General features: G+C 68.9%; 110 protein-coding genes (2 of these 110 cut by a window edge). 54 read left to right on the forward strand and 56 right to left on the reverse strand.

Translation table 11 applies throughout. From position 1 onward, the window contains the following. On the forward strand, window positions 1-906 hold the 3' portion of the coding sequence (locus C9E82_RS02325) for an NnrS family protein (protein WP_119896519.1). The gene continues 309 nt to the left of window position 1, outside the view; only the last 906 of its 1,215 coding nucleotides appear in the window; its start codon lies beyond the left edge, outside the window; its stop codon occupies window positions 904-906. Here the strand turns inward: C9E82_RS02325 and C9E82_RS02330 are convergent. Genes C9E82_RS02330 through C9E82_RS02360 form a run of 7 tightly spaced genes read right to left on the reverse strand, consistent with a single transcriptional unit; the run spans window position 903 to window position 11,657 of the window. Beyond that, a complete protein-coding gene (locus C9E82_RS02330) occupies window positions 903-1,412 on the reverse strand; it encodes a DUF2478 domain-containing protein (RefSeq protein ID WP_119896520.1) in 510 nt (169 codons plus the stop codon). The two genes, C9E82_RS02325 and C9E82_RS02330, sit on opposite strands and share 4 nt — an antisense overlap. Then, window positions 1,409-2,206 carry a peptidylprolyl isomerase gene (locus C9E82_RS02335; protein WP_240643398.1) on the reverse strand — a complete coding sequence of 266 codons (798 nt, stop codon included), beginning with the start codon at window positions 2,204-2,206 and terminating at the stop codon, window positions 1,409-1,411. The genes C9E82_RS02330 and C9E82_RS02335 overlap by 4 nt, the downstream gene beginning before the upstream one ends. Before the next feature lie 11 nt (window positions 2,207-2,217). Then, window positions 2,218-2,904, reverse strand: coding sequence for a respiratory nitrate reductase subunit gamma (narI, locus tag C9E82_RS02340; protein ID WP_119896521.1), 687 nt, complete (start codon window positions 2,902-2,904; stop codon window positions 2,218-2,220). Between the two features lie 11 nt (window positions 2,905-2,915). Continuing rightward, complete coding sequence (gene narJ, locus C9E82_RS02345) at window positions 2,916-3,605, reverse strand: nitrate reductase molybdenum cofactor assembly chaperone (RefSeq protein WP_119896522.1); 690 nt, start codon at window positions 3,603-3,605, stop codon at window positions 2,916-2,918. Beyond that, complete coding sequence (narH, locus tag C9E82_RS02350; protein WP_119896523.1) at window positions 3,602-5,119, reverse strand: nitrate reductase subunit beta; 1,518 nt, start codon at window positions 5,117-5,119, stop codon at window positions 3,602-3,604. Before narH ends, narJ begins: the two co-directional genes overlap by 4 nt. After that, on the reverse strand, window positions 5,116-8,952 hold the full coding sequence (locus C9E82_RS02355; protein ID WP_119896524.1) for a nitrate reductase subunit alpha: 3,837 nt from the start codon (window positions 8,950-8,952) through the stop codon (window positions 5,116-5,118). Before C9E82_RS02355 ends, narH begins: the two co-directional genes overlap by 4 nt. 14 nt (window positions 8,953-8,966) lie before the next feature. After that, on the reverse strand, window positions 8,967-11,657 hold the full coding sequence (locus C9E82_RS02360) for a nitrate/nitrite transporter (protein ID WP_240643403.1): 2,691 nt from the start codon (window positions 11,655-11,657) through the stop codon (window positions 8,967-8,969). Window positions 11,658-11,964: 307 nt separating this feature from the next. Here C9E82_RS02360 and C9E82_RS02365 point away from each other — a divergent pair, with 307 nt between their 5' ends. After that, window positions 11,965-12,669 carry a helix-turn-helix domain-containing protein gene (locus C9E82_RS02365; RefSeq protein WP_119896526.1) on the forward strand — a complete coding sequence of 235 codons (705 nt, stop codon included), beginning with the start codon at window positions 11,965-11,967 and terminating at the stop codon, window positions 12,667-12,669. A gap of 124 nt (window positions 12,670-12,793) precedes the next feature. Beyond that, window positions 12,794-13,948 carry an HPP family protein gene (locus C9E82_RS02370; protein WP_240643399.1) on the forward strand — a complete coding sequence of 385 codons (1,155 nt, stop codon included), beginning with the start codon at window positions 12,794-12,796 and terminating at the stop codon, window positions 13,946-13,948. Window positions 13,949-13,969: 21 nt separating this feature from the next. Here the strand turns inward: C9E82_RS02370 and cobS are convergent, their stop codons facing one another. Further along, on the reverse strand, window positions 13,970-14,941 hold the full coding sequence (gene cobS, locus C9E82_RS02375) for a cobaltochelatase subunit CobS (protein WP_119896528.1): 972 nt from the start codon (window positions 14,939-14,941) through the stop codon (window positions 13,970-13,972). Window positions 14,942-15,163: 222 nt separating this feature from the next. Between cobS and C9E82_RS02380 the strand changes: the two genes are divergently transcribed. From C9E82_RS02380 to C9E82_RS02415, 8 genes are all read left to right on the forward strand, one after another. Then, window positions 15,164-15,586 carry a sigma factor gene (locus C9E82_RS02380; RefSeq protein WP_122449182.1) on the forward strand — a complete coding sequence of 141 codons (423 nt, stop codon included), beginning with the start codon at window positions 15,164-15,166 and terminating at the stop codon, window positions 15,584-15,586. Further along, on the forward strand, window positions 15,583-16,041 hold the full coding sequence (locus tag C9E82_RS02385; RefSeq protein WP_119896530.1) for a hypothetical protein: 459 nt from the start codon (window positions 15,583-15,585) through the stop codon (window positions 16,039-16,041). The genes C9E82_RS02380 and C9E82_RS02385 overlap by 4 nt, the downstream gene beginning before the upstream one ends. Before the next feature lie 24 nt (window positions 16,042-16,065). Continuing rightward, complete coding sequence (locus C9E82_RS02390; RefSeq protein WP_119896531.1) at window positions 16,066-17,061, forward strand: DUF808 domain-containing protein; 996 nt, start codon at window positions 16,066-16,068, stop codon at window positions 17,059-17,061. Window positions 17,062-17,136: 75 nt separating this feature from the next. Beyond that, window positions 17,137-17,763 carry a LysE family translocator gene (locus C9E82_RS02395; protein ID WP_119896532.1) on the forward strand — a complete coding sequence of 209 codons (627 nt, stop codon included), beginning with the start codon at window positions 17,137-17,139 and terminating at the stop codon, window positions 17,761-17,763. Between the two features lie 154 nt (window positions 17,764-17,917). Continuing rightward, the gene (gene ugpB, locus C9E82_RS02400) at window positions 17,918-19,237 is read left to right on the forward strand and encodes a sn-glycerol-3-phosphate ABC transporter substrate-binding protein UgpB (RefSeq protein ID WP_119896533.1); all 1,320 of its coding nucleotides are present in this window, start codon (window positions 17,918-17,920) and stop codon (window positions 19,235-19,237) included. Window positions 19,238-19,313: 76 nt separating this feature from the next. Further along, the gene (ugpA, locus tag C9E82_RS02405) at window positions 19,314-20,192 is read left to right on the forward strand and encodes a sn-glycerol-3-phosphate ABC transporter permease UgpA (protein WP_119896534.1); all 879 of its coding nucleotides are present in this window, start codon (window positions 19,314-19,316) and stop codon (window positions 20,190-20,192) included. Beyond that, on the forward strand, window positions 20,192-21,040 hold the full coding sequence (gene ugpE, locus C9E82_RS02410; RefSeq protein ID WP_119896535.1) for a sn-glycerol-3-phosphate ABC transporter permease UgpE: 849 nt from the start codon (window positions 20,192-20,194) through the stop codon (window positions 21,038-21,040). Before ugpA ends, ugpE begins: the two co-directional genes overlap by 1 nt. 4 nt (window positions 21,041-21,044) lie before the next feature. Then, a complete protein-coding gene (locus C9E82_RS02415; protein ID WP_119896536.1) occupies window positions 21,045-22,052 on the forward strand; it encodes a sn-glycerol-3-phosphate import ATP-binding protein UgpC in 1,008 nt (335 codons plus the stop codon). A 9-nt stretch (window positions 22,053-22,061) separates the two neighbouring features. On the opposite strand, the gene C9E82_RS02420 is transcribed toward C9E82_RS02415, so the two are convergent. The 3 genes from C9E82_RS02420 to pdxH form a co-directional block, all read right to left on the reverse strand. Continuing rightward, window positions 22,062-22,574, reverse strand: coding sequence for a DUF192 domain-containing protein (locus C9E82_RS02420; protein ID WP_119896537.1), 513 nt, complete (start codon window positions 22,572-22,574; stop codon window positions 22,062-22,064). Continuing rightward, a complete protein-coding gene (locus C9E82_RS02425) occupies window positions 22,561-23,166 on the reverse strand; it encodes a cold-shock protein (protein WP_119896538.1) in 606 nt (201 codons plus the stop codon). Before C9E82_RS02425 ends, C9E82_RS02420 begins: the two co-directional genes overlap by 14 nt. 170 nt (window positions 23,167-23,336) lie before the next feature. Beyond that, window positions 23,337-23,939, reverse strand: a complete 603-nt coding sequence (gene pdxH, locus C9E82_RS02430; protein ID WP_119896539.1) for a pyridoxamine 5'-phosphate oxidase — start codon at window positions 23,937-23,939, stop codon at window positions 23,337-23,339. Window positions 23,940-24,017: 78 nt separating this feature from the next. Between pdxH and fabI the strand changes: the two genes are divergently transcribed. From fabI to C9E82_RS02450, 4 genes are read left to right on the forward strand one after another with little or no spacing between them, the layout of a single operon-like run. Beyond that, window positions 24,018-24,845 (forward strand): enoyl-ACP reductase FabI, encoded by an 828-nt coding sequence (fabI, locus tag C9E82_RS02435; protein WP_183154029.1) that lies wholly within the window; start codon window positions 24,018-24,020, stop codon window positions 24,843-24,845. A 55-nt stretch (window positions 24,846-24,900) separates the two neighbouring features. Then, on the forward strand, window positions 24,901-25,464 hold the full coding sequence (locus C9E82_RS02440; protein WP_240643400.1) for a LysE family translocator: 564 nt from the start codon (window positions 24,901-24,903) through the stop codon (window positions 25,462-25,464). 14 nt (window positions 25,465-25,478) lie between these two features. After that, window positions 25,479-25,967 (forward strand): xanthine phosphoribosyltransferase, encoded by a 489-nt coding sequence (gpt, locus tag C9E82_RS02445; RefSeq protein WP_119896541.1) that lies wholly within the window; start codon window positions 25,479-25,481, stop codon window positions 25,965-25,967. A gap of 54 nt (window positions 25,968-26,021) precedes the next feature. Further along, window positions 26,022-26,888, forward strand: a complete 867-nt coding sequence (locus tag C9E82_RS02450; protein WP_147393028.1) for a PRC-barrel domain-containing protein — start codon at window positions 26,022-26,024, stop codon at window positions 26,886-26,888. 86 nt (window positions 26,889-26,974) lie between these two features. Here C9E82_RS02450 and trpE read toward each other — a convergent pair whose 3' ends face one another. The 4 genes from trpE to C9E82_RS02470 all read right to left on the reverse strand — a co-directional run bounded on the left by trpE (window position 26,975) and on the right by C9E82_RS02470 (window position 32,587). Continuing rightward, window positions 26,975-28,480: an anthranilate synthase component I gene (trpE, locus tag C9E82_RS02455; protein ID WP_119896543.1), complete on the reverse strand. Its 1,506-nt coding sequence runs from the start codon at window positions 28,478-28,480 to the stop codon at window positions 26,975-26,977. Next, window positions 28,480-30,396 (reverse strand): peptidylprolyl isomerase, encoded by a 1,917-nt coding sequence (locus tag C9E82_RS02460; protein WP_240643401.1) that lies wholly within the window; start codon window positions 30,394-30,396, stop codon window positions 28,480-28,482. Before C9E82_RS02460 ends, trpE begins: the two co-directional genes overlap by 1 nt. Before the next feature lie 66 nt (window positions 30,397-30,462). Further along, complete coding sequence (locus C9E82_RS02465) at window positions 30,463-31,638, reverse strand: aminotransferase (protein ID WP_119896544.1); 1,176 nt, start codon at window positions 31,636-31,638, stop codon at window positions 30,463-30,465. A gap of 1 nt (window position 31,639) precedes the next feature. Continuing rightward, complete coding sequence (locus tag C9E82_RS02470) at window positions 31,640-32,587, reverse strand: hypothetical protein (protein WP_122449183.1); 948 nt, start codon at window positions 32,585-32,587, stop codon at window positions 31,640-31,642. Window positions 32,588-32,692: 105 nt separating this feature from the next. Between C9E82_RS02470 and C9E82_RS02475 the strand changes: the two genes are divergently transcribed. The 7 genes from C9E82_RS02475 (at window position 32,693) to lexA (ending at window position 38,358) form a co-directional block, all read left to right on the forward strand. Beyond that, a complete protein-coding gene (locus C9E82_RS02475) occupies window positions 32,693-33,283 on the forward strand; it encodes an anthranilate synthase component II (RefSeq protein WP_119901230.1) in 591 nt (196 codons plus the stop codon). Then, a complete protein-coding gene (gene trpD, locus C9E82_RS02480) occupies window positions 33,280-34,305 on the forward strand; it encodes an anthranilate phosphoribosyltransferase (RefSeq protein WP_119901231.1) in 1,026 nt (341 codons plus the stop codon). The genes C9E82_RS02475 and trpD overlap by 4 nt, the downstream gene beginning before the upstream one ends. Continuing rightward, window positions 34,302-34,955 (forward strand): uracil-DNA glycosylase, encoded by a 654-nt coding sequence (locus tag C9E82_RS02485; protein ID WP_122449184.1) that lies wholly within the window; start codon window positions 34,302-34,304, stop codon window positions 34,953-34,955. Before trpD ends, C9E82_RS02485 begins: the two co-directional genes overlap by 4 nt. A gap of 128 nt (window positions 34,956-35,083) precedes the next feature. After that, window positions 35,084-35,884 (forward strand): indole-3-glycerol phosphate synthase TrpC, encoded by an 801-nt coding sequence (gene trpC / locus C9E82_RS02490; RefSeq protein WP_119900893.1) that lies wholly within the window; start codon window positions 35,084-35,086, stop codon window positions 35,882-35,884. Beyond that, entirely contained in the window at window positions 35,881-36,354 is a 474-nt protein-coding gene (gene moaC / locus C9E82_RS02495) for a cyclic pyranopterin monophosphate synthase MoaC (protein WP_119900894.1), read from the forward strand. Before trpC ends, moaC begins: the two co-directional genes overlap by 4 nt. After that, window positions 36,351-37,535 carry a molybdopterin molybdotransferase MoeA gene (locus C9E82_RS02500; RefSeq protein WP_119900895.1) on the forward strand — a complete coding sequence of 395 codons (1,185 nt, stop codon included), beginning with the start codon at window positions 36,351-36,353 and terminating at the stop codon, window positions 37,533-37,535. Before moaC ends, C9E82_RS02500 begins: the two co-directional genes overlap by 4 nt. 94 nt (window positions 37,536-37,629) lie before the next feature. Further along, complete coding sequence (lexA, locus tag C9E82_RS02505) at window positions 37,630-38,358, forward strand: transcriptional repressor LexA (protein ID WP_119900896.1); 729 nt, start codon at window positions 37,630-37,632, stop codon at window positions 38,356-38,358. A gap of 291 nt (window positions 38,359-38,649) precedes the next feature. Here the strand turns inward: lexA and hemC are convergent, their stop codons facing one another. After that, window positions 38,650-39,591: a hydroxymethylbilane synthase gene (gene hemC, locus C9E82_RS02510; protein ID WP_119900897.1), complete on the reverse strand. Its 942-nt coding sequence runs from the start codon at window positions 39,589-39,591 to the stop codon at window positions 38,650-38,652. 74 nt (window positions 39,592-39,665) lie between these two features. Between hemC and hemE the strand changes: the two genes are divergently transcribed. The 4 genes from hemE (at window position 39,666) to C9E82_RS02530 (ending at window position 43,149) form a co-directional block, all read left to right on the forward strand. Further along, window positions 39,666-40,694, forward strand: coding sequence for a uroporphyrinogen decarboxylase (hemE, locus tag C9E82_RS02515; protein ID WP_119900898.1), 1,029 nt, complete (start codon window positions 39,666-39,668; stop codon window positions 40,692-40,694). Continuing rightward, a complete protein-coding gene (locus tag C9E82_RS02520) occupies window positions 40,691-41,563 on the forward strand; it encodes an EamA family transporter (protein WP_119900899.1) in 873 nt (290 codons plus the stop codon). The genes hemE and C9E82_RS02520 overlap by 4 nt, the downstream gene beginning before the upstream one ends. A 123-nt stretch (window positions 41,564-41,686) precedes the next feature. Then, window positions 41,687-42,280, forward strand: a complete 594-nt coding sequence (locus tag C9E82_RS02525) for a DUF4956 domain-containing protein (RefSeq protein WP_205962240.1) — start codon at window positions 41,687-41,689, stop codon at window positions 42,278-42,280. 14 nt (window positions 42,281-42,294) lie between these two features. Beyond that, window positions 42,295-43,149: a polyphosphate polymerase domain-containing protein gene (locus C9E82_RS02530; protein WP_119900900.1), complete on the forward strand. Its 855-nt coding sequence runs from the start codon at window positions 42,295-42,297 to the stop codon at window positions 43,147-43,149. Here C9E82_RS02530 and C9E82_RS02535 read toward each other — a convergent pair. Further along, on the reverse strand, window positions 43,091-43,678 hold the full coding sequence (locus tag C9E82_RS02535; protein WP_122449190.1) for a LysE family translocator: 588 nt from the start codon (window positions 43,676-43,678) through the stop codon (window positions 43,091-43,093). The genes C9E82_RS02530 and C9E82_RS02535 overlap by 59 nt on opposite strands. Window positions 43,679-43,764: 86 nt before the next feature. Between C9E82_RS02535 and C9E82_RS02540 the strand changes: the two genes are divergently transcribed. Continuing rightward, window positions 43,765-44,217, forward strand: coding sequence for an Lrp/AsnC family transcriptional regulator (locus tag C9E82_RS02540; RefSeq protein WP_119901034.1), 453 nt, complete (start codon window positions 43,765-43,767; stop codon window positions 44,215-44,217). Here the strand turns inward: C9E82_RS02540 and hemF are convergent. Beyond that, window positions 44,214-45,068: an oxygen-dependent coproporphyrinogen oxidase gene (hemF, locus tag C9E82_RS02545; protein ID WP_170162184.1), complete on the reverse strand. Its 855-nt coding sequence runs from the start codon at window positions 45,066-45,068 to the stop codon at window positions 44,214-44,216. The genes C9E82_RS02540 and hemF overlap by 4 nt on opposite strands. A gap of 76 nt (window positions 45,069-45,144) precedes the next feature. On the opposite strand from hemF, the gene C9E82_RS02550 reads away from it, so the two are divergent. Further along, on the forward strand, window positions 45,145-45,558 hold the full coding sequence (locus C9E82_RS02550; protein WP_119901032.1) for a hypothetical protein: 414 nt from the start codon (window positions 45,145-45,147) through the stop codon (window positions 45,556-45,558). On the opposite strand, the gene C9E82_RS02555 is transcribed toward C9E82_RS02550, so the two are convergent. Genes C9E82_RS02555 through clpS form a run of 3 tightly spaced genes read right to left on the reverse strand, consistent with a single transcriptional unit; the run spans window position 45,555 to window position 47,716 of the window. Beyond that, window positions 45,555-46,388, reverse strand: coding sequence for an SDR family NAD(P)-dependent oxidoreductase (locus C9E82_RS02555; protein ID WP_119901031.1), 834 nt, complete (start codon window positions 46,386-46,388; stop codon window positions 45,555-45,557). The genes C9E82_RS02550 and C9E82_RS02555 overlap by 4 nt on opposite strands. Then, window positions 46,385-47,395: a methyltransferase gene (locus C9E82_RS02560; RefSeq protein WP_119901030.1), complete on the reverse strand. Its 1,011-nt coding sequence runs from the start codon at window positions 47,393-47,395 to the stop codon at window positions 46,385-46,387. The genes C9E82_RS02555 and C9E82_RS02560 overlap by 4 nt, the downstream gene beginning before the upstream one ends. 3 nt (window positions 47,396-47,398) lie before the next feature. Further along, a complete protein-coding gene (gene clpS / locus C9E82_RS02565; RefSeq protein ID WP_119901035.1) occupies window positions 47,399-47,716 on the reverse strand; it encodes an ATP-dependent Clp protease adapter ClpS in 318 nt (105 codons plus the stop codon). A gap of 349 nt (window positions 47,717-48,065) precedes the next feature. Here clpS and C9E82_RS02570 point away from each other — a divergent pair, with 349 nt between their 5' ends. The 3 genes from C9E82_RS02570 to C9E82_RS02580 all read left to right on the forward strand — a co-directional run bounded on the left by C9E82_RS02570 (window position 48,066) and on the right by C9E82_RS02580 (window position 50,949). Then, the gene (locus C9E82_RS02570) at window positions 48,066-49,703 is read left to right on the forward strand and encodes a D-alanyl-D-alanine carboxypeptidase family protein (RefSeq protein WP_122449185.1); all 1,638 of its coding nucleotides are present in this window, start codon (window positions 48,066-48,068) and stop codon (window positions 49,701-49,703) included. A gap of 131 nt (window positions 49,704-49,834) precedes the next feature. Next, window positions 49,835-50,386, forward strand: a complete 552-nt coding sequence (locus C9E82_RS02575; protein WP_119898106.1) for an RNA polymerase sigma factor — start codon at window positions 49,835-49,837, stop codon at window positions 50,384-50,386. Then, a complete protein-coding gene (locus tag C9E82_RS02580; RefSeq protein WP_119898105.1) occupies window positions 50,383-50,949 on the forward strand; it encodes a hypothetical protein in 567 nt (188 codons plus the stop codon). The genes C9E82_RS02575 and C9E82_RS02580 overlap by 4 nt, the downstream gene beginning before the upstream one ends. Before the next feature lie 12 nt (window positions 50,950-50,961). Here C9E82_RS02580 and C9E82_RS24755 read toward each other — a convergent pair whose 3' ends face one another. The 9 genes from C9E82_RS24755 to C9E82_RS02620 form a co-directional block, all read right to left on the reverse strand. Beyond that, a complete protein-coding gene (locus C9E82_RS24755; protein WP_205962164.1) occupies window positions 50,962-51,342 on the reverse strand; it encodes a hypothetical protein in 381 nt (126 codons plus the stop codon). A gap of 77 nt (window positions 51,343-51,419) precedes the next feature. Continuing rightward, on the reverse strand, window positions 51,420-51,596 hold the full coding sequence (locus C9E82_RS24345) for a hypothetical protein (RefSeq protein ID WP_170162065.1): 177 nt from the start codon (window positions 51,594-51,596) through the stop codon (window positions 51,420-51,422). Window positions 51,597-51,866: 270 nt separating this feature from the next. Further along, window positions 51,867-52,790, reverse strand: coding sequence for an NAD-dependent epimerase/dehydratase family protein (locus C9E82_RS02590; protein WP_119898104.1), 924 nt, complete (start codon window positions 52,788-52,790; stop codon window positions 51,867-51,869). Next, window positions 52,790-54,223: a mannose-1-phosphate guanylyltransferase/mannose-6-phosphate isomerase gene (locus C9E82_RS02595; RefSeq protein WP_119898103.1), complete on the reverse strand. Its 1,434-nt coding sequence runs from the start codon at window positions 54,221-54,223 to the stop codon at window positions 52,790-52,792. The genes C9E82_RS02590 and C9E82_RS02595 overlap by 1 nt, the downstream gene beginning before the upstream one ends. Then, window positions 54,220-55,290: a GDP-mannose 4,6-dehydratase gene (gmd, locus tag C9E82_RS02600; protein WP_119898102.1), complete on the reverse strand. Its 1,071-nt coding sequence runs from the start codon at window positions 55,288-55,290 to the stop codon at window positions 54,220-54,222. Before gmd ends, C9E82_RS02595 begins: the two co-directional genes overlap by 4 nt. Window positions 55,291-55,293: 3 nt before the next feature. After that, complete coding sequence (locus C9E82_RS02605) at window positions 55,294-56,466, reverse strand: DegT/DnrJ/EryC1/StrS family aminotransferase (RefSeq protein ID WP_240643526.1); 1,173 nt, start codon at window positions 56,464-56,466, stop codon at window positions 55,294-55,296. 189 nt (window positions 56,467-56,655) lie between these two features. Then, window positions 56,656-58,455, reverse strand: coding sequence for a translation elongation factor 4 (lepA, locus tag C9E82_RS02610; protein WP_119898100.1), 1,800 nt, complete (start codon window positions 58,453-58,455; stop codon window positions 56,656-56,658). 193 nt (window positions 58,456-58,648) lie between these two features. Next, window positions 58,649-59,524, reverse strand: coding sequence for a DMT family transporter (locus tag C9E82_RS02615; protein WP_119898099.1), 876 nt, complete (start codon window positions 59,522-59,524; stop codon window positions 58,649-58,651). Continuing rightward, window positions 59,521-60,216 carry an HAD family hydrolase gene (locus tag C9E82_RS02620; protein WP_119898098.1) on the reverse strand — a complete coding sequence of 232 codons (696 nt, stop codon included), beginning with the start codon at window positions 60,214-60,216 and terminating at the stop codon, window positions 59,521-59,523. Before C9E82_RS02620 ends, C9E82_RS02615 begins: the two co-directional genes overlap by 4 nt. A 289-nt stretch (window positions 60,217-60,505) precedes the next feature. Here C9E82_RS02620 and C9E82_RS02625 point away from each other — a divergent pair, with 289 nt between their 5' ends. The 3 genes from C9E82_RS02625 to C9E82_RS02635 are packed head-to-tail and all read left to right on the forward strand — an operon-like array spanning window position 60,506 to window position 62,352. Then, window positions 60,506-60,808 (forward strand): hypothetical protein, encoded by a 303-nt coding sequence (locus tag C9E82_RS02625; protein WP_119898097.1) that lies wholly within the window; start codon window positions 60,506-60,508, stop codon window positions 60,806-60,808. Between the two features lie 4 nt (window positions 60,809-60,812). Beyond that, complete coding sequence (locus tag C9E82_RS02630) at window positions 60,813-61,496, forward strand: NAD-dependent deacylase (RefSeq protein ID WP_240643525.1); 684 nt, start codon at window positions 60,813-60,815, stop codon at window positions 61,494-61,496. Then, window positions 61,483-62,352 carry an ABC transporter substrate-binding protein gene (locus tag C9E82_RS02635; RefSeq protein WP_240643524.1) on the forward strand — a complete coding sequence of 290 codons (870 nt, stop codon included), beginning with the start codon at window positions 61,483-61,485 and terminating at the stop codon, window positions 62,350-62,352. Before C9E82_RS02630 ends, C9E82_RS02635 begins: the two co-directional genes overlap by 14 nt. Here the strand turns inward: C9E82_RS02635 and parA are convergent. Continuing rightward, a complete protein-coding gene (parA, locus tag C9E82_RS02640; protein ID WP_119898095.1) occupies window positions 62,312-62,947 on the reverse strand; it encodes a ParA family partition ATPase in 636 nt (211 codons plus the stop codon). The genes C9E82_RS02635 and parA overlap by 41 nt on opposite strands. A gap of 79 nt (window positions 62,948-63,026) precedes the next feature. Continuing rightward, the gene (locus tag C9E82_RS02645) at window positions 63,027-63,350 is read right to left on the reverse strand and encodes an antibiotic biosynthesis monooxygenase family protein (RefSeq protein ID WP_119898094.1); all 324 of its coding nucleotides are present in this window, start codon (window positions 63,348-63,350) and stop codon (window positions 63,027-63,029) included. A 136-nt stretch (window positions 63,351-63,486) separates the two neighbouring features. Here C9E82_RS02645 and C9E82_RS02650 point away from each other — a divergent pair, with 136 nt between their 5' ends. Then, the gene (locus C9E82_RS02650; RefSeq protein ID WP_119898093.1) at window positions 63,487-64,536 is read left to right on the forward strand and encodes a dipeptidase; all 1,050 of its coding nucleotides are present in this window, start codon (window positions 63,487-63,489) and stop codon (window positions 64,534-64,536) included. A gap of 73 nt (window positions 64,537-64,609) precedes the next feature. Here C9E82_RS02650 and C9E82_RS02655 read toward each other — a convergent pair whose 3' ends face one another. Then, window positions 64,610-65,779, reverse strand: coding sequence for a helix-turn-helix domain-containing protein (locus tag C9E82_RS02655; RefSeq protein ID WP_119898108.1), 1,170 nt, complete (start codon window positions 65,777-65,779; stop codon window positions 64,610-64,612). A 208-nt stretch (window positions 65,780-65,987) separates the two neighbouring features. After that, complete coding sequence (hemA, locus tag C9E82_RS02660) at window positions 65,988-67,217, reverse strand: 5-aminolevulinate synthase (protein ID WP_119898092.1); 1,230 nt, start codon at window positions 67,215-67,217, stop codon at window positions 65,988-65,990. 164 nt (window positions 67,218-67,381) lie between these two features. Between hemA and C9E82_RS02665 the strand changes: the two genes are divergently transcribed. Then, window positions 67,382-68,767: a M20/M25/M40 family metallo-hydrolase gene (locus C9E82_RS02665; protein ID WP_119898091.1), complete on the forward strand. Its 1,386-nt coding sequence runs from the start codon at window positions 67,382-67,384 to the stop codon at window positions 68,765-68,767. Window positions 68,768-69,087: 320 nt separating this feature from the next. On the opposite strand, the gene C9E82_RS02670 is transcribed toward C9E82_RS02665, so the two are convergent. After that, on the reverse strand, window positions 69,088-69,714 hold the full coding sequence (locus tag C9E82_RS02670) for a lytic transglycosylase domain-containing protein (RefSeq protein WP_119898090.1): 627 nt from the start codon (window positions 69,712-69,714) through the stop codon (window positions 69,088-69,090). Window positions 69,715-69,873: 159 nt separating this feature from the next. Next, the gene (locus tag C9E82_RS02675; RefSeq protein ID WP_119898089.1) at window positions 69,874-70,398 is read right to left on the reverse strand and encodes a hypothetical protein; all 525 of its coding nucleotides are present in this window, start codon (window positions 70,396-70,398) and stop codon (window positions 69,874-69,876) included. A gap of 117 nt (window positions 70,399-70,515) precedes the next feature. Between C9E82_RS02675 and gatB the strand changes: the two genes are divergently transcribed. Continuing rightward, window positions 70,516-72,030 (forward strand): Asp-tRNA(Asn)/Glu-tRNA(Gln) amidotransferase subunit GatB, encoded by a 1,515-nt coding sequence (gene gatB, locus C9E82_RS02680; RefSeq protein WP_119898088.1) that lies wholly within the window; start codon window positions 70,516-70,518, stop codon window positions 72,028-72,030. A gap of 15 nt (window positions 72,031-72,045) precedes the next feature. Here gatB and C9E82_RS02685 read toward each other — a convergent pair whose 3' ends face one another. Further along, window positions 72,046-73,176, reverse strand: a complete 1,131-nt coding sequence (locus C9E82_RS02685) for a DUF6456 domain-containing protein (protein WP_119898087.1) — start codon at window positions 73,174-73,176, stop codon at window positions 72,046-72,048. Between the two features lie 218 nt (window positions 73,177-73,394). Between C9E82_RS02685 and C9E82_RS02690 the strand changes: the two genes are divergently transcribed. Then, window positions 73,395-73,760 carry a DUF6477 family protein gene (locus C9E82_RS02690; RefSeq protein ID WP_119898086.1) on the forward strand — a complete coding sequence of 122 codons (366 nt, stop codon included), beginning with the start codon at window positions 73,395-73,397 and terminating at the stop codon, window positions 73,758-73,760. On the opposite strand, the gene C9E82_RS02695 is transcribed toward C9E82_RS02690, so the two are convergent. Continuing rightward, entirely contained in the window at window positions 73,723-75,291 is a 1,569-nt protein-coding gene (locus C9E82_RS02695) for a helicase HerA-like domain-containing protein (RefSeq protein WP_119898085.1), read from the reverse strand. The two genes, C9E82_RS02690 and C9E82_RS02695, sit on opposite strands and share 38 nt — an antisense overlap. 535 nt (window positions 75,292-75,826) lie before the next feature. Here C9E82_RS02695 and C9E82_RS02700 point away from each other — a divergent pair. Next, a complete protein-coding gene (locus C9E82_RS02700; protein WP_119898084.1) occupies window positions 75,827-76,696 on the forward strand; it encodes an invasion associated locus B family protein in 870 nt (289 codons plus the stop codon). Between the two features lie 86 nt (window positions 76,697-76,782). Here the strand turns inward: C9E82_RS02700 and C9E82_RS02705 are convergent, their stop codons facing one another. The 4 genes from C9E82_RS02705 to C9E82_RS02720 form a co-directional block, all read right to left on the reverse strand. Continuing rightward, window positions 76,783-77,991, reverse strand: a complete 1,209-nt coding sequence (locus C9E82_RS02705) for a beta-ketoacyl-[acyl-carrier-protein] synthase family protein (protein ID WP_119898107.1) — start codon at window positions 77,989-77,991, stop codon at window positions 76,783-76,785. Between the two features lie 119 nt (window positions 77,992-78,110). Next, window positions 78,111-78,377 carry an acyl carrier protein gene (locus C9E82_RS02710; protein WP_119898083.1) on the reverse strand — a complete coding sequence of 89 codons (267 nt, stop codon included), beginning with the start codon at window positions 78,375-78,377 and terminating at the stop codon, window positions 78,111-78,113. Window positions 78,378-78,389: 12 nt separating this feature from the next. Continuing rightward, a complete protein-coding gene (gene lpxD, locus C9E82_RS02715) occupies window positions 78,390-79,490 on the reverse strand; it encodes a UDP-3-O-(3-hydroxymyristoyl)glucosamine N-acyltransferase (RefSeq protein ID WP_119898082.1) in 1,101 nt (366 codons plus the stop codon). Between the two features lie 25 nt (window positions 79,491-79,515). Then, entirely contained in the window at window positions 79,516-81,102 is a 1,587-nt protein-coding gene (locus C9E82_RS02720; protein WP_240643523.1) for a L,D-transpeptidase family protein, read from the reverse strand. A gap of 387 nt (window positions 81,103-81,489) precedes the next feature. Here C9E82_RS02720 and C9E82_RS02725 point away from each other — a divergent pair, with 387 nt between their 5' ends. Beyond that, window positions 81,490-82,050, forward strand: coding sequence for a YcbK family protein (locus C9E82_RS02725; RefSeq protein ID WP_119898080.1), 561 nt, complete (start codon window positions 81,490-81,492; stop codon window positions 82,048-82,050). Window positions 82,051-82,359: 309 nt separating this feature from the next. Continuing rightward, the gene (locus C9E82_RS02730) at window positions 82,360-82,947 is read left to right on the forward strand and encodes a TetR/AcrR family transcriptional regulator (protein WP_119898079.1); all 588 of its coding nucleotides are present in this window, start codon (window positions 82,360-82,362) and stop codon (window positions 82,945-82,947) included. 3 nt (window positions 82,948-82,950) lie between these two features. Here C9E82_RS02730 and C9E82_RS02735 read toward each other — a convergent pair whose 3' ends face one another. Continuing rightward, on the reverse strand, window positions 82,951-83,568 hold the full coding sequence (locus C9E82_RS02735) for a TetR family transcriptional regulator C-terminal domain-containing protein (RefSeq protein WP_119898078.1): 618 nt from the start codon (window positions 83,566-83,568) through the stop codon (window positions 82,951-82,953). Between the two features lie 301 nt (window positions 83,569-83,869). Between C9E82_RS02735 and C9E82_RS02740 the strand changes: the two genes are divergently transcribed. The 7 genes from C9E82_RS02740 (at window position 83,870) to C9E82_RS02770 (ending at window position 91,309) form a co-directional block, all read left to right on the forward strand. Beyond that, entirely contained in the window at window positions 83,870-85,135 is a 1,266-nt protein-coding gene (locus tag C9E82_RS02740) for a Zn-dependent hydrolase (protein WP_119898077.1), read from the forward strand. A 67-nt stretch (window positions 85,136-85,202) separates the two neighbouring features. Next, window positions 85,203-86,654, forward strand: coding sequence for a dihydropyrimidinase (gene hydA / locus C9E82_RS02745; RefSeq protein ID WP_119898076.1), 1,452 nt, complete (start codon window positions 85,203-85,205; stop codon window positions 86,652-86,654). A 1-nt stretch (window position 86,655) separates the two neighbouring features. After that, complete coding sequence (locus C9E82_RS02750) at window positions 86,656-87,435, forward strand: ABC transporter ATP-binding protein (protein WP_119898075.1); 780 nt, start codon at window positions 86,656-86,658, stop codon at window positions 87,433-87,435. Then, window positions 87,428-88,342, forward strand: a complete 915-nt coding sequence (locus C9E82_RS02755) for an ABC transporter permease (protein WP_119898074.1) — start codon at window positions 87,428-87,430, stop codon at window positions 88,340-88,342. Before C9E82_RS02750 ends, C9E82_RS02755 begins: the two co-directional genes overlap by 8 nt. After that, complete coding sequence (locus C9E82_RS02760) at window positions 88,339-89,181, forward strand: ABC transporter permease (RefSeq protein ID WP_119898073.1); 843 nt, start codon at window positions 88,339-88,341, stop codon at window positions 89,179-89,181. Before C9E82_RS02755 ends, C9E82_RS02760 begins: the two co-directional genes overlap by 4 nt. A gap of 26 nt (window positions 89,182-89,207) precedes the next feature. Then, a complete protein-coding gene (locus C9E82_RS02765; RefSeq protein ID WP_119898072.1) occupies window positions 89,208-90,191 on the forward strand; it encodes an ABC transporter substrate-binding protein in 984 nt (327 codons plus the stop codon). A gap of 179 nt (window positions 90,192-90,370) precedes the next feature. Further along, on the forward strand, window positions 90,371-91,309 hold the full coding sequence (locus C9E82_RS02770; protein ID WP_119898071.1) for a nucleoside hydrolase: 939 nt from the start codon (window positions 90,371-90,373) through the stop codon (window positions 91,307-91,309). A 16-nt stretch (window positions 91,310-91,325) separates the two neighbouring features. Here the strand turns inward: C9E82_RS02770 and C9E82_RS02775 are convergent, their stop codons facing one another. From C9E82_RS02775 to pyrH, 9 genes are all read right to left on the reverse strand, one after another. Then, on the reverse strand, window positions 91,326-92,066 hold the full coding sequence (locus tag C9E82_RS02775; protein ID WP_122449187.1) for an OmpH/Skp family outer membrane protein: 741 nt from the start codon (window positions 92,064-92,066) through the stop codon (window positions 91,326-91,328). After that, window positions 92,066-94,390 (reverse strand): outer membrane protein assembly factor BamA, encoded by a 2,325-nt coding sequence (bamA, locus tag C9E82_RS02780; RefSeq protein ID WP_119900657.1) that lies wholly within the window; start codon window positions 94,388-94,390, stop codon window positions 92,066-92,068. The genes C9E82_RS02775 and bamA overlap by 1 nt, the downstream gene beginning before the upstream one ends. A gap of 104 nt (window positions 94,391-94,494) precedes the next feature. Further along, window positions 94,495-95,826 carry an RIP metalloprotease RseP gene (gene rseP, locus C9E82_RS02785; RefSeq protein WP_119900658.1) on the reverse strand — a complete coding sequence of 444 codons (1,332 nt, stop codon included), beginning with the start codon at window positions 95,824-95,826 and terminating at the stop codon, window positions 94,495-94,497. Continuing rightward, window positions 95,823-96,980 (reverse strand): 1-deoxy-D-xylulose-5-phosphate reductoisomerase, encoded by a 1,158-nt coding sequence (gene dxr, locus C9E82_RS02790; RefSeq protein ID WP_119900659.1) that lies wholly within the window; start codon window positions 96,978-96,980, stop codon window positions 95,823-95,825. The genes rseP and dxr overlap by 4 nt, the downstream gene beginning before the upstream one ends. Window positions 96,981-96,985: 5 nt before the next feature. Next, window positions 96,986-97,831: a phosphatidate cytidylyltransferase gene (locus C9E82_RS02795; protein ID WP_119900660.1), complete on the reverse strand. Its 846-nt coding sequence runs from the start codon at window positions 97,829-97,831 to the stop codon at window positions 96,986-96,988. Then, window positions 97,828-98,562, reverse strand: a complete 735-nt coding sequence (uppS, locus tag C9E82_RS02800; protein WP_119900661.1) for a polyprenyl diphosphate synthase — start codon at window positions 98,560-98,562, stop codon at window positions 97,828-97,830. The genes C9E82_RS02795 and uppS overlap by 4 nt, the downstream gene beginning before the upstream one ends. 5 nt (window positions 98,563-98,567) lie before the next feature. After that, complete coding sequence (gene frr / locus C9E82_RS02805) at window positions 98,568-99,131, reverse strand: ribosome recycling factor (RefSeq protein WP_119900662.1); 564 nt, start codon at window positions 99,129-99,131, stop codon at window positions 98,568-98,570. 158 nt (window positions 99,132-99,289) lie between these two features. Then, window positions 99,290-100,084 carry an ion transporter gene (locus tag C9E82_RS02810; protein ID WP_119900663.1) on the reverse strand — a complete coding sequence of 265 codons (795 nt, stop codon included), beginning with the start codon at window positions 100,082-100,084 and terminating at the stop codon, window positions 99,290-99,292. A gap of 10 nt (window positions 100,085-100,094) precedes the next feature. Then, window positions 100,095-100,829 (reverse strand): UMP kinase, encoded by a 735-nt coding sequence (gene pyrH, locus C9E82_RS02815; RefSeq protein WP_119900664.1) that lies wholly within the window; start codon window positions 100,827-100,829, stop codon window positions 100,095-100,097. A gap of 87 nt (window positions 100,830-100,916) precedes the next feature. Between pyrH and miaA the strand changes: the two genes are divergently transcribed. Further along, a complete protein-coding gene (gene miaA, locus C9E82_RS02820) occupies window positions 100,917-101,798 on the forward strand; it encodes a tRNA (adenosine(37)-N6)-dimethylallyltransferase MiaA (protein ID WP_119900665.1) in 882 nt (293 codons plus the stop codon). A 405-nt stretch (window positions 101,799-102,203) separates the two neighbouring features. Beyond that, window positions 102,204-102,986 (forward strand): helix-turn-helix domain-containing protein, encoded by a 783-nt coding sequence (locus C9E82_RS02825; protein WP_170162166.1) that lies wholly within the window; start codon window positions 102,204-102,206, stop codon window positions 102,984-102,986. Between the two features lie 4 nt (window positions 102,987-102,990). On the opposite strand, the gene C9E82_RS02830 is transcribed toward C9E82_RS02825, so the two are convergent. The 3 genes from C9E82_RS02830 to C9E82_RS02840 are packed head-to-tail and all read right to left on the reverse strand — an operon-like array spanning window position 102,991 to window position 106,731. Then, window positions 102,991-103,749 carry an RlmE family RNA methyltransferase gene (locus tag C9E82_RS02830; RefSeq protein WP_119900667.1) on the reverse strand — a complete coding sequence of 253 codons (759 nt, stop codon included), beginning with the start codon at window positions 103,747-103,749 and terminating at the stop codon, window positions 102,991-102,993. Window positions 103,750-103,765: 16 nt separating this feature from the next. Next, on the reverse strand, window positions 103,766-104,887 hold the full coding sequence (locus C9E82_RS02835) for a Ppx/GppA phosphatase family protein (RefSeq protein WP_119900668.1): 1,122 nt from the start codon (window positions 104,885-104,887) through the stop codon (window positions 103,766-103,768). 56 nt (window positions 104,888-104,943) lie between these two features. Then, entirely contained in the window at window positions 104,944-106,731 is a 1,788-nt protein-coding gene (locus C9E82_RS02840) for a SulP family inorganic anion transporter (RefSeq protein WP_122449188.1), read from the reverse strand. 251 nt (window positions 106,732-106,982) lie between these two features. Here C9E82_RS02840 and C9E82_RS02845 point away from each other — a divergent pair, with 251 nt between their 5' ends. Then, window positions 106,983-108,434, forward strand: a complete 1,452-nt coding sequence (locus C9E82_RS02845; RefSeq protein WP_119900821.1) for a TrkH family potassium uptake protein — start codon at window positions 106,983-106,985, stop codon at window positions 108,432-108,434. Here the strand turns inward: C9E82_RS02845 and C9E82_RS02850 are convergent. Next, a complete protein-coding gene (locus tag C9E82_RS02850; protein WP_244935988.1) occupies window positions 108,431-109,918 on the reverse strand; it encodes a peptidoglycan-binding domain-containing protein in 1,488 nt (495 codons plus the stop codon). The two genes, C9E82_RS02845 and C9E82_RS02850, sit on opposite strands and share 4 nt — an antisense overlap. A gap of 132 nt (window positions 109,919-110,050) precedes the next feature. On the opposite strand from C9E82_RS02850, the gene C9E82_RS02855 reads away from it, so the two are divergent. The 3 genes in view from C9E82_RS02855 to glyS are tightly spaced (each overlapping or abutting the next) and all read left to right on the forward strand, a layout consistent with a single transcriptional unit that may run on beyond the window. After that, window positions 110,051-110,974 carry a glycine--tRNA ligase subunit alpha gene (locus C9E82_RS02855; protein ID WP_119900817.1) on the forward strand — a complete coding sequence of 308 codons (924 nt, stop codon included), beginning with the start codon at window positions 110,051-110,053 and terminating at the stop codon, window positions 110,972-110,974. After that, window positions 110,971-111,438 (forward strand): DUF6446 family protein, encoded by a 468-nt coding sequence (locus C9E82_RS02860; protein WP_240643692.1) that lies wholly within the window; start codon window positions 110,971-110,973, stop codon window positions 111,436-111,438. Before C9E82_RS02855 ends, C9E82_RS02860 begins: the two co-directional genes overlap by 4 nt. Beyond that, window positions 111,438-111,517, forward strand: partial view of a glycine--tRNA ligase subunit beta gene (glyS, locus tag C9E82_RS02865; RefSeq protein ID WP_119900816.1) — the start only. It continues 2,164 nt past the right edge of the window; 80 of the gene's 2,244 nt are visible here — the first part of the coding sequence; its start codon is at window positions 111,438-111,440; the stop codon falls past the right edge of the window. Before C9E82_RS02860 ends, glyS begins: the two co-directional genes overlap by 1 nt.

A 111,517-nucleotide genomic window follows, 5' to 3' on the forward strand; every position in this document is an offset into this window, starting at 1 on the left:
CGCGTCGCCATGGCCCTCTCGGGGCTGGCCGGCTGGCTGCCGGTGATGCTGGCGGACCTGGCGCTGGGGCTGGCGCTGCTGGGCTTCCTGGCGCGAGAGATCGTCAGCGGCCGGAACTGGCGCAACCTGCCGGTCCTGGCGCTGATCGGGGTCTTCGCCGCCGGCAACGCACTGTTCCACCTGGAGGCGGCCGGCGGGGGCGCCGCCTTCGAGGGCATGGGGATGCGGCTGGGTCTTGCCGCCGCGCTGGCACTGATCGCGCTGATCGGCGGGCGGATCATTCCCAGCTTCACCCGCAACTGGCTGGCGGCGCGCAAATCGCCGCATCTGCCGGTGCCCTTCAACCGCCGCGACGGCATGGTGCTGGGCCTGACCCTGGCCGCGCTGGCGGGTTTCGTCGCCGCGCCCCAGGCCGCGCCGATGCCCTGGCTGATGCTGGCCTGCGGCGCGGCGCATCTGTGGCGGCTGTCGCGCTGGCAGGGCCCGCGCACCCGGCCCGAGCCGCTTCTGTGGGTGATGCACCTGGCCTATGCGGCGCTGGCCCTTGGCTTCTGGGCCGAGGCCGCCGCCGGGCTGGGCCTGGTCGCGCCCGGCGCCGCGCGCCATGTCTGGCTGGCGGGCGCGATCGGGATGATGACGCTGGCGGTCATGAGCCGGGCGAGCCTTGGCCATAGCGGCCGCCCCCTGCATGCGGGCGGCGGGACGGTCGCGCTGTATCTGGCGCTGCTGGGCTCGGTCGCGGCGCGGCTTCTGGCCGGGCTGCTGCCGGGCCAGCCCTGGCTGCTGCACCTGTCGGGGCTGCTGTGGATCGCGGCTTTCGGCGGCTTCGCCTTGCTTTACCTGCCAGTGCTGGCGGGGCCGAAACGCGCCGCCAAGGCGGTCTCGGGGCGACCGGGCGCGGCCTAGCCCGCCACCCGGCAGGCGTCCAGGCACCAGTCCAGCACCAGCGCCTCGTCGCCGGGCAGAGGCGTGGCAAGCCCCTCGGCGAAGGCCTCGAAGGCCGGCAGGTTCAGCCCGTTGACCCCGGCCAGGACCGGGATGCCGCGCGACAGGGCCTCGGCGATCAGCGGGGCAAGCCCGCGCCCCTCGGCTTCCTGCTTGCCGAACTTGTTGACCAGCAGCAGGTCCGCCTGCGGCAGCGCCGCGGACACGCCCAGCACCGCGGCCTCCAGCACGCCCGCATCCAGGCGGCAGCCGCGCGCGCCATTGCCGCGATCCTCGCTGATGCGCAGGACCGGGCCGTTGGGCAGCACGCGCAGGTCCATGTCGCATCTGACGCGCCCCTCGCGCCGGATATTGACCTGCACGGTCCCGGCCAGCCGCAGCCCCGCCGCCTGCAGGCCCCGCGCGACGCCGGCCAGGAACAGGTCGTTCGCCCCCCGGCCGGGCAGGCTGACATAGCCAAGCGTCATCGCCCTGCCCCGTCCTCGAAGGAAACGCCAAGGATCTCGGCCCCGGCGATCAGCCCCTGGACGTAATCGCGGCTGGCCCTGGCCCAGGCGGCCTTCTCCTGCGCCTCGCGCAGGCGGGGCAGCACGGCGTCAAGCGGCAGGACCTCGCCCCGCGCGCGGGCGTCGAGGCGGATGACGTGGAGGCCATAGCGCGTCTCGACCAGCGACAGCGCCCCTTCCTGCATCGAGGCCAGCGCCGCCTCGAATTCCGGCACGGTATCGCCCGCGCTCAGCTGCCCCAGCACGCCACCCGAGGTCCGGGACGAACAGGCGCTGTGGCGCGCGGCCAGTTCGGCGAAGCGGCGCGGCTGGGCGGTGATCTCGGCCAGGACCGCCTCGGCATTGCTGCGCGCGCGGCTGCGCGCCTCGGCGTCGTCCGGCGCGGCGGCGAACAGGATATGCGCCGCCTCGTAGAGCGAGGGCGCGCGGAACCGATCGGGATGGGCCGCGTGGATCCGGGCCAGTGCGGCGTCGTCGACCGGATCGGGCCGGATCGCGCGTTCCAGCAGGGCGCGGATCATCGCCTCGTCCTCGGTTTCCCATTGGCCCGGCGCCAGTTCGGCCGGATCGGCGGCGATGCCCTGGGCGCGGGCCTCTTGCAGCAGAAGCTCTCGCACCGCCAGCGCGCGGGCGGCGGCGCGCCAGGCATGGCCGGGCTTGCCCTTCGGCGCGGGATGGTTCTGGGCCTCGGCCGCGATGCGGCCGGGGTCGATGGTTGCGCCATTGACGATGACGGGGGGCAGAAGCGGTTTCATCTGCATGGCCATCACTTCGCCGGATGCCGCTTGGTGCGCACGATCTGATAGCCCGGCCGCCACAGATAGCGCACCGGGGCCGAGATCATGTGGACCAGCCGGGTGAAGGGAAACAGCAAAAAGATCGTCAGGCCCAGGAAGATGTGCAGCTTGAACAGCCAATGCACGCCGGTGATGTGATCGGCCGCGCCGGCCTGGAAATAGGCGATCCCCTGCGCCCAGGACATCAGCAGCAGCATCTCGTGCCCGTCCAGGTGCTGCACCGAGACCAGGATGGTCATCAGCCCCAGCACCAGCTGCGCAAGCAGCAGGATCAGGATGCCGTTGTCGGCCAGCGACGAATGGGCGCGGACGCGCGGATCGGTCAGGCGCCGGTGCAGCAGCATCCCGCCGCCGACCAGCGCCATCACCCCGGCGATGCCGCCCGCCGCCATCGCCAGGACCTGCTTGGCGCCGTGGCTGATGCCCAGCGTGTCGAAGACCACGACCGGCGTCAGCAGCCCGACCAGGTGGCCGAAGAAGATCACCAGCACCCCGACATGGAACAGGACCGAGCCGATGACGAATTGCCGCCGCCGCAGAATCTGGCTGGATTTCGATTTCCAGCTGAACGGATCGGAATCATAGCGGATGATCGAGCCCAGGATCATCACGGTGATGGCGATATAGGGATAGATCCCGAACAGGAAGTTGTGCATCGAAGCCTCCTCTAGCTGGCGGTCGCGGGGGCGCGCGGGGCGTCCATGCGGGCAAGGATGTCGCGGCTGACCGGGCAGCCGGCATTGGGATCGGGGCCGAAGGTCACCTGCGCCTCGGCCCAGACCGCGTCCAGCGCGGCCAGGTCCTCGGGGTCGTCGTCGGGGATCTCGGCCAGCGCGGCGGGCAGGTCGGCGGGTTCGGTCGCGGCCAGCCCGGCCAGCGCGGTCAGCACGGCGGCATAACGGGTTTCACGGCGCAGCAGCCGTTCCGACAGCGCCACCAGGATATGCCCGGCATCGGCCAGCATCGCCTGCGCCTCGGCCAGGGGCCGGGTGGACAGGTATTCCAGCAGCACCGGCAGGTGGTCGGGCAGTTCCGTCCCGGCCAGGTCGAAGCCATGGGCGCGATAGGTCTCCAGCAGGTCGACCATCGCCCCGCCCCGGTCGCGGCTTTCGCCATGGACATGCTCGAACAGGTTCAGCGACAGCGTGCGCGAGCGGTCGAACAGCAGCACATAGCGTTCCTGCAGGTCATAGAGATCGCCGTCACGCAATTCGCGCAGCAGCTGGCCGATCTCTTCCATGCGCTTGGGTCCCAGCAATCCCTCGGCGTGCAGCACCGCGTCGATTTCGGGCAGCGCGGCGATCAGGTCGGCCTCGGGATAGGACAGCAATGCGGAAAGTGCCTTGAAGGTCTTCATGCGATGAACTCCTGCGGGCTGCGGAACTTCTTGCCGCCGAAAAGCGAGGGCGTGTCGCCCGAAGAACAGCCGTGCCCGTCGGTAAAGCCGCAGCCGCCCTTCAGGTCATAGGCATCCTCGACCACCTCGCGATGGGTGGTGGGGATGACGAAGCGATCCTCGTAATTGGCGATGGCCAGCAGGTGATACATCTCGTCGATCTGGTGCGGCGTCAGGCCGACGCGCTTGGCCACGCCCAGGTCGACCACCCCGTCGATGGTCTTCGCCCGCATGTAGGAGCGCATGGCCAGCATCCGCTCCAGCGCGGTGGCCACCGGCGCCTCGTCCCCGGCGGTCAGCATGTTGGCCAGATAGCGCAGCGGGATGCGCAGCGACCGCACGTCGGGCATGTCGTCCTGCGCGGCGATCCTGCCCGCTTCGGCCGCGTTCTGGATCGGCGACAGCGGCGGCACGTACCAGACCATCGGCAGGGTGCGGTATTCCGGGTGCAGCGGGAAGGCGATCTTCCATTCCATCGCCATCTTCCAGATCGGGCTGTTCTGCGCGCCCCTGATCCAGTCCTCGGGCACGCCCTCGGCGCGGGCGGCGGCGATCACCTCGGGGTCGCTGGGGTCCAGGAAGACGCCCAGCTGCGCGTCATAGAGATCCGTCTCCGCCTCCGACGAGGCGGCCTCGGCGATCCTGTCGGCGTCATAGAGCATCACCCCCAGATAGCGGATGCGGCCGACGCAGGTTTCCGAACAGACCGTCGGCTGGCCCGATTCCAGGCGCGGATAGCACAGGATGCATTTCTCCGACTTCCCGGTGGACCAGTTGTAATAGATCTTCTTGTAGGGGCAGCCCGAGACGCACATCCGCCAGCCCCGGCACTTGTCCTGGTCGATCAGCACCACGCCGTCCTCCTCGCGCTTGTAGATCGCGCCGGACGGGCAGGAGGCCACGCAGGTCGGGTTCAGGCAATGCTCGCACAGCCTGGGCAGATACATCATGAAGGTGTTCTCGTATTCGCCATAGATCTCCTTCTGGATGCCCTCGAAGTTGTAGTCCTTGCCGCGCTTCTCGAATTCGCCGCCCAGGATCTCCTCCCAGTTCGGGCCCCATTCGATCTTCTCCATGCGCTGGCCCGAGATCTTCGAACGCGGCCGGGCGGTCGGGAAGGCCCGCATCTCGGGCGCGGATTTCAGGTGGTCATAGTCGAAATCGAAGGGCTCGTAGAAATCGTCGATCTCGGGCAGGTCGGGATTGGCGAAGATATTGGCCAGGATCCGCCACTTGCCGCCCTGCTTGGGTTGCAGATGCCCCGAGCGGGTCCGCACCCAGCCGCCGTTCCAGCGCTTCTGGTTTTCCCAGTCCTTGGGATAGCCGATGCCGGGCTTGGTCTCGACATTGTTGAACCAGGCGTATTCGACCCCCTCGCGAGAGGTCCAGACGTTCTTGCAGGTCACCGAACAGGTATGGCAGCCGATACACTTGTCCAGGTTCAGCACCATGCCGATTTGCGCGCGCACTTTCATTCCGCTGCCTCCGTCGCTTGGGTTGCGGGTCCCGTTTCCAGGGGTTCGTCCAGCCAGTCGATCCTGTCCATCTTGCGGACGATGACGAATTCGTCGCGGTTCGCGCCGACCGTGCCGTAATAGTTGAAGCCATAGCTCTGCTGCGCATAGCCGCCGATCATGTGGGTGGGCTTGGGCACGATGCGCGTGACCGAGTTGTGGATGCCGCCGCGCTGGCCGGTGATCTGGCTGCCCGGCGTGTTCACGATCTTTTCCTGCGCGTGATACATGAACATGCTGCCTTCCTTCATCCGCTGGCTGACCACCGCGCGGGCGGCGATCACGCCGTTGCTGTTGAAGACCTCGACCCAGTCGTTATCGACCAGCCCGGCCGTGCGGGCGTCGGTTTCCGACAGCCAGACCACCGGCCCGCCGCGGTTCAGCGTCAGCATCAGAAGGTTGTCGGTATAGGTCGAATGGATGCCCCATTTCTGGTGCGGGGTCAGGAAGTTCAGCACCACATGCCTTTCGCCGCTGGCCAGCGATTTCGTGGCATCCGCGCCGATGGTCTTCAGGTCCACCGGCGGGCGCCAGGTCACGAAGCCCTCGCCAAAGGCCCGCATCCATTCGTGGTCCTGATAGAGCTGCTGGCGCCCCGTCAGGGTCCGCCAGGGGATCAGCTCATGCACGTTGGTCCAGCCGGCGTTATAGCAGACCTCCTCGCTTTCGATCCCCGACCAGGTGGGCGAGGAGATGATCTTCCTCGGCTGGGCGGCGATGTCGCGGAAGCGGATCTTCTCGTCCTCCTTCACTTCGGCCAGGTGCTTGTGATCGCGGCCCGTCGCCTTGGACAGCGACTGCCAGGCCTTCACGGCGACCTCTCCGTTCGTCTCGGGGGCCAGCATCAGCACCACCTCGGCCGCGTCGATGGCGGTCTCGATCCGCGCCATGCCGCGCGTCGGGCCGTCCTCGGTCACGCGGCCGTTCAGGGCCTGCAGGTGATGGACCTCCTCGGCCGTGTCCCAGCTGATCCCCTTGCCGCCATTGCCCAGCTTCTCCATCAGCGGGCCCAGCGCGGTAAAGCGCCGGTAGAGGTTCGGGTAATCGCGCGTCACCTCGATATAGGCGGGCGCGGTTTTGCCGGGGATCAGCTCGCATTCGCCGCGCTTCCAGTCGCGCACGGCGGGCTGGGCGATCTCGCCGGGGCTGTCATGCTGCAGGGGCAGCTGCACCACGTCCGTCTCGACCCCCAGGATCTCGGGCGCGATTTCCGAGAACTTGCGGGCGATGGACTTGAAGATCTCCCAGTCGGAGCGCGATTCATAGGCCGGGTCCACCGCCGCCTGCAGCGGGTGGATGAAGGGATGCATGTCCGAGGTGTTCATGTCGTCCTTTTCGTACCAGCTGGCGGTCGGCAGGACGATGTCGGCATAGACGGCGGTGGTCGACATGCGGAAGTCGATCGTCACGAGCAGGTCCAGCTTGCCTTCCGGCGCCTGGTCGTGCCAGGCGGCCTCGACCGGCTTCTGGCGGCCCTCCTGCCCCAGGTCCTTGCCCTGCACGCCGTGATCGGTGCCCAGCAGGTGCTTGAGGAAATATTCATGCCCCTTGCCCGAGGACCCCAGCAGGTTCGAGCGCCAGACGAACAGGTTCCGCGGCCAGTTTTCCGGCGCGTCGGGATCCTCACAGGACATCTGCAACCCGCCGGATTTCAGCTCGCGCGCGACGTAATCCTTGACGGCGATGCCCTCGGCCTTGGCCGCGCGGCCGACCTCCAGCGGGTTGGTCTTCAGCTGCGGGGCCGAGGGCAGCCAGCCCATCCGTTCGGCGCGGATGTTGTAGTCGATCAGGCTGAGCCGGTTCCAGTCGCCCTCGGGCGCGGTGGGCGACAGGATTTCCTGCGCGCTGACCGTCTCGTAGCGCCACTGGTCGGTATGGGCATACCAGGCGCTGGTCGAGTTCATGTGCCGCGGTGGCCGTGCCCAGTCCAGCGCGAAGGCCAGCGCCGTCCAGCCGGTCTGCGGGCGCAGCTTTTCCTGGCCGACGTAATGCGCCCAGCCGCCGCCCGACTGGCCGACGCAGCCGCACATCACCAGCATGTTGATGACCGCGCGGTAATTCATGTCCATGTGGAACCAGTGGTTCATCGCCGCGCCGATGATGATCATCGACCGCCCGTTGGTCTTTTCGGCATTGGCGGCGAATTCGCGCGCCACCTGGATGATCTTGTCGCGGCGCACGCCGGTGATGCGCTCGGCCCAGGCCGGGGTGAAGGGCACGTCGGCGTCATAGTCGCGGGCGACATTTTCGCCGCCCAGGCCCCGGTCCAGACTGTAATTGGCGCAGAGAAGGTCGAAGACCGTGGCCACCAGCGCCTCGCTGCCATCGGCCAGCACCACCCGGCGGGCGGGCACGTTGCGGGTCAAGACCTCGCCCCGGTCGTCCAGCGCGAAGCCGTTGGTGGCCGCGCCGCCGAAGAAGGGGAAATCCACCGCCGCGACCTGGTCGTGATCGCCCTCCAGGATCAGGCTCATCTTCAGGCGCACGTCGCGCGCGCCGGCCTTCTGCTCAAGGTTCCAGCGCCCGGTCTCCATGTCCTTGCCGCCCGAGGTGCCGGTCTCGGCCACCCCCGCCGCCTTGCTGGGCGCGACGCCGCCCTCGGCCGTCCAGCGATAGCCGATCGAGCCGTTCGGCGCGACCAGATCGCCGCTGGTCTCGTCGATCGCCACGGTCTTCCAGTCCGGGTTGCCGCGCTGGCCCAGGGCATCGGGCAGGTCGGAGGCGCGCAGCTGCCGCCCCGCCACCAGCCGGTCGCCCTGCCGGTCCAGCACCACCAGCATCGGCATGTCGGAATAGCGGCGGCAGTAATCCTCGAAATACTCGGCCTGCCGGTCCAGGTGGAATTCGCGCAGGATGACGTGGCCGAAGGCCATGCCAAGCGCCGCGTCGGTGCCCTGCTTGGCGTTCAGCCAGATGTCGCCGAATTTCGCGGCCTCGGAATAGTCGGGGCAGATCACCGCGGACTTGGTGCCCTTGTAGCGCACCTCGGTATAGAAATGCGCGTCGGGCGTGCGGGTCTGCGGCACGTTCGAGCCCCACAGCAGCAGATAGCCCGCATTGTACCAGTCGGCCGATTCCGGCACGTCGGTCTGTTCGCCCCAGGTCATCGGCGAGGCCGGCGGCAGGTCGCAATACCAATCGTAGAAGGACATGCAGGTCCCGCCCAGAAGCGACAGATAGCGCGTCCCCGCCGCATAGGAGATCATCGACATGGCCGGGATGGGCGAGAAGCCGAAGACCCGGTCGGGGCCATATGTCTTGGCGGTATAGGCATTGGCGGCGGCGGTGATCTCGGTCGCCTCGTCCCAGGTCGCGCGCACGAAGCCGCCCTTGCCGCGGATGCGGGTATAGCTGGCGCGGGCCTGCGGATCCTCCTGGATCGCGGTCCAGGCCTGGATCGGGGTCATGGTCTTGCGCTTCTCGCGCCACAGCTTCATCAGCCGGCCGCGGATCAGCGGCGTCTTCACCCGGTTCGCGGAATAGAGATACCAGCTGTAGGAGGCGCCGCGCGCGCAGCCGCGCGGCTCGTGGTTCGGCAGGTCCGGCCGGGTGCGCGGATAGTCGGTCTGCTGCGTCTCCCAGGTGACGATGCCCGACTTGACATAGATCTTCCAGGAGCAGGAGCCGGTGCAGTTCACCCCATGGGTGGAGCGGACGATCTTGTCGTGGCGCCAGCGCGAGCGATAGGTCTCTTCCCAGTCGCGGTTCTCGGTCGTGGTCTGGCCATGCCCTTCCGCGAACACGTCCTTGCGGGCGGGTTTCAGGAAGTTCAGGCGATCCAGCAGATGGCTCATGGCTGTCTCCTATGTCAGGCTGGATTGGCGGCGCCGTCGGGGGCGCGGCGATGTTCGATGTCGTGCAAAAGCCCGCCCGGCCGGGTGTAGAAGACCCAGGTCACGGCAAGGCAGACGACGTAGAAGGCAAGGAAGGCCCACAGCGCGCCAAGCGCCGATCCGGTCATGGCGATCGAGCTGCCATAGGCCTTGGGGATGAAGAAGCCGCCATAGGCGCCGATCGCGCTGGTGAAGGCGATGATCGCGGCGGATTCGCGGTCGGACTGGCGGCGGCGCTCCTCGGGCGACAGCTGCGGCTCCAGCCGGGCGACTTCCTTGCGCATGATCACGGGGATCATCTGGAAGGTCGAGGAATTGCCGACCCCGGTGAAGAAGAACAGCGCCATGAAGCCCGCGAAGAAGCCCGCGAAGGACAGCGCCTGCAGCGAGACGATCACCAGCGCGACCGACACGATCATGCCCGCGAAGACCCAGAAGGTGACGCGCCCGCCGCCGACCCGGTCGGCCAGCCAGCCCGAACCCGCCCGGCTGAGCGCGCCGACCAGCGGCCCCAGGAAGACGAATTGCAGCGCGTTCACCTCGGGGAAGGCCAGCCCGATCAGCAGCGGGAAGCCCGCCGAATAGCCGATGAAGCTGCCGAAGGTGCCGATATAGAGGACGCACATCACCCAGTTATGCTTGCGCGTGAAGATCACCGCCTGTTCGCGGAAACTGGCGCGGGCATCGGTGATGTCGTTCATGCCCAGCCAGGCGGCCACGGTCGCGGCGATGACGAAGGGCACCCAGACGAAGCCCGCGTTCTGCATCCACAGCTGCCCGCCATCGGACAGCTGCTGCGGCGCGCCGCCCATGGCGCCGAAGACGCCCATGGTGATGACGATGGGCACCAGGAACTGCAACAACGACACGCCCAGGTTGCCCAGCCCGGCATTCAGCCCCATCGCGTTGCCCTTTTCCGATTTCGGGAAGAAGAAGCTGATATTGGCCATGGACGAAGCGAAGTTGGCCCCGCCCAGCCCGCAGAGCAGCGCCAAGGCGATGAAGATCAGATAGGGCGTGGTCGGGTCCTGCACCGCATAGCCGATGCCCATGGCCGGGATCAGCAGCGAGGCGGTCGACAGCGTCGTCCACAGCCGCCCGCCGAAGATCGGCACCATGAAGCTGTAGAAGATCCTCAGCGTCGCCCCCGACAGCGCCGGCAGCGCCGCCAGCCAGAACAGCTGGTCCTGCGAGAAGGCGAAGCCGATCGAGGGCAGCCGGGCGACGACGACCGACCAGACCATCCAGACCGCGAAGGCCAGCGTCAGCGCCGGGATCGAGATCCACAGGTTGCGCCGCGCGACCTTGCGGCCCTTCTCGGCCCAGAAGACCGGGTCCTCGGGGCGCCAGTCCTCCAGCACGCGCGGCATCACGGTCCGCTCGGGGTCGTGGACCTCGGCCAGTTCGGGGAAGCTGGGCAGCCGGTCCAGCGCAGCGCCGTGGGCGCGCCGCTCCATCGCGCGGATCGACAGGTGCATCCAGGCCATCGACACGGCGACGACCAGCAAGAGCAGCGCGAAGCTGGAGGTCCAGATGCCGGTCAGGTCCAGAAGCGCGCCGAAGACGATGGGCAGGATGAAGCCGCCCAGCCCGCCGATCATGCCGACAAGCCCGCCGACCGCGCCGACATGGTTCGGATAATAGACCGGGATGTGCTTGAAGACCGCGGCCTTGCCCAGGCTCATGAAGAACCCCAGCGCGAACAGCGTCACCACGAAGGGCCACAGCCCCATCTCGGTCGAGAAGGTGATGATCCCGTCCTTGCCGCGGATCGCGTAATCGGTCGGCGGATAGGACAGCATGAACAGGAACAGCGCGCAGAAGCCGAAGGTCCAGTACATGACCGTGCGGGCGCCGAAACGGTCCGACAGCACGCCGCCATAGGCGCGGAAGACGCTGGCCGACAGGCTGAAGGCCGCCGCCGCCATCCCGGCGACGCGCAGATCGACCCCGTAGACCTCGGTCAGGTAATGCGGCAGCCACAGCGCCAGGGCGACGAAGCCGCCGAAGACGAAGAAATAATAGAGCGAGAAGCGCCAGACCTGCAGCTTCCTCAGCGGCGCGAATTGCTGGGCCAGCGTGGGCGCGGCGATCCCCTGCGCGCGGCGGGCCTCGAAATCGGGATCGTCGCGGGCGGCCAGCAGGAAGAACAGGCCCATCAGCGCGATGCCGACGGCCCAGATCTGCGCCACGGCCTGCCAGCCCCAGGCGACCAGCACGAAGGGCGCCAGGAACTTGGTCACCGCCGCGCCGACATTGCCCATCCCGAAGATGCCAAGCGCGGTGCCCTGCCGCTCGGTCGGGAACCATTTCGACACATAGGCGACGCCGATGATGAAGCTGCCCCCGGCCAGCCCGACGCCGAGCGCCGCCAGCAGGAAGCCGGCATAGGTGCTGGCCCAGGTCAGCGCCCAGGTCGCCAGCGCCGTGAACAGCATCTGCAGCGAGAAGACCAGCCGCCCGCCATAGCGTTCCGTCCAGACGCCCAGGATCAGCCGGCTCAGCGATCCGGTCAGGATCGGGGTGGCGATCAGCAATCCGTATTGGAACTCGGTCAGGCCGAGATCCTCCTTGATGGTGATCCCGATGATCGAGAAGATCGTCCAGACGGCAAAGCACAGCGTGAAGGCGGTGGTGCTGAGCCACAGCGCCTTCTGCTGCTGCATCGGGGACGGAGAATGTAGATCCGGCATGGCGGCTTGCTCCGATTGGTCTGTCGCGCGTTCCATTTGCCTCGAAGCAGCATGGTAAGGTGACAGGGCGATTTGATCTCGGTCAATCCGCGGATTCGGCGCCGGGAAAAGCGCGCTCTTTTGGATTTTGACAAATGACCGCCACGAAAGCGTCAAATCCTGGGGGCGCATTCGCCTGTCGGCCGGGCGACAAATCCGGCCAATGCAATTGACAAAAGTCAAAAATGCCGCGAGGGTGAATCACCGCTCCCGCCAGCCATCCCGCCGCCAAGGACAGCCCATGCGCGAAGAAGACCGGGCCGAAATCCGCAACCTGCCGCTGTTTCGCGACATGGCCAGCCCGGCCTTCGACGCGCTGATGCACGCGGCCTATGACCAGGTCTTTCCCGCCCAGCTGGAGCTGATCCGCCAGGGCGAAGGCGCGAATTTCCTGCATGTCGTGCTGGAGGGCGCGGTCGAGCTCTATGCCCGGTGGCGCGAGCACGAGACCACCATGGCGGTGGTCCAGCCGGTCGCCACCTTCATCCTGGCCGCCTGCATGCGCGACGCGCCCTATCTGATGTCGGCGCGCACGCTGCAGCGCTCGCGGATCGTGCTGATTCCGGCGGTGGACGTGCGCGCCGCCTTCGCCCGCGATCCGGGCTTCGCGATGGCGGCGGTCCAGGAACTGTCCGAGGGCTATCGCAGCCTGGTACGCCACGCCAAGAACCTGAAGCTGCGCAATGCCCGCGAAAGGCTGGGCGCCTATCTGCTGCAGAAATCCCAGGAGGCGGGCGAGGCGAAGGGCTTCGTGCTGCCGCAGGAAAAGCGGCTGCTGGCCTCTTACCTGGGGATGACGCCGGAAAGCCTGTCGCGGGCCTTCAAGGCGCTGAAGGCGCATGGCGTCCATATCGACGGGATGCGCGTCATCATCACCGATCCCGCCGCGCTCAGGGCGCTGGCCCAGCCCGACAGCCTGCTGGACGCGGTGCTGAACATCCCCTGACGCACGGGCCGACTCGGGCCCCGACGCGCGGGCCGTCATCTACAACCCAAGACGGGCTTTTCCCGGTTCTGCCTTCGCGATATGCAGCGACGGCTTGGGCATGTTCATTCTGGCGGCAAATGACGTGAAACTGCTTGCGAATTCGGCTTTTCGGGCGCTTGGCCCCGCCATCCCGCCCGGCTCGCCGCGCGAGGCGGTGCGGGCCGGCATCGGCGCGCTGATCGGGGTGGCGCTGGCCGGGCTGCTGCTGCTGACCTTCACCGAGGACCAGCGGCTGGGCCTGTGGCTGATCGCGCCCTTCGGCGCCACTTCGGTGCTGGTCTTCGCGGTTCCCAGCAGCCCGCTTGCCCAGCCATGGTCGGCCGTGGTCGGCAACACGCTGTCGGCGCTGTGCGCGGTGCTGGTCTGCATGTTGGTCGCCGATCCCTTCATCCGGGTTCCGCTGGCGGTCGGGCTGGCGATCGCGGCGATGATCCTTCTGCGGGCGCTGCACCCGCCCGGCGGCGCCGTCGCGATGACCGCCGCGCTCAGCCCCGACACGATCCGCGAGCTGGGCCTCGGCTTCGCGCTGTGCCCGGTCGCGCTGGGAACCGCGATCCTGGTCCTGGTCGCGGTCCTCTACAGCCGCCTGACCGGCCGCCACTATCCGTTCCGCCAGTTCGAGCAGAAGAACGTCCACGGCACTGACGACCACGAGCCGCTCGAGCGGATCGGGCTGAGCGAGGCGGAACTGACCGACATCCTGACCCAATACCGCCAGACGCTGAACCTGGGCGTCGAGGACCTGGTCCGGCTGATCTCGGCGGCCGAGCTGCGGGCGGCCGGGCACCGGGCCGGGCCGCTGACCGCGTCAGACATCATGTCGCGCGACCTGGTCACGGTCGGCCCCGAGACCGTGCTGAACGACGTGGCCCAGCTGTTCCAGCGCCACGGCTTCATCTCATTGCCCGTGGTCGAGAAGGACGACCGCTTCCTGGGCGTGATCTACCAGATCCACCTGATCCGCAAGGTCTCGGACGAGAGCCGCGGCATCGGCGGCAGGTTCCGGGCGGTGCTGGCGCGGCAGCTGCGCGACCGGCGGCTGCGCGCGGCGCAGATCATGTCGACCGACGTGCCCACGACCACGCCGGACGCGCCCATCGCCACGCTGCTGCCGAAACTGGCCGATGGCAGCTGCGACGCGGTTCCGGTGCTGGACGGCGGCCGGATCGTCGGCATCGTGACCCGCACCGACCTGATCGCCGCGCTGGCCCGCCAGAGCCTGCGGCAGCCGGCCTGAGCCGGCCAGCCGCGAGACCGGTCAGCCGGCCTTCGCGGCGGCGCTTTCCGGCAGTTCCTCGTCGAACAGGCGCTGATAGAACTCGGCCACGGTCTGGCGCTCCAGCTCGTCGCATTTGTTCAGGAAGGTCAGCCGGAAGGCATAGCCGACATTGTCGAAGATCCGCGCGTTCTGCGCCCAGCTGATGACGGTGCGCGGCGACATGACCGTGGACAGGTCGCCCTGCATGAAGGCGGTCCGCGTCAGGTCGGCCAGCGTCACCATCTGGCTGATCAGCTTGCGGCCCTTTTCCGTGTTGTAGGTCGGGTTCTTGGCCAGCACGATGTTCGTCTCGGCGTCATGCGACAGATAGTTCAGCGTGGCGACCAGCGACCAGCGGTCCATCTGGCCCTGGTTGATCTGCTGGGTACCGTGATAGAGCCCGGTCGTGTCGCCCAGGCCGACGGTGTTGGCGGTGGCGAACAGGCGGAACCAGGGGTTCGGCGTGATGACCTCGTTCTGGTCCAGCAGCGTCAGCTTGCCGTCGGCCTCCAGCACGCGCTGGATCACGAACATCACGTCGGCGCGGCCGGCGTCGTATTCGTCGAAGACGATGGCGGTCGGGTTGCGCAGCGCCCAGGGCAGGATGCCCTCGTGGAAGACCGTCACCTGCTTGCCGTCGACCAGCTTGATCGCGTCCTTGCCGATCAGGTCGATCCGGGAAACGTGGCTGTCCAGGTTCACCCGCACGCAGGGCCAGTTCAGCCGCGCCGCCACCTGCTCGATATGGGTCGATTTGCCGGTGCCGTGATAGCCCTGGATCATCACCCGGCGGTTATAGGCGAAGCCCGCCAGAATCGCCATGGTGGTGTCGGGGTCGAACTTGTAGGTCGTGTCGATCTCGGGCACGCGGTCGCTGCGCTCGGCGAAGCCCTTCACCTTCATGTCGCTGTCCAGACCGAACACCTCGCGCAGGTCGATCTCTTCGGTGGGTTTCGCGTTCTGCTCCAGCATGGTCGGGCCCTTTCATCGCAACGCCGCCTTGATCGCGCATTCGCAGGCCGCGCGCAAGCGGGGCGCGCAGCCTTCCGGCCCCGACCGCGCCCCGACCTCGCCCCGGCCTCGCGTTGACGCGCCGGGCAGCGCCCCATAAGGTCGGCCCGGCAAGAGGAACGGCAGACGAGGCACGAGGTGCAGCAAGCGCGACAGACCCAGATCGGAGGCCTGCTTTCGCGTGTGGCTTCGGGCGACCGGGCGGCCTTCGACATGCTCTACGAGGCGACATCGGCCCAGCTGCACGCGCTGGGGGTCTCGATCCTGAAGGACCGCCCCATCGCCGAGGATGCGCTGGAGCAGGTCTATCTGCGGATCTGGTCCGAGGCCGGCCGGCAACCCGAAAGCGGGCTTTCGCCGATGGCATGGCTGCTGACGCTGACCCGCGAGATGGCGCTGGAACGGATGCGGGCCGAGGGCCTGCCGGGCGGGCTGACCCGCCCCGACCCGGTCGAGGCGCTGTGGCTGGAAGGCGCCAGCCTGCAGGCGCTGGCCCGGCGCGAGGGGCGGACCGCCCCGGCGATGCGCGAATTGCTGCGCGCGCGGCTGGCCGCCCTGCGCGGCGGCAGGGCACCGCAGGAAGCGGCGCAAGGGGCGGCGAGATGAGCGACGAGACCACCCCGCCCCCTGCCCCGAAGGAACCGGACCCGAAGGAACCGGACCCCAAGGATGCTGTGCCGAAGGATGCTGTCCCGAGGGATCCGGCTCCGACCGATCCCGTCCCCGCCGATTACGACGAGATCCTGGCGGCCGAGCTGGCCCTGGGCCTGCTGGAGGGCGAGGAGGCCGCCGCCGCCGTCGCGCGGCTTTCCGCCGACCCGGTCTTCGCCGAGGATCTGCGCGCCTGGCAGGAACGGCTGGCCGGGACGGCGCTTGGGCTGACCCCGGTCATGGCCCCGGCCCGCGCCCGCCAGCGCATCCGCGAGAAACTGGGCCATGCCGCCGCGCCGCTGAGTGTCGATCCGCTGGAAAAGCCCTCGCGCTGGCCGCGGCTGCTGGTCGTTCTGGCCTTGCTGGCCGTCGGCGCCGCGATCTGGTGGGTCCTGGCGCAGCCCGGCTAGGCAGGAACAGCGAAAGAGGGCGGGATGAGCGGACTGATCGCGCTGCTGGACGATGTGGCAAGCATTGCGAAGGTGGCGGCGGCCTCGGTCGACGATGTCGCGGGACAGGCGGCCAAGGCGGGGGCCAAGGCGGCCGGCGCGGTCATCGACGACGCGGCGGTGACGCCGAAATATGTCCATGGCTTCGATGCCGGCCGCGAATTGCCGATCGTGTGGAAGATCGCGAAGGGGTCGATCTTCAACAAGCTGGTGATCCTGCTGCCGGTGGCGCTGCTGCTGTCGGCCTTCGCGCCCTGGGCGATCTCGCCGCTGCTGATGCTGGGCGGGGCCTATCTGTGCTTCGAGGGGGCCGAGAAGATCGCCCATGCCTTCGGCCATGGCGACCGGCACGACAGCGACAGGCACACCAACCCCGAAGGCGACGGCGCCGCGCTGGAAGAGGCGCGGGTGGCCGGCGCGATCAAGACCGATTTCATCCTCTCGGCCGAGATCATGACCATCGCGCTGTCCACCATCCCCGCTGACGACGCGCTGTGGATGAAGGCGATGATCCTTGCGGTGGTCGGGCTGGGCATCACCGCGGCGGTCTATGGCGCGGTGGCGCTGATCGTGAAGGCGGACGATGTCGGGCTGCACCTGGCGACCCGGCGCCGGGGCGCGACGGCGGCGCTGGGGCGCGGGATCGTCAAGCTGATGCCGGGGCTGATGCGGGTGCTGACGGTGGTCGGCACGGCGGCGATGCTGTGGGTCGGCGGGCAGATCATCGTCCACGGGCTGCACGAGCTGGGCTGGCACGTCCCGTATGACTGGATCCGCCAGCTGGCCCAGACCGCGGCGGCGGCCCTGCCGCAGGCGCCGGGCGTCGTCGCCTGGATGGTCACGGCCATCCTCGACGGCCTTCTGGGGCTGATGCTGGGGCTGGCGCTGATCCCGGTGGTGGAACGGGCCATCAACCCGCTGCTGGCCGCCACCGTGCTGCCGCTGATCGCGACCTTGCGCGGGACGCCAGGCAGGGACTGAGCCGCCGCCGCAAGACATTGCATCGGCGCGCGATCGGCGCAAGGATGGTGCCGTCAACCTGCCGGGAGCCGTGCCATGCCGATTGAGACGCTGATCCTGTTCATCCCCGCCTGTTTCGCGCTGAACATGGCCTTCGGACCCAACAACCTGCTGTCGCTGACCATCGGCGCGGGGCACGGGATGCGGGTGGCGATGCTGGGCTCTCTGGGGCGGCTGGTCGCCTTCGCGCTGATGATCGCGATATCGGCGCTTGGCATGGGGGCGCTGCTGATGGCGTCCGAGCTGGCCTTCACGCTGGTCAAGCTGGCGGGCGCGGCCTATCTGGTCTGGCTGGGCCTGCGCCTTCTGCGCTCGGGCGGGGCCATCGACGCCCGGGCGCTGCGCGCGCCGCAGGGCCGGCCGCGCGATTTCATGCGGCAGGAATTCCTGGTCGCGGCGGGCAATCCCAAGGCGATCCTGATCTTTACCGCCTTCTTCCCGCAATTCGTCGCCCCGCTGGCCTATTGGCAAAGCTTCCTGCTGCTGGGGGCGGTCTTCCTGCTGCTGGAAGTGATCGCCATCGCCGTCTATGCCTATTTCGGCACGCGGCTGACCGGGCTGATGCGCAATGCCCGCAGCCTGCACTGGATCAACCGCATCAGCGGCGGCACGATGATCGCCTTCGGCGCCGCGCTGGCCCTGTCGCGCCGCCCGGCGGGGTGATCGCCGGGGCGTTCGGCGGGCCCTCCGGTGACGTAACGCATCGCGTTGACCAAACAGTCAAAGACTGTCACATTCCGTTCACAATAATGTTGCGAGACCGTCACCGGGCACCGCTAGGCCGGGCGACGAAACGCAACTCCATTGGGAGGAAAACATGTCTCGACTTCTCACCGCCTCTGTCGCGGCTCTGATCGCGTCGCTGACCGCCGCGCAGGCGCAAACCGACATCCAGTGGTGGCACGCCATGGGCGGCGAGCTGGGCGCCAAGCTGGAAGAGATCACCCGCAACTTCAACGACAGCCAGGACGAATACCGCGTGGTGCCGTCCTACAAGGGCACCTATCCCGAGACGATGACCGCCGCCATCGCGGCCTTCCGCGCCCGCCAGCAGCCCGCCATCGTGCAGGTCTTCGAGGTCGGCACCGGCACCATGATGGCCGCCGAGGGCGCCGTCGTCCCGGTCCACCAACTGATGGCCGACCATGGCGAGAGCTTCGACCCGCAGGCCTATCTGCCCGCCGTCGTCGGCTATTACAGCGACACCGAGGGCAACATGCTGTCGCTGCCCTTCAACAGCTCGACCCCGATCCTGTATTACAACAAGGACGCGTTCGAGAAGGCCGGGCTGGACCCCGAGCAACCGCCCGAGACCTGGGCCCAGCTGGAGGAATTCGCCACCCGGATCCGGGAATCGGGTGCGGCCAGCTGCGGCTTCACCTCGCGCTGGATCAGCTGGATCCAGACCGAGAATTTCAGCGCCTGGCACAACCAGCCCATCGGCACGCTGGAAAACGGCCTTGGCGGACAGGATGCGCGGCTGACCCTGAACGGCCCGGCGCAGGTCAAGCATTGGGAAAACCTGAAGCGTTGGGCCGACGAGGGGCTGTTCAAATATGGCGGCCCGGTGGCGGGCGACGGCGCGGCGCCGCTGTTCTATTCGCAGGAATGTGCGATCTACATGGAAAGCTCGGGCGGGCGCGCCGGGATCATCGCCAACGCCACCGATTTCGAGGTCGGCTTCGGCATGCTGCCCTATTACGACGACATCGAGGGCGCGCCGCAGAACTCGATCATCGGGGGCGCGACGCTGTGGGTGCTGTCGGGCCGGCCGGACGCGGAATACGAGGGGGTCGCGCGCTTCTTCGAATATCTCTCCAGCCCCGAGGTCCAGGCCGAATGGCACCAGTTCACCGGCTATCTGCCGATCACCCAGGCGGCCTATGACCTTGGCAAGGAACAGGGCTATTACGAGCAGAACCCCGGCACCGAGGTCAGCATCCAGCAGATCACGCTGAACGAGCCGACCGAGAATTCCAAGGGCCTGCGCTTCGGCAACTATGTCCAGATCCGCGGCATCATCGACGAGGAGTTCGAGCAGCTTCTGTCGGGCGCCAAGGATGCGCAGGGCGCGCTGGACAGCCTGGTGCAGCGCGGCAATGCGCTGATCGAGGAATTCCAGGCCCAGAACCAGTAACCGCCGACGCAAGGGGCCGTGTCACCGCGACGCGGCCCCTTCCTTCGTCCGCCGCCCACCGCCAACCGGAGTGCCGATGAAGCGCACGATCTTCAGCAACCAGCTGCTGCCCTGGCTTCTTCTGGCGCCGCAGCTTGCCATCACCTTCATCTTCTTCCTGTGGCCCGCCGCGCAGGCGATCCGGCACAGCGTGCTGCGGCAGGACGCCTTCGGCATCAACACGAACTTCGTCGGGCTGGCCAATTTCCGGGCGCTGATGAACAGCGCCCAATACCTGAATTCGCTGCAGGTGACGGTGGTCTTCGCGATCTCGGTCACGCTTCTGTCGATGGGCTTCTCGCTGCTGCTGGCGGTGGCGGTGGACCGGATGATCCGCTCGACCAGCGTCTATACGACGCTGCTGGTCTGGCCCTATGCGGTGGCCCCCGCCGTCGCGGGGATCCTGTGGTGGTTCATCTTCAACCCGACCATCGGCGTCATGCCCTATGTGCTGGACGTGGTCGGCTACAACTGGAACCACATGACCTCGAAGACCGACGCGATGATCCTGGTGGTGATCGCCAGCGCCTGGAAGCAGATCAGCTACAACTTCCTGTTCTTCGTGGCCGGGCTGCAATCGATCCCCGCCAGCCTGCGCGAGGCCGCGGCCATCGACGGCGCGGGACCGGTGCGGCGCTTCTTCGACATCACCTTCCCGCTTCTGTCGCCGACGACCTTCTTCCTGATGGTGGTCAATATCGTCTACGCGATGTTCGACACTTTCGCGGTCATCGACGCCACCACCGAGGGCGGCCCGGCGCAGGCCACCAATATCCTGGTCTACAAGGTCTATTTCGACGGCTTCGTCGGCCAGAACATGGGGTCCTCGGCGGCGCAGTCGGTGATCCTGATGCTGATCGTGATCGCGCTGACCGCCATCCAGTTCCGCTATGTCGAGAAGAAGGTGGCCTATTGATGATCGAGAACCGCCCCTTCCTGAACCTGCTGGCGCATCTGACGCTGATGCTGGGCGTCGCCATCGTCGCGCTGCCGGTCTGGCTGGCCTTCGTCGCCTCGACCCACGGCCCGACCGACTTCATGTCCGGCACCGTGCCGATGTGGCCCGGCCCGCGCCTGGTCGAGAATTACAGCCGGCTGCTGGAGACCGGCGTCTCGACCAGCGGGACGCCCCCGGTCGGCACGATGATGGTGAACAGCCTGATCATGGCGCTGTCCATCGCCATCGGCAAGATCGTCATCTCGATCACCTCGGCCTTCGCCATCGTCTATTTCCGCTTTCCCTTCCGCAACCTGGCCTTCTGGTGCATCTTCATCACCATGATGCTGCCGGTCGAGGTCCGCATCGTGCCGACCTTCCAGGTGGTGGCGGATCTGGGGATGCTGAATTCCTATGCGGGCCTGTCGATCCCGCTGATCGCATCGGCCACCGCGACCTTCCTGTTCCGCCAGGTCTTTCTGACCATCCCGGACGAGCTGACCGAGGCCGCCCGCATCGACGGCGCCGGCCCGCTGAAATTCTTCCGCGACATCCTGCTGCCGCTGTCGCGCACCAATATCGCGGCGCTGTTCGTGATCCTGTTCATCTATGGCTGGAACCAGTATCTGTGGCCGCTGCTGATCACGACCAGCGCGGATTACTATACCATCGTCGCGGGCATCAAGCGGATGGCCGACGCGGTGGACGGCGTGCCGCAGTGGCACCTGGTCATGGCGACGGCGATGCTGGCCATGCTGCCCCCGGTGGCGGTGGTGATCGGGATGCAGCGGCTGTTCGTCAAGGGCCTGGTCGAGACGGAGAAATAGAAGAATGGCATCCATCACCCTCTCGAATGTCGGCAAGGTCTATGCCGGCGGCACCCGCGCCATCGGCGACGTGAACCTGGAAATCGCGGATGGCGAGTTCATCGTGCTGGTCGGGCCGTCGGGCTGCGGCAAGTCCACGCTGCTGCGGATGATCGCCGGGCTGGAAAGCATCACCGACGGCGAGGTGCGCATCGGCGACCGCGTGGTCAACCAGGTCGAGCCGGCGGACCGCGACATCGCCATGGTGTTCCAGAACTACGCGCTCTATCCGCACATGTCGGTGCGCCAGAACCTTGCCTATGGGCTGAAGAACCGCCGCACCCCCAAGGCCGAGATCGAGCGCCGCGTGGCCGAGGCCGCCGAGATCCTGCAGATCGGTCCCTATCTGGACCGCAAGCCCCGCGCCCTGTCGGGCGGGCAGCGCCAGCGGGTGGCGATGGGCCGGGCCATCGTGCGCGAACCGGCCGCCTTCCTGTTCGACGAGCCGCTGTCGAACCTGGACGCCAAGCTGCGCGTCGCCATGCGGCTGGAGATCAAGCAGCTGCAGCAGCGGCTGGGCACGACCTCGATCTACGTGACCCATGACCAGCTGGAGGCGATGACGCTGGCCGACCGGCTGGTGGTTCTCAGCGCCGGGCGGGTCGAGCAGATCGGCACGCCGCTCGAGGTCTATCGCCGCCCCGCCACCGCCTTCGTCGCCGGCTTCATCGGCAGCCCGGCCATGAACCTGATCCCGGCCCGCGCCGTCGGCCACCTGCCGGGCACCGCCCATGCCGGGCTGGTCGGCATCCGCCCCGAGGACCTGACCATCACCCCCGAGGGCAATATCGAGATGCAGGTCCAGGCGATCGAGGAACTGGGCGCGCAACGCCTGGTCCACGGGCTGACCGGCGGCGAGACGCTGACCGTGACCATGCCCTCGGACATGCCGGTCTCGGACATGCTGCGGCTGTCGGTGCGGCGCGAGGCGCTGCACCTGTTCGAGGCCGAAAGCGGCCGGCGCATCGGCTAGGCGGGCCGCCTAGCGGCAGGGCCAGGCGGCGCGCGCCGCATCCAGGCGCGGATGGGCCAGCGCCTGCCCCACGCGCAGCCCCAGCCGCGCGGCCTCGCCGCCGCCGATTTCCAGCACCATCAGCCGTTCGGGATCGGGGTCGCCCGGCGCGGCGCCGGGGATCGGGGTCTCGTCCAGCGGGCGGGCCTGGGGGTGGATATGGCGGATCACGCCGCGGTCATCGATGAAGACGATGTCCAGCGGAATGAAGGTGTTGCGCATCCAGAAGAACAACGGCGCGGGGCGCGGATAGACGAACAGCATCCCCTGCCCCCGCGGCAAGGACCGCCGGAACATCAGCCCCTGCGCCCGCGAGGCGGCATCGTCGGCGATCTCGACCCGGATCTTCAGCGGCGCCGAATCACCCTGCAGCAGCACCAGATCGTCGGCGCAGACCGGCGCGGTCGCGAAAGCCGCGCTGCCCGAAAGCAGCGCGGTGAAGGCAAGTGTCAGAAAGGCAGATCGAATCCTATTCGGCCACATGGGCCAGATCTTCGACCTGTTCGCCGACTTTGTCATCCTTCAGGCCTGCGGCGACGGCCTTATGGGAGGGGCAGTTGGCGCTGTCCCAGCTGCAGATCTGCGCCGCCATCAGGCCGCGCGGGCCCTCGATGACGCGGATGCAGACGGCCTCGCCGATGGCAAGGTCGCCGAAGCCGGAATGGCGCAACACCTCGATATGGATGAAGACGTCGTCCCCATGCCCGAAGATATTGGCAAAGCCGAAGCCCTTCGCCTTGTCGAACCATTTCACCCGTGCCGGGCGCAGCGGCAGGTCATCGATCTGCTCGATCACCTCCTTGCCCAGATCGGCGATCGGCGGCGTGCCGTCGCTGGCCGGAGGCTCGATGCTGACGATCTCGCTGGCCTGGAGGCCGCGCGACGTCGGCTGCACCCAGGCGCTGATGCGCGACTGGTCCGCCACCGAGCTGCGCCCGAAATTGCGCAGCACGTTCGCGTGAAGAAGAATGTCCGACTGACCGTCTCCGTTCACGATGAACCCGTAACCCTTGGCAGGGTCATACCATTTCACAAGCCCTGTTATCAGGAACGGCTTGTCTTCATCCTTTGTCATCACTTCACCGTCATGCGCGGGACGCGTTCTGAGGTCGGAGACCGGTATCGGTGCGATACACCGTTCAGTTGGGTTTACTTCGACCAAAGACCGCGCGGGCTGGTGGTGCCACCGCGCTTGTTTGTTGCCTTAAAGGGGGATGTTGAGCCGCCTTTTCGTCGCCGTCAACCTTAAGGTGAAAGTCTTTTGACCGACCAGCGATTGTTTGCCTGCAGTTCCCAGCAAAAACGATCATGCAGGCGGAAGGCGCCATCGGCCCAGAACTCGATCTGCACAGGCCGGATGCAAAATCCCCCCCAGAAGGGCGGCCGCAGCGGGTTGGTGCCGTGAATCAGCCCCTGCCGCGCGGCCTCGGCCATCAGCGTGGCGCGACTCTCCAGCGGCCGCGACTGCGCCGAGGCCCAGGCGCCCAGCCGGCTTTGCAGCGCCCGGCTGGCGAAATAGGCATCGGCCTTCGCGCCCTCCTCGCGCGTCACCGTGCCGCGCACCCGGATCTGGCGGCGCAGCGATTTCCAGTGCATCACGAAGGCCGCCTTGCCGGTCGCCGCGATCTGCCGGCCCTTGGCGCTTTCGTAATTGGTATAGAAGACGAAACGGTCCGCGCCGATCTCCTTCAGCAGGACCATGCGCACATCGGGCATCCCCGCCTCGTCCACCGTCGCCAGGGCGATGGCGTCGGGATCGTTCGGCTCGGTTTTCTCCGCCTCTGCCAGCCAATTGCGGGCGATGGCGAAGGGATCCTCTCCTGCAAAGATACCACTGCGATCTGCCATGTTTCCCCCTTGCGCTTGATGCCGCCAGACCTTTCGCCTAAGCACATCACAAAGGGTTGAAACCGCGAGGAGCGGCACATGTCAAGCGAGCAGATGTCCGGACTGATGGCTGGAAAACGCGGGCTCATCATGGGTCTTGCCAACGACAAATCCATTGCGTGGGGAATCGCGCGCGCACTGTCCGGCGCCGGGGCCGAGCTGGCCTTCTCCTATCAGGGCGAGGCGCTGAAGCGCCGGGTCGATCCGCTGGCCGCCCAGCTGGGGTCGACGCTGGTCCTGCCCTGCGACGTCGGCGACGAGGCATCGATCGAGGCGCTGTTCCAGTCGCTGCAGGCCGAATGGGGCGGCCTGGACTTCATCGTCCACGCCATCGGCTTCTCCGACAAGGAACAGCTGCGCGGCCGCTATGCGGAAACCACGCGCGACAATTTCCTGATGACCATGGACATCTCGGTCTATTCCTTCACCGCCGTCGCCCGCCGCGCGGCGGCGATGATGCAGGGGGGCGGCTCGATCCTGACGCTGACCTATTACGGCGCCGAACGGGTGATGCCGCATTACAACGTCATGGGCGTGGCCAAGGCGGCGCTGGAGGCCAGCGTGCGCTACCTGGCCGAGGATTTCGGCAAGGACGGCATCCGCGTCAACGCGATCAGCGCCGGGCCGATCAAGACGCTGGCCGCCAGCGGCATCGGCGATTTCCGCTATATCCTGAAATGGAACGAGCTGAACTCGCCCCTGCGCCGCAACGTCACCATCGAGGATGTCGGCAATTCCGCGCTGTATCTGCTGTCGCCGCTTGGCGCCGGCGTGACCGGCGAGACGCATCACGTCGATGCCGGCTATCACGTCGTCGGCATGAAGGCGGTGGACGCCCCCGACATCGAGACGGTGAAGAAGGACTGACCCGCTGCTGTCGGTCACGCTGGACCAGCTTGTCCTGTTCGTCGGCACGTTGGCCGTGGCGATCCTGTCGCCCGGCCCCGGCGTGATCGCCGTCAGCCAGAGCGCCTTCGCGCTGGGGCGCCGCCGCGCCCTGCCCTATGGCTGGGGGCTGGCGCTCGGCGCCTCGCTGTGGTGCCTGTTCGCGCTTCTGGGGCTGACGGTGCTGTTCCGCGTCCTGCCCTGGACCTTCACCGCCCTGCGCCTGGCCGGCGGGGCCTATCTGATCTGGATCGCCTGGCAGATGTGGCGGCACGCGGCCGATCCGCTGCCCGATCCGCTGGACGCGCGCATGGGGATGAGCTTTCCGGGCGGCATGGCGCTGAACCTGTCGAACCCGAAGCCGGCGCTGTTCTATTCGGCGGTGCTGCTGTCGATCTTCCCCTCGGTGCTGTCGGCGGGCGACAAGGCGGTGATTTACGCCACGGCACTTTCGGTCGAGCTGGCATTTTATACCGCGCTGGCGTCGCTGATGGCCTTGCCATGGTTGCGTCGTCGCTATTATGCGTCGAAATTCTGGATCGACCGGGGCGCGGCCGCGCTGATCGGCCTGCTGGGCCTGTCCCTGATCCTGCGGCTTTGAAGAAAGGAAGGACAATGATCGACCGCCTGCCCCACGAGAAGGGATTTCACGTCAGCTGGGACCAGCTTCACCGCGATGCGCGCGCCCTGGCATGGCGGCTGGACGGCACCGAATGGCGCGCCGTGGTGGCGGTGACGCGGGGCGGGCTGGTCCCGGCGATGATCGTCGCGCGCGAACTGGACATCCGCACCATCGACACGATCAGCATCAAGTCCTACCACAAGCAGGAACAGGGCGGGCTGAAGGTCCTGAAAAGCCCCGATCCGCAGCTGATGCGCGATGGCGAGGGCATCCTGGTCGTCGACGACCTGGTCGATTCCGGCCGCACGCTGGAACTGATCCGCGAGATGTTCCCCAAGGCCCATTTCGCCACCGTCTATGCCAAGCCCAAGGGCAAGCCGATGGTGCAGAGCTATGTCACCGAGGTCAGCCAGGACACCTGGATCTTCTTCCCCTGGGACATGGCGCTGCAATATGTCCAGCCCTATCGCGGCGAGGACTGAGCCCCGCCGCCAGGGTTTCGGACGGGCTTTCGGGCGGATGCAGATCACGGGGATGTGAACGCGCAGCGGCGATCGGCAGGAACCGCCGAAGGGGCCAGGCCATTGATCCTTCAACGAGACGGGCCATCGCGTCCGCTTCGCCTAATAAGGAGGATAGACATGCGCAAGCTTCTGTTGACCACCACGATTGCCCTTCCCTTTACCTTCGGCGCGGCGCTGGCCCAGGACACCGCCCCCGAGCCCACCGACGATCCCGCCGCCACGACCGAGCCGCTGGAAATGGAAACCGATCCGGCAACCGATCCCGCGGCCGACCCGGCTGCGGACCCTGCCGCTGATCCCGCCGCCGACCCGCTGGCCGACCCTGCGGCTGATCCGGCAGCGGACCCGGCCGCCGATCCGATGGCTGATCCGGCCACCGATCCGGCAGCGGACCCCGCGGCTGATCCGATGGCCGATCCCGCCGCGGACCCCCTTGCTGATCCGGCCGCCGAAGACGGCGCGGAAGACGCCGAGGCCGCCGCGCTGGAGGCCGCCGCCGGCGAGAAGGTCGCCCGCGAGCAGGCCGCCAACGAGTTGCGCCTGGAATGGATCACCGACGCGACGGTGACAGCGCCTGACGGCACCCGCATCGGCGGCATCACCGACCTGATCGTGGACGGCGAATCCGGCCAGATGATCGCCGCGACGATCGGCGTAGGCGGCTTCCTCGGCATCGGCGCCAAGCAGATCGCCGTTCCCTGGGAACAGCTGACCATCAACTACGACGCGCAGGAAATCACCAGCGACCTGACCAAGGAAGAGGCCGACGCGGCCCCGGAATATGTCTTCCGCGAGCGTGAGCCCGCGCCGGGCAGCGAAGCGCCCGCCGACGGCATGGGTGGCGCGGACCCGATGGCGGAACCGGCGCCGCTGGACTGATCCACTCAATCCACTCACCGGAACGCGAAAGCGGCCCCTCGGGGCCGCTTTCTCCTTGCGCGCTGGCCCGGCCGTTCGGCCTTTCTTCAACCGTTGCCGCGCACGAAGCGGGCCGCGCCTTCGGCGGCGCGCTGCAGCGCCCGGCTCTTGTTGACGGTTTCCTGGAACTCGGCCTCGGGGTCGCTGTCATAGACCACGCCGCCGCCGGCCTGGATATAGAGCGCGCCGTCCTTCACGACGCCGGTGCGCAGGGCGATGCACATGTCCATCTCGCCATTGGCGGCGAAATAGCCCACGCCGCCGGCATAGACGCCGCGCTTCTCGGGCTCCAGCTCGTCGATGATCTCCATCGCGCGGACCTTGGGCGCACCCGAGACGGTGCCCGCCGGCAGCCCGGCCAGCAGCGCCGACAGCGCGTCCTCGCCCTCGCGCAGCTCGCCCACCACGTTCGAGACGATATGCATGACGTGGCTGTAGCGCTCGATGGTGAATTGCTCGGTCGGGCGGACGGTGCCGGTCTTCGCCACCCGGCCGACATCGTTGCGGCCCAGATCCAGCAGCATCAGATGCTCGGCCAGCTCCTTCTGGTCGCCCAGCAGGTCGGCCTCCAGCGCGCGGTCCTCGGCCTCGTCCGCGCCGCGCGGGCGGGTGCCGGCGATGGGACGGACCGTCACCTCGCCGTCGCGCAGCCGGACCAGGATCTCGGGGCTGGCGCCGACGATCTGGAAGCCGCCCATGTTCAGGAAGAACATGAAGGGCGAGGGGTTGGTGCGGCGCAAGCTGCGATAGAGCGCGAAGGGCGGCAGCGGGAAATCCATCCGCCAGCGCTGCGAGGGCACGACCTGGAAGATGTCGCCCGCGCGGATGTATTCCTTGGCCTTCTCGACCGCCGCCAGGTAATCGGCCCTGGTGAAGTTCGAGACCGGCTCGCCGATCCGCGCATCCTGCCCCAGCGCGCGCGGCTCGGAGGGCTGGCGGTCCAGCGACCGCAGCGCGTCCATCACCCGCTCGGCGGCGCGGGCATAGGCGGCGCGGGCATTGTCGGTGCCGTCATGCCATGCCGGCGCGCACAGCGTCACCTCGCCCTTCACCCCGTCCAGCACGGCGACGACCGAGGGCCGCATCAGCATCGCGTCGGGCAGGTCCAGCGGGTCGGGATTGACATGCGGCAGATGTTCCACCAGCCGGATCATGTCATAGCCCAGATAGCCGAACAGCCCGGCCGCGACCGGCGGCACGCCGTCGGGCAGGCGGTCGATCCGGCTTTCGGCGATCAGCGCGCGCAGGCTGTCCAGCGCCGGGCGATCCTCGGGCGTGAACTCGTCGGAAAAGCGGGCCTGGCGGTTCAGCCGGGCCCGGCCGTCGCGGCAGTCCCAGATCAGGTCGGGCTTCATGCCGACGATCGAGTAGCGGCCGCGCACCTCGCCGCCGGTGACCGATTCCAGCATGAAGGACATCGGCGCGGCTTCGGCCAGTTTCAGCATCAGGCTGACCGGGGTGTCCAGGTCGGCGGCCAGCCGGATGGTGACCAGCTGGTTCAGGCCTTCGGCCCAGCCGGCCTCGAACGCGGCGAAATCGGGGGTCAGGTCCATCACTGAACCTGCGTGTTCACGGCATTGATGGCCGACTGGTTCATCTGCACCCCGGCACGCAGCTGGATGGCGCGGTTGTAATAGTCGAACAGGTCGGCCTGCAGGGTTTCGTCCAGCCGCCGGCCGACGGACTCGGCGACCTGCTGGCCGGTATCCTGCGACAGATCCGCGTCATGGACCGCATCCAGCCGCACCAGGAAGACCCGGTCCGAGGCATCGGCGACCTCGACCTCGCCCGGCGCCGGGATGGCGAAGGCGCGGGCCAGCACCTCGGGCGGCAGGTTCTCGATCCAGCCGTCGCGGGTCAGCCCGGTTTCCTGCCTCCATTCGTCTTCGGCGGCGGGATCGGCCGGCTCGCCGGTCACGCTCTGGGCGGCGATGGCGGCTTCGGCCGGGACTTCGGGCGGCAGCGCGACACTCGCCTGCAGCCGCTCTTCCTCGGCCATGGTCAGCAGCATGCGATGGGTCTCGGCCTGCCGCCAATCCGCCAGCACCTCCTCGCGGACCTCGGCGAAGGGCTTCAGCGTCGGCGGCACGATCTCGTCCAGGCGCAGGGCGAAGATCCCGCCATCGTCCAGCCGCTCGATATGCGGAAAGTCATTGGCGCCGACCGCCGCGGCGCGTTCGCGGAAGGTTTCATAGCCGGCGATGCTGCCCTCTTGCGGCTCCTGCTCGGCGGTCCATTCGATCTGGCCCAGTTCCAGCGGCGTCGTCTCGGCCACCGCCTCCAGCGTCTCGCCCGCCGCCAGCATCTCCTCGAACTCGTCCGAGCGGGTCTCGATCACGCGGGCGGCGCGGTCGATGGCGGCCTCCTGGCGCAGCGACTCGCGGGCCTGCTCGAAGGGGATATCCACCGGGTCGAGGATCGCGTTCATCTGATAGAGCGCCGGGCCAAGGTTGGTCTGGACCGGGCCGACCACGCCGGGCTGGTCCAGCGCGAAGACGGCATCGCCCGCGACCCCCAGCTGCTCCCTGGTCATCTCGCCCAGATAGACGTCGTCGATCTCCAGCCCGCGCTGCAGCACCAGCGCCTCGAAGGGGATCTCGCCCGCGTCGATATCGGCGCGGCCCTGCTCGGCCGCCTCCTGCGAGGGCATGATCAGGCGGCTGACCATGCGGCGCTCGGGCTGCTGGTATTCGGCGATGTTCTGGTCATAGACCGCGCGCAGCGCCTCCTCGTCCAGCTCGACCTCGGGGGCCAGCATTTCCGGCGTCACCCAGAGATAGGTCAGCTTGCGGATCTCGGGGGCGGTGAAGCGGTCGGCATTGGCCTTGTGCCAGGCCTCCAGCGTCGCCTCGTCGGGATCGGCCACCGGCTCGGGCAGCGCCTCGGCGGTCAGTTCGCGCCAGGACAAATCGCGCGTCTCCAGCAGCCATTTCGCGGTCTGGTCCACCATCGCCTGCGGCGTCCTGACCCCGCCCGTCACGGCCCGCTGCAGCAGCAGCCGCGCCTCGTCCACGCGCACCTCGGCCTCGAACTGCGCCTCGGTCAGGCCCTGGCGGCGCAGCACCTCGGAATAGGCGGCGCGGTCGAAGCGGCCGCTGGGGGCGCGGAAGGCGGGCGCGTCCGCGATCGACTGGACCACGCGCTCGTCGCCGACCGAGATGCCGATGATCCGCGCCTGTTCCTCCAGCGCGGCGGCGGTGACCAGCTGCGCCAGGATCGCGTTCGGGATGCCCATCTGCTGGGCCTGGGTCATGCCGATATGCTGGCCGGCCTGCTGCGACATCGCCTGCAGCTGGTTGCGCAATCCGCGCGAATAGTCGTCGGCGGTCAGCCGGGTCTCGCCCACATGCCCGATCGCGGTCGAGCCGCCCGAGAAGCTGGTCACGCCAAAGCCGCCAAGCCCCAGCACCATCAGGCCCGTCAGGATCCAGACGATGGTCGATTTGCCCTTGGTGCGCAGTTTCTTCATGGCGCGGCCTTTCTCGTGGTCGTGTCGCCTGCGTCTTTAGGACGCCAGCCGTCGCGCCACAAGTGTTCAGGCCCGCAGCCCCGCCAGCCGCCGCGCCAGTTCCGCGATGCCGTCGCGGTCGACATTGGCGAAGGCCAGCCGCAGGTGGCGCGCGCCGGACGGATCACCCGCCGGCGTGAACATCGTGCCGGGCAGCGCCAGGATCCCGGCCTCGCGCAGCATTTTCGGGGCCAGTTCCACTGACGACAGCCGGAACGGGTGGCCGACCCAGGCGAAATAGGCGCCCGCGCTGCGCAGCTGCCAGCCTGGCAGGCCGGCCAGCGCGGCCTCGGTGGCGGCGCGGCGGGCCAGGATCTCGGCCCTTTCGCCGGCCAGCCAGTCACGCAGATGTGTCATCCCCCACAGCGCCCCGATCTGCCCCAGCTGCGAGGTCGAGATCGCCACGCTATCCAGGAATTTCTCGATCTGCGCCATGCGCGCGACGGATGCGGTCAGCGCGCCCACCCGGTGCCCGGTCAGCCGGTAGGCCTTGGAGAAGGAATAGAGCTGGATCAGCGTCTCGTCCCAGCCGGGCCGGGCCAGCAGGTCATGGGGCGGGCCGCTGCGGCTGTCGAAGTCGCGATAGGTCTCGTCGATGATCAGCGCGATGCCGTGGCGCTGCGCCAGCTCGAAGAAGGCGCCGACCAGATCGCCCGGATACTCCGCGCCCGAGGGATTGTTCGGCGTGACCAGCACGATGGCGCGGGTGGTGGGGCCGATCAGCCCGGCGGCCCGGTCGGGATCGGGCAGCATGTCCGCGCCGCAGGGCAGCGGCACGGCGCGGATCCCGGCCATGTCCAGCCACATCTTGTGATTGAAATACCAGGGCGTCGGCAGGATCACCTCGTCGCCCGCGCCCGCCAGCGTGGTGACGGCTGCGCAGAAGGCCTGGTTGCAGCCCTGGGTGATCGCCACCTGATCAGACGCGATCCTGCCGCGATAGCCCGCGCCGAATTCCGCGGCGACGGCGGCGCGCAGCTCGGGATTGCCCAGCACCGGCCCATAGAGATGCGCCTCGGGCCGATTCAGCGCGGCATCGGCGATCGCGGCGCGCAGGGGTTCGGGCGGCGGATCGACCGGGGCGGCCTGGCTGACGTTCAGAAGCGGGCGGTCGGGCGGGAAGACGACGCCTTCCAGCCAGCGCCGCGCCTCCATGACCGGGGGCGCGAAGGTGGCGGCGATGGCGGGATTGATCCAGGCCATGTCAGTCGCGCCCCAGCCCGCGAAGATCGGACAGATCCGGCGGCAGCGACAGGTCCGGCGCCGGCGCGGGCATGGCCGGGGCGCGGCTGGCAGGCTGGCTGGGCGCGGCGTGCGGTTCCGGGGGGGCGGGTTCCGGCGGGGTTTCGCGGACCGGCTCGGGCTCCTCGCCCGCCTCCGGCACGGGCGCCGGGTCCGGTTCGGCCACAGGCTCGGGCTCGGGCTCGGGCTGGACCGGCGCCGGCGTTTCGGCGACGGGCGGGGCGTCCTCCGCGGCAGGCATCTCGCCGGCGGACTCATCCTCGGGGACCGCTTCCTCCGCGGGCTCGGCCGCGACGGCATCGGCGGGCGGGCTGTCAGCGGGCAGGTCGTCGGGATCGCTGAGCCCGGCAAAGCCCGGCCGCTCCGGCAATTCCGGCAGGCCGAGCGTGGCGGGACGGTCGAATTCCGCGGAGTCGACGGTATCGGGGGCAATGGGCCGGACATGGCCCGAATCGTCCGCGGCCGTTTCCGGGCGCCCCTCATCGGCGGTCACGGCAACGGGGGCGGGCTCGGCCGCGGGGGCGCTGACGGCCGGCGCCTCGGCCTGCCCCATGCGGTCGGGGGAAGGGGACAGCGGCTCGGGCAAGAGCGGCGCCACGTCGCCGCCGCGCGCGAATTCCGACCCGACCGGCAGATCGACCGAGGGCGCCTCGGGCCGGTCCGGGTCGGCGGGGCGGGAAGGTTCGGGGGCGGCCGGTTCATCGGCATCCCCGGTCGGGGCCACGCTTTCGGGCGCGGGTTCGGGCGCAGCCTCTGGCGCCGCTTCCTGCGCCGCCGAGGGCGCCGGCGCTTCGCCTTCCGCGTCCGGCACGGTCGTCCGGGGCACCGGCAGCAGAACCGCCAGAATTGCCAGCGCGGCCACGCTCAGCGCCCCGCCATGTGCCAAACCCGTCCAGAATCCGCGTGCCATCTGCCCGTCACCTCATGGCCGGGCTTGACCCCCCGGCGCGCTTTGGCCCATCTATAGCCGACCCGTTTCCGGGGGGAAACCGTCCTCCAAGCCCAAGGCGCGCCGATGATCCTTCTGATCGACAATTACGACAGCTTCACCTGGAACCTGGTCCATTACCTGGGCGAGGCCGGGGCCGAGGTCGAGGTGATCCGCAACGACGCCATCACCGTCGAAGAGGCGCTGGCGAAGCGCCCCGACGGAATCGTGATCTCGCCCGGCCCCTGCGATCCGGCGCAGGCCGGGATCTGCCTGGCGCTGATCCGCGCGGCGGCCGAACGCGGCATCCCGATCTTCGGCGTCTGCCTGGGCCACCAGGCCATCGGCGAGGCCTTCGGCGGCCGCATCGTGCGCGCCAACCGCATCCTGCACGGCAAGGTCGACCGGATCAGCCATGACGGCAGCGGCGTCTTCGCCGGCCTGCCCTCGCCCTTGAACGCCACCCGCTATCACTCGCTGACGGTCGAGCCGGAAAGCCTGCCCAACTGCCTGCGCGTCACCGCGACCTCGGACGACGGCACGATCATGGGGCTGATCCACGCGGAGCTGCCCGTCGAGGGCGTGCAGTTCCACCCCGAATCCATCGCCTCGGAACACGGGCACGAGATGATCCGCACCTTCCTGGCCCGCTGCACCGGCCAGGAGGCAGCCGCATGAGCCCCACCGACATCCGCCCGCTGATCGGCATCGCCGCCAGCCGCCCGCTGACCGGGACCGAGGCCGAGGCCGCCTTCTCGGCGCTGTTCGACGGCGCAGCGACCCCGGCCCAGATCGGCGGCATCCTGATGGCGCTGCGGGTCCGCGGCGAGACCGTGGACGAGATCGCCGCCGCCGCCCGCGCCATGCGCCACCGGATGAACCGCATCCACGCCCCGGCGGGCGCCATCGACATCGTCGGCACCGGCGGCGACGGCAAGGGCACGCTGAACATCTCGACCGCGACGGCCTTCGTGGTGGCGGGGGCGGGCGTGCCGGTGGCCAAGCACGGCAACCGCAACCTCAGCTCGAAATCGGGGGCGGCGGATGCGCTGACCCAGATGGGCATCAACGTGATGGGCGGCCCCGCCGTCGCGCAGCAGGCGATCAGCCGCGCCGGCATCTGCTTCATGATGGCGCCGATGCACCACCCGGCCATGCGCCATGTCGGCCCGCCCCGCGCGGAGCTGGGCACGCGCACGGTCTTCAACCTGCTGGGCCCGCTGACCAACCCGGCCTCGGTCCGCCGGCAGCTGACCGGCGCCTTCAGCAGCGAATGGATCCGCCCCATGGCCGAGGTCCTGCGCGACCTGGGCAGCGACGCGGCCTGGCTGGTCCATGGCAGCGACGGCACCGATGAGATCAGCATCGCCGGCGAAACCCATGTCGCGGCGCTGGCCGACGGCCGCATCGCCGAATTCACCGTCACGCCCGAGGATGCCGGCCTGCCCCGCCACCCCTTCGAGGCGATCATCGGCGGCGATCCCGCCCATAACGCCGCCGCCTTCCGCGCGCTGCTGGCGGGCGAGCCCGGCGCCTATCGCGACGCGGTGCTGCTGAACGCGGCCGCCGCGCTGATCATCGCCGGCAAGGCCCCGGACCTGCGCGACGGCGCCGCCATCGCCGCCGAATCGATCGACAGCGGCGCGGCCAGGGCCAAGCTCGCCGAGCTGGCCGAGGTCACCGGCCCGCCCGAGCCGTGACCCCGCCCCCTCCCCGCCCGCCCGCTGCCTGGGCGCATCTGCCCTTCTTCTCGCGCGACTGGCCGGCGATCCGCGACCGGCTGGCGGGCGCGGGCGACTGGCTGCCCGGCCCGGCGCGCCTCTTCGCCGCGCTAAAGGCCACCCCCCCCGAACAGGTCCGCGCCGTGATCCTGGGCCAGGACCCCTATCCCACGCCCGGCCATGCCAACGGCCTGGCCTTCTCGGTCGCCCCCGAGGTGGCCCTGCCCCGCTCGCTCAGAAACATCTTCACCGAGCTTCGCGACGATCTCGGCGCCGCCCCCGCGACGGGCGACCTGTCGCATTGGGCGCAGCAGGGCGTGCTCCTGCTGAACACCTCGCTCTCGGTCGACCCCGGCGCGGCGGGCGCCCATGCCCGCTGGGGCTGGGACAGACTGGCCCGCCAGGCCGTGACCGAGGCGCAAAAACACGGCCCCCTGGCCTTCATCCTCTGGGGCGGCCATGCGCAGAAGGCCCTGGCCGGCCTGCCGCGCCCGCAGGACCTGGTCATCGCCACGGCCCATCCCTCGCCGCTCTCCGCCCGGCGCGGCTTCTTCGGCTCGCGCCCCTTCAGCCGCGTCAACGACTGGCTGGCCGCCCAGGGCCGCCCGCCCATCGACTGGACCGCCTGACCCTTTCATCTTGGCCCAAATATCCCGGGGGAGTCGCCGGAACGGCGACGGGGGCAGCGCCCCCTCTCTCGCATCCCCGTCCCTTGCCACCCCTTCCCACAAGGCCCGCACGGCGCTAGAAGCAACCCATGGACATTCTCGACAAGATCAAGGCCTACAAGCTGGAAGAGATCGCGGCCGCCCGGCGCGCCCGCCCCCTTTCGGGCATCGAGGTCGAGGCCCGCACCGCCGCGCCGCCGCGCGGTTTCGCCGCCGCGCTCAGCGCCCGCGCCGCGACCGGCCCGGCGCTGATCGCCGAAATCAAGAAGGCCAGCCCCTCCAAGGGCCTGATCCGCGCCGATTTCGACCCGCCCGCCCTGGCCCGCGCCTATCAGGCCGGCGGCGCCGCCTGCCTCTCGGTGCTGACCGACGCCCCCAGCTTCCAGGGCGCGCCCGAATTCCTGACCGCCGCCCGCGCCGCCTGCGACCTGCCGGCGCTGCGCAAGGATTTCCTCTACGACCCCTATCAGGTCGCCGAGGCCCGTGCCTGGGGCGCCGACTGCATCCTGATCATCATGGCCAGCCTGGACGACACCCTGGCCGCCGAGCTCGAGGACGCCGCCTTCCACTGGGGCATGGACGCGCTGATCGAGGTCCATGACGCCCATGAGCTGGACCGCGCCCTGCGCCTGAAATCGCCGCTGATCGGCATCAACAACCGCAACCTGAAGACCTTCGAGCTGTCCCTGGACGTGACCCGCGACCTGGCCCCGCGCATTCCCGCGGATCGCGACGTGGTCTGCGAAAGCGGGCTGTTCACGCCCGCCGACCTCGGCGCGATGATGCAGGTCGGCGCCCGGCGCTTCCTGATCGGCGAAAGCCTGATGCGGCAGGAGGACGTGGCCGCCGCCACCCGCCAGATCCTGGACGTTCCGGCGGCCGCGGCATGAGCCTGACGCATTTCGACAAGGCCGGCCAGGCGCATATGGTCGACGTCTCGGCCAAGCAGGAAACCGCGCGCGAGGCCGTGGCGACCGGCTGCGTCATCATGTCGCCCGCCACGCTGGCCCTGGCGCAGGGCGGCGCGGCCAAGGGCGACGTGCTGGGCGTCGCGCGCCTGGCCGGGATCATGGGCGCCAAGCGGACCGCCGACCTGATCCCGCTCTGCCATCCGCTGCCGATCGCCAAGGTGGCGCTGGACCTGGTGGCCGACCCCGCCCTGCCCGGCATCCGCGTCACCGCCACCGTGCGCACCACCGGCCGCACCGGGGTCGAGATGGAGGCGCTGACCGCCGTCTCGACCGCCTGCCTGACAATCTACGACATGCTGAAGGCGGCGGAAAAGGCAATGCGCATCGAGGACATCCGCCTGCTGCGCAAAAGCGGCGGAAAATCCGGCGATTACGAGGTCGCGCCATGATCCCGGTCGAGGAGGCCCTGGCCCGCGTGCTGGCGCTGGCCGCGCCGCCGCGTCCTGAAACGGTCGCGCTGGAACAGGCCGCCGGCCGCGTCCTGGCCGCCCCGGCCGAGGCGCGGCTGACCCAGCCGCCCTTCGATTCGGCGGCGATGGACGGCTATGCGCTGCGCCGCGCCGATGCGGGCTGTGCCCTGCGCGTGATCGGCGAATCCGCCGCCGGGCATCCCTGGACCGGCACGCCCCGGCCCGGCACCGCCATCCGCATCTTCACCGGCGCGCCCGTTCCCGCGGGCTATGACTGCGTGGCGATGCAGGAAAACGTGACCCGCGAGGGCGATCTGATCCGCATCCACACGCCCTCGGCCAATGACAATATCCGCCCCCGCGGCGGCGATTTCGCCCTGGGCGACAGCGTCGCGCCCGGCCGCCTGCTGAACGCCGCCGATATCGGCCTGCTGGCGGCGATGAACCTGCCCGAACTCACCGTCGCCGCCCGCCCCCGCGTCGCCGTTCTGGCCAGCGGGGACGAGCTTCTCCGTCCGGGTGAAACGCCCGCCGAGGGCCAGATCATCAGCTCGAACGACCTGGCCATCGCGGCGCTGGCGCGCGAGGCGGGGGCCGAGGCGCGGATCCTGCCCATCGCCCGCGATACCGAGGCCAGCCTGCGCGACAGCTTCGCCCGCGCGGCGGATGCGGACCTGATCGTGACCATCGGCGGCGCCTCGGTCGGCGATCACGACCTGGTCGGCAAGGTCGCCGGCGATCTGGGCATGGAACGGGCCTTCTACAAGCTGGCCATGCGCCCCGGCAAGCCGCTGATGGCCGGGAAGATCGGCAATGCCGCGATGCTTGGACTGCCCGGAAACCCCGTTTCGGCAATCGTTTGCGGGATCTTGTTCATGCAACCTCTGATCCGTCGGATGCAGGGGCTCGAAGCCGGGCACACGCCGCTGCGGGCACGCCTTGCCCGTCCGCTGCCGCCCGAGGGCGATCGCCAGCACTACCTGCGCGCAAGGCTGCAACCGGGTCCGGACCTGCCGCTGATCGACCCGTTCGAGGATCAGGATTCCGCCCGCCTGTCGCTTCTGGCCCGGGCCGATGCGCTGCTGGTCCGGCCGGCCGGCGATCCCGCGCGCGATGCCGGCCAGATCGTCGACTACCTGCCGCTGACCCGCGCGCATTAACCGTTTCTTCACTGCGATCGGTGCAATTTGTTGACGTGATTCGGGCGATGCGCTAGAACATTCACGGAACACTCGCAGTGTAAGGGCCGGGCAGATGCTGACCAGGAAGCAGATCCAGTTGCTGGAATTCATTCAGAAACGGATGGCGCGCGACGGCGTGCCGCCGTCCTTCGACGAAATGAAGGACGCGCTGGACCTGCGCTCGAAATCGGGGATCCACCGCTTGGTGACGGCGCTGGAGGAACGCGGCTTCATCCGCCGCCTGCCGCATCGCGCCCGCGCGCTGGAAATCCTGCGCCTGCCCGATGCGCTGGCCGATACGCGGCTCGATGCGCTGCCTGGCGGGGCCGGGGAAAAGCCCGGCGGCTTCACCCCCCGCGTGATCTCGAACGACCGCCCCGCGCGGCCGCGCGGGGCGCTGCCGATCATGGACAGCCCGGCGGTCGAACTGCCGGTCATGGGCCGCATCGCCGCCGGCGTGCCGATCGAGGCGATCTCGGAAGTGTCGCATCACATCGCCGTGCCCGGCACCATGCTGGCCGGGCGCGAACATCACTACGCGCTGGAGGTGAAGGGCGATTCGATGATCGAGGCCGGGATCAACGACGGCGACATCGTGGTCATCCGGGAACAGGACGCGGCGGAAAACGGCGATATCGTCGTGGCGCTGGTCGAAGGCCACGAGGCGACGCTGAAACGCTATCGCCGCAAGGGGGCGATGATCGCGCTGGAAGCGGCGAACCCCGCCTATGAAACCCGCATCCTGCCCGAGGACGCGGTGCGCGTTCAGGGGCGTCTGGTCGGGCTGATCCGCAGCTATTGAGCATCCATCGCGGCTTGCGCCCCGCTTGGCCGCAGGTTCCGGCCAGGCGCGATGATCGGCTGCGATCCTGACCGTGCAGGGGCGCCATGCGGAGCACATCATGCAAGGTTCCGCGTTGCGCCAATCCCCGAAGCGCGGCCCCGGAAACACGGCACGAAGCGCCGCACGGGGACGAAACGAGATCGAAATATTGCCCCGGAGGATCGAAGCGCAGCCTCGGCAGCAGGTTTTCCGCAACCGCCCGCGATGGCGACCGGCCGGATCAGTCTCGACCGCCCGCCAAGGCGGCGCTCAGTGGCCCGCCAGAAAACCCGGCCCGGCCTTGGCCAGCAATTCCTCGGCCAGGTCGCGTCCCATGGCGGGACCGTCACCGAACGCCCCCTCGCGCCGGCCGCTAATGGCCTGCGACCCATCGGGACGCAGGATCTCGCCGCGCAGGATCAGCCGGTCGCCCGCCAGTTCCGCCAGCCCCGCGATCGGCGTCTGGCAGGACCCGTCCAGCCGCGCGAGGAAGGCGCGCTCGGCCTCGATGCGCAGCGCGGTCGGGCCGTCGCCGATCGCGGCCAGCAGCCCGGCCACCGCATCGTCATCCGCGCGCCGCTCCACCCCGATCGCGCCCTGGGCGACGGCGGGCAGCATCTCGTCGGGGGAAATCCCGCTGCGGGCGATCCCGGCCATGTCCAGCCGCCGCAACCCCGCCATCGCCAGGAAGGTCGCCACCGCCACGCCGTCCCGAAGCTTCTTCAGCCGGGTCTGCACATTGCCGCGAAACTCCACCAGCTGCAGGTCGGGCCGCCGGTGCAGCAGCTGCGCGCGCCGCCGCAGGCTGGAAGAGCCGACCACCGCCCCCTGCGGCAGATCCGCGATCGAGCCGTATTCCAGGCTGACGAAAGCGTCGCGCACATCCTCGCGCGGCAGCAGGCAGTCCAGCACCAGCCCCTCGGGCTGGATCGTCGGCATGTCCTTCATCGAATGCACGGCGATGTCGATGCCGCCGTCCAGCAGCGCCTCCTCGATCTCGCGCGTGAACAGCCCCTTGCCGCCGACCTCCTTCAGCGGGCGGTCCAGGATCCGGTCGCCGCTGGTCTTGATGACGACGATCTCGAAAGCCGCCGCCGGCAGGCCATGGGCGGCCATCAGCCGGTCGCGGGTCTCATGGGCCTGGGCCAGCGCCAGCGGCGATCCGCGGGTGCCGATCCGAAGGGGGGCGGTCTGGTCGAAACTGCTGCTCATGGCCCCCGCTTAGCGCCCGGCGCCGCGCTTGACAACGCCCGCCCTTCCGCCATGAAGGGCGCGAAGGAGATGCCATGACCAAACTTCTGCTGCGCGCATTGGCCGGCGAGACCCTGCCCACCCCGCCGATCTGGATGATGCGCCAGGCCGGGCGCTACCTGCCGGAATATCGCGCGACGCGGGCGCAGGCGGGTGATTTCCTGTCGCTGTGCTACAATTCCGAACTGGCGGCCGAGGTGACGCTGCAGCCGATCCGCCGCTTCGGCTTCGACGCCGCGATCCTGTTTGCCGACATCCTGCTGGTGCCGCAGGCGCTGGGGGCAAGGCTGTGGTTCGCCGAGGGCGAGGGGCCGCGCCTCTCAACCATTACCCGCGCCGAGGACCTGGCCGCGCTGCGCCCCGCCGATGCGATCCACGGCCGGCTGGCGCCCATCTACGAGACGCTGCGGATCCTGACCCGCGAATTGCCGCGCGACACCGCGCTGATCGGCTTTGCCGGCGCGCCCTGGACCGTCGCCACCTACATGATCGCCGGGCGCGGCACGCCGGACCAGGGCCCGGCCCATGCGCTGAAACAGGCCGACCGCGCGGCGTTCACCGCCCTGATCGACCGCATCACCGAGGCGACGATCCTCTATCTTTCCGCGCAGATCGAGGCCGGGGCCGAGGTCGTCAAGCTGTTCGACAGCTGGGCCGGCTCGCTGAAGGGGCGGGATTTCGACGATTTCGCCATCGCCCCCGCCCGCCGCATCATCCAGGCGCTGAAGGCCCGCCATCCCGGCATCCCGGTCATCGCCTTCCCGCGCGAGGCGGGCGAACGCTATGTCGGCTTTGCCCGCGCCACCGGCGCCGATTGCGTGGCGCTGGACAATTCGGTCGCGGCGGAATGGGCGGCGCGGCATGTGCAGCCCGACGGCTGCGTGCAGGGCAACCTGGACCCGCGGCATATGGTCACGGGCGGCCCGGAACTGCTGGCCGAGGCGCAGCGCATCACCCGTGCCCTGCGCGGCGGGCCGCATGTCTTCAACCTGGGCCACGGCATCACCCCGGACGCCGATCCCGACAATGTCGCGGCCATGATCGAGGCCGTGCGCAGCGCATGATCTGGGTCGCGGCCACGCTGATCGCCGCCGCCGCCCAGACCCTGCGCAACGCCGCGCAATCGGGCCTGACCGGCCGGATCGGGACGATCGGCGCGACCGCGGTCCGCTTCGTCTTCGGCCTGCCCTTCGCGGCGCTGGCCCTTGCGCTTGCCGCGCCCTATCTCGAGCTGCCCCGCCCCGGCGGCGCCACGCTCGGCTATGCCGCATTGGGCGCGGGGGCGCAGATCGCCGCCACCGCCTTCATGCTGATCACCATGCGCGGCCAGGGCTTCGGCGTCGCCACCGCGCTGATGAAGACCGAGCCGGTTACGCTGGCCGTGATCGGCGCGCTGCTGCTGGCCGAGCCGCTTGGCCCGGCGCGGATGGGCGCCATCGTGCTGGCGACCGCGGGGGTGCTGGTCGCCTCGGGCGCGCGCTGGTCGCGGGCGGCGCTGCGGCCGATCGCCACCGGGGTGACGGCGGGCGCGCTGTTCGGCCTGTCGGCCATCGGCTTTCGCGGCGCGATCCTGGCGCTGCCCGAGGGCGGCTTCTTCATCCGCGCGCTGCTGGTCCTGGTGCTGACGCTTGGCCTGCAGGCGCTGGCGATGGTCCTGTGGATGGCGGTGGCTGACCGCGCCGGGCTGCGCGGGATGCTGTCGCTGTGGCGCAACTCGCTGGCCGCGGGGGCGCTGGGGGCCTTCGCCTCGCTGTTCTGGTTCATCGGCTTCGCGCTGACGCCCGCCGCCAATGTCCGCACGCTGGCGCTGATCGAGGTGCCGCTGGCGCAGATCCTGTCCGGCAGGGTCTTCCGGCAGAGCGTGCGGCCCGGCCAGGTCGCCGGCATGGCGATGATCGTGGTCGGCGTCGCCTGGCTGCTGACCACCGCCTGAGTGCAGGGCGCCGGCGCCTTTCCCCCGCCGATGGAATTATGACGGGACGGTCACGTTCTCATGTCAGCTGCGCGTCAGTTTCGTGACGCCGCCATTGACCCGAAAACGAAAACGAGGTTCGTGATGACCGTCCTGAACTCCCTGCTTGCCATCCTGCCGCCGCTGGAAACCAGCCTGCGTTTCGGCCTGAACCTGCTGGCCATGCTGCTTCTGGTCTTCGGCCTCTATTACCGCCGCTATCGCGACAAGGAGCTGGTCACGGCGGCGGCCATGTTCAACGTCTTCGCCTTCGGGGTGCTGTCGATCCTGTCCTCGGTCGAGTTCGGGATCGGCGCGGGCTTCGGCCTGTTCGCGATCCTGGCGCTGTTCACGCTGCGGTCCGAGCAGATCTCGAAGACCGAGATCACCTATTTCTTCGGCTCGGTCTCGATCGCGGTGATCTGCGCCATTCCCGGCACCGGCCTGGCCTTCGTCGCCGGCGTGGTCACGCTGGTGCTGGTGATGGCCTGGGTGATCGACCATCCGCGGCTGCTGAAATCGGCCGACGGGGTGCGGCTGCACCTGGACAAGATCGACACCCATGCGCTGTCCGACCCCGCGCAGATGCGCCGCGAACTGTCGCGCCGCCTGGGGGTGGACGTGATGTCCTATCGCATCACCGAGCTGGACTACATCACCGACCGCGCCTCGATCGCGGTCTTCTTCCGCCGCGCCTGACCGGAGGGCTCATCATGACCGATTCCATCGCCACCGCGCTTGCCCGCCTGCGCCCGATCTCGCTTGCGGCGCTGAACAGCAAGGCCGCCATGCTGGAGCGGCTGGACAACAAGTATATCGTCGCCGCCGCCGACATGGCGCAGCTGCTGCCCCTGCTCGCCCCGCATTTCGACGTGCTGGAGATCGGCGGCAAGCGCGTCTTCACCTATCGGACCTGCTATTTCGACGATGCCCGGCTGACCGCCTATCGCGCCCATCACCAGGGCCGGCGCCGCCGGGCCAAGGTCCGGGTCCGCGACTATTGCGACGCCGGGCTGCGCTTCCTGGAGATCAAGCTGAAGGACCGCCGCTCGATCACCGTCAAGAAGCGGCTGAAGCTGCCGCCGGGCGCCGATGCGCTGGACCGGCGCGGGCTGGACTTCATCGATGCCGAATACCGCGCGCTCTACGGAGAGCCGTTTCCCGCCGGGCTGGATGCGGTGATCCGCATGGAATACCGCCGCATCACCCTGGTCGCCCGCGAGGGGGGCGAACGGATGACCATCGATACCGGACTGGTCTTCCGCACCGAGCGCAAGGAACGCGCCGTCGATCCCGGCCTGTTCATCATCGAGACGAAATCCGAGCGCGCCAACGGGCTGGCCGACAAGATCCTGCGGTCGCTGCATCTGCATCCGACCAAGCGGGTGTCGAAATATTGCGTCGGCATGGCATCGATGGGCCGGGCGCCGCGCGCCAACCGCTTCCTGCTGGCGATGCGGCGGCTGGGGCTGGCGCCGTTTTCGGACGGGGCCTACGGCGACCTGGCGCTCAGCCCCGCAGCACCGGCAGCATCGAGGCCAGCAGCAGCGCGGCCATCAGCCAGTTGAAGGCGCGCAGGCGGCGGGGGCTGGACAGCACGCGACGCAGCCCCTGCCCCATCGCCGCCCAGGCCGAGACCGTCGGCAGGTTCACCGCCGCGAAGACCAGCGCCACCACCGCCGCGCCGCCCACCCCCGCCGCATAGGCCGACAGCGCCCCCAGCGCCATCGCCCAGGCCTTGGGGTTGACCCATTGGAAGGCCGCTGCCTGCAGGAAGGTCAGCGGCCTGCCCGCCCCCGCCGTGCCTTCCGGGGCGCTGGCGGTCGCGATCTTCCAGGCCAGCCAGATCATATAGGCCAGGCTGACCCATTTCATCGCCGAGGCCAGCACCGGGTTGCCGGCGATCACCCGGTCGACCCCCAGCCCCAGCAGCGCCACCATCGCCCCGAAACCCAGCGAGACGCCCAGCATGTGCGGCACCGTCCGCCGGATGCCGAAATTCGCGCCCGAGGCCATCAGCATCATGTTGTTCGGCCCCGGCGTGGCCGAGGTGACGAAGGCGAAGCCCGCCAGCGCAAGCATCAGATCCGCATTCATGATCGCTTCCTTTCGCTGCAATCATGACGCAGATCGCGCGCAATTTCCCTGTTATCATCGCGCCGGATTGGCTATCCTTGCAATCCATGAGCCTCGACGACCGCATCAGCACACGGATATTGCAGGAACTGCGCCGCGACGGCAGGCTGCCGAATACCGAGCTTGCGGCGCGGGTGGGGCTGTCGCCCTCGGCCTGCCTGCGGCGGGTGCAGGAGCTGGAGCGGCGCGGGGTCATCGCCGGCTATCGCGCGATCATCAGCCCGCAGGCGCGCGGCGCGGGCTTCATCGCCTATGTCGCCGTCGGGTTGTCGCGCCATTCCAACGAGGCGCAGCTGGCCTTCGAGCGCGCCTGCCTGGCCGCCCCCGCCGTGCGCGAATGCCACAACATCACCGGCACGGTGGAATACCTGCTGCGGGTCGAGCTGGCCGACCTGGCCGCCTACAAGCAGTTCCACAGCGACGTGCTGGGCGCCTTTCCCTGGATCGCCACCATCACCACCCATGTGGTGATGGGCAGCCCCAAGGACGAACGCGCCTAGACCCACTTGGCCAGCGGCGGCAGGCTCATCAGCACGGCATCGGCGTTATGCCCGGTCTCCAGCCCGAACTTGGTGCCCCGGTCATAGACCAGGTTGTATTCGGCATAGAGCCCGCGATGGATCAGCTGCGCGTCGCGATCGGCCTCGGTGAAGGGCTGGGCGCAGCGCGCCTCGGCCAGGGGCAGGAAGGCGGGCAGGAAGGCCTCGCCCACCGCGCGGGTGAAGGCGAAATCAGCCTGCCAGTCGCCGCTGTTCAGGTCGTCGAAGAAGATCCCGCCGACGCCGCGGGCGCGGCCGCGATGCGGGATGAAGAAATATTCGTCCGCCCAGGCCTTGAAACGGTCGTAGTAATCCGCGCCATGCGCCGCGCAGGCCGCGCGCAGCCTGTCGTGGAAATGCGCGGTGTCCTCGGGATATTCAATGCAGGGGTTCAGGTCCGCGCCGCCCCCGAACCACCAGGCGCCGGGGGTCCAGAACATGCGGGTGTTCATGTGGACGGCCGGGGCGTGCGGGTTCTGCATATGCGCAACGAGGCTGATCCCCGAGGCCCAGAAGCGCGGATCGCTGTCCATGCCCGGCACGCCGCGCGCCGCCATCGCGGCCTGCGCCCTGGGGGCCAGCGTGCCGTGGACCTCGGACCAGTTGACGCCGACCTTCTCGAAGACCCGGCCGCCGCGCATCACCGACATGATCCCGCCGCCGCCATCCTCGCCCCGTTGCGTCGGCGTGACCTGGAACCGGCCCGCCGGGCCATTGCCGGACCCGCGATCCTCCAGCGCCTCGAAGGCCAGGGTGATGCGGTCGCGCAATTCGCGGAACCATGTGGCGGCGCTGCGGCGTTGTTCGTCCATGAGGTCCTCATTCGTGATTTGCCAAGCCCGTCCCGGCGCGGCTAGCATCCCATAACCCGCTGTAAAGAGACCGGCCATGACCCGCAACTCTGCCATTGCCCTGATCCTGACCCTGCCGCTGCTGGCCGCCTGCGGCACGCCGCAGGAACGCTGCATCAGCCGCCATACCGGCGAATACCGCAATGTCAGCCGGTTGCTGGCCGAGGTCGAGGGCAACTTGGCGCGCGGCTATGCCTGGGAGGAACGGCAGGTGGTGCGCGACCGGCTGACCCATTGCCGCAGCTATGAACGCGGCAGGGATGGCAAGGTCTATCCGGTCGTGGTGCCCTGCTGGCGCGACTATGTCGACACGCAGCGCTATCGCGTGCCGATCGACCCGGCGGTCGAGACCCGCAAGCGCGACAACCTGGCCGCCAGGAAGGCCCAGCTGTCGGGCCAGGCGGCCGCCTATGTCCAGGCCTGCCAGGCCGCCTTCCCCGAGAACGACTAGACCGGGCGCGCACCCGGCCCCGCGCCGGTCACCGCATCGACCAGGCTGCGCCCGCCATCCACGGTCAGGACCTGGCCGGTGACGAAGCGCGCACCCTCGCTGACCAGATAGTGGACGACCTCGGTCAGCTCGTCCGGGGCGGCGATGCGGCCAAGCGGCGTGCCCGCCAGCATGCGGCTGCGCAGGCCCGGATCGGTCTTCAGCGCGGCCTGCAATTCATGCGACATGACGCTGCCGAAACGGACCGCGTTGACGCGGATCCGATGCGGCGCCAGCACCAGCGCAAGGTTCCGCGTCGCCTGTTCCTGCGCCGCGCAGGCGATGGAATAGCCCATCTTCTCGGGCGCCGGCCGCGCGCCCGCCAGCGTGGTCAGGTTGACGATCGCCCCCGCCTGCGCCCCGGCCTGCGCGCCCTCGCCGCCCGCCTCGGCCTGCTTCATCATCCGCCGGGCCACGATCTGCGACAGCCGCAGGCTGCCCAGGACATTGTGGCGCAGCATCTCCTCGACCTCCTGGGGGTCGGCCTCCAGCGGGTCGGAATCCTTCACCAGCCGATGCGCATTGACCAGGATGTCGACCCGGTCGAAGGCATCCAGCGTCGCCGACAGCAGGTTGGCCAGCGCCAGCCGCGCCGACAGGTCGCCCGAGAAGATGCGCACCGGCCCCGATTCGCGATCATGGCCGGCCAGTTCCGTCTCCAGCGCGGCCTCGTCGCAATCGGCGAACATGACATTCGCGCCGCGTTCGGCGAAATGGCGGCCGATGGCCAGGCCGATGCCGTGGCCGGCGCCGGTCACGATGGCGGTCTTGCCCTGGATCGACAGGCTCATCGCCGTTTCCTCGGCGCCGGCGCGGCGCCGCGCCCCGCGCCCGTGGCCTCGATCACCTTGAAGCGCGTATCGCCGCCGATTTCCTCGTGCCGGGCGAAATGCGCGGCCAGCACCGATTCATAGGGAAGATGCCGGTTCGCGACCATCCACAGCCGGCCCGCGCCGGTCAGAAGCCGCGCGGCGGCGGCGATGAAGGCGGCGCCCAGCTTCGGATCGGCGCTGCGCCCGGCATGGAAGGGCGGGTTCATGATGACGCCGTTCACCGGCTCGGGCAGGCGGAAATCGCGCGCATCGGCCCAGTGGAAGCGTGCCCGCGGATCGGTCACGTTGCGGCGCGCGGCCTCCAGGGCGTCATGATCGGCCTCGACCAGGTGCAGGACCTCGATCCCGTCGCGCGCCAGCGCCTGCGCCGACAGCCAGCCCCAGCCCGCGCCCAGGTCCACGACGCGGATCGGCAGCCGCTCGGGCAGATGCCGCGCCAAGAGGGCCGAGCCGGCATCGACGCCATCGGCCGAAAACACGCCGGGCCGGGTGACGAAACCCGGCGCCGCCTCGGCCGTCCGCGCGGCCCAGTCGGGCGGCAGCCAGTCGCCGGCGGGAACGGTCAGGCGAAAGATCTTGCCATGCGCCTTGCTGTGGACCTCTTCGACGGGGGCCAGCGCGCGCAGCTCCTTCAGGATGCTGTCGACCCCGTCGGTCTTCTGCCCGTCGATCCACAGGGCGGCGCCGGGGGCCAGCCGCGCGGCGGCGTCAGTGATGCGCGCCCGCGCCGCCGGCTTGGCGCGCGGCAGGAAGACCAGCGCCAGGTCGAAATCGCCCTCGACATGCGGGGCGACCTGCCAGCCCTGCGCCTTCAGCGCCTGATGATCGGGGAAATTCCCCTGCTGCACCCAGCTCCGCGCCGGATCGAGAGGGGCCAGAGACGCATCCGCCCCCGCCCCGATCACCAGCACACGGCCCTCCGGCGCGCCGGAGGGGAAGGCGCTTTCCAGTCGTGATATTGCCACGGTCTACTCTTTTTCCATCGTGCATTGCAGGGGATGCTGCTGGCGCCGGGCCAGCTCCATCACCTGGGCGACCTTCGTCTCGGCCACCTCGTGCGAGAAGACGCCGACCACCGCCACGCCGCGACGATGCACGGTCAGCATGATCTCGATCGCCTGCGCATGGGTCATGTTGAACAGCCGTTCCAGCACATGCACGACGAATTCCATCGGCGTGAAATCATCGTTCAGCATCAGCACCTTGTACATGGGCGGACGCTGCGGCTTGGTGCGCGGCTTGACGGCCAGGTCGGACTGGCCGTCGGGGTTGCTGGGATCGGACATCCAATGCGTCATGGGCGGATCGCTGCGGCCTTTGCAAGCGTGGGTCTGCTTCGTCGGGCGGGGGCGGCGCCGATCGTTCCCGGGCCGCCATCCTTGAAATATAGTCGAAATCGGCGGCGTTGGAACCCCCCGGAACAGCCGCGCCGCGACCGCGGGGGGCCTGCCGCGCAGGTTCCGGCGCATCGCCCGAGGAAAATAACTCAAATGCACGGTTTTCTGGTGAAAAGTCTCGTGCTATTGTCCAAATATTAAGTATGGGCGTGCGACAAAAGACACGCCTGCTTGAGGCAGAGAGACCGCGACAGTGACCAGATTCCTTCCGACAGCCCGCCTGTGGGCCCTGCTGCTGATGGCAGCGATCCTGCCCGCGCAGCTCAGCGCGGCGCCCTTCGCGGCCCATGTGATGGATGCGCGCACCGGCCAGCCGATCTACAGCCAGAATGCGGATACCCGCCTGCATCCGGCCTCGCTGACCAAGATGATGACGCTCTACCTGGCCTTCGCCGCGATCGAGCGCGGCCAGGTGCGGCTCGATTCCAAGTTCACCATCTCCTCGAAGGCCGCGGCCGAGCCGCCCTCGAAGCTGGGCCTGCGCGCCGGCCAGCAGATCGAGCTGCGCTATCTGATCCGCGCCGCCGCGATCAAGTCGGCCAACGACGCCGCCACCGCGATCGGCGAGGGGCTGGCCGGATCCGAAAGCGCCTTCGCCCAGCAGATGACGGCGACGGCGCGGGCGCTGGGGATGCGCAACACCCAGTTCCGTAACGCCCATGGCCTGACGCAAGAGGGGCATTATTCCACCGCCCATGACATGAGCATCATGGGCCGCCGGCTGTTCTACGATTTCCCGCAATATTACAACATCTTCTCGCGCCGCTCGGCGGATGCGGGCATCGCCCAGGTGGCCTCGACCAACAAGCGTTTCCTGGACGATTACAGCGGCGCGGACGGGATCAAGACCGGCTATACCCGCGCCGCCGGCTTCAACCTGACCGCCTCGGCGCAGCGCGGCAACAAGCGGCTGATCGCCACCGTCTTCGGCGGCACCTCGACCGCGCAGCGCAACCAGGTGATGTCGCAACTGCTGGATGCCGGCTTCAACCGCGTGCCCAACCGGGTCCGCGAAGTCCGCCCCGAACCGCCGCAATTGCTGGCCCAGAAGGTCGTCCGCCGCGCCCAGGTCGAACCCGCGCCCGCCGCGACCCAGGCCCAGCCGCAGCGGCTGGTCCTGACCGCCTCGGCCGCGCCGCGCCGGGTGGAACGCCCGGCACAGGCGGCCTCGACCGCGAATGCCTTTGCCGCCGCCCCCGCCGCGGCGCCCCAGCCGCAGACGACAGGCCGGACCACCGCGCTGAGCCTTGCGGCCAGCGCCCGGCCGCAGCTGCGGCCCGCGGCCCGCTCGAATGCCGTGGAGGCCGCGGTAGAGATGGCCGCCGCCCAGACCCCCGCCGCCCAGGCCCCCGAATCGCAAAGCGCCAGCCTGGCCGCGCCGGTCCTGGCAAGCTCGTCGCGCCCGGCCCGCTCGCCGCGGTCGCGCCAAGCCGCCAGCACCGCCGATGTCGCGCAGGCCGAACCCGCGCCCGAACCCGCCGTCGCCGCGGCGGCCCCGGCCCCGGCCCCGGCGGGCTCGCTCAGCCTCGATGCCTCGCGCGCGCCGAAGCCGCGCTCCGAGACGGTGATCCTGGCGGCGATGGGCGAAGGCGACCTGGCCAATCCCGAGGCGGTCGAGATCGTCCGCCGCCCGGCCAATGGCGGCCGCAGCTGGGGCGTGTCGCTTGGGCTCTATGGCTCGCGCGCCGAAGCCGACCGGCTGTTGCTGCGCGCCGCCCTGCAGGACGGCGCCACGCTGGGACAGGCCCGGCGCAACATCGCCGACACCAAGCGCGGGTTCGAGGCGCATTTCGTCAATCTCAGCAAGGCCGAGGCCGAACTGGCCTGCAGCCGTCTCAGCGCGCGCCAGCAGAACTGCACGGTCGTCGGTCCCTGAGCGGCGCCGAAAATCCGAACCGGATGCACGAGAGCGGGGCCGAAACCCCGCTCTTTTCTCATCCTGCCGCCCGCCCTGCCCTTCGGCCACGTGGTCTGTAAGAAACCGCGCGGCCGGGCGACTATCCTGTCATGAGCATTGCGGTATCCCCCGATGAAAGCGCGCTGCCGCCGGATGCGGATCGGCGCTATCTGCTGGCGGTCGATCTGCTTGGCGGGGCGCTGAATCGCCTGGCCGCCGGCTATGAGGCGAACCCCGCCGAACGCGAGGACCTGCTGCAGGAGATCCACCTGCAATTGTGGCGCAGCCTGTCGGGTTTCGACGGCCGCTGCTCGTTGCGCAGCTGGGTCTATCGCGTGGCCCATAACGTCGCCGCCGATCATGTCGGCCGCGCCATGCGCCGCCCGACGGTCAGCCTCGAACTGGCCGATCTCGACGACACCACGGCCTCGGTCCACGCGCATGAGGAGGACCTGCTGGACCGGATCACGCTGACGCAGCTCTATGCGCTGCTCTACCGGCTGGGGCCGATCGACCGGCAGGTCATGCTGCTCTACCTGGAAGGCGAAAGCGCGGCGGTGACGGCCGAGGTCTGCGGGCTGTCGCCGGGCGCGGTCGCCACGCGGATCCACCGCCTGAAGGCGATGCTTGGCCAGATGCTGAAGGAAGGGGTGACGCCATGACCCGGCCGGCGAAGACATGGAAGGAACAGGACATGCCCACGATCCCGATCCCCCTCGACACGATCCGCAACCGGCATTCCCGGTTCGAGCGGATGATCCATCGCCGCAACCTGCGTGAGCTTGTCGCGGGCGGGGCGGCGGCGCTGGTGCTGCTGGTCGTCGGCACGCTGCGGCTGATGCAGGCCCAGCAACCGGCGGCCGTCCTGTCGGCCCTGGGCTTCTGGGTGCTTGCCCTGGGCATCCTTGGGGCGGTGGGCTATCTGTTCCGGCGCGCCCGCAAAGACCGGCGCGACCTTGCCCTGCCCGGCCGGACGCATCTGGCGCTGCGGCTGGGGCGAGAGCGCGATGCCCTGCGGCGGGTCTGGCTGACCTATGTCGCGCCGATGCTGCCGGGCTTCGTGCTGATCTATCTGGGCCAGTGGCTGCAGGCGCCGGAAAGCCGTGGCGCCACGCTGTGGGCGGCGGGGATCACGGCGGCGGTCCTGCTGGGCGTGATCGTCCTGAACCTGCTGGCCGCGCGGGCGATCGCACGCGAATTGCGCGAACTGGAACGCGAGGGCTGACCGGCGCGGTGCTCAGCAGGCGGCGGGCTCGACCGGCTCGGCCCGGCCGGCCAGATCCAGCCCGCGCGCGGTCGGCGCGTGCCAGGTGGTCGAGGGCGCGACCCCGCCTTGCGGATTGGTGCCGATGGTCGAGCCGCCCGTCCCGCCGCTCCAGCCGGTATTCCCGGAATTCGCCGGATCGGTGCCATCCGCGCTGCGCGTGTCATCGGTGGCGGCCTCGGCCTTGCCGGCGGGATCGGGGCAATCCCCCGCGCGCCCCTGCTGGGCGGCGCCCGCCGCCGGCGCCTCGTCCTGGCCCGGCGCGGCGTCCTGCGCCAGGGCCATGCCGCCCGCCGCCATGCAGATCATGGCCGCCGCCAGCCCCGCCCGGATCGTCTCTGTCATCGCCGACATCTGGCCCTCCTGCGAAATCCATGGTCGGTCACGCAACGCGGCATGTCCCGTCAGGTTCCCGGAGCGGGGCCGGCGGGTCAGTCGCTGGTGGGATCGCCGGCGCGCAGGCTGATGATGATCGCCGACAGCACCAGGGCCAGGGCGCCGCAGAGGACATAGGCCAGCGAGGCGACGAACAGAGAGCCGCCGAGGCCGACGACCAGCGCCGCCCCCGCCATGCCGCAGAATATCGCCACCACCAGAAAAGCCGCCATGATCCCTTCCCCGGCGCGAATGGCGCATATCGGGCCATCCGCGGTTACTTTCAGGCGAGCCTGCAGCCCGCCACTCGCGCCCAAGTATAGCAATGCAAATCGTGACATGCACCCTGTCACGTCGCATTGAACACGGTGATTCCTTAATGACAGATTAACAGATCAATCCCGACGGCGTTTTTCAGACGATTTTCATCATTTTCCGCGGCCCGCCGGCGGTCTTCGGCCAGGACCGGGCCGCCCGCGGCGAATCACCCCATCAGGGGCGCGTCAGGCCAGCGCCCCGCGCGCCGCCGCCACCGCGCGTTCAAGGTCGGGCAGGATCGAGGCGGGCGGATGATAGCCGAGCGCCTCGGCGCGGGCGGAAGAGATCAGCTTGGCCCGCATCCCCTCGGGCCGGGACGGAACGTGCCGGAAGCGGCCGTTCCAGCCGATGATCCCGGCAATCATCCGGTAATAGTCGTTGACCGAATGGTCGCGCCCGGCGCCGATGTTCAGCAGCGGCGGCAGCGGGTCCAGGCTGGGCAGGCGGGCCAGGATGAAGCGGGCCAGGTGGTCGGCGGCCAGGAATTCGCGCCGCGCCGTGCCGCTGCCCCAGATCGTGACCTCGGGCAGGGCCTGCTGCTGGGCCCGCAGCAGCTTGGTGATGGCGGCGGCGACCAGATGCGCCGAGTCGCTGCCGAAATGATCCTCGGGGCCGAACAGGTTGCAGGGGATCAGCGTCCGCCATGCCCGGCCATATTGGCGCGCGACATCTTCGCAGAGCCGCGCGGCGGTGATCTTCGCCAGCGCATAGCCCTCGTTCGTGGGCTCCAGCGGCGCGGCCAGGATGTCCTCCTCGACCAGCGGCTGGCGATGGTCGCGCGGATACATGCAGGACGAGCCCAGATTGACCAGCCGCCCCACCCCCGCCTGGTGGGCGCCCATCAGCACCGCGTCGTTCAGGCGCAGGTTGTCGGCCAGAAACCCCACCGGATCGTTGATATTGGCCTGGATGCCGCCCACGCGGGCCGCGGCATGGATCACCGCGTCAATGCGGTGATCCGCGATCCAGCGCGCCACCTCGGCGCGATCCTCAAGCGGCAGGTCGCGGCGCGAAGGGGCCAGCAGCGTCAGGTCCGGCGCGACCTGGGGCTGGAGCCGGCGGATCGCCCGCCCGACCATCCCCGATCCGCCGGTCAGCAGGACCCGCATCAGCCGCTGCGGTCGCGGGCATAGACATCCTCGTAGCGGATGATGTCATCCTCGCCCAGGTAAGAGCCGGTCTGCACCTCGATCAGCACCATCGGCACCTTGCCGGGGTTTTCCATCCGATGCACCGCGCCCAGGGGGACATAGATCGACTGGTTTTCCGTGACCAGCGTCACCGCGTCATCGACCGTCACCCGCGCCGTGCCCGACACGACGATCCAGTGTTCCGAGCGATGCACATGGCTTTGCAGCGACAGCGCCGCGCCGGGCTTGACGACGATGCGCTTGACCTGGAAGCGGTCGGCCAGGGCCAGCGTCTCGAACCAGCCCCAGGGGCGATGGTCGCGGGGGAAGCTTTCGGCCTGCTTGCGGCCCTTCTTCTTCAGCGCGGTGACGGCCTGGCGCACCTCTTGCGCCTTGTCCATGCCGGCGACCAGCACCGCGTCGCTGGTGGCCACCACCATCATGTCCTTCAGCCCGATGCCCACGACCTGCAGATCCTCGCTGTCCGAGCGCAGCAGCACGTTCTCGCAGCCGATCGCGGTCGAACGGTCGTCGGCGACGACGCCATCGGCATGGCCGCCGCCCGACAGTTCCTCGCGCCAGACCGCGTCCCAGCCGCCCAGGTCGGACCAGTGGTCGGAAAAGCGCACCACGGCCAGGTTGCCGGCCTTCTCCATCACCGCATAGTCGATGGACTGGTCGGCCAGCCCCTCCCACGGGGCGCGGGCCAGGCGCAGGAAGCCCAGGTCGGTATGGGCACCGTCGATGGCGGTCTGCACCGGCTCCAGGTAATCCGGGGCATGGGCGCGGAAGGCCTCGATCATGGTCCGGGCCGAGAACAGGAAGATCCCCGCATTCCACAGGAAATTCCCCTGCGCCAGCATCTGTGCGGCGGCCTCCGTATCGGGCTTTTCGACGAAGCGGGCCAGGGGCTGCGGCCCCTCGCCCTCTCCGGCCAGTTCCAGATAGCCATAGCCGGTCTCGGGGCGGGTCGGGGTGATGCCGAAGGTCACGATGCGGCCCTGCCGGGCGGGACCGGTGCCGGCCTCGACCGCGCGGGCGAAGGCGGCGGCGTCGGGGATCACATGGTCCGATGGCGCCACCAGCAGCAGCCGCTCGGGATCCTCGGCCGCAGCCATCAGCGCGGCAGCAAGGATCGCGGGGGCGGTGTTGCGGCCCAGGGGCTCGATCACGATGGCGGCGGGCGGAATGCCGATCTGGTCCAGCTGCTCGGCCACGATGAAGCGGAAATCGGCATTGGTCATCACCACCGGCGCCGCGAAATCCGCGCCCGACAGCCGCCGGGCCGAGGCCTGGAACAGCGTCTGGTCGCCGATCAGCTGCGCGAACTGCTTGGGAAAGCTGCGGCGAGAGACGGGCCACAGCCGCGTGCCCGAACCGCCTGCCATCAGGACCGGGGTGATCTTGCTCATTCGACGACTCCATAGGTTCGGCGGGCCAGCCGTTCGGTTTCCAGCAGGCGGCAATCCTGGTCGACCATCTCGGCCACCAGGTCAGAAAAGCCGGTTTCGTGCCGCCAGCCAAGCAGTTTGCGCGCCTTGGCGGCATCGCCCTGCAGCACGTCCACCTCGGCCGGGCGGAAATAGACCGGGTCGATCTGGATCAGGCAGCGGCCTGAGGCGGCGTCATGGCCGGTTTCCTCGACCCCCGCGCCGCGCCATTCCAGGGTGATGCCGATCCGGGCGAAGGCCAGTTCGCAGAACTCGCGGACGCTGTGCGAGACGCCGGTGGCCAGCACGAAATCGTCGGGCGCGTCATGTTGCAGGATCTGCCACATCCCCAGCGCATAGTCGCGCGCATGGCCCCAGTCGCGCAGCGCATCCAGGTTGCCCAGATACAGCCGCTCCTGCAGCCCCATGCGGATCGCGGCCACGGCGCGGCTGATCTTGCGGGTCACGAAGGTCTCGCCCCGGATCGGGCTTTCGTGATTGAACAGGATCCCGTTCGAGGCGAACATCCCGTAGGCCTCGCGATAGTTCACCGTGATCCAGTAGGCATAGAGCTTGGCCGCCCCGTAGGGTGATCGCGGATGGAAGGGCGTCGCCTCGTTCTGCGGAACCTCTGCCGCCTTGCCGTAAAGCTCGGATGTCGAGGCCTGGTAGAAGCGCGTGCCGTCCAGCTTCAACAGCCGCATCGCCTCCAGCAGGCGCAAGGGGCCGATGGCGTCGGCATTGGCGGTATATTCCGGCATCTCGAAACTGACGCGGACATGGGACTGGGCGGCCAGGTTGTAGATCTCGTCCGGGCGGATCTCGGCCAGGGTGCGGATCAGCGCGCTGCCGTCGGTCATGTCGCCGTAATGCAGATGGAAGCGGCCGGTGCCATGCGGGTCGATCGACAAATGGTCGATCCGGCCGGTATTGAAGCTGGAGGAGCGGCGCTTGATGCCGTGGACCTCATAGCCTTTTTCCAGCAGCAGTTCCGCCAGATAGGCCCCGTCCTGCCCCGTCACCCCGGTGATCAGCGCGCGTTTCGCCATCGCTCAGGCCCCTTTCGCCACATCTTCGACCACCTGCCGCAACCGCTCGATCTGCGGGCGGATGGGATAGTGGTGATTGCCGGTGAACAGCCCGTCGCGGTCGATCCGTTCGGCGGCGGGCAGGGCCGAGGCCACCGAATGGTCCAGCTTGGCGATCACCGGGTTGTTGAGGAAATTCCCCGCCACGACGGGCCGGGCCTCGATCTCGGCCAGGGTCAGGGCGCGGACCAGTTGGGCGCGACGCCCCGCCAGCCGCCCCTTCAGGATCATCGCGAAGCCGAACCAAGAGGATTCGCCGGTCTCATGCTGGATGTCCAGATCCTGCATGTCGCTGAAAAGGCTTCGGAAGATCGCGGCATTGGCGCGCCGCTGCGCGACGAAGCCGGGCAGTTTCGCAAGCTGCTCGGTCCCCAGCGCGCCCTCCATCTCCAGCGGGCGCAGGTTGTAGCCGGGCAGCACGAAGCGGAACTGGCGCTGGAACGGGTCGGGATCGATGGGCAGGTGGCTGTCAGGGGCCAGCCCGCGCGTCCAGCCATGGGCGCGCAGCGACAGCAGGTTGTCATGAAGCTTGCGGTCATCGGTGACGACCATGCCGCCTTCCATCGTGCAGATATGATGCGAGAAGAAGCTGGAGAAGGTCCCCAGCGCCCCGAAGGACCCCGCCATGCGCCCATCCAGCCGCGCGCCCATGGATTCGCAATTGTCCTCGATCAGGACCAGCCCGGCCGCGTCGGCGATGGCGCGAAGCCGGGTCAGCGCGGCGGGATTGCCCAGCAGGTTCACCGCCAGGATGGCGCGCGTGCGCGGGGTGATCGCGGCCTGGACCAGGTCGGGATCGATGTTCAGCGTGGCCGGATCGACATCGACGAAGCGCAGGCGCAGCCCGGTCTGCGTCACCGGGAAATAGGTGGTGGACCAGCTGACGGCGGGCACGATCACCTCGTCCCCCTGCCGCCAGCCCCAGTCGGGATGCCAGAAGGCCGCCGCCAGCGCCAGAAGGTTCGCGGCCGAGCCCGACGAGGCCATGACCGCGTATCGGCTGCCGCAATGGGCGGCGAAGGCTTCCTCGAACCGGGCGACCTCGGGGCCCATCGTGTGCCGCCCCGAGGCGATCACGCGGGCCAGCGCATCCTGTTCGGCTTGGTCCCAGGTCGTGCTGGCCAGAGGATAGAACACGCGCACCCGCTCCGCTTGGATCTTCGCCGCAAGGGATAGCCCATGCGATCTGCCGGGCCAAGCCGAAGCTCCGTCAATTTGTAGCGGAGCGGCAAACGGGCCATGGCAGCCGCGCGAGGTGGAGCAGCGCCCCGCCGGCGGGATCGTCCTGTCGCGGGCGGCGGCGCGGCGGCGCGATCGGGGGGCTACTCAGCCATCCATCTTCAAGGCCTGGATGAAGGCGGTCTGCGGGATCTCGACCTTGCCGAACTGGCGCATCTTCTTCTTGCCGGCCTTCTGCTTCTCCAGCAGCTTCTTCTTGCGCGTCGCGTCGCCGCCATAGCATTTCGCCGTCACGTCCTTGCGCATCGCCGACAGCGTCTCGCGCGCGATGACGCGGGCGCCGATGGCCGCCTGGATCGGGATCTTGAACATGTGGCGCGGGATCAACTCTTTCAGCTTCTCCACCATCACCCGGCCGCGCGCCTCGGCGCGGTCGCGATGGACCATGATCGACAGCGCGTCCACCGGTTCGTCATTCACCAGGATCGACATCTTGACCAGGAAATCCTCGCGATATTCGCTGATCTGGTAGTCGAAGCTGGCATAGCCCTTGGTCACCGATTTCAGCCGGTCGTAGAAATCGAAGACCACCTCGGCCAGCGGCAGGTCGTAGACGACCATCGCGCGCGAGCCGGCATAGGTCAGGTCCAGCTGGATGCCGCGGCGGTCCTGGCACAGTTTCAGCACGTCGCCCAGATAGTCGTCGGGCACCATGATCGTGGCCTTGATGCGCGGCTCCTCGATATGGTCGACATGGGTCAGGTCGGGCATGTCGGCGGGATTGTGCAGGTCGCGGACCTCGCCGTCGCGCATGTGCAGCTTGAAGACCACCGAGGGCGCGGTGGTGATCAGGTCGAGGTCGTATTCGCGTTCCAGCCGGTCGCGGATCACCTCGAGATGCAGCAGGCCCAGGAAACCGCAGCGGAAGCCGAAGCCGAGCGCGGCCGAGGTCTCCATCTCGTAGCTGAAGCTGGCATCGTTCAGGGCCAGCTTCTCGATCGCGTCGCGCAGCGCCTCGAAATCATTGGCATCGACCGGGAAGAGGCCGCAGAACACCACCGGCTGGGCGGGCTTGAAGCCCGGCAGAGCGGCGGCGGCGGGCTTCTTCTCATGGGTGATCGTGTCGCCGACGCGGGTGTCGCGGACCTGCTTGATCGAGGCGGTGAAGACGCCGATCTCGCCCGGCCCCAGTTCGGCGATGTCCTTCATCGCCGGGGTCAGCACCGCCAGCTTGTCCAGCCGGTAGGTCGCGCCGGTCTGCATCATCTTGACCTGGTCGCCCTTGCGGATCACCCCGTCCATCACCCGGATCATCACCACGACGCCCAGATAGGCATCGTACCAGCTGTCCACCAGCATCGCCTTCAGCGGCGCGTCGCGATCGCCGGTCGGGGCCGGAAGGCGCGTGACGATGGCCTCCAGCACGTCGGGGATGCCCAGGCCGGTCTTGGCGCTGATCGGGATGGCGTCCGAGGCGTCGATGCCGATCACGTCCTCGATCTGCGCCTTCACGCGGTCGGGCTCGGCCGCGGGCAGGTCGATCTTGTTCAGCACCGGCACGATGTCGTGGTCGGCATCGATGGCCTGATAGACATTGGCCAGGGTCTGCGCCTCGACCCCCTGGGTGGCGTCGACGACCAGCAGGCTGCCCTCGACCGCGCGCATGCTTCGGCTGACCTCATAGGCGAAGTCCACATGGCCCGGCGTGTCGATCAGGTTCAGCACATAGGTCTGCCCGTCCTTCGCCGGATAGGAGATGCGGACGGTGTTGGCCTTGATGGTGATGCCGCGCTCGCGCTCGATATCCATGCTGTCCAGCAGCTGGGCCTTCATGTCGCGTTCGGCGACGGTGCCCGTCAGCTGGATCAGCCGGTCGGCCAGGGTGGACTTGCCGTGGTCGATATGGGCCACGATGGAGAAATTGCGGATCAGGGACAGCTCGGTCATGGGGCGGGCTATACAAGGGCGGAAGGGTTACGGAAAGGGGATTTTGCGAAGCCCCGTGGCGATGGTCGAGGTCGGGGTCAAGGTGAGGGGCCGGGCGCGCGCCGGGGGGCGCTGCCCCCCGAGCCTTTCCGGCCCCTCGACCGGGCCGGAAAGGCTTCCCCCCGGGATATTTGGGCCAAGATGAAAGAGGGGGTCAGCGCGGCGGGCGGCGCAGCCGGGCCTCGCGCCACATGGTGTAGAGGCCGGCGACGGCGATCACCGCGGCCCCGGCCAGGGTCCAGAAGTCCGGCCGCTCGGCGAAGACGACGACGCCCAGGAACAGCGCGAAGACCAGCCGGGAATAGCGGAAGGGCGCGATGGCGCCGATTTCCCCGATGCGGGTGGCGACGACCATGGCGATATAGCCCGCAAGGCCGAAACCCAGCGCGGCGGCCATCATCGCGGCCTGGGTCGGGCCGGGAACGGTGATGCTCTGGCGGTCGAAGACCAGCAGCACCGCGCCGGCCAGCGACATGGCGCCGAAGGCCGAGGCGGTCAGCATGCCCGAGCCGATGGCGGGCGGCAGGCGGCGCGTGACCAGATCGCGCACCGCCAGGCACAGCACCGCGACCAGCGCCAGCACCGAGGCGGGCTGGAAGGCGTCGGTGCCCGGCCGCACGATCATCAGCACGCCGATGAAGCCGGCGATGATCGACAGCCAGCGCCGCCAGCCCACCGGCTCGGCCAGAAACAGCGCCGCCCCCAGCGTCATCAGCAGGGGCAGCGCCTGCAGGATCGCCGAGGCGATGGAGAGATCGCCCATCGACAGCGCGGTCAGGAAGCAGATCGCGCAGACCGCCTCCATCAGGTTGCGCAGCAGCACGCCGCGATGCAGCAGCTCGCGCGGGCGCAGCCCCTCGGGGCCGAGCGCCACCCAGGCGCCGAAGATGACCATGCCCAAGGCGCCGATCATCAGCAGGAGCTGGCCCACCGAGACATGCTGCGACAGCAGTTTCAGCAGCGCGTCCTCGCAGGCGAAGCCGGCCATGGAGAGCGTCATCAGCGCCGCGGCGCGGGCGTTCTGGTTCATCGCGCGCGGTCCAGCCGCGCGATCAGCCCGGGCAGGTCCGCGATCGCATCCAGGCGGTGGAAGCCGTCATCCGCGGGGTCGTCGTCATGCTCGGCCTCCCAGGTCAGGTCATGGGGGATCAGCGCCGCGCGGCCCCGCAGCGCCAGCACCGGCAGCACGTCGCTGCGCACCGAGTTCCCCGCCATCAGGAAGCGCTCGGCCGCGATCCCGTGGCGGGCCAGCACGCGGGCATAGCTGTCGGGGGTCTTGTCGGCCAGGATCTCGACCGCGTCGAAATGATCGGCCAGGCCCGAGGCCGCCAGCTTGCGTTCCTGGTCCATCAGGTCGCCCTTGGTGATCAGGATCAGCCGCCGGTCGGACAGCGCCCCAAGCACCTCGGGCACACCCTCGATCAGCTGCACGGGATGGGCCAGCATCTCTTGCCCCAGGTCCAGGATGCGGCGGATGGTGGCGGCCGACACGCGGCCGTCGGTCAGCTCGATCGCGGTCTGCACCATCGACAGCATGAAGCCCTTGATGCCATAGCCGTAGCGGGCAAGGTTGCGCCGCTCGACCTCGTAGAGCCGGCGGGTGATGTCCGCGCGTTCGCCATGTTCGGCCAGAAGCTCGGCAAAGCCCGACTCGGTCAGGCGGAAGAAGGTCTCGTTCTCCCACAGGGTATCATCGGCATCCAGCCCGACCGCCTCGATCATCGGGTCCTCCCTCCATTCGCGCGGGCAAGCGAGATCATGCCGTCACGCCCTTGTCAAATCCCCGCGGATCCGCGGGGCGATTCGCGCGGGATCGCGCGCCGGCACCGGCGGCTGCCTTGCGCCCGCACCACAAGATGTTGATGCCGCGCGCCGTTTCGCCGCGAAGCCGTGACTCACCTTGCAGATTGAGCAGAGTTAACGATTTTGCTATATCTTGTGGATAAAGAAGGGCAGCACAAGCCGGCGTCACCGGCCGCCCCAGGAACGAGGAACCGAGGAGACAGCCCCAATGCTCAATCGCATCGTCATCGCGGCGACCGCCGTCATGCTGACCGCACCGCTGGCCGTGGCCGGCCCCATCGACAGCGCCTGCGTCCGTTCGGATCGCGCGCGCGGCAACGCACCGCTCTGCGGCTGCATCCAGCAGGTCGCGAACCAGACCCTGTCGCGGTCGGACCAGCGCCGCGCCGCCGATTTCTTCCGCGACCCGCATCGCGCGCAAGAGGTGCGGACCTCGAAATCCGATGCCGACAACGCCTTCTGGGCGCGCTACAAGCGCTTCGCCTCGGCGGCCGAGGCCTATTGCCGCTGATCGCGTGCGCATCGTCGTCCTGACCGGGGCCGGGATCTCGGCGGAAAGCGGGCTGGCCACCTTCCGGGCCAGCGACGGGCTGTGGGAAGACCACCATATCGAGGACGTGGCGACGCCCGAGGGGTTCGCCCGCGACCCGGGCCTGGTGCATCGCTTCTACAACGCCCGGCGCGAGGCCGCGGCGGCCGCCCTGCCCAATGCCGCGCATCGGGCGCTGGCCGAACTGGCCCGGCTCCACGAGCTGACGCTGGTCACGCAGAACGTGGACGACCTGCACGAGCGGGGCGGCAGCAGCGAGGTGATCCACATGCACGGCCAGCTGCGCCGCGCGCTCTGCGCCGATTGCGAGCATCGCTGGGACGCGCCGGCCCGGATGCATCCCGAGGATCGCTGCCCCTTCTGCGGCGTGGGGGCCGCGCGCCCCGATATCGTCTGGTTCGGCGAGATGCCCTATCACATGGAGCGGATCTGGGAGGCGCTGGAGCGCGCCGACCTGTTCGCGGCCGTCGGCACCTCGGGCAATGTCTATCCGGCGGCGGGCTTCGTGCAGCACGCCGCGCGGCGCGGTGCCGAATGCGTCGAGCTGAACCTCGATGCCAGCGCCAATGCGCATGATTTCGACCGCCGCATCCTTGGCCCCGCCAGCCGGACGGTGCCGGAATGGGTGGCCTCGCTTGGGCTGGGCTGAGGGGCTGCGGCCCATCCTGCGCTGGCTGCCGGCGGCGCTGATCCTGCTGGCCGCGCCCGCCGCCGTCGCGGCGCCGCAGCGGGTCGTGTCGATGAACCTCTGCACGGACCAGCTGGCGATGCTTCTGGCCGCGCCCGACCAGCTGGTCGCGATCAGCCGGCTGACCCGCGACCCGCGCATGTCGCCGCTGGCGGAACGGGCCCAGGCCCTGCCCCTCCACCATTCCAGCGCCGAGGAGATCCACCTGCTGCGCCCCGACCTGGTGATCGCCGGCCAGTTCACGCCCGGCCCGGTGCTGGAAATGTTGCGCCGCCTGGGCCACCGCGTCGAGGCCCGCCCGCCCGCGAACAGCATCGCCGACATCCGCACCGAGATCACCGCGATGGGCAACCTGCTTGGCCGCGAGGCGCAGGCGGCCGCGCTGCTGGCGGATTTCGACCGGCAGCTGGCCGAGCTGCGCGACGGCCGCGACCGGGGCCGCGCGGCGCTCTATTACGCCAACGGCTTCACCTCGGGGCGCGAGACGCTGGCGGGCGACATCCTTGCCGCCGCCGGCTATCGCAATATCGCCGATGATTTCGGCATCACCGGGACCGCCGCCCTGCCGGTCGAGCAGCTGGTCCTTGCCGGGCCCGAGCTGCTGGTCACCGGCGCGACCTGGCCCGGCCATTCGCGCAGCGAGGCGATCCTGGACCACCCGGCGCTGGCCCATGCGGTGCCGCGCCATGTCGAGGTCGCCGACCGCGACTGGGTCTGCGGCACGCCCTTCGTGCTGCGCGCCATCCGCGCCCTGCAGGCGCCCGACGCCGCCCAGCTCACTCCACCGCGGCCAGAACCTCCTCGGTCAGCGCGGTGATCTCGTCGCGGGCCGGGCCGCTGCGGGCGCGCTCGATCGCGCCAAGGCCCAGACCCAGCGTCTCGGCATAGGCGACCCGGTTGGCGATCTGCGCGACGGCGACCTGCGCGCCCAGTTCGGCCGCCTTCTGGGCCACCTCGACCGACAGGCGGGTATGCGGCCGCACCCGGTTCATCACCACCAGGACCGGCGCCTTCTCGCGCCGGGCCAGGTCCAGGACGCCCTCGGTCGCCCACAGGTCGACATGGCTGGTCGCGACCGGCACCAGCACCAGATCGGCCACCCGCAGCGCCGGCCGCAGGTCGCTGTCGATCTTGGGCGGCGTGTCGATGATGACGAAATCGAAGCGCTTCTTCAGCTTCTCGGATTCGTAGCTGGCCCCCCAGGCCGAGGAGGTCGAGAAATCCAGCGCCTCGTCCTCGCCCTGGGCCTGCATCCGCTCGATGAACCAGCGCCCCATGCTGCCCTGCGGATCGGTATCGACCAGGGCGACCGAATGGCCCCGCTGATGCAGGCTGACCGCCAGGTTGACCGCGACCGTGGTCTTGCCCGAGCCGCCCTTCTGCTGCGCCACCGTGATGATCCTGCCCGCCATCGTCCCTCCTGCGCCATGCGCCTTTTGGGCAGAATAGCGCGGCTTTCCGCAATTGCACGGCCAATTTGCAGCTGCAGCATCAGTCCCGGAAGACCGCCTGCACCTCGTACATCACCGGCTCGAAGCTTTTGCACATGGAATGGATCTCGCGGTTGCGGCGGCGCATCTCCTCGCTGCGCAGCATCGCCTGATAGTCGCTGCGGTCGCGCCATTGCGAATAGGTGGCGATGCGGGTCTGCGCGTCGTTCAGGTGGATCGCCCCCGAGACGAAGCCCGGCTGGCGGCGGATCACCTCGTCCCAGGCGCTGTTCAGAAGATCCAGCACGTCATGGGCGCTGCCCGGCGTGACATCGAAGGTGCAGATGACGGTCTGGCCGTCGAAATCCTGGCGGATATATGGCATGGCTGGCCCTCTCTCTCGCTCTGTCCTGCGCCCAGCCTAGGCGCGAATCCGCGAAGTGCAAAGCGTGATGGCCCGGCCATTGCCGCCGCCCCGACACGCGTGCATGGTCGGCCCGAAGCGATTCAAGGAGCCCGCCATGATCCCGGTTTTCGACGGCCACAACGATTTCCTGCAGCGCGTCGTCGCCGCCGGACCGCGCGGCACGCAGCTGTGGCTGGAGGGCGACGGCACCGGCCACCTGGACCTGCCGCGGATGAAGGCGGGCGGGCTGGTCGGCGGCTTCTTCGCGATCTGGGTGCCCTCGCCCGCCGATCCCAATGACGACGAGGCGGTGCAGCTCATGGAAAACCCGCCCTTCGCCCTGCCCCTGCCCGAGGAGATCGGCTGGCGCGAGGCCCTGCCCCATGCCTTCGCCCAGGCCGCCGCGCTGAAGGCGCTGGAGCGCAGCGGCACGCTGGACATCGCGACCAGCGCGGCGGGGCTGCGGGCCAGCGTCAAAGCCGGGCGGATCGCCGCGATCATGCACATGGAGGGCGCCGAGGCGATCCGCGACATGGACGCGCTGCATCTGTGGCACGCGGCGGGGCTGCGCTCGCTTGGGCCGGTCTGGTCGCGCCCGACCCGCTATGCCGAGGGCGTGCCCTTCGCCTTCCCCGCCGGCCCCGATATCGGCGCAGGCCTGACCGAGGCCGGCCGCGCGCTGGTCCGCGAATGCAACCACCTGCGCATCATGCTGGACCTGTCGCATCTGAACGAGGCCGGCTTCGACGATGTCGCCCGGATCTCGGACGCGCCGCTGGTCGCCAGCCATTCCTGCGCCCATGCGATCTGCCCCAGCGCCCGCAACCTGACCGACCGGCAATTGCGGGTGATCGCCGAAAGCGGCGGGCTGGTCGGGCTGAACTTTGCCTCCAGCTTCCTGCGCGAGGATGGCCGGCGCCTGCCGCTGGAGGACCTGGCGGTGATGCTGCGGCACCTGGACCACCTGCTGGCCATCCTGGGCGAGGACGGCGTGGCGCTGGGGTCGGATTTCGACGGCGCCCTGATGCCGCGCGACCTGGCCGATGGCGCGGCGGTCCAGAACCTGATCCAGAAGATGAAGGATCACGGATATGGCGATGATCTGATACGAAAAATCGCAAGCGAGAACTGGATCCACCTGCTGGAGCGGACCTGGGGCGGCTGAGCCCCGCCCCGCAACGGAAAACGCCGCCTCTCAAGGGGCGGCGTCGCGTTCCGTGGGTCTGGCCGCGGACGGCCTAATCCGCGGCGGGCTGGTCCGGGGCGGCGGCGCCGGTATCGGCGCGGGCCACGGCGATCATCTGCGCCAGTTCGGGATCGGCATCCAGGTCGGCGAAGGCATAGGTCGCGGTCACATTCTCGGCCGAGAGCTTCACATTGCGCACCACCTGCGGGCCCGGCGCGACCGGACCATAGGTGCGGCCGTTGACGGCGAAATAGACCGCGCCGGAATTGCCGGTGCGCAGAACCGGCGGCTCTTCCAGGCTAGGCAGGGTGAAACGCTCGCCCCCGTCCATGATCTTTTCCAGCAGCACCGTGCCATCGGCCGAGGTCACCCGCACCCAGGCCGGGCGGGCGGCCAGCAATTCCAGCTCGGGCGCCTCCTCGGCCACGGTGCGGACCTGCAATTGCCCGGCCCCGATCTGCGGACCATAGGCCATGGCCTGACCGCGGTCGACCGGGCCGGCGGGCTCGGCGCTGGCCGTGGCGGTATCGCCGGGCGCGCCCTCGGGCGCGGACAGCATCAGGCCCGGATCGATGGCCGCGATGGGGCCGTCGCGCGCGGTCAGGACCGGCGCCTCAAGGATCTGCGGGCGATAGAGACGGTCCAGGATCTGCGGCTGCGGCAGGTTCTGCACCAGCTCGGCCGTATCGGTGGAATCCAGCGCGGGTTCCGGCAGCGCCGCGCTTTCGACCGGGTCGAGCGCGGTGACCACCCCCGGCGCATCGTCGCCCGGCATCAGCGTAACCCGCTGAACTTCCTGCAGGATGGACCAGCCGCCATAGGCCAGCCCGCCGACCAGCGCCATCAGCACCAGGATCGAGCCAAGCGCCCGCGGCTCGACCGAGGACCAGAAGCTTTCCTCTTGCGGGATGAACAGCGCGCGCGGATTGGCCAGCGCCTCGGCCGGGTCCGAGGGACGGCGCGCCGGCTTCGGCCCCGATGCGGCGGGCGCCATGCCATGCGTCGGCTGGAAGCCCGATTCGGAACAGAACCGCCGGAAGGTCCAGTCGGGATCCATGCCCAGATAGCGCGCATAGGACCGCACATACCCCGCCACGAAGCTGGGCGTGTCGAAGGCGCTGATGTCGCAATTCTCTATGGCGGCGACATGCGAGGCGCGGATGCGCAGCTCGCGCTGGACGTCCAGCAGCGATTTGCCCAAGGTCGCCCGCTCGCCTCGCATGATGTCACCGAGGCGCGTATCGTCATCGTCGAGGAAATGATGCACTTCCTCCACCTGCAAAATCCCTTCTGCCGGGTCTTCTGCCCGCGGCCTGCTCATTACTCTGCCCCATCCGCCCGATTCCCGTCTCGTCCGAATCGGAACGATAACGGCGTTTAATTAAGCGAATGTTATCACGGGCGCGAGAGCAGTTCACCCGCCGATTTCGTCAGGCGCTCATTTCCGCGCGATTCAGCGCGCAACGCGACCAAAGCGCATCCATGGCGCGCACCAGGTGGTCGATCTGCTTCGGGTCATGCACCGGCGAGGGCGTGAAGCGCAGCCGCTCGGTCCCGCGGGGCACGGTGGGGAAGTTGATCGGCTGGACATAGATGCCATAGTCGCGCAGCAGCAGGTCCGACAGGGACTTGCAATGGACCGGATGGCCGACATGGACCGGCACGATATGGCTGCCATGGTCGATGATCGGCATTCCCAGCGATTTCAGGCGCATCTTCAGGATCCGCGCATGAAGCTGCTGCGCATCGCGCAGATGCTGCCCGCCCGCGCCCTTCAGGAAGCGGATCGAGGCCGCCGCCCCCGCCGCCACGGCAGGCGGCAGCGAGGTGGTGAAGATGAAGCCCGGCGCATAGGAGCGGATCGCGTCGCACATCTTCGCGGTGCCGGCGATATAGCCGCCGAAGACCCCGAAGGCCTTGCCGAGCGTGCCGTTGATGATGTCGATGCGATGGGCCAGCCGGTCGCGCTCGGCCACGCCGCCGCCGCGCGGGCCGTACATGCCGACCGCATGGACCTCGTCCAGATAGGTCAGCGCGTTGAATTCCTCGGCCAGGTCGCAGATCGCCGCGATCGGGCCGAAATCGCCATCCATCGAATAGATCGATTCGAAGGCGATCAGCTTCGGCGCGGCGGGATCGTCGGCCTCCAGCAACTGGCGCAGATGGGCCAGGTCGTTGTGGCGGAAGATCCGCTTGGCGCCGCCATTGCGCTTGATCCCCTCGATCATCGAGGCGTGGTTCAGCTCGTCCGAATAGATGATCAGGCCGGGAAACAGCTTCGGCAGGGTCGAGAGCGTCGCGTCATTGGCGATGTAGGCGCTGGAAAAGACCAGCGCGGCCTCTTTCCCGTGCAGGTCGGCCAGCTCGGATTCCAGCCGCTTGTGATAGACCGTCGTGCCCGAGATGTTGCGCGTGCCGCCCGAGCCGGCGCCGACCGCATCCAGCGCCTCGTGCATCGCCTCCAGCACGACCGGATGCTGGCCCATGCCCAGATAATCGTTGCCGCACCAGACGGTTATCTCTTGCTGCGCGCCATCGGGCCGCGTCCAGACAGCTTGCGGAAACCGGCCCTTGGCGCGCTCGATATCGATGAAGGTGCGATAGCGCCCTTCCTCGTGGAGCCGTCCGATGGCCTGGTCGAGTGCGACATCATAGTTCATCGCGGCAGTTCCCTTGCGTTGCTTGCTGGGTGCGATCATTGTCCGATCACGCGAGGCGCGTCCTTGATAGAGGTCAAACCGCGAAAATGACAGGCCAAAATTGTCGCACCGCGACCAAAGGCCCATGGAAATGACCAAGCAATTCAGTCGGAAAGGAGCTTGGGATGAGTGACGAGGCAAAGCTGGCACAGGTGCTGGGGCAACTGGATGCCGGTCTGGATGCGGCGCTGGAGCGGCTGCTGGACTTCCTGCGCATCCCCTCGATCTCGACCGATCCGGCCCATCGGGGCGATGTGCGCAGGGCCGCGGAATGGCTGCGGAACGAGCTTGAACTGCTTGGTTTCCATGCAGAAATCCGCGACACGCCGGGCCATCCGATGGTCGTCGCCCATTCGCAGAAGGGCGATGCGCGGCCACTGCTGTTCTACGGCCATTACGACGTGCAGCCGGTCGATCCGCTGTCGCTGTGGGACCGCCCGCCCTTCGACCCCCAGATCCAGCAGACCCCTGCCGGGCCGGTGATCCGGGCGCGCGGCGCCGCGGACGACAAGGGGCAATTGATGACATTTGTCGAGGCTTTCCGCGCCTGGAAGGCGGTGCATGGCAGCCTGCCCTCGGACCTGGTGCTGCTTTTCGAGGGCGAGGAGGAATCGGGCTCGCCCTCGCTGCGCCCCTTCCTTGGCGCGAATGCCGGGGAATTGCGCGCCTCGCTGGCGATGATCTGCGACACCGGGCTCTATTCCGACGGGCGCCCGGCGATCACCACCCAGCTGCGCGGGCTGGTGGGCGAGGAGGTGGTGATTCGCGCCGCCGATCGCGACCTGCATTCGGGCAGCTTCGGCGGGCTGGCGGCCAATCCGATCATGATCTTGGCGCAGGCGCTGGGATCGCTGAAGGATGCCAGCGGCCGCGTCACCCTGCCCGGCTTCTATGACGGGGTCGAGGAGCTGTCCGACACGCTGCGCCGCGACTGGGAGGCGCTCGGCTTCGACGCCGCCGATTTCCTGGGCGGGGTGGGCTTGCGCGAACCGATCGGCGAAAAGGGCCGGATGCCGCTGGAAATGGTCTGGAACCGCCCCACGGCCGAGATCAACGGCATCGCCGGCGGCTATGCCGGCGACGGCTTCAAGACCGTGCTGCCCGCCGAGGCCCGCGCCAAGGTCAGCTTCCGGCTGACCGGAGGGCAGGATCCCGAACGGATCCGCGCCGCCTTCCGCGCCCATGTCCGCCACTTCCTGCCCGACGATTGCACGGTCGAATTCCACCCGCATGGCGGCAGCATGGCCAGCGTCATGGACACCTCGGACCCGGCCTTCGCCGCCGCCAAGGCCGCGCTGAGCGAGGAATGGGGGCGCGAGGCCGCCTATATCGGCGCCGGCGGCTCGATCCCCGTCGCGGGGGATTTCAAGGAGATCCTCGGCATGGATTCGATGCTGATCGGCTTTGGCCGCGACGACGACCGCATCCATTCCCCGAACGAGAAATACGATGTCGAGAGCTTCGCGAAGGGCGCGCGTTCCTGGGCGCGCATCCTGGCCACGCTGCGTTGAACGCGAGGGGGGAAAGGGGGGCTTTGCCCCCCTCGGCCCGTGCCGGGCCTCACCCCCCAAGGTATTTTTCAGGAGTGCGAGGCGCGGTAACCTTTTCTCAATCAATTCCTGGCAGAACGGCCTGGCGGTACAGGCGGAGGCGCCGATGACCGCAGGAGAGCGAGGCGCCCCGGTTCCCTGTCCTCAGGGCGCGGCATCGCGAGGATGCGCGGCACGGGCCGGAACCGGGGCGACCTTCGGCCCCTCGCACTCCTGAAAAATACCTCGGGGTGAGGCGCGCCCCCAGGCGCGCCGAGGGGCAGCGCCCCTTTCTTCCGCCGTCAGCCGGTTCGGCCCTGGGCGCTGCAATAACTCTGGCTGCTGGTCCAGGCGGCGATGTCGGCGCGTTTCGAGGAATTGCGCATCGGCGCCCAGTCGCGCGCCACGCCGCGCCAGCCATTGCCGTCATGGGCGACCGCATTGTCGCGGCCGACCTGGCGCGACATGATCCGCACCGCGCAGGACATGTTGTCGGCGCCGTTGGTGATGTCGCCGCTGCAGCCGTAATGGCGCCAGGTGGCCGGCGCGATCTGCATCAGCCCCAGCCATTTGCCGCCGCCGCCGCGCGCGCCGGGATTGTAGGTGCTTTCATGCTTGGCCACCGCCGACAGCAGCCCCGCCCAGAAGGCCTTGCGCCCGGTCTCGGTCAGTTCCGCGTAATTGGGGCAGAAGCTGTCGATATCCGCCGGCACCCGCGACAGGATCGTCACGCCCTCGCGGTCCAGCGCCGCCAGCGTCGCCCGCGTCCAGGCCTCCGAGCCGCTCCTGTCCTGCCAGCGCATCGGCGGGCTGGCCGCCAGCGCCAGTTGCTGCGCCTCCTGCCGGGCGATCTCTTCGGCAGAGGGGCCGGCGGTCGTGTTGCAGGCGGCAAGAAGGGCCAGGGTAGCCAGGGCGAGCGCAGGGCGCATGCGGTCCTCGTGGGGCAGTTTCGTCCCGAAACCCCTTAGCCGCAGCGCAGCGCGGCGCAAGCGCGGCGTTCCGCCGTCGGCGGGATCATGCCCATCGCGGGGCCGGGGCGGGGCGGATCTGCCGGAAAACCCGACCTGCCGGAACCGATCCGCCGCCGTTCAGCGCAGTTTCATCAGCCGGCCGATCTCGTCCAGCGAGTCGCGCTGTTTCGCCGACAGGCCGCCCGCGCCCTGCGCCACGTCGTTCAGCACCGACAGAAGCGGCTGGAAGCCCGCCGCGTCCAGCCGGGCCAGCCTGCGCGTCAGCCGCGAGATCGCCGGCTGCGCGCCGTGGCATTCGTTCACCAGCCAGCGGCCGACGATCATCATCTCCTCGGTCTTCGTCGGGGCATTGTCGGTATGACGCCCGATCGAGCGGGCCAGCCGCTGCTGATCCTCGCGCGAGGGCAGCCCGTCCAGTTCCAGGAAAGCGATGCCGATGGCGGCCACGGCCAGCGCCGGGTCGTCCACGCTGTCGACCGGATGGACATTGGCCCGGCGCCGGAAGCCCAGGGCGCGCGCCGCCCCCAGCACATCGGCCGCCATGCCGGTCAGTTCCCGCGCCGCCATCCCGGCCGCGCGCAATCTCCAATACCAGACCGCCGCCGCGATCACGGCCCCCAGAATTGCCGCAAGCAAAGGCATGTCAAACCTCTTCGTCCTCAAATATGTGGTGATCTTGCATGGCCGCGGCCCCGTGACAATGGCGTCCGGCTGCCCTAGAACCGCTGCCAGACCGCAAATCCGCAGCCGAGGCCGCCCATGCTTGACCATCTGTCCTTTACCGCACCCCAGCCGAAAGTGATCGCCGGCGCCAGGGGCGACTGGGAGCTGGTGATCGGGCTGGAGGTCCATGCGCAGGTGGCATCGAAAGCGAAGCTGTTCTCCGGCGCCTCGACCGAATTCGGGGCCGAGCCGAATTCCAACGTCGCCTTCGTGGACGCGGCCATGCCGGGGATGCTGCCGGTCATCAACGAATTCTGCGTGGCGCAGGCGGTGCGCACCGGGCTGGGGCTGAAGGCGGCGATCAACCTGGTCTCGGCCTTCGACCGCAAGAACTATTTCTACCCGGACCTGCCGCAGGGCTACCAGATCAGCCAGCTCTACCATCCCATCGTCGGCGAGGGCGAGGTGATCGTGGACATGGGACCGGGCGTGGCCCGCCGCGTCAGGATCGAGCGCATCCACCTGGAGCAGGACGCCGGCAAGTCGATCCACGACATGGATCCGAACATGTCCTTCGTGGACCTGAACCGCACCGGCGTCGCGCTGATGGAGATCGTCAGCCGCCCCGACATCCGCGGCCCCGAGGAAGCCGCCGCCTATGTCTCGAAGCTGCGCCAGATCATGCGCTACCTGGGCACCTGCGACGGCAACATGCAGAACGGCAACCTGCGCGCCGACGTCAATGTCAGCGTCTGCCCGCCCGGCGCCTATGAGCGTTATCAGGAGACCCAGGATTTCAGCCATCTGGGAACGCGCTGCGAGATCAAGAACATGAACTCGTTGCGCTTCATCCAGGCCGCGATCGAATACGAGGCGCGCCGCCAGATCGGCATTCTGGAGGATGGCGGCAAGGTGGTGCAGGAAACCCGGCTCTACGATCCCGACAAGGGCGAGACGCGGTCGATGCGCAGCAAGGAAGAGGCGCATGACTATCGCTATTTCCCCGATCCCGACCTGCTGCCGCTGGAGATCGAGCAGGCCTGGGTGGACGGCATCGCCGGGAACATGCCCGAGCTGCCGGACGAGAAGAAGGCGCGATTCGTGCAGGATCTGGGCCTGTCGGAATATGACGCGGGCGTGCTGACCGCCGAGGTCGAGAATGCCGATTTCTTCGAGGCGGTGGCGGCGGGCCGCGACGGCAAGATGGCCGCGAACTGGGTCATCAACGAACTGTTCGGCCGCCTGAACAAGGAGGGGCTGACGGTCGCGACCTCGCCGGTCTCGGCGCCGCAGCTGGGGGGCGTCATCGACCTGATCGCCGGGGGCGAGATTTCCGGCAAGATCGCCAAGGAGCTGTTCGAGATCCTCTGGCTCGAGGGCGGCGATCCGGCCGAGATCGTGGAATCGCGCGGCATGAAGCAGGTCACAGACCTGGGCGCCATCGAGAAGGCGGTGGACGAGATCATCGCCGCCAATCCCGCGCAGGTGGAAAAGGCCAAGGCCAACCCCAAGCTGGCGGGCTGGTTCGTGGGCCAGGTGCTGAAGGCGACCGGCGGCAAGGCCAATCCCGCCGCCGTCAACGAGCTGGTGGCGAAGAAGCTGGGCGGCTGAGGCGCGGCGGGCGGCTCAGCCGATCAGCGGGCTGCCCTCGCCGTAGAGGTCGCGATAGTGGCGCTCCAGCCGCATCAGCGCCAGCCGCAGCACGATCTTGCCCGAACGCGCCGACCAGCCCAGGCGGCGCTCGGTCATCTCGATCCCCTCCAGGAAGCAGCAGACCCGCAGCACGATGTCGCCCATGCCCGGCCCCAGGTCGCGCAAGGCCGCCGCCACCCGGTCGCGCGCCGATTCCGAGCCGCCGCGATAGCCGCCCGAGCTGCGGGACAGGTCGATCCCCGCCGTCATGAAGCCGTCCCAGTTCTGGGTCACGCGCGGCCCCATCTGGGCAAGCTCGAAATCCTCGCGCAGCCTTTCGCCCGCCGCCACCATGCCCGGCGTCAGGAAGGGCTGGCCATTGCCGTCGCGCCGCCGCGCCAGCACCAGCAGCGGGCTTTCGGCGACATTCACGCGCCGGCGGTGGCGGCGGCCGTCCTCGGGATCCTCGATCACGCGCTCTTCCCAGATCCGGTGGCGGTCGGCGTGCTGGAAGCCCGCGGCGGCCTCGGCCATTTCGCCCGCCGCCTCGACCGGCCGGGCATCGGCGAAATCGCCCGGCGCCGGCACCGCGTTGCGCTGGCGCGGCGACCGCAGCATCCGGCGCAGCGCCTCGCGTCCGGCGGGCGTGATCACGTAGCGCCGCAACCGGCCGCCCTGCCCCGACTGCGCCATCCAGCCCTTCAGCGCCATCGATTCCGCCAGTCCGCGATCCAGCACGGCGGTGCGGATCTCGTCCCGCGTCACGATCGCCTTCTCCATCCCATCGGCGGTGGCCAGGACCGCGCCCGGTTCCGCCAGGCGGCGCAGCACCCGCAGCGCCTGCCGCTCATCGCCGGGACCCGCCGGGGACGTGCCCGACAGCGCGCCGTCCACCAGCGGATCGTCGCGGCGGGCCTCGAAACGGCGGATGCGGCGCAGGATGGTCGAGGCGTGGCAGCCCGCCTCGCGCGCCAGGGCCCGGATGGTTTCGCCGTTCTCGACATGGCGCAGATAGAGGCGCGCATCCTCGGGCAGGTCCGCGGCCGGGGCCGCAATCTGTTCGTCCCCCGACCGGGGCCCGGCAATGTCGATCTCGCTTGCGAAATCACCGGAGAAAATGGTCATGTCACGTCCCTTGTCATCCTCGGGCAGCGCGACAGAAAGCTACCCTGGGTTGTGTTTAATCCTGAAGCTCGCAGGAGGGTTCCTTCAGGTAGACGCAACATTCCCTAACAAATCCTAAAGAATTCTTGCCCCGGCGCGCGCTGCGTCCATGCATCCGGCAACACAGCTTGAAGTTGTGTGAATCTGCCCTCGCCGCAGATCGGAGAGGACCCCAGCCCATGCGCCCAGACCCCAATGTCATCGCTTTTCCCGCCCGCGCCGCGAATCACGCGCTGCGCCGCCCGCGCATCCTGGTCCGGGCCGCCCGCGCGGGCCAGACGGCCTGGCGGCGGCAGCGGGACCTGCCCAGGCTGCTGCGCTGCGAGGATTGCCCCGCGCCCGACGCCGCCCTGCGACGGCTGCGCGCCGAGGAAGCGGCCCTGGACGGCGCGCGCAAGGCGCGCTCGGCCGAATACGACCTGAAGCGCCACGTCCTGCTGATGATCGCCATCCTGGCCGAGATGCGCGCCGCCAGCGCAGCGGCGGGATCGCGCCCCATGGGCCGGGCTATTTGCCCCGGAACAGCGATCCCAGCACGCCCCTGACCAGCGCCTGCCCGGATTTCGTGCCAAGCTGGCGGGCCAGGCTCTTGCCGAAGGTCTCGACGATGCTGTCCGAGCGCGAGGACCGCGACCCCGACGCGGGTTTCCGGCGCGCGCCGTCCTGGCGGCGGGCTCTGGCCGGCTCGTCATCCATCTTCCACAGGTCGTCGTCCTTGCCCTGCGCCGCCTGCGCCGCGGCGCTTTCCTTCGCCGCCTCCTCGGCCCGGCGCGCCAGCAGCTCGTGGGCGGATTCGCGATCGAGGCTCTGCCCGTATTTCGGCCCCATGGGCGAGGCGTTCACGATCTCGGCCCGTTCCGCCGGCGTGATCGGACCAAGGCGGCTGAAGGGCGGGCGGACCAGCGTGCGCTGGACGATCCCCGGCACGCCCTTGGCTTCCAGAAGCGAGGTCACGGCCTCGCCCGTGCCGACATTCTGGATCGCCTCGGCGGTATCGAATTCGGGATTGGGGCGATAGTTCTGCGCCGCCATGCGCAGCGCCTTCTGGTCCTTGGCGGTGAAGGCGCGCAGCGCGTGCTGGACCCGGTTTCCCAGCTGGCCCAGCACCGCCTCGGGGATGTCGGCCGGGTTCTGGCTGATGAACCAGACGCTGACCCCCTTCGAGCGAATCAGCCGCGCCACGCGCTCGACCTTCTCGACCAGCGCCTTGGGGGCGTCGGAGAACAGCAGATGCGCCTCGTCGAAGAAGAAGGCGATGCGGGGGCGGTCGGGATCGCCCACCTCGGGCAATTGCTCGAACAGTTCCGACAGAAGCCACAGCAGGAAGGTCGCATAGAGCCGCGGGGCGTTCATCAGCCGCTCGGCCGCAAGGATGTTGATCATCCCCTTGCCCGAGGCGTCCTGGCGGATGATGTCGGCCAGCTCCAGCGCCGGTTCGCCGAACAGCTTCTGGCCGCCCTGGTTTTCCAGCACCAGCAGCGCGCGCTGGATGGCGCCGACGCTGGCGGTGGCGACATTGCCGTAACGCAGCGACAGTTCCTCGGCGTTCTGGCCCACCCAGACCAGCATGGATTGCAGATCCTTCAGGTCCAGCAGCGCCAGCCCCTGTTCGTCGGCCACGCGGAAGGCGATGTTCATCACCCCTTCCTGCGCATCGGTCAGCTGCAGCAGGCGCGACAGCAGCAGCGGCCCCATCTCGGCCGGAGTGGTGCGGACCGGGTGGCCCAGCTCGCCCCAGACGTCCCAGAAGGTGACCGGAAAGGACTGGTAATCCAGGTCGACGCCGATCTGTCCGGCACGGGACGCGAACGCCTCGTGCAGCTTGCCCTCGGCGCTGCCCGCACGCGCCAGGCCCGCCAGATCGCCCTTCACATCGGCCAGGAACACCGGCACCCCGGCCAGCGACAGGCTTTCGGCCAGGGTCTGCAGGGTCACGGTCTTGCCGGTGCCCGTCGCCCCGGCGATCAGGCCGTGGCGGTTGGCGTATTTCAGCAGCAGGTGCTGCGGAACGGCATGCCCCTCGCCCCCGCCGCCGACGAAGATCGTGCCCGATGCGGTATCCAGAACTGCGGCCATGCGGATCCCCCTTGCCGTCTCTCAGGCATATTCCTGCCCATTGCGCAACAATCGTGCGCGCCGAGAATACAATCTTAGGAAATTTGTGCCAGACTGAAGCTGTCCGGGATCCTTGCTTGCCTTGGGCTCCGGGACTTCCTCCCTGTTGGACTGCCGCGCCTTCGGGCGCGGCTTTTTTGTGATCGCCCGAATCCGTCAAGACTGTTGACGGATCACGATGCCGCGACTAGCGTGCGTCCAATGATGACCGGCCAGTCCGGCAGGGAGCAAACGCGATAGCGTAACGGGGTCGCAGTGCTTGCTGCGACCCTTATTTTCCGCCCGCCGCGCAAGCCGCCATCCCTGGCCCTGCCCCGATCCCTTCAAGTGACGTTTGCGCGATGCGCGCAAAGCCGCACAGGCCGCGCCGCCCGGACGGCAGGGTCGCGCCACGGGTCAAGCCAAGGTGAAGCGCCTCGTCATTCTTGCCGACTGACATTCCCCGGCAGACGTGTTAACCCGCCTTCAAAGCATTGAGCAAAGGGAAGAAACATCCATGATCCTCAAGAACTCCCATGCGCTTCTGGCGGCCCTGGCCCTGGCGGCCGCGCCGGCCTTCGCCCAGGATGCCGAGACGCCCGCCCCCGAGGATGCCACGACCGAGCAGCCCGCCGCCCCGGCTGAAACCGCGCCCGAAGCGGGGACCGAACCGGCGACTGAACCGGCGGCGGACGAAGCCGCGCCGGCCGAGGATGCGCCCGGCGACGCCGCCACGGGCGAGGAAGCGGCCGAAGGCGAGACGCCCGCCCCCGCCGAAACCGCACCTGGCGCCGAGCAGGAGGCCGAGGCCGAGCCGGGCGAGCCGCGCGTGGGCAGCTATTACGTGCGCTCGACGCATAACGACTGGACGGTGCGCTGCATCAGGACCGAGGAAGGCCCCGATCCCTGCGAGCTTTACCAGCTGATGCAGGACCAGGAGGACAACGCGGTCGCCGAGATGACGCTGATCCCGCTGCGCAACGGCAATGTCGCCGCCGGGGCGACGCTGATCGCACCGCTGGAAACCGACCTGATCCAGGGCCTGGGCTTCGGCGTCGACAATGCCGAGCCGCGCGGCTATCCGTTCAGCTTCTGCGCGCCGGTGGGCTGCGTCTCGCGCATGGGCTTCACGCCGGACGAGCTGAACGGCATGAAGCGCGGCAACAAGGCCGTGGTGACGCTGCTGCCCTTCGGCGCCGATCCCGAACAGCCGGTTCGCCTGGACCTGTCGCTGTCGGGCTTCACCGCCGCCTTCAACGAGGTGCAGCAGCTGGCCGAAGAGGCCGGCGACGCCGCGCCCACCGTGATCGAGGAAAGCAATACCCCGGCCCCGGAAGCCACCAGCCCCGAAAACACGGAAATGGAAACGCCCGAAGCCGCCGAATAAGCGCGCCCACGGGGTTCCAGAACGACGAAACCGCGCCCCTCGGGGGCGCGGTTTTTTCATGGTTTCGTCCTGATTGGCGGCGGTTTTCAGATCCGGCGCAGCGCGATCACCGCGTTCAGCCCGCCGAAGGCGAAGGCGTTCGACAGGACCGCATCGACCCGCGCCTCGCGCGCCTCGTTCGGGACCACGTCCAGCGCGCATTCGGGATCGGCTTCCTCGTATCCGATGGTCGGCGCGATCACGCCCTCACGCAGCGCCATCAGGCAGGCCAGAAGCTCGACCGCGCCGGTGCCGCCGATCAGGTGGCCATGCATCGACTTGGTGGACGAGATCATCAGCCGGTCGGCGTGATGGCCGAAGGCATGGGCGACGGCAGCGCATTCGGTCTTGTCATTGGCCGCCGTTCCGGTCCCGTGGGCATTGATATAGCCGATCTGGTCCGGGTTCAGCCCGGCATCGCGCACCGCCCCGGTGATCGCGCGTTCCGCGCCATGGGCCGAGGGCATGACGATGTCCTGCGCGTCCGAGGACATGGCGAAGCCCACCACCTCGGCCAGGATCTCGGCGCCCCGCGCGCGGGCATGTTCCAGGTCCTCGAAGACGAAGACGCCCGCCCCCTCGCCCTGGACCATGCCGTTGCGATTGGCGGAAAACGGGCGGCAGGCGTCCTTGGACATGACCCGCAGCCCCTCCCAGGCCTTCACGCCGCCGAAGCACAGCATCGCCTCGGAGCCGCCGGTCAGCATCACCTGCGCCGCGCCCGAGCGCACCATCTGGAAGGCCAGTCCCATCGCGTGGTTGGAACTGGCGCAGGCGGTGGCCACGGTGAAGGACGGGCCGCGCAGCCCGTATTCCATGCTGACATGGCTGGCGGCGGCATTGTTCATCAGCTTGGGGACGACGAAGGGATGGACGCGGTTCTTGCCTTCCTCGTAGACGGCGCGGTAATTCTCGTCCCAGGTGTTCAGCCCGCCGCCCGCGGTGCCCAGCACGACGCCCGCGCGCAACCCCAGCGCGCCCTGGAAGTTCAGCCCCGCCTGGGCCACGGCCTGCCGGGCCGCCAGCAGGGTGAACTGGGTGAACTTGTCATAGAGCAGGATCTGCTGGCGGTTGAAGTAATCCTCGGCCCGCCAGTCGTGGATCTGCCCGCCGATCTGGATCGACAGCCTCTCGACATCGCGGAACTGCAGCTGGCTGATGCCGCAGCGCCCCTCGCGGAAGGCCTCCAGCGTGGCCGGCACGTCATGGCCAAGCGCGTTGACGGTGCCGGCGCCGGTGATGACGACGCGGCGCAACCCGCCGCGCGCCTCGGGTTCGGGGCCGCAGGCCGCCTCGGGCGCGGCCAGCCCGCGATCCACCTGGTCTTCCGGGGCCGCCGGCCGCGCTGATTTCTTGCCGCCGTCCTTCTTGCCGCTCATATGGCCTTTTCCGCCACCAGCCGTTCGACGGCGGCGATGATCGTGCCCATGTTGGTGATGTCGAAATCGGACTTGTCGGGCTCATTGGCGTTGAAGGGGATCGAGATGTCGAATTCCTCCTCCAGCGCGAAGATCGATTCGACCAGCCCCAGGCTGTCGATCCCCAGTTCCTCGGGGGTGGCCTCGTCGGTGATCTGGTCGGGCTCCAGCATGGCCTGCTCGGCGATGATGGCCTTGATACGGGTTTTGATGGTGTCGGACATGGTCCCTCCTGCTCAGCCCTTTTCCAGCAGTCGTGTAACGGTTTCCTGAAGTTTTGCCAGTTGTTGCGCCATGCGCGGCAAACGGCGCACGGCCTTCTGGATCTCCATCTGGGTATCCATCCTGACCGCCGGATTGCCCAGGATGACCCGGCCTGCCGGAACGCGGGTGAAGATCTTGCTGGCGCCGCCCGCGATCACGTCGTCGCCGATCTCGATATTGTCGTTGACGCCGACCTTGCCGGCCAGCACCACGCGGTTGCCGACCCTCGCGGAACCGGCGATGCCCACCTGCGAACACAGCAGGCAGTCCTCGCCCACCGCGACGTTGTGGCCCAGCATCACCAGGTTGTCGATCTTGGTGCCCGAGCCCACGCGGGTCGAGCGGATCGTGCCGCGGTCGATGGTGGAATTCGCGCCGATCTCGACATCGTCGCCGATCTCGACCCCGCCGAGCGAATGGATGCGGGTCCAGTGCTGCGCCTTGATCTCGGCGCGCTCGCCCAGGGTGCGGCGGATCTCCTCGATGCCGGATTCCTCGGGGGTGACGAAGGAAAAGCCGTCCCCGCCGATCGAGGCGCCGGGCTGCACGATCAGCCGGTCGCCCGCCGTCACCCCATGGGCGATGCGCACGCCGGGGTGGATCAGCGCATCGTCGCCTAGCCGGCTGCCGCGCCCGATCGAGACATGGCTGGCGATGCGCGCCCGCGCGCCGATCACCACATCCGCGCCGATCACCACGAAGGGGCCGATGGCCGCGCCCTCGCCGATCCGGGCCGAGGGGTCGATCACGGCCGTCGAGTGGATGCCGGGCGCGATGTCGGGGCCGGTATCGAAGGCGCGGGTCAGCCCGGCCATCACCAGGCGCGGGCGCGGGGCGAAGATCGCGGCGCGCAGCCCGTAGGCCTCGGGGTCCATCCCCTCGGCCAGGATCGCCAGGCAGCCGGGCTTCAGCGTCTCGGCATATTTCGGCGACATGGCCAGTGCGATGACCCCGCCCCGGTCGCCGGCGGGCTGGGTCGCGCCGGGCTCGGCCGCGCCGGTCACCTCCAGCGCCTCATCCCCCCAGCTGCGCGCCTCCAGCGCATGCGCCAATTCTGCGATCGTCACGGTCATGTCGGTTCCCCTTCGAGGGGAGGACTTAATCCGTCCGGCCGCCCGAATCCAGTGCGGCCTTCTCCATCAGCGCCCAAAGCGCGGCGTCGCGGCCATAGATATCCTCGAAGAAGGCGATCCCGCCATCCGCATCGGGATAGGCAGTGAAATAGACCAGATGCACCGGAACGTTCGGCGTCAGCGCCAGCCAGCGTTCGCGTCCGCCCTCCAGCGCGCGGCGGAACATGGCCTGCGGATCGTCGGTCTGCTGCGACAGCAGCGCATGGGCCAGGTCGAACGGATCGCCGATGCGGATGCAGCCGTTGGAATAGGCCCGGCTGCGATTGGCGAACAGGTGCTTGGTCGGCGTGTCGTGCAGATAGATGTTCCACGGGTTGGGAAAGATGAACTTGACCAGCCCCAGCGCATTGTCGTCGCCCGGCTTCTGCCGCAGCCGATAGGGGAAATTCGCCGCCGTATAGCGCGAGAAATCGATCTGGCCGCGCGGGATCACCCGCCCCTGCCCGTCGACGACATCCAGATGCGATACCGCGTGCCGGTTGGCCTTCAGCTGCGGCAGATAGTCCCGCACCGTCATCGAGCGCGGCACGTTCCAGCGCGGATTGACGACGACATATTCCATCTGGTCGGAAAACTCCGGCGTCTGGCGGTCGGGATCGGCCGTGCCGACGACGGTGCGGGTCTCGAAGATCTGCCGGCCGCCGTCGAGGATCCGCGCCTTGAATTCCGGGATGTTCACCCAGACATGGCGCGCCTCCAGGTCCTCGCCGCCCAGCCAGCGCATCCGCTCCAGCGCCATCAGGATGCGCTGCGTGCCCTGGTCGGCGCCCGCGTTCAGCGCCCGGATCGTGCGCGGCCCGGCGATTCCGTCGGCAGGCAGCCCGATGGCCTGCTGATAGCGCGCGACCTCGGCCGACAGCGCCTCATCGTAAAGATCGGGCGCGCCGGGCGCCGCAAAGCCGATGGATGCCAGCCGTTCACGCAGCAGCGCCACGCCCGGATCGCGCATTCCGGGCCGCCACAGCGCCTCGGGCACGGCGGGAAGGCCCGGCGGCACCACCAGGTCCTGCCGCGCGGCCAGCGCCTGCTGCAGGGCGCGATAGGCCGGATGGCGCGGCGCGACCGAGGCCAGATAGCCCGCCGGGTCGCCGCTGGCCGCGAATTCGGCCATCATCCGATCCACCGGCGGCCGCCTGACCTGGCGATGGATCTGCGGATCGACCGCCGAAGGCCGGACCATGCCGCCGCTCAGATCGGACAGATAGCGCGCCAGCACGCGCGCGTGAGCCAATTCTGCGGCCAGTTCCGAAGGCAGGTCCCGACCGTCGCCGGCCAGCGTGTCGGGGCGATAGCGCGCGGCGGGAATGCCATGGGCGGGACTGGCCGTGACCGCTTGCCGCAGCGCGTCGCGAAGCGCCTGCCCCTCGGGACCCGCAAAGACCGGCCGCAGCCCGTTCGAGCCGTAGAAGGCCGCCAGCACCGGGGAATCGGCCACGGCGCGGGCCAGCGCCATCTCGACCTCCGAGAACTCCAGCCGCGGGGGGACGGCGGCGGCGACCCGCAAGGTTCCGGGCTGCGGCACGATGGCCTGCGGCAGGGCGGCCTGTGGCAAGGCGGTCTGCGCAACCACCGGTTGCAGGGGCGCGATCAGGGCCAGACAGCCGACCGCAATCGATCTCGAAAGCCGCAACATCCCAACCTCGCGCCCGGATTATGCTTTATTTCTCGCATTTTCGCGGATTTTGGTCCATATGAGACGATCATTCGGCCGCAGCATCCGCGGGTCCCGTGGCATTCCCGCCACAGCATTGCGCCCTCGATGCCACAACCACAGGTATCGGCAAAAACCCGCCGATCGTTGCCTGCAAACATCACAATCCGCAGGAATCTGTTCCCGAACACGCGAGGATTTGACATATTGTTAGCAAGTTCGGGGTAAACTCCGGACGCGCCGCGAAACGCGTGGCAAAAAAGAACGAAGCAGGACAGGCGATCTGACATGACAATGGACCTTATCTCCCGTCGCGGCATCATGGGTGTCTTCGCGGCGACGACGGTTGCGGCTGCGCCGGTGATGGCGAATGCCTTCGGCTTCCTCCGCGGCGCGGGCGACATGCGGCGGGTCCGCATGTATTCGGGCAGGACCGGCGAAAGCATCGACACCGTCTACTGGGTCGACGGCAAGTACATTCGCGAAGCGCTGAACGAGATCAACATCTTCATGCGCGACTGGCGGACCGGACAGGCGATCGGCATCGACCCGCGCGCCGTCGACGTGGCGGCGGCCTCGCACCGGCTGCTGCAGACCAACGAACCCTACATGATGCTGTCGGGCTACCGCTCTCCGCAGACCAATGCGATGCTGCGCCGGACCTCGGGCGGGGTTGCGCAGAACTCGCTGCACGTGACCGGCAAGGCGGCGGACCTGCGGCTGAAATCGCGCTCGGTCAACCAGATGTACCAGGCGGCGCTGTCCTGCCGGGCGGGCGGCGTCGGCAAATATTCGCGCTCGAACTTCGTCCACATGGATTGCGGCCCGGTGCGCAGCTGGGGTTCCTGACCCTCCTGCCCTGCGCCCCTGTCCTCATGTCCCGTCCCCGCGACCGGACGCCTGCCTGATGCCGCCCGATCCCTGCTCGGGCGGTTCAGCCATTTCCGGTGCCCGATTTCCGGCGACGGCTTTTCCCTGCCCGGCCAATGCGGAGTATAACGGCAGCGAATCCCGCGGTTTTCATCGTGAAATCAACTTTCTGCACCGCGATCTTGTGACCAGATGCGGCATTGACACCGGGGCGAAGCTTGGCGACCCTTGCAGAAGCCCGGCCGGCTTGCGGTCGCGGCGGGATCGAAGGAGCATCGAACACCCCGCATGAGTTCGCAAGACAGCCGCCGCGTTCGCACCCTCAAACGGATCCAGGCCACCGCGATCCGCCTCGCCATCGCCGAGGGCCTGAACAACATCACCACCGAAACCATCGCCCGCGAGGCGGGAATCAGCACCCGCACCTTCTTCAACTATTATCCCTACAAGGAAGCCGCGATCATGGGGCCGCCGCCGGACTATCCGGCCGAGGCGGCCGAGCGCTTCGTCGCCGGCCGCGGGCGGCTGATCGACGACCTGCACATGCTGATCGCCGCCCATCTGGGCCGCTTCGTGGAAGAACGCGACCTGGTCGCCGACATGCTGCGGCTGAGCGAGACCGACCAGAAGCTGCTGGCGCTGCGCCAGAATGCGGTCCTGGCCCGGCGCGCGCAGCTGAGCGAGATGCTGCGCCGCAGGATGCCGACGATCAAGCCGGCCATGGCCGAGATCCTGGCCGCCGCCATCGTCGCCGCCACCAATACCGCCACCGTCGACTGGGCGATGGGCGCCCGCGAGGATTTCCTGGAGGCCGCGCGCGAGAACCTCGACATGATCCTGCCCGCCGCCACGATGCTGACGGCGAAGGCGGAGTGACGTTCAGGGGCTGAGCATCCGCCGGTAGAGATTGTCCAGAAACGCCCCCGCCTCGGCGAAGGGGTCGTGGCCGGGGCCCAGCACCGCGCGGACCTGGGTGTCGAAATCCGCGTAATGCTGGGTCAGCGCCCAGATCGAGAAGATCAGGTGATGCGGATCGACCGGGGCCAGGCGCCCCGCCGCGATCCAGCCGCGAATCGTGCCGACAGCGGCCTCGACCAGCTCGCGCAGATGCCCGCCCAGGATCTCGTTCAGATGCGGCGCGCCCTGCATGACCTCATGGGCGAAAAGCCGGCTTTCGCGAGGATAGTCGCGCGACATGTCCAGCTTGGCGCGGACATAGCGCAGCACTTCCTCCAGCGGCTCGCCCTCGGGGTCGATGGCGCGCAGCGGCGCCAGCCACATGTCCAGCTGCGCGGTCAGCAGCGTGCGGTGGATCTCGTCCTTCGAGTCGAAATAGTAGAGCACGTTGGGCTTGGACAAGCCCGCCGATTCGGCGATCTGGTCGATGGTCGAGCCGCGAAAGCCATGCGCCGCGAAGGCCGTCAGCGCGCCCTCGAGGATCAATTCCCGGTTGCGCTTCTGGATGCGCGTCATCTGGGGCGGGCTCTCGTCGCTCATCGTCTCTCCGTCGGGATGGCTCTGTGGGATGGTTCTGCGGGATGGCTCATTCATGGGCAGTAAACCGAATTTTGCGATCCGACCAGCACCGGCGCTTGACTGACCAACGCCCCGTGCTAGCCTGAGCCTGACCGTTTGGTCAATATTTGGCAAGGAATATCAATGCCGCCCCAGCCATCGGCCCGGAACGGACGCGGGAAAGCGGCCTGCCGGACCCGCGCGAAGCCGATGGTCCGGGCGCGCCGACCCATCGAAGCCGACCCCGCGCGAAGACGGGGCGGACAGACAGGAAGGAAGCTCGATGAGTGACGCAGGCGGACCGGCCGCGGCCGCGAACATGAAGGTGAATTCCGAAAGGCTGTGGGACAGCCTGATGGAGATGGCGAAGATCGGCCCCGGCGTCGCGGGCGGCAACAACCGCCAGACCCTGACCGATGCCGATGCCGAAGGCCGCGCGCTGTTTCGCGACTGGTGCGAGGCGGCCGGCATGACCATGGGGCTGGACCGCATGGGCAACATGTTCATGCGCCACGAGGGGGCCGAGCCCGACCTGGACCCGGTCTATATCGGCAGCCACCTGGACACCCAGCCCACGGGGGGCAAATACGACGGCGTGCTGGGGGTGCTGTCGGGGCTGGAGGTGGTGCGCTCGATCCGCGACATGGGGCTGGTGACGCGGCGGCCGATCGTGGTGACCAACTGGACCAACGAGGAAGGCGCGCGCTTCGCCCCGGCCATGCTGGCCTCGGGCGTCTTCGCGGGCGAGCTGACCGAGGATTACGCCAACAGCCGCGAGGATGCCGAGGGGCTGCGCTTCGGCGACGAGCTGGACCGCATCGGCTGGCGCGGCGACGAGGCGCCGGGCGCGCGCAGGGTCCATGCGATGTTCGAATATCACATCGAGCAGGGCCCGATCCTGGAGGCCGAGGGCAAGCAGATCGGCGTCGTCACCCATGGCCAGGGGTTGTGGTGGCTGCAGGTGACGCTGACCGGCAAGGATGCGCATACCGGCTCGACCCCGATGAACATGCGGGTGAATGCGGGGCTGGGCATGGCGCGGATCATCGAGGCGGTGCATCGCATCGCCATGGATCACCAGCCCAATGCCGTCGGCGCGGTGGGGCAGATGAATGTCTGGCCGAATTCGCGCAACGTGATTCCCGGCCGCGCGGTGTTCACCATCGACTTCCGCAGCCCGGACCTGGAAAAGCTGACCGCCATGCGGGCCCGGCTGGAGACCGAGGCGGCCGCGATCGCCGCGGAGCTGGGGCTGGGCATCGGGATCGAGCCGGTCGGCCATTTCGATCCGGTCAGCTTCGATCCGGCACTGGTCGACATGGTGCGCGGCGCGGCCGAGCGGCTGGGTTACAGCCACATGGATATCGTTTCGGGCGCGGGCCATGACGCCTGCTGGATCAACAAGGTCGCGCCGACGGTGATGATCATGTGTCCCTGCGTGGACGGGCTGAGCCATAACGAGGCCGAGGAGATCAGCCCGGAATGGGCGGCGGCGGGCTGCGACGTGCTGCTGCATGCGGTGCTGGAGGCGGCCGAGGTGGTGCGCTGAGGCGCGACGGCCGGGGGCTCTGCCCCCGGACCCCCGGGATATTTGAGCCAAGATGAAAGGGGTGGGCATGAGCACGGTCATCAGGAACGGAACCATCGTCACGGCCGATCTGAGCTGGAAGGCGGATGTGCTGATCGAGGGCGGGCGGATCGCCGCCATCGGCGAGGGGCTGGTGGGCGACGAGGTGCTGGATGCCTCGGGCTGCTATGTGATGCCGGGGGGGATCGATCCGCATACCCATCTGGAGATGCCCTTCATGGGCACCTATTCCGCCGATGATTTCGAGAGCGGCACGCGGGCGGCTTTGGCGGGCGGGACGACGATGGTGGTGGATTTCGCCCTGCCCTCGCCCGGACAGGGGCTGATGGATGCGCTGCAGATGTGGGACAACAAGTCGGGCCGGGCGCATTGCGACTACAGCTTCCACATGGCGGTGACCTGGTGGGGCGAGCAGGTCTTCGACGAGATGGCGGCGGTGGTGGATCGCGGCATCACCAGCTTCAAGCATTTCATGGCCTACAAGGGCGCGCTTATGGTGAACGACGACGAGCTGTTCGCGTCTTTCCGGCGCGTCGGCGACCTGGGCGGGATCGCGCTGGTCCATGCCGAGAACGGCGACGTGGTGGCGGAACTGTCGGCGCGGCTGCTGGCAGAGGGGAATGTGGGGCCCGAGGCCCATGCCTATAGCCGGCCGCCGCAGGTCGAGGGCGAGGCCACCAACCGCGCGATCATGGTGGCCGACATGGCGGGGGTGCCGCTCTATGTCGTGCATGTCAGCTGCGAGGACAGCCATGAGGCGATCCGGCGGGCGCGCAGCCAAGGCAAGCGGGTCTGGGGAGAGCCGCTGATCCAGCACCTGACCCTGGACGAAAGCGAGTATTTCCATCCCGACTGGGACCATGCCGCGCGGCGGGTCATGTCGCCGCCGTTCCGCAACAAGCTGCATCAGGACAGCCTGTGGGCCGGCCTGCAGTCGGGCAGCCTCTCGGTCGTGGCGACCGATCATTGCGCCTTCACCACCGAGCAGAAGCGGTATGGCGTCGGCGATTTCACCAGGATCCCGAACGGCACAGGGGGCCTCGAGGACCGGATGCCGATGCTGTGGACGCATGGGGTGGCGACCGGGCGGCTGACGCCCAATGAATTCGTCGCCGTCACCTCGACCAATATCGCCAAGATCCTGGGGATGTATCCGAAGAAGGGCGCCGTGCTGGTGGGCAGCGATGCCGACCTGGTGGTCTGGGACCCCGAGGCCGAGAAGACCATAAGCGCGGGCAGCCAGCAATCGGCGATCGATTACAACGTGTTCGAGGGGCAGAAGGTGAAGGGCCTGCCGCGCTTCACGCTGACCCGCGGCGTCGTCGCCGTGACCGAGGGCAAGCTGGACAGTCGCGAGGGCCATGGCGAATTCGTTGCGCGCGCGCCGCGCGGGACGGTGAACCGGGCGCTGTCGGCCTGGAAGGAACTGACCGCGCCGCGCCCGGTCGAGCGGTCGGGCATTCCGGCAAGCGGGGTCTGACTTGGCGCATCCGGTGATCGAGGCGAAGGGCGTCGGGCTGACCTTCCAGACCGCCGACGGGCCGGTCGATGCGCTGAAGGACGTGGACCTGACCGTGGGCCGGGGCGATTTCGTCAGCTTCATCGGCCCCTCGGGCTGCGGCAAGACGACCTTCCTGCGCGCCGTCGCCGCGCTGGAGAGCCCGACCGCCGGAACGCTGCGGGTGAACGGCATGACCCCGGATGCGGCGCGCAAGGCCCGCGCCTATGGCTATGTCTTCCAGGCGCCGGGGCTTTACCCCTGGCGCACCATCGCCGGCAATATCAGCCTGCCGCTGGAGATCATGGGCTTTGGCAAGGCCGACCGCGCGGCGCGGATCGCCCGCGTGCTGGAGCTGGTCGACCTGGCGGGTTTCGGGGGCAAGTTCCCCTGGCAGCTGTCGGGCGGGATGCAGCAGCGGGCCAGCATCGCCCGCGCGCTGGCCTTCGATGCCGACATCCTGCTGATGGACGAGCCCTTCGGCGCGCTGGACGAGATCGTCCGCGACCGGCTGAACGAGGCGCTGCTGGAGCTGTGGAAGAAGACCGGCAAGACCATCGGCTTCGTCACCCACTCGATCCCCGAGGCGGTCTATCTGTCGACGAAGATCGTGGTCATGTCGCCGCGTCCGGGGCGGATCACGCGGATCATCGACAGCCCCCTGCCCCCGGACCGCCCGCTGGAGATCCGCGAGACCCCGGAATTCATCGCCCTGGCCCATGAGGTCCGCGAGGGGCTGCGCGAGGGCCACGGCCATGACTGAGGCCGCCAGCGCCGCGCCGGGCCGCAGGCTGTGGGACGGCCTGCAGGCGCGCGCGCTGCCGGTGCTGACCGTGCTGCTGGCGATCGTCGCGATCTGGTATCTGGGCGCGATCTGGATGAACGGGCAATGGGTGCGCGACCAGGCGGCGCGCGCCGATACCGTGCTGACGACGGCCGAGTTCATCCGCCAGACGCTGGCGCTGGACCGCCCCGTGCTGCCCGCCCCGCATCAGGTCGCGGCGGGGCTGTGGGAGGGGATCGCGGGGCAGCGGATCACCTCTCGGCGCAGCCTGGTCTGGCATGGCTGGGTGACGCTCTCGGCCACGCTGGCGGGCTTCGGCATCGGCACGCTGGCGGGGATCCTGCTGGCGGTGGGGATCGTCCACAACCGGGCGATGGACCAGTCGGTCATGCCCTGGGCCGTGGCCAGCCAGACCGTCCCGATCCTGGCCATCGCGCCGATGGTCATCGTGGTCTTCGCCAGCGCCGGGATCACCGGGCTGCTGCCCAAGGCGATCATCGCCGCCTGGCTGTCCTTCTTCCCGGTGCTGGTCGGCATGGTGAAGGGGTTGCGGACGCCCGATGCCATGCAGCTGGACCTGATGCGCAGCTGGAGCGCCAGCCGCGCCCAGCAGTTCTGGCGGCTGCGGCTGCCCAGCTCGATGCCCTATCTGTTCGCCAGCCTGAAGGTCGCCATCGCCGCCGCCCTGGTCGGCACCATCGTCGGCGAGCTTCCGGCGGGCGCCACCGCGGGCCTTGGCGCGCGGCTGCTGTCGGGCAGCTATTACGGGCAGACGGTGCAGATCTGGTCGGCGCTGTTTGCCGCCGCGGCCCTGGCCGCCGCGCTGGTCATGCTGATCGGCGCCATCGAGACGCTGGTCCTGAAGCGCATGGGGCTGGCCCGATGAGCGCGCTGCCGATCATCGCGGTCTGGCTGGGCGCCTGGGGCCTGAACGCCTGGCTGGCGCGCTTCGACACGCGCCTGACGCGTTTCCTGGTCGCGCTGATCTTCGGCGCCACGATCCTGGTCCTGTGGGAGATGGTGGTCCGCCTCTACCAGGTGCCGACCGTGATCCTGCCCGCGCCGACGCAGATCGCCGCCAGCTTCGCCGCCAATCGCGGCGTGCTGTGGACCGATTTCGTCCAGACCATCGTCAAGGGCGCGCTGACCGGCTGGGTGATCGGCGCGCTGGCGGCCATCGCCACCGCCATCGCCATCGACCGCAGCCCCTTCCTGCAGCGCGGGCTGCTGCCGATCGGCAATTTCGTCGCCGCCCTGCCCATCGTCGGCATCGCGCCGATCCTGGTCATGTGGTTCGGCTTCGACTGGCAGTCCAAGGCCGCCGTGGTCGTGGTCATGGTCTTCTTCCCGATCCTGGTGAACATGGTCGCGGGCCTTGCCGCCACCGATCCGATGCAGCGCGACCTGATGGCCACCTGGGCCGCGCCCTATGGCGCCAGCCTGCGCAAGATGCGCCTGCCCGCCGCCATGCCCTTCCTGTTCAACGGGCTGAAGATCACCACCACCCTGGCACTGATCGGCGCCATCGTGGCCGAGTTCTTCGGCAGCCCGACGCGCGGCATGGGCTTTCGCATCTCGACCGCCGTCGGGCGGCTGGACCTGCCGCTGGTCTGGGCGGAAATCCTTGTGGCGGCGGTCGCGGGAACGCTGTTCTATGGCATCGTGGCGCTGGTCGAAAAGAAGGTGACATTCTGGCACCCATCGCAGCGTCCTCAACGGGGCTGAGACGCCCCCCAACAGGAGAGTAACGAATGAAGAAACTGATGCTTTCTGCCGCGGCCCTTGCGCTGACCGGGGCGGGCGCCCAGGCCGACCAGCTGACCCTGCAGCTGAAATGGGTCACGCAGGCGCAGTTCGCGGGCTATTACGTCGCCAAGGACAAGGGCTTCTACGAGGAAGAGGGCCTCGACGTCACCATCCTGCCGGGCGGCCCCGACATCGCGCCGACGCAGGTCCTGGCCGGGGGCGGTGCCGATGTGATCGTCGAATGGATGCCCGCCGCGCTGGCCGCGCGCGAAAAGGGCCTGCCGCTGGTCAATATCGCCCAGCCCTTCAAGTCCTCGGGCATGATGCTGACCTGCCTGAAGGAAAGCGGCATCACCGATCCGACAAGTGATTTCGCCGGCAAGACGCTTGGCGTCTGGTTCTCGGGCAACGAATATCCCTTCCTGTCCTGGATGAGCCATCTGGGCCTGTCGACCGAGGGCGGGGCCGAGGGCGTGACCGTGCTGAAACAGGGCTTCAACGTCGATCCGCTGCTGCAGAAGCAGGCCGCCTGCATCAGCACCATGACCTATAACGAATACTGGCAGGTGATCGACGCCGGCATCGCGCCCGAGGACCTGGTGACCTTCAAATACGAGGACCAGGGCGTCGCCACGCTGGAGGACGGGCTCTATGTCCTGGAAAGCACGCTGGAGGACAGCGAGAAGGTCACCGACCTGGTCCGCTTCGTGCGCGCCAGCATGAAGGGCTGGAAATATGCCGAGGAAAACCCCGAGGAAGCCGCCGAGATCGTGCTGGAGAATGACGAGACCGGCGCCCAGACCCTGGAACACCAGGTCCGCATGGCGCAGGAGATCGCCAAGCTGACCGCCGGCACCGACGGCACCCTGGACGAGGCCGATTATCAGCGCACCGTGGACACGCTGCTGGCCGGCGGCTCGGACCCGGTGATCTCGGCCGCACCCGATGGGGCCTTCACCCACATGATCACCGAACGCGCCTTCGACTGATCGCCGCCGGGCGCCGCCCCCCTGCCGGCCGCGCTGGCGGGGGCGCGGCGCCCCCGCAGGTTTTCCGGCCCCTCGACGGGGTCGGGAAACCTTCCCCCTTCTTCCCGTTCACCTTCCGGTTCCGACTTGCGCCCGCCGCATGGGCAAAGCAGAACATGGCGGCAAAGACAGAGGTCCGCATGGCACAGAAGATCATCATCGACACCGATCCGGGGCAGGATGATGCCGTGGCGATCCTGCTGGCCCTGGCCAGTCCCGAGATCGAGGTGCTGGGCCTGGTGGCCGTCGCCGGCAACGTGCCGCTGGCCCTGACCGAGCTGAACACCCGCAAGATCTGCGAACTGGCCGGCCGCCCCGACCTGCCGGTCCATGCGGGCTGCGCGGCGCCGCTGGAACGAAAGCTGGTCACGGCCGAGCATGTCCACGGCAAGACCGGCCTCGACGGGATCGAGCTGCCCGAACCCGCCATGCAGCTGCGCCCCGGCCATGGCGTGGATTTCATCATCGACACCCTGCGCCGCGAACCCGCCGGCACGGTCACGCTGGTGCCCATCGGCCCGCTGACCAATATCGCCGAGGCCTTCCGCCGCGCCCCCGACATCGTCGCCCGCGTGGGCCGCATCGTGCTGATGGGCGGCGCCTATTTCGAGGTCGGCAACATCACCCCCACGGCCGAGTTCAACATCTATGTCGACCCCGAGGCGGCGCGGATCGTCTTCCGCTCGGGCGCGCCGCTGGTGGTGCTGCCGCTGGACGCCACCCACGAGGCCCTGACCGGCCGCGACTGGGTCGAGGCGATGCGCGCCCTGCCCAACCGCTGCGGCCCCGCCGTCGCCAGCTGGACCGATTTCTTCGAGCGCTACGACCGCGAGAAATACGGCAGCCAGGGCGCGCCGCTGCACGATCCCTGCGCCATCGCCTGGATCCTGCGCCCCGAGCTGTTCGAGGGCCGCGAGATCAATGTCGAGATCGAGACCCAGGGCGAATTCACCACCGGCATGACCGTGGCCGACTGGTGGCGCGTCAGCGACCGCCCCGCCAATGCGCTGTTCATCCGCCATCTGGACCGCGACGGGCTGTTTGCGCTGATCAGCGAACGCATCGCGCGCCTGCCCTGAGCCGCCGCAACCGCCGTCACTCGGCCGGCGCGGGCTCCGGCGGGCCGTCCTCGGGCTGCGTGTCGTCGAATTGCCTGTCCGGGTCCGTCGCGCCCATGGTGCCGGCGCGCCCCGCCCCATCCGAAAGCGTCTCGTCCAGCAATTCGATCAGGTCGTCGGTGACGTCGATGGCGTCCAGCGACACGAAGACCGTGCGCCGGTCCAGCACCGCCACCGCGCCGCGGCTGGTCATCAGCTCGCCCATGACCGGCAGCGCGGCCTGATAGAAGGCGTCGCGGTCGGCCTCGGCGCGGGCGTTCAACTCCTGCACCACCTGCGCCCTTTCGCGGCGCACATTCGTTGCGCGGGTGTCGAAGGCCTCGGCCAGGCGGCGGAACTCGGCCGGATCCAGATCCTTGCGCCGCTCGGTCAGATCGGCCTCCTCGGCGGCAAGCTGGTTGGCCAGGCGCTCGTTCTCGGCGGCGATCTTGCTGCCTTCCTCGTCCAGCTCGGCCTGCACCCGTCGCCCCCAGGCGGATCTGGCGAACAGCGCATCCTGGTCGACGGTCAGCACCGGGGCGACCACGGCATCCGGCCTGTCGTCGGGCGTGCGGATGGTGCGCGTCGGAAGATCGCCGCTCCGGCCGTTCTCGGGCGGGGCGCCGGCTCCGGGCGGGTCGATGGCCAGGGGGTCCGGGGCGGGCAGCTCCTGCGCGGCCAGCGGCGCGGCCCCCAGGGCCAACACCGCCAGCAGCGCGAAGAACCCCGCGCCGCGCATCAGAACCGCGTCGAGATCGTCAGGTCGAAATTCTGCTCGTCGTCGTAGTCCTGCTTCTTCACCGCCTTCGAGAAGTTGAAGCGCAGCGGACCGATCGGCGTGGTCCAGAAGATCGAGGCGCCGATGGCGGCGCGGATCTTCATCGAATCGTCGACCAATCCGTCGGGTTGAAACTCTCCGGCAACACCGTTGCGATCCTCCAGCCCCCAGATCGAGCCGACATCGGCGAACAGCCCGCCGGTGATGCCATATTCCTCGGGCAGGCCGATGGGGAACTGGGCCTCGGTGCGCACTGCCCAGAAATAATTGCCGCCAAGCGCGTCCTGGTTGCCGGCATCAAGGTCGCGCGGACCGATGCCGTTGGGCTCGAAGCCGCGGATGCGGTTGCTGGAGCCGCGATAGCGGTCGGTGATCCGGGTGGTGTAATCGTTCAGCGGATGCAGCGCGCCGGCCTCGAATTCGGCCCGCAGCGTGACCTCTTCGCGCCATGCGGTGCTTTCGACCCCGGCCAGCAGCGTCGTCGTCACCATCTCGATATCGCCGCCCAGCCCGGCATAGTCCTGCGAGAAGCGGAACTTGTAGCCGGTCAGCGGGTCCAGCCCAGTGATGCGCGTATCGTAGTTGTAGGCATAGCCAAGCGCCGAGGACCAGAGCCCGCCGGCCTCTTCCTCGGCGAGCAAGATGGGTGAGCTGTCCTCATCCACGTTCAGCAGCGTGTCCTTGGCCAGGCGATAGCGCAGCTCCAGCCGGCCATTGGCCGAGATCGGGAACTCGATCGAGGGGCTGATGCCGACGCTGCGCGTGTCGTAATAGGAATTCAGGCTGTCGGTGACCTGGTACCAGGTGTTGAAGCCGAAACGCAGGTTGCGGCCCAGGAAATAGGGCTCGGAGAAGCTGATCGAGGCCTGCTGCTCGTCGCTGGCGGTCGAGATCGTCAGCCCCAGGCTCTGCCCGCGCCCGAGGAAATTCGCCTCGTTCAGCGAGGCGTTGAAGCCCACGCCGGAATTGACCCCGTAAGAGGCGCCGAAGCTGAGCGAGCCGGTCGGCTGTTCCTCGACATTGACGTCGACGATGACCTGTTCGCTGCTGCTGCCCTGGCGGCTTTCGACCTGCGCGTCGCTGAAATAACCCAGCGCGCGAATGCGCTCGGCCGCGTTGCGGATCTCGCGCGGGTTGAAGGGGTCGCCCTCGACCGTGGTGAACTGGCGGCGGATCACCTCGTCCAGCGTGGTCGTGTTGCCCTCGATGTCAATGCGCTCGACGAAGACGCGCGGGCCGCGGGTCAGCGCGAAGGTCAGGTCCAGGGTCTGGTTCGAGGCGTTGCGGGTCACGCGCGGCTCGATATTGACGAAGTTCAGCCCCTGCTGGATCGCCACCGTCTCCATCCGGCGGATGGTGTTCTCGATGACGGCGGGATTGTAGACCTCGCCACGGCTGACCCGGTTCTGGGCGGCGAAGGCCGAGGCATCGACCCCCGGAATTTCCGAGATCGTGTTGATCTGCGCGAAGCGGTAGCGCGGGCCTTCCTGGATGTTGAAGGTGATGTAGAAGGCGTCGCGTTCGCGCGCCAGTTCCGGCGCCACGCCCTGGACACGGAAATCGGCATAGCCGCGCGAGCGGTAGAAATCGGTCAGCAGCTGTTCGTCCAGCGGGATCCGCTCGGGCGCGAAGGTGTCGCGGCGGATGAAGGTGCGCAAGAGGCCGGCCTGCTTCGTCTCCAGCACCTGGCGCAGGCGGCGGTCGGAATAGGCGCGGTTGCCGGTAAAGCTGATCCGCTCGATCTCGGTGACATTGCCCTCGCGGATCTCGAAGACCAGGTCGACGCGGTTGTCGCTGCGGCGGATGATCTTGGGATCGACGCGCGCCGCCAGACGACCCTGCGCGGCATAGGCCTGCGCGATCCCGGTCGCATCGGCGATGGCCAGCGAGGGCTGATAGACCCGGCGCGGCTGGCTTTGCACCATCTGCGCCAGCTGATCGTCATTGATGCGGCGATTGCCCTCGAAGCTGATCTGGTTGATGGTCGGATATTCGCTGATCCGGATGACCAGCAGGCTGCCCTGCGGGACGACCTCGACCGTCTCGAACAGGCCGGAATTCTGCAGCCGCTGCAGCGCGTCGTTCAGCTCCCCGGCGCTGACGTCCTGGCCCCGCGCGATATTCGCGTAAGACAGCACCGTCGCCGGCTCGACCCGCTGCGCGCCCTCGATGCGCACGTCGTTGAAGACATAGGCCGAGGCGGGCAGCGGCATCAGACCCACCGGCACCGTCATCGTCAAGGCCGTCATAAGCGCCACCGCGCGCGTGCCCAGTTTCCGTGTCATCGCCGCCCCTCTGGTTTCCAGCCTGCGTTGGCGCCGTTTCGGCGCGTTGTTTTGTCAGTTTCTTTAGCTTCAACAGGGCCTGCCTGTCAAAACGCAACCGCCCCTCAGGGGCAGAAAAGATCGTTCGTGAGGCCGAAAATCATCAAGGACAGCACCGCGGCCATGCCGATCGCGGTCAGCAGGTTCAGCACGCGGTCCGACGGCGGCCGGCCGGTCACGGCCTCCCATGTGTAGAACATCAGGTGCCCGCCATCCAGGACCGGGATCGGCAGCAGGTTCAGAAAACCGATCGCCGCCGACAGCACCGCGATCCACCACAGGAAATTCGCGCCGCCCGCGCTGGCCGCCTGCCCAGTGCTTTCCGCGATGGAGATCGCGCCGCCCAGGTTGCAGGTCCCGATCTGCCCCGAGATCATCGCCCACATGCCCGAAAGCGACGAGCCGATGATGTTCCAGGTCTGCCCGACCCCCAGCCCCAGCGCCTCCAGCGGGCCGGCGCGGCGGGTGGCGGGGGTGAAATAGCTCTCGCCGCCGCTGATGCCGATCATCCAGCGCCGCTCGAAGCCGCCATTGGCGGCGGGCAGGTCCTGTTCCTTCGGCGCCAGGGTATAGCTGGCCTCGCCCTGCCCCTGCCGCCAGACGGTCAGCAGCAGCGGACGGCCCTCGGCCTCCTCGACATGGGTGCGGATCTCGGTGAAGCGGGTGACGGCCTGGCCGTCGATGGCGGTGATGACATCGCCCGCGCGCAGCCCCGCATCGGCCGCGGCGCTGCGCGGCGCGACCCCGCCGACGCGCGGCGGCATCGGGTCCGGCCCCTGCACGGTGACGGGCGCCCCGCCGCGCTCGACCCGCCAGTCATGGGTGCTGGCCAGCGGCAGGTTCTCGATGGCGCTGCCCAGGTCGCGCCAGGTCTCGATCGTGTGGCCGTCCACGGCCAGGATGCGGTCGCCCGGCTGAAGCTGGTTCACGACGCCGGGGGGGCTGGGCAGGATGCGCCCGATCTCGACCCGGTCCGAGGGCAGGCCCTGCACCACCGCGAAGCCCGCGAAGATCAGGATCGACAGCACGAAGTTGAAGACCGGCCCCGCCAGCAGCGTCGAGAACCGCGCCCAGAGCGGCGCCCCGGTCAGCGTCTGGCGCCGCAGGGCCGGATCGACCTTCCGCCCCGGCCCGGCGCTGGCGACATTGTCGTCGCCCAGGAAGCGGACATAGCCGCCCAGGGGGATGGCCGCAACCTGCCAGACCGTCCCGCGCCGGTCGCGGCGCGCGAAAAGCCGCGGGCCGAAGCCGACCGAGAACACCTCGGCGCGGATGCCGGACCAGCGGCCGACGATGTAATGGCCGTATTCATGCACGGTCACGATCACCGCCAGCGCCACCAGGAAGGCCGCCAGCGTCCACAAGGTGCCGCCGAATTGGGGGATAAGTTCGCTCATGCGGCGGCCTCCTGTCTTGCGGCGCGGTCCCATTCCAGGACGCTGTCCAGATCGGCGGGATCATGCCCGAAACCGGGCCGGGCCGACAATCGCTCAAGCGTGGCCTCGACGCGCGGGGCCATCCGGGTGAAGGCGATGCGCCCGGCGATGAAATCGTCCAGTGCCTGCTCCTTGGCGGCGTTGAACACCGCCCCCGCCGCGCCGCCCGCCGCCATCACCTCGCGCGCAAGGCGCAGGGCGGGCCAGCGGATCTCGTCGGGCTCGCGGAAGGTCAGGCTGCCGATCCGGGCCAGGTCCAGCGGCGCGACCGGCAGAGGGCGGCGATGCGGCCAGTTCAGCGCATAGCCGATGGCATGGCGCATGTCCGGCGCGCCCAGATGCGCGATGGTGCCGCCATCGACATGGGAAACCAGCGCATGGATGATCGATTCGGGATGGACCAGAACCTTGATGCGATCCGCCGGAAGGCCGAAAAACTCATGTGTTTCGATGACTTCCATGGCCTTGTTGAACATGCTTGCGCTGTCGATGGTGATCCGCTGGCCCATCGCCCAGTTGGGATGGGTCGAGGCCTCGGCCACCGTCGCCGCCGCCAGCCGCTCCAGCGGCCAGTCGCGGAAGGCGCCGCCCGAGGCGGTGATGGTCACATCCTTGACGCTTTCGAGGTTTTCATTTCCAAGGCATTGGAAAATCGCGGAATGTTCGGAATCTACCGGCAGGATCGTGGCCCGGTGGTCATGGGCCGTCCGGCGCAGCAGACCGCCCGCGCAGACCAGCGATTCCTTGTTGGCCAGCGCCAGCGTGCCGCCCTGGGCCAGCGCCGTCAGCCCCGGTCGCAGCCCGGCCGCGCCGACGATCGCCGACAGCACCCAGTCGGCGGGACGCGCGGCGGCCTCGGCCAGCGCCTGCGTGCCCGCCGCCGCCTCGACCCCGCTGCCGGCCAGGGCGGCGCGCAGGTCCTCCAGCAATTCCTCATGCGCGGTGACGGCCAGGTCGGCCCGCAACTCGCGTGCCATCTGCGCCAGCCGGGGGATGTTGCGCCCGCCGGTCAGCGCCACCACGTCGAAGGCATCCGCGCCGCCGGTCTGCATCAGCAGGTCCACGCCATTCGCCCCGACCGACCCGGTCGCCCCGAAGATCGAAATCCGTCGCATATCCGTCAATTCACCACGGGAAGGCTGGTGACAAGGCCGATCAGCATCGCCGCCAGCACCGCGCCGGTCACGGCGTCGAAGCGGTCCATGAAGCCGCCATGGCCGGGGATCAGGTTCGAGCTGTCCTTGACCCCTGCCCGCCGCTTCAGCCAGCTTTCGGCGATGTCGCCCATCTGCCCCGCGAAGCAGACCAGCGGCGAGACCCAGATCAGCGCCGCGTCGCCCGCCCCGAACCACCACAGCCCCAGCCCCAGCAGGGTCGCGCCGATCCAGCCGGCGATGGTGCCCGACCAGGTCTTCTTGGGGCTGAGCCGGGGCCAGAATTTCGGCCCGCCCAGGATCCGCCCGGCGAAATAGCCCGCCGTGTCCGAGATGATGACGATACCCATCAGCCACAGCACGAAATGCAGCCCGAATTCCTCGCGGAAGCCGACGAGGCCGAAGGCCACCAGCATGATCGCGATGCCGAATCCCGCATAGGTCCAGCGGTCGCGCGCGGCGGCGCCGGGAATGCCCGCGACGATCGGCAACAGCAGCGCCAACGGCGCGGCGGGGTGATAGGCGCTCAGCGCGACGAATTGCGCCAGCCCGGCGATCCCGGCCAGCGCCAGCGGGCGGCGGCGGCCGAAGGCGGTCAGGTGCATCTCGGGATGGCGCCAGCCGGTCATCGCCGCCAGTTCCCAGAAGGTCACGGCCGAGATCAGCGCCATGCCCAGCCTGAGCCAGATCCCCGAGGCCAGCGCCAGCAGCACGCCGATGGCCAGCAGGACCAGCGTCGAGGCGATCCGGCGCGACAGGTCGCCCCATTTCCCCGAGGGGCGCGGCCGCTCTATCGGGTCGCGCGGGCTCATACGCCCCCGAAGCGACGCTCGCGCAGGCCGAAGCGGTCGAGGATCTCGGCCAGGTGCTGCGGCGTGAAATCGGGCCAGAGCGTGGGGGTGAACTCATATTCGGCATAGGCCGCCTGCCAGGGCAGGAAATTCGAGGTCCGCGTCTCGCCCGAGGTGCGGATCACGAGGTCGGGATCGGGATGGCCGGCCGTGTCCAGGCAGGCCTCCAGGTCGTCCTGGCCGGGATCGGCGATCTCGCCCCGCGCCACCTTCTGCGCCAGCCGCGCGGCGGCGCGGGCCAGTTCGTCGCGGCCGCCGTAGTTGATCGCGACGGTCAGGTTCAGCAGGCTGTTGCCGGCCGTCCGCCCCTCGATCAGCGCCATCAGCTCCTGCAGCTTGGGGTCCAGCCGTTCGCGCCCGCCGATGAAGCGCAGCCGCACGCCCTGCGCCGACAGCCCCTCGGCCTCGCGCTCGATATAGCGGCGGAAGATCTTCATCAGCCCCAGCACTTCCTCGGTCGAGCGCTTCCAGTTCTCGGTCGAGAAGGCATAGACGGTCAGCCAGTTGACCCCCAGTTCCGGGCAGGCGCGGACGATCTGCTTGACCCGCTCGGCGCCGCGGCGATGGCCGACCAGCCGGGGCCAGCCGCGGTCGGTCGCCCAACGCCCGTTGCCATCCATGATGATCGCGACATGGCGGGGACGCTGGTCGTCCCCCCCGCTGCGAAGGCGTTGTGCGGTATCGGCGCTCATCCGGGTCAGACCTGCATGATCTCGGCCTGCTTGGCCTCCAGCGCCTGGTCGACGCTGGCAATCATCCTGTCGGTCAGTTCCTGCACGGCGGTTTCCCAGAATTTCTGGTCGTCCTCGGGCATGCCGTTGGCCTTGCCCTTCTTGACCTGGTCCATGCCGTCGCGGCGCACGTTGCGGATCGCGACGCGGGCGCTTTCGGCATATTGGGCGGCGACCTTGGTCAGCTCGCGGCGGCGTTCCTCGTTCAGTTCCGGGATCGGCAGCATGATGATGGTGCCGTTCAGCTGCGGATTGATGCCCAGCCCGCTTTCGCGGATCGCCTTCTCGACCTTGCCGACCATCGCCTTGTCCCAGACATTGATGGTGACCATGCGCGGCTCGGGGACGTTGACGGTGCCCAGCTGGTTGATCGGCGTCATCTGGCCGTAAGCCTCGACCTGCACCGGCTCGACCATGCTGGCCGAGGCGCGGCCGGTCCGCAAGCTGCCGAATTCGTGGCGCAGGCTTTCCATCGCGCCCTTCATGCGGCGTTCCAGGTCGTCAATGTCGATTTCGATGTCCTCTGCCATGTCGGACTGCCTCTGAATTGAATTTTCACCGCTTGTAACCGGATCGCCGTGGATTGGCAAAGCCTTTGCCCACCAGATGGGCGGGCCGCTGCCGTTGCGGGGCAGCCCGTGCCGAAGCCCGCGCCAGCAGGGCCGGATCCGGGCATTTTCCCGGCGATTTAATCCGTTTTGTCTGGCCGAATCGTGCCGTCAGCCAGGCGGCGCTCGATCCCCTCCAGCCGGGCCAGTACCTCGTCGCGCCAGGCCTCGGTCGCCTCGTGTTCGCCAGCGTGATGGGCGTCCTGCAGCGAATTCACGATCAGACCGATGACCAGGTTCATCACCACGAAGGCGGTGATCAGCACGAAGGGCAGGAAGAACAGCCAGGCGAAGGGGAATTCCGCCATCACCGTGCGGGCGAAGCCCGAGGACCAGCTGTCCAGCGTCATGATCTGGAACAGCGAATAGGCCGACCGCCCCAGCGTGCCGAACCAGTCGGGAAAGCTGGGCCCGAACAGCTTGGTCGCGATCACCGCGAAGATGTAGAAGAAGATCCCCAGCAGCAGGAACACGCTGCCCATGCCGGGAAGCGCGGCCAGGAATCCCTCGACCACCCGGCGCAGGCGGGGCGTGACCGAGACGATCCTGAGCAGCCGCAGGATGCGCAGCGCGCGCAGCACCGACAGGCCCTGCGTGGCGGGCAGAAGCGCGATGCCGACCACCGCGAAGTCGAAGACGTTCCAGCCGTCGCGGAAGAAGCGCGGCCCGCGCGCGAAAAGCTTGGCGGCGATCTCGGCCACGAAGACGGCCAGGCACAGCGCGTCCAGGGCCAGGATCAGCGGCCCGACCCGCGCCATCACGCTGCCCGAGGTCTCCAGCCCCAGGATCGCGGCATTGAACAGGATCACGCCGGTGATGAAGGCCTGCGCCCTCGGCCCGTGGATGAGTTGGTCGACCCGCTCGCGGAGGATCATGGCGCCGCCGTCAGTTCTGCACCCGCGTATAGGTGCCCTCGCCCCCCAGGATCGCGCGGAAGCCGCCCGGCTCGTCCAGCGAGAAGACGATGATCGGCAGCCGGTTGTCGCGGGCCAGCGCGATGGCGGATGCGTCCATCACCCCCAGGTGCTTCTGCAGCACCTCGTCATAGCTGACCTCTCCGTAACGCTTTGCGTCGGCGTGCTTCTTCGGGTCCTTGTCATAGACCCCGTCGACCTTGGTGCCCTTGAAGATCGCCTCGCAGTTCATCTCGTTGGCGCGCAGGGTCGCGGCGGTGTCGGTGGTGAAATAGGGGTTGCCGGTGCCGGCCGCGAAGATCACGATCCGCTTCTTCTCCAGGTGGCGGATGGCGCGGCGGCGGATATAGGGCTCGCAGACCTCATCCATGCGGATGGCGCTGATGACGCGGCAATGCAGGCCCCGCGCCTCGATGGCCGATTGCATGGCCAGCGCGTTCATCACCGTGGCCAGCATCCCCATATAGTCGGCGGTCGTCCGCTCCATCCCCTGGGCGCTGCCCTGCAGGCCGCGGAAGATGTTGCCGCCGCCGATCACCATGCAGACCTCGACCCCCAGGGCGACGACCGATTCGACCTCGCGGGCGATGCGCTCGACCGTGGGGGGATGCAGGCCGAAGCCCTGGTCGCCCATCAGCGCCTCGCCCGAGATCTTCAGCATCACCCGGCCATATTGCGTGGGCGCGGCGCCCTTCTGTTCGGTCATGTCCTGTCCTTCCTGAACGGCACCGTCGCTTTCATTGCCGCGCAAAATGTCGCAAAAGGCGGGCAGGTTCAACCGCCCGGAACAGCCATGAGCGCCCCCGACCTGACGGCCATCGACGCATCCCGCCATCTGCTGATCGCCGGGCCCACCGCCAGCGGCAAATCGGCGCTGGCGCTGGCGGTCGCGCAGGCGCAGGGCGGGCTGGTGGTGAATGCCGATGCGCTGCAGGTCTGGTCCTGCTGGCGGGTGCTGACCGCGCGGCCCTCGGACCAGGACCAGGCCGCCGCGCCCCATGCGCTTTACGGCCATGTGGCGCCGGGGCGCAGCTATTCGGTGGGCGACTGGCTGCGCGAGGTGGCCGGGCTGACGGGCCGGCGGCTGATCGTGGTCGGCGGCACCGGGCTCTACCTGACGGCGCTGACGCGGGGGCTGGCCCATGTGCCCCCGGTCCCGCCCGCGATCCGGGCCGAGGGCGACGCGCTGCTGGCCGGCGCGGACGGCCTGGCCCGGATGCTGGCCCAGTTGGACGCACCGACGCGCGCCCGCATCGACAACCGCAACCCGGCCCGCGTCCAGCGCGCCTGGGAGGTTCTGCGCGCCACCGGCCGGGGCCTGGCCGATTGGCAAGCCGACACGCCGCCGCCGCTGATCGCGCCGCAGGACAGCCAGCGGATCCTGATTACCGCCGACCGCGACCGGCTGGCCGACAGGATCGCGCTGCGCTTTGGCCAGATGCTGCGCGACGGTGCCTTGGAGGAGGCCCGCCGGATGCTGCCCCTATGGGATCCCGCGCAGCAATGGGCCCGCGCCATCGGCGCCCCCGAACTGATCGCGCATCTTCGCGGCGAGATCGACCTGGAAACCGCGACCCAGCGCGCGATCATCGCGACGCGGCAATATGCCAAGTCGCAGCGAATCTGGTTTCGCGGCCGCATGAAGGACTGGCAGCCTTGGCCCGCCGGCTGGTGAACCGGGCACGGGACTGGTGGATTACTCTACCTTGACACGAAATCCTGGAAAATTTGTTGTATATTCATTTGTGATTAACACCTGATCGGCGATATTCTGCCTGTCAGGTAGTCCAGCCGGATCAAGGCCATGTCGGTGTTTCAGCGTGACGATTGGATCAGCGGTTTTCCATTCTCTCCCAGCCGATTGTCGGCAGGGGGCGGGAACCCGTCGCGCGCCCGAATGCCGGGTCTGGTCGCCGGGGCGCGGATCAATGACGGGCATATCCTGGACGGATATGCGCAAAACCTTGCCACAACCTTAGGTAGAAAAACGATACCGCCCGGCCTGAATGCCGCGCCGCGGCCCGGCACCGATACCCTGGCGCGGCGATCCCTTCCGGCGCGACAGCAGGCGCCGCGCCAGGTGATCCGCCTGCTGCCGCTGGAGGCGTTCATCTGGGGCAGCAATGCCGTGCCGCCGCAGCCGCGCACGCGCACCGACCACGCGCTGATCTGGGTCACGCAGGGGCGGTTGCAGCTGGACCTGCCGCGCAGCCGCCGCAAGCTGGGTGCGGGCGACCTGCGCTGGATCCCGGCCGGCACCGCCTTCGCCGCGCGCCCGCTTGAGGGAACGCAGGGCCATGTGCTGCTGGTCGCGCCCGCCCTGACCCGCGATCTGGACCCCGGCCCGCCCCGCAGCCATTTCGCCGCCACCGTCGGCGACGATTCGGGGCATCTGCTGGTGCTGATGCGCAACCTGGAAATGCTGGCCCGGCAGGACGCGAAACCGCCGCTTTTCGCGCGCCATCTGGGCCTTCTGGCGCTGGCCCTGGGCGAATTGGCGCCCGAGCGGCCGGAAGCCGCGCCGGAACTGTCCGAGGCCGCCGACATGTCGCTTCTCGCCCGGTTCGAGGCGCTGATCCGCACGGAACTGCCGGCGACCGTCACGGTGGCGGACCTGGCGCAGAAGCTGGGCTGCAGCACCGCCGCGCTGGACCGGGCCTGCCTGGCGCGGCGCGGCCAGCGCGCCATCGAGGCCATGAACGACATGCGGCTGGAACGGGCGGTGACGCTGCTGCGCGAAACCCGGCTGACCCCGGTGCAGATCGCGGCCCGGCTGGGCTATTCCGGCCATGCCCATTTCGCGCGGGCCTTCGCCGCCGCCACCGGACGCCGCCCCGAGATCTTTCGCGCCCAGGGCGGCTGAGGGCTCAGGCCAGCCGGGGATCGTCCTCGGCTTCGGCGCTCCGGCCCCGGAACCCGGTCGCGACGACGAATTTCTCGGACGAATCGCTGCGGCTTGCCGGCGGCTTCACATTCACGACCCTGGTGAAGTTGCGCTTCAGCATCGCCTGCATCTCGCTTTCCGCCCCGCCCGCCAGGACCTTGGCGACGAAGGTGCCGCCGGGCTCCAGAACGTCGAAGGCCAGCGCCGCCGCCGCCTCGACCAGCGCCACGATGCGCAGGTGATCGGTGCCCTTGTGCCCGGACGAAGCCGCCGCCATGTCGGACATGACCACGTCGGCCGGCCCGCCAAGCCATTGCTTGACCGCCTCGTCGGCCCCCTCGGACAGGAAATCCAGTTGGTGGATCTCGGCCCCGGCGATGGGGTCGACCTCTTGCAGATCGACGCCGACGACGCGGCCCACCGCCTTGCCCGGCTTCTCGCCCAGGGCATTCACCCGCTGGACCGCGACCTGGCACCAGCCGCCCGGCGCGCAGCCCAGGTCGACGACGCGGGCGCCCGGCAGCAGGAAGCGGTACTTGTCGTCCAACTCCAGGATCTTGAAGGCCGCGCGGCCGCGATAGCCCTCGCGCTTGGCGCGGGCGACATAGGGGTCGTTCAGCTGCCGTTCCAGCCACAGCTTGCTGGACAGCTTGCGCCCCTTCGCGGTCTTGACCCGCACCCGCAGGTCGCGCTGCCCGCGCCCGCTGGACTTGCCCGCGCGGCTGCCTGTCGTCTTCGTCATGCCCGGCCCTTCGCCATCACGCCACTCCGTTCAGCCCGTCCGGGGTCAGCACCCCGTCGCGCACCATCTGGGCATATAGCAGCCCCTCGCGCAGACCGCGATCCGCAACCGACAGCCGGTTGGTCGGCCAGACCCGCATCAGCGTCTGCAGGATCGCCGCGCCGGACATGATCAGCGCGTGGCGCTCGCGCCCGATGCGCGGATCGGTGCGCCGCCCGTCCGGCCCCAGCGCCAGATAGGAATGGATCACCCGGTCGATCTGCTCGGTCGTCATGGTCATCCCGTCGACCTTGGTGCGGTCATAGCGGCGCAGGCCCAGATGGCTGGCCGCCACCGTCGTCACCGTCCCCGAGGTGCCGATGATCTGGAACCCCTCGTCGGGCGAGCCGTCGGCATAGGGCGCGAAATCCGACAGCATCTCCTCGAAGTACCAGCTCATCAGCGCGAAGCGGCCCTGGTCGTCCTCGACATCGGCGAACTGGTCGCGCAGCGTCGCCACCCCCAGCGGCACGCTGATCCAGTCCACCACCCGCGCGCCGCCGGGCTGCGGATTGCCGAAGCCGTCCGACAGGCGCATGATCGCGCGCGAGCGTTCCTTGGGCTCGACATCCTCCAGGTCGATCCAGACCAGCTCGGTCGAGCCGCCGCCGATATCGACGACCAGCAGCGTCTCGGTGCGGTGATTGACCAGCGGCGCGCAGGAAATCACCGCCAGCCGCGCCTCTTCCTCGGCCTCGATGATCTCGATCGGCAGGCCGGTCTCGCGGCGGATGGTGCGCATGAAGTCGCGGCTGTTGCGGGCGCGGCGGCAGGCCTCGGTCGCGACCAGCCGCATGTGCCGCACGCCATGCTGCTCCAGCTTGCGGCGGCAGACCTGCAAGGCGTGAACGGTGCGCGCCATCGAGCTGCGGGACAGCCGCCCCGAAGCTTCCAGCCCCTGGCCAAGCTGCACCGGCTTGGAGAAGCTGTCGATCACCTGGAACTGACTGCCGCGCGGTCGCGCAATCAGCATCCGGCACGAATTTGTGCCGAGATCCAGCGCCGCATACAGCGGCGCCTCCTCGGAATCGCGGGCGATGGATGGCTCAACCGTCTTTTTCGGGAACGCGCCCACACCCGCAGGACGCCTGGGCGTCATGAAACACGCCCTCCGATATCAAGTTGAGTTGAAGGTAACGTGCCGGCTGCCCCCGTTCAAGTCCTGCTTCCCCCGGATCCGTCCCCAGGCCGGCCCGGCGCCCCCTCCGCCGCCGCCGCGCCCCGGGCCAGATGCGGGGCCAGCGCCCGGACCGCGTCCCATTGCGACAGGAAGACCTGCCCGGTCAGCGCCTGCAGGAAATGGCAGCGGCCCAGCCGGTCCATGACCGGGCCCTTGACCTCGGACAGGTGCAGCGCGACGCCCATGTCCGACAGCCGCAGGTTCAGCGCCTGCAGGCTTTCCAGCGCCGACAGGTCGATGCTGTTCACGGCCGAACACATCAGCACCACGTGGCGGATGCGCGGATCGCCCGAGACGCGGTCCAGCAGCCGGTCCTCCAGCAGCCGGGCATTGGCGAAATACAGGCTTTCGTCGATGCGGATGGTCAGCAGCGCCGGATCGATCAGCACCCGGTGGCGCAGGATGTTGCGGAAATGCTGGGTGCCGGGGACCAGCCCGACCTCGGCAACATGCGGGCGCGAGGTGTTCCACAGATGCAGCGCCACCGACAGCACCACCCCGGCTGACACCCCGGTCTCTACCCCGAACAGCAGCGTCAGCAGGATGGTCGCGGCGACGGCGGCGAAATCGGCGCGGCTATAGGCCCAGGCATGGCGCAGGATCGCCAGATCGACCAGCGACAGCACGGCGACGATGATCGTCGCGGCCAGTGTGGCATGGGGCAGGTAGTGGATCAGCGGCGTCAGCGCCAGCGCGGCGACGGCAAGTCCGGCGGCGGTGAAGGCGCCCGCCGCGGGCGTCCTGGCCCCGGCATCGAAATTCACCACCGAACGCGCGAATCCGCCGCTGACCGGATAGCCGCCGGTGAAGGCCGCGCCGATATTGGCCGCGCCCAGGCCGATCAGCTCCTGGTCCGGGTCGATGCGCTGGCGGCGCTTGGCGGCCAGGGTCTGCGCGACGCTGATCGATTCGACGAAGCCGATGACCGAGATCAGCAGCGCCGGCAGCAGCAGCGCCCGGACCAGCTCCAGCGACAGGCCCGGCATGGTCAGCGGCGGCAGGCTCTGCGGCACCGCGCCGACGATGCTGACGCCCTGCCGGTCCAGCCCGAAGGCCCAGACCGCCGCCGTCGTCGCCACCACCGCCATCACCGGCCCGGCGCGGGTGGCGACGCTCGCGGCGCCCGCGGGCAGGCCCAGCCGCATCAAGGCCGGCCGCATGCCGCTGCGGACCCAGAACAGGAAGGCCGTGGCGCCCGCCCCGATGGCCAGCGTGACCGAGTTGACCTGGTCCAGCTGCCGGGCCAGCGATTGCAGCATGGCGGGCAGCGTCTCGCCCGAGCCGGGGATGCCCAGCACATGTTTCAGCTGGCTGGTCGCGATCAGGATGCCCGAGGCGGTGATGAAGCCGGCAATGACCGGATGGGACAGGAAATTCGCCAGGAAACCCAGCCGGAAGATGCCCATCGCCAGAAGGATCAGCCCCGACAGCAGCGCCAGCGTCAGCGCCGCCACGCCGTAGCCCGCCGTGCCCGCCTGCGCCACCTGCCCGACCGCCGCCGCCGTCATCAGCGACACCACCGCCACCGGCCCCACCGCCAGCGCGTTCGAACTGCCGAAGACCGCGTAGAGCACGATCGGCAGGATCGAGGCATAGATCCCCGCCTCGGGCGGCAGCCCCGCCAGCATCGCATAGGCCAGCGATTGCGGGATCAGCATGATGGTGACGATCACGGCCGCGATCAGGTCGCCGCGAAAGGCCGCGCCGTCATAGCGCCGCCCCCAGTCCAGGACCGGCAGGATGCGGGCCAGCCGCGCCCTCATCGCCGCGCCCCGGCGGCCGGGGTGCGGCTGCGCGCATGATCCGCAGACCGGCGCATCCGCCGCCTCATCCTGCGCAAGGCCGGCCGCAGCGTCCCGGCGGGCCGAATGTTGCGGGTCGGTCGGTCATGGCATCCTCTTGCGGCGGTCGAGGGGGATATTCATATTCATATTTCCATATGTCAATCGCCCGCATCGCGACCCGCCGCCGGCAGGAGCTTGACGGAGGCCGGTCCGCGCGGCAAGCAATGCGCATGATCGACATTCGCCCGGTGGCCCATCCGATTGGAAAGATCGTCGCCGCTCTGGGCGCCTCGATGCTGCTGCCGATGGCGGTGGACTGGTTTCACGGCAACCCGCACTGGATCATGTTCCTGCAGACCGGGATCCTGACCTCGACCGCCGGGCTGCTGGTCGCCACCGCCACCGCCGGGCACGACCGCGCCATGACCATCCAGCAGGCCTTCCTGTTCACCTCGGGGCTGTGGCTGGTCGTCCCCGTCTTCGGCGCCCTGCCCTTCCTGCTGGGCGAGCCCCATGCGACCCTGACCGACGCCTATTTCGAGGCGATGTCGGGCGTGACCACCACCGGCGCCACCGCCTTCGCCCGGCTGGACGACCTGCCCCGCGGCATCCACCTGTGGCGGGCGATGCTGCACTGGATGGGCGGGCTGGGCATCGTCGTGGTGGCGATGGTCTTCCTGCCGGCGATGAAGGTCGGCGGGATGCAGTTCTTCCGGTCCGAGGGCTTCGACACGCTGGGGAAGATCCTGCCCCGCGCGCGAGAGATCGCGGCCGAGATCTCGCGCCTCTACCTGATCCTGACCGGCGCCTGCATCATCGCCTACACGCTGCTGGGCATGGGCGGCTTCGACGCGGTGGTGCAGGCGCTCTCGACCGTCTCGACCGGGGGGTTCTCGAATTACGACGCCAGCTTCGGCGCCTTCGCGGGCGCGGCGGAATGGGCGGCGTCGGTGTTCATGATCCTGGCCTCGATCCCCTTCATCCGCATGGTCCAGGCGATGCGCGGGCAATTCGCGCCGATCTGGCAGGACATCCAGATCCGCGCCTATCTGCGCTGGATCTGCTATGCCTGCGCGATCATCGCCCTGTGGCGGCTGTTGCAGGGCGAGGCGGCGGGCGGCCCCTTCGCGATGATCCGCGAGACGGTCTTCAACACCGTCTCGATCTTCTCGGGCACCGGCTTCGCCTCGGTCGATGTCTCGACCTGGGGGCAGTTCCCGCTGACGGTGCTGATCATCTGCGGGCTGATCGGCGGCTGCACCGGCTCGACCGGCTGCTCGGTCAAGGTGTTCCGCTATCTGGTGCTGTTCCAGGCGGTGCGGGCGCAGATCCGGCGGATGCATTCGCCCCATCGCGTCTATCCGCTGCGCTTCGCGGGCCGGCCGCTGGAGCGGGACGTGGTGAATTCGGTGATGGCCTTCTTCACCCTGTTCACCCTGACCTTCGGGCTGCTGATCGTCGGGCTGTCGCTGACCGGGCTGCATCCGCGCACCGCGCTGACCGCCGCCTGGACCTCGATCGCCAATATCGGCCCGGTCTGGGGACCCGAGATCACCCGCAACGGATCGGTCGCCGAACTGCCCGATTCGGCGAAATGGATCATGCTGACCGGCATGTATCTGGGCCGGCTGGAGCTGATCTCGGTGCTGGTGCTGCTGCTGCCGCGCTTCTGGCGCGCCTAGGGCTGCGACGCCGGGCTGGCGGGGGCCGCCGCCTGCGCCTCGTTCGCGGCCTCGGCGAAACGCGCCAGGCTATCGCTCATCTCGGCGGCGACGCGGGCCTGGTCCTCGGCGCCGGCGGCGGGCCAGATCAGCACATAGCCCTCGGCCCGGCCGTCGCGCACCCAGCCCTCGGCCCGGCCGATATGGTCGCCATTCGCGCCTTCCAGCAGCGCATGGCCCTGGGTGATGCTGCGTTCGGGCTGCGGCACCCAGCCAAGCGCGGTCACAAGGCCCGAGATGTCCAGCAATTCCTGCTGGCCGCCCGGCTGGCTGAACAGGATCAGCGCCACGCCCGAGCCGTCCTTCGGCCCGTAGATCGACAGCAGGCGTTCGGTGCGGTTGAATTCCAGCAGATCCAGCGGCGCGACCAGCGCAAGGCCGGTATAGTCGTCGCGCAGCTCCGACAGCCCCATCTGCGCCCGCCATTCCGCGCGGCGCTCGATCAGCAGGCGCATGGCGGTGCCCGCATCGGGCGACAGGCGCAGATTGGCGACCTCGGCGGCGATGGCGGCGCGGGTGCGCGGCCCGGTCTGGCCGTCGATGGCGCCGTCGTAATGGCCCGCCCAACGCAGGGCGCGCTGCACATCCTCCAGCGGCGGCATCTCTTCGGGCGCGCCCGGCGCGGGCAGTTCCAGCGCCGGACCCGCATCGACCAGTTCGCCCAGTTCCGCGGTCTCCGAGGTGAAGGCGTCGCGGGGCACCGCCTCGCCCTCGCGGAAGGCCGCCAGCCAGGCCGCGGCGGTCGCCGGCTCCAGCGGCCCCAGCGCGACGGCATAGCGCCCGGCAGAGGTCTGCCACAGCGAGGCCTCGGGGAAACGCTCGCGCCAGCTGGCCAGCGCCGCTTCGGCCTCGGACTGGCCCGCGACGGTCTGCAGCCGGATATGGGCGCCCGGCGCCGGCGCCTCGGCCGCGATGTCCTCCTCGGCCGGCGGCTGAGGCTGGGGCGCGGGTTCGGCTGCGGTTTCGGCCCCGGCCAGGGTTTCCTCGACGCTGCCGGGCTGTTCGCCCGCGCCCTCATCGACGGTGATGCCGCCATCGCCCAGCAGCTCGCCGCCCTCGGCCGCCGCCGCATCAGCGGCCAGCGAGGGGTTGCCCGCCCCCTCGGGCGCCTCCCCGGCCTCTTGCGGCGCGTCCGCGGCGGCCATGCGGGTCAGCTCGACCCCTTCGGGCACGGCGACGAAACTGTCGGCGGGAACCCGGCGCGTTTCCTTCAGTTCGGCCAGCCGGGCGGCGGCTTCCTCGGGGCTTTGCGGCCCCAGCGCGATGGCCACCCAGCCGCGCGCCAGGGGGAAGGTGACGACATCGCCGAACTCGCGGGTCCAGGCCTCGGCCGCCTCGGCCGCCGCCTCGGCACCGCGCTTGGCCTCGATGCGGATGACCGCGTCCTGCGCATATCCGGCCAGCGGCAGCCCCGCCACCAGCGCCATCGTCAAACCTGCCTTCACCGCTCGCCGCATTGCCCGGCCTCCTTTTTCGACCTCGTTACCCAGCCTGCCGGCAGGGCTTTATTGACCCTGTCCGATGCCCCGCCTAGAAGGCGCGGAAGCTTTGCCTGATCTACGCAAAAGGATGGCCCGATGACCAGCCCCAACCGACCCCGCAGCTTCCAGGAGATCATCCTGCGCCTGCAGACCTATTGGGCGGCGCAGGGCTGCGCGGTGCTGCAACCCTATGACATGGAGGTCGGCGCGGGCACCTTCCACCCGGCGACCACGCTGCGCGCGCTTGGCGCCCGGCCCTGGGCGGCGGCCTATGTCCAGCCCTCGCGCCGCCCCACCGACGGCCGCTATGGCGAGAACCCGAACCGGCTGCAGCATTACTATCAATACCAGGTCATCATCAAACCCAGCCCGCCGGACCTGCAGGACCTGTATCTGGGCAGCCTGAAGGCGATCGGGCTGGACCCGATGGTCCATGACGTGCGCTTCGTCGAGGACGACTGGGAAAGCCCGACGCTCGGCGCCTGGGGCCTGGGATGGGAGGTCTGGTGCGACGGCATGGAGGTCAGCCAGTTCACCTATTTCCAGCAGGTCGGCGGGCATGACTGCAAGCCGGTCTCGGGCGAGCTGACCTATGGGCTGGAACGCCTGGCCATGTATGTGCTGGGCGCGGGCCATGTCATGGACATGCCCTTCAACGACCCCGGTGCCGCCATCCCGCTGAGCTATGGCGACATCTTCCGCCAGACCGAGCAGGAATATTCGCGCTGGAACTTCGAGCAGGCCGATACCGAGACCCTGTTCCGGCATTTCAAGGATGCCGAGGCCGAATGCGCCCGCATCCTGGCCGCCCCCGAGACCGACGCGGCCGGGCGCCGCATCCCGATGGCCCATCCCGCCTATGACCAGTGCATCAAGGCCAGCCACATCTTCAACCTGCTGGATGCGCGCGGGGTGATTTCCGTGACCGAGCGGCAGGCCTATATCGGCCGGGTGCGCGCGCTGGCCAAGGCCTGCGCCGACCTGTTCGTGACCACCGACGCGGCGCAGGTGCCGACGTGAACGGCAAGCTGATCGGCATCGCCCTGATCGCCGCGACCGTCGTCGCGGGCGCGGGCATGTGGTATGCGCAGGAATACGGCTTCTACGACGAAATAGACCCCGCCGATGCCACGCTGAGCCTGCAGACCGCAGCCGGACCCCTGGCACTGGACATCGCGGGCTTTCAGGGCATCGACGCGGGCAGTTCTCCGATCCGCTGGCGGGCCTGCGCGCAGCTGGCCGAGGTGCCCGGCGACCCGATCCCCTATCCCGACGCCACGCCGCTGATCGGCCCGCGCTGGTTTAGCTGTTTCGATGCCGTCCAGATCGGCGCCGACCTGGAATCCGGCGCGGCCACCGCCGTCCTGGGCCAGTCCGACATCCGCCCCGACGTGGACCGCGTCTTCGCCCTCTATCCCGATGGCCGCATCTTCGGCTGGCACCAATTCAACGAAAAGAACCCGGAACGCGGAGTGATGGACTGATGCCCGATTTGCTGATCGAACTTTTCAGCGAGGAAATCCCCGCCCGGATGCAGGCCCGCGCCCGCGAGGACCTGAAGCG

It is taken from the genome of Paracoccus sigandri (assembly GCF_003709565.1).
Taxonomy (GTDB): domain Bacteria; phylum Pseudomonadota; class Alphaproteobacteria; order Rhodobacterales; family Rhodobacteraceae; genus Paracoccus; species Paracoccus siganidrum.

Coding starts and splice junctions, on each gene's coding strand:
- C9E82_RS02330 (WP_119896520.1), bottom strand. CDS start 1,412: ATGACGCTTGGCTATGTCAGCCTGCCCGGCCGGGGGGCGAACGACCTG.
- C9E82_RS02335 (WP_240643398.1), bottom strand. CDS start 2,206: ATGAAACCGCTTCTGCCCCCCGTCATCGTCAATGGCGCAACCATCGAC.
- narI (WP_119896521.1), bottom strand. CDS start 2,904: ATGCACAACTTCCTGTTCGGGATCTATCCCTATATCGCCATCACCGTG.
- narJ (WP_119896522.1), bottom strand. CDS start 3,605: ATGAAGACCTTCAAGGCACTTTCCGCATTGCTGTCCTATCCCGAGGCC.
- narH (WP_119896523.1), bottom strand. CDS start 5,119: ATGAAAGTGCGCGCGCAAATCGGCATGGTGCTGAACCTGGACAAGTGT.
- C9E82_RS02355 (WP_119896524.1), bottom strand. CDS start 8,952: ATGAGCCATCTGCTGGATCGCCTGAACTTCCTGAAACCCGCCCGCAAG.
- C9E82_RS02360 (WP_240643403.1), bottom strand. CDS start 11,657: ATGCAGCAGCAGAAGGCGCTGTGGCTCAGCACCACCGCCTTCACGCTG.
- C9E82_RS02365 (WP_119896526.1), top strand. CDS start 11,965: ATGCGCGAAGAAGACCGGGCCGAAATCCGCAACCTGCCGCTGTTTCGC.
- cobS (WP_119896528.1), bottom strand. CDS start 14,941: ATGCTGGAGCAGAACGCGAAACCCACCGAAGAGATCGACCTGCGCGAG.
- C9E82_RS02385 (WP_119896530.1), top strand. CDS start 15,583: ATGAGCGACGAGACCACCCCGCCCCCTGCCCCGAAGGAACCGGACCCG.
- C9E82_RS02390 (WP_119896531.1), top strand. CDS start 16,066: ATGAGCGGACTGATCGCGCTGCTGGACGATGTGGCAAGCATTGCGAAG.
- C9E82_RS02395 (WP_119896532.1), top strand. CDS start 17,137: ATGCCGATTGAGACGCTGATCCTGTTCATCCCCGCCTGTTTCGCGCTG.
- ugpB (WP_119896533.1), top strand. CDS start 17,918: ATGTCTCGACTTCTCACCGCCTCTGTCGCGGCTCTGATCGCGTCGCTG.
- ugpA (WP_119896534.1), top strand. CDS start 19,314: ATGAAGCGCACGATCTTCAGCAACCAGCTGCTGCCCTGGCTTCTTCTG.
- ugpE (WP_119896535.1), top strand. CDS start 20,192: ATGATCGAGAACCGCCCCTTCCTGAACCTGCTGGCGCATCTGACGCTG.
- C9E82_RS02415 (WP_119896536.1), top strand. CDS start 21,045: ATGGCATCCATCACCCTCTCGAATGTCGGCAAGGTCTATGCCGGCGGC.
- C9E82_RS02420 (WP_119896537.1), bottom strand. CDS start 22,574: ATGTGGCCGAATAGGATTCGATCTGCCTTTCTGACACTTGCCTTCACC.
- C9E82_RS02425 (WP_119896538.1), bottom strand. CDS start 23,166: ATGACAAAGGATGAAGACAAGCCGTTCCTGATAACAGGGCTTGTGAAA.
- pdxH (WP_119896539.1), bottom strand. CDS start 23,939: ATGGCAGATCGCAGTGGTATCTTTGCAGGAGAGGATCCCTTCGCCATC.
- fabI (WP_183154029.1), top strand. CDS start 24,018: ATGTCAAGCGAGCAGATGTCCGGACTGATGGCTGGAAAACGCGGGCTC.
- gpt (WP_119896541.1), top strand. CDS start 25,479: ATGATCGACCGCCTGCCCCACGAGAAGGGATTTCACGTCAGCTGGGAC.
- trpE (WP_119896543.1), bottom strand. CDS start 28,480: ATGGACCTGACCCCCGATTTCGCCGCGTTCGAGGCCGGCTGGGCCGAA.
- C9E82_RS02460 (WP_240643401.1), bottom strand. CDS start 30,396: ATGAAGAAACTGCGCACCAAGGGCAAATCGACCATCGTCTGGATCCTG.
- C9E82_RS02465 (WP_119896544.1), bottom strand. CDS start 31,638: ATGGCCTGGATCAATCCCGCCATCGCCGCCACCTTCGCGCCCCCGGTC.
- C9E82_RS02470 (WP_122449183.1), bottom strand. CDS start 32,587: ATGGCACGCGGATTCTGGACGGGTTTGGCACATGGCGGGGCGCTGAGC.
- C9E82_RS02475 (WP_119901230.1), top strand. CDS start 32,693: ATGATCCTTCTGATCGACAATTACGACAGCTTCACCTGGAACCTGGTC.
- trpD (WP_119901231.1), top strand. CDS start 33,280: ATGAGCCCCACCGACATCCGCCCGCTGATCGGCATCGCCGCCAGCCGC.
- trpC (WP_119900893.1), top strand. CDS start 35,084: ATGGACATTCTCGACAAGATCAAGGCCTACAAGCTGGAAGAGATCGCG.
- moaC (WP_119900894.1), top strand. CDS start 35,881: ATGAGCCTGACGCATTTCGACAAGGCCGGCCAGGCGCATATGGTCGAC.
- C9E82_RS02500 (WP_119900895.1), top strand. CDS start 36,351: ATGATCCCGGTCGAGGAGGCCCTGGCCCGCGTGCTGGCGCTGGCCGCG.
- lexA (WP_119900896.1), top strand. CDS start 37,630: ATGCTGACCAGGAAGCAGATCCAGTTGCTGGAATTCATTCAGAAACGG.
- hemC (WP_119900897.1), bottom strand. CDS start 39,591: ATGAGCAGCAGTTTCGACCAGACCGCCCCCCTTCGGATCGGCACCCGC.
- hemE (WP_119900898.1), top strand. CDS start 39,666: ATGACCAAACTTCTGCTGCGCGCATTGGCCGGCGAGACCCTGCCCACC.
- C9E82_RS02520 (WP_119900899.1), top strand. CDS start 40,691: ATGATCTGGGTCGCGGCCACGCTGATCGCCGCCGCCGCCCAGACCCTG.
- C9E82_RS02525 (WP_205962240.1), top strand. CDS start 41,687: ATGACCGTCCTGAACTCCCTGCTTGCCATCCTGCCGCCGCTGGAAACC.
- C9E82_RS02530 (WP_119900900.1), top strand. CDS start 42,295: ATGACCGATTCCATCGCCACCGCGCTTGCCCGCCTGCGCCCGATCTCG.
- C9E82_RS02535 (WP_122449190.1), bottom strand. CDS start 43,678: ATGAATGCGGATCTGATGCTTGCGCTGGCGGGCTTCGCCTTCGTCACC.
- C9E82_RS02540 (WP_119901034.1), top strand. CDS start 43,765: ATGAGCCTCGACGACCGCATCAGCACACGGATATTGCAGGAACTGCGC.
- hemF (WP_170162184.1), bottom strand. CDS start 45,068: ATGGACGAACAACGCCGCAGCGCCGCCACATGGTTCCGCGAATTGCGC.
- C9E82_RS02550 (WP_119901032.1), top strand. CDS start 45,145: ATGACCCGCAACTCTGCCATTGCCCTGATCCTGACCCTGCCGCTGCTG.
- C9E82_RS02555 (WP_119901031.1), bottom strand. CDS start 46,388: ATGAGCCTGTCGATCCAGGGCAAGACCGCCATCGTGACCGGCGCCGGC.
- clpS (WP_119901035.1), bottom strand. CDS start 47,716: ATGTCCGATCCCAGCAACCCCGACGGCCAGTCCGACCTGGCCGTCAAG.
- C9E82_RS02570 (WP_122449185.1), top strand. CDS start 48,066: ATGGCAGCGATCCTGCCCGCGCAGCTCAGCGCGGCGCCCTTCGCGGCC.
- C9E82_RS02575 (WP_119898106.1), top strand. CDS start 49,835: ATGAGCATTGCGGTATCCCCCGATGAAAGCGCGCTGCCGCCGGATGCG.
- C9E82_RS02580 (WP_119898105.1), top strand. CDS start 50,383: ATGACCCGGCCGGCGAAGACATGGAAGGAACAGGACATGCCCACGATC.
- C9E82_RS24755 (WP_205962164.1), bottom strand. CDS start 51,342: ATGTCGGCGATGACAGAGACGATCCGGGCGGGGCTGGCGGCGGCCATG.
- C9E82_RS24345 (WP_170162065.1), bottom strand. CDS start 51,596: ATGGCGGCTTTTCTGGTGGTGGCGATATTCTGCGGCATGGCGGGGGCG.
- C9E82_RS02590 (WP_119898104.1), bottom strand. CDS start 52,790: ATGCGGGTCCTGCTGACCGGCGGATCGGGGATGGTCGGGCGGGCGATC.
- C9E82_RS02595 (WP_119898103.1), bottom strand. CDS start 54,223: ATGAGCAAGATCACCCCGGTCCTGATGGCAGGCGGTTCGGGCACGCGG.
- gmd (WP_119898102.1), bottom strand. CDS start 55,290: ATGGCGAAACGCGCGCTGATCACCGGGGTGACGGGGCAGGACGGGGCC.
- lepA (WP_119898100.1), bottom strand. CDS start 58,455: ATGACCGAGCTGTCCCTGATCCGCAATTTCTCCATCGTGGCCCATATC.
- C9E82_RS02615 (WP_119898099.1), bottom strand. CDS start 59,524: ATGAACCAGAACGCCCGCGCCGCGGCGCTGATGACGCTCTCCATGGCC.
- C9E82_RS02620 (WP_119898098.1), bottom strand. CDS start 60,216: ATGATCGAGGCGGTCGGGCTGGATGCCGATGATACCCTGTGGGAGAAC.
- C9E82_RS02625 (WP_119898097.1), top strand. CDS start 60,506: ATGCTCAATCGCATCGTCATCGCGGCGACCGCCGTCATGCTGACCGCA.
- parA (WP_119898095.1), bottom strand. CDS start 62,947: ATGGCGGGCAGGATCATCACGGTGGCGCAGCAGAAGGGCGGCTCGGGC.
- C9E82_RS02645 (WP_119898094.1), bottom strand. CDS start 63,350: ATGCCATATATCCGCCAGGATTTCGACGGCCAGACCGTCATCTGCACC.
- C9E82_RS02650 (WP_119898093.1), top strand. CDS start 63,487: ATGATCCCGGTTTTCGACGGCCACAACGATTTCCTGCAGCGCGTCGTC.
- C9E82_RS02655 (WP_119898108.1), bottom strand. CDS start 65,779: ATGCGAGGCGAGCGGGCGACCTTGGGCAAATCGCTGCTGGACGTCCAG.
- hemA (WP_119898092.1), bottom strand. CDS start 67,217: ATGAACTATGATGTCGCACTCGACCAGGCCATCGGACGGCTCCACGAG.
- C9E82_RS02665 (WP_119898091.1), top strand. CDS start 67,382: ATGAGTGACGAGGCAAAGCTGGCACAGGTGCTGGGGCAACTGGATGCC.
- C9E82_RS02670 (WP_119898090.1), bottom strand. CDS start 69,714: ATGCGCCCTGCGCTCGCCCTGGCTACCCTGGCCCTTCTTGCCGCCTGC.
- C9E82_RS02675 (WP_119898089.1), bottom strand. CDS start 70,398: ATGCCTTTGCTTGCGGCAATTCTGGGGGCCGTGATCGCGGCGGCGGTC.
- gatB (WP_119898088.1), top strand. CDS start 70,516: ATGCTTGACCATCTGTCCTTTACCGCACCCCAGCCGAAAGTGATCGCC.
- C9E82_RS02685 (WP_119898087.1), bottom strand. CDS start 73,176: ATGACCATTTTCTCCGGTGATTTCGCAAGCGAGATCGACATTGCCGGG.
- C9E82_RS02690 (WP_119898086.1), top strand. CDS start 73,395: ATGCGCCCAGACCCCAATGTCATCGCTTTTCCCGCCCGCGCCGCGAAT.
- C9E82_RS02695 (WP_119898085.1), bottom strand. CDS start 75,291: ATGGCCGCAGTTCTGGATACCGCATCGGGCACGATCTTCGTCGGCGGC.
- C9E82_RS02700 (WP_119898084.1), top strand. CDS start 75,827: ATGATCCTCAAGAACTCCCATGCGCTTCTGGCGGCCCTGGCCCTGGCG.
- C9E82_RS02710 (WP_119898083.1), bottom strand. CDS start 78,377: ATGTCCGACACCATCAAAACCCGTATCAAGGCCATCATCGCCGAGCAG.
- lpxD (WP_119898082.1), bottom strand. CDS start 79,490: ATGACCGTGACGATCGCAGAATTGGCGCATGCGCTGGAGGCGCGCAGC.
- C9E82_RS02725 (WP_119898080.1), top strand. CDS start 81,490: ATGACAATGGACCTTATCTCCCGTCGCGGCATCATGGGTGTCTTCGCG.
- C9E82_RS02730 (WP_119898079.1), top strand. CDS start 82,360: ATGAGTTCGCAAGACAGCCGCCGCGTTCGCACCCTCAAACGGATCCAG.
- C9E82_RS02735 (WP_119898078.1), bottom strand. CDS start 83,568: ATGAGCGACGAGAGCCCGCCCCAGATGACGCGCATCCAGAAGCGCAAC.
- C9E82_RS02740 (WP_119898077.1), top strand. CDS start 83,870: ATGAGTGACGCAGGCGGACCGGCCGCGGCCGCGAACATGAAGGTGAAT.
- hydA (WP_119898076.1), top strand. CDS start 85,203: ATGAGCACGGTCATCAGGAACGGAACCATCGTCACGGCCGATCTGAGC.
- C9E82_RS02755 (WP_119898074.1), top strand. CDS start 87,428: ATGACTGAGGCCGCCAGCGCCGCGCCGGGCCGCAGGCTGTGGGACGGC.
- C9E82_RS02760 (WP_119898073.1), top strand. CDS start 88,339: ATGAGCGCGCTGCCGATCATCGCGGTCTGGCTGGGCGCCTGGGGCCTG.
- C9E82_RS02765 (WP_119898072.1), top strand. CDS start 89,208: ATGAAGAAACTGATGCTTTCTGCCGCGGCCCTTGCGCTGACCGGGGCG.
- C9E82_RS02770 (WP_119898071.1), top strand. CDS start 90,371: ATGGCACAGAAGATCATCATCGACACCGATCCGGGGCAGGATGATGCC.
- C9E82_RS02775 (WP_122449187.1), bottom strand. CDS start 92,066: ATGCGCGGCGCGGGGTTCTTCGCGCTGCTGGCGGTGTTGGCCCTGGGG.
- bamA (WP_119900657.1), bottom strand. CDS start 94,390: ATGACACGGAAACTGGGCACGCGCGCGGTGGCGCTTATGACGGCCTTG.
- rseP (WP_119900658.1), bottom strand. CDS start 95,826: ATGAGCGAACTTATCCCCCAATTCGGCGGCACCTTGTGGACGCTGGCG.
- dxr (WP_119900659.1), bottom strand. CDS start 96,980: ATGCGACGGATTTCGATCTTCGGGGCGACCGGGTCGGTCGGGGCGAAT.
- C9E82_RS02795 (WP_119900660.1), bottom strand. CDS start 97,831: ATGAGCCCGCGCGACCCGATAGAGCGGCCGCGCCCCTCGGGGAAATGG.
- uppS (WP_119900661.1), bottom strand. CDS start 98,562: ATGAGCGCCGATACCGCACAACGCCTTCGCAGCGGGGGGGACGACCAG.
- frr (WP_119900662.1), bottom strand. CDS start 99,131: ATGGCAGAGGACATCGAAATCGACATTGACGACCTGGAACGCCGCATG.
- C9E82_RS02810 (WP_119900663.1), bottom strand. CDS start 100,084: ATGATCCTCCGCGAGCGGGTCGACCAACTCATCCACGGGCCGAGGGCG.
- pyrH (WP_119900664.1), bottom strand. CDS start 100,829: ATGACCGAACAGAAGGGCGCCGCGCCCACGCAATATGGCCGGGTGATG.
- miaA (WP_119900665.1), top strand. CDS start 100,917: ATGAGCGCCCCCGACCTGACGGCCATCGACGCATCCCGCCATCTGCTG.
- C9E82_RS02830 (WP_119900667.1), bottom strand. CDS start 103,749: ATGACGAAGACGACAGGCAGCCGCGCGGGCAAGTCCAGCGGGCGCGGG.
- C9E82_RS02835 (WP_119900668.1), bottom strand. CDS start 104,887: ATGACGCCCAGGCGTCCTGCGGGTGTGGGCGCGTTCCCGAAAAAGACG.
- C9E82_RS02840 (WP_122449188.1), bottom strand. CDS start 106,731: ATGAGGGCGCGGCTGGCCCGCATCCTGCCGGTCCTGGACTGGGGGCGG.
- C9E82_RS02845 (WP_119900821.1), top strand. CDS start 106,983: ATGATCGACATTCGCCCGGTGGCCCATCCGATTGGAAAGATCGTCGCC.
- C9E82_RS02855 (WP_119900817.1), top strand. CDS start 110,051: ATGACCAGCCCCAACCGACCCCGCAGCTTCCAGGAGATCATCCTGCGC.